We start from the raw sequence: 113576 nt of genomic DNA, 5'->3' as shown, positions 1-113576 counted from the left end.
CGCGACGGCGACCAGCAGCCAACCGCCCATCAGCGCGAAACCGCCGGACGGCGCGGCCATCTGGAACAGGGCGGCGCCGGTCAGCGACCGCATGGCGAGATCGCCGCTGAACAGCGCGAGGCCGATCAGCACCGCGGCCGCCGCCGCGCGGGTGATGCGCGGGCCGGTCAGCCCGGAAGCGCCGAGCGTCACGAGCCCAACGACGAGCGGCGCGTGAAACAGCAGGAACTGCGCGGCGGTCTTCAGCGTCTCGCAGCCGCTGGTATGGGCGGCAGCCGCACTCGCTGCGACGCCGAGCAGGCCCGAGAGGCCGGCGAGCGCGAGGAGAACGCGGTCGAGTGGGGTCACGCGCCGCGCTCGGACAACAGCCGCGCCACGCAAGCGCGCAACTCCGCCACGCCGCGGTCATCACGGCTCGAAGTCAGCAGGATTTCGGGAAACGCCGCAGGCCGGCGCGCGATGGCTGCCTGGATGCCCGCGATGCGCGCGTCGATCTCATGCTTCTTGAGCGCGTCACCCTTGGTCAGCACGATCTGGTAGGACACCGCCGCCTTGTCGAGGCCGTCGAGCACGTCCGTGTCGATCTCCTTCAGGCCGTGGCGCGAGTCGATCAGCATGAAGACGCGGGCGAGGTTGGCCCGGCCCTTGAGGTAGGCGTGGATCAGTTCGGTCCAGGCCGCGACCTTGGCTTTCTCCACCGCGGCGTAGCCGTAGCCCGGCATGTCGACCAGCGTCAGACGCTCGCCGATCTTGAAGAAGTTGAGCTGCTGGGTGCGTCCCGGCGTGTGCGAGGTGCGCGCCAGGGTATTCCGGCCCGTCAGCGCGTTGACGAGGCTCGACTTTCCGACGTTGGAGCGGCCGGCGAAGGCGATCTCGACGCCGTCCATCGGCGGCAGCACGCCGATCGACGGCGCGGCGGCGATGAAGTCGGCGGCTCCGGCGAAAAGCAGGCGGCCGGCCTCGGTGAGGCCGGCCTGTTCGGTGTCGGATGAAGTCACGTCAGCCCTTGATCTTCAGCTTTTGGCGGCGGCGCCCTTGCCGGGCGGCGTCTTCTTGCTGAACGTGCCCCTCAGGTTGTCCCACAACTCCACCTTCACGCCGTTGCGGCGCATGATGACGTATTGCTGGATCACCGAGAGGGTGTTGTTCCAGGCCCAGTAGATCACGAGGCCAGCCGGGAACGAGCCGAGCATGAAGGTGAAGATGATCGGCATGAAGGTGAAGACCTGCGCCTGGACAGGGTCCGGCGGCGTGGGGTTCATCTTCATCTGCACGAACATCGTCACGCCCATCACCAGCGGCCAGACGCCGAGATGGACGAAGTCGGGCGCCGCGAACGGCAGCAGGCCGAACAGGTTGAGCAGGCTCGTCGGATCCGGCGCGGCAAGATCCTGGATCCAGCCGAAGAACGGCGCGTGCCGCATCTCGATGGTGATGAACAGCACCTTGTAGAGCGCGAAGAAGACCGGGATCTGGATCAGCACCGGCCAACAGCCGGCGACCGGATTGATCTTTTCCTTCTTGTACAGCTCCATCATGGCCTGCTGCTGTTTCATCTTGTCGTCTTTGTACCGCTCCCGGATGGAGGCCATCTCGGGCTGCACGGCCTTCATCTTGGCCATGGAGACGTAGGAGCGGTTGGCGATCGGCAGGAAGAACAGCTTCAGAATCGCGGTCACGAGCAGGATCGAGACGCCGAAGTTTCCGAGCAAGTGGAAGAAGAAATCCAGCGCCTTGAACATCGGCTTGGTCAGGAACCAGAACCAGCCCCAGTCGATCATCAGATCGAACTGCTTGATGCCGAGTTCCTTCTGGTAGGCGTTGATCTGGTTGACCTCCTTGGCGCCGGCGAACAGGCGCTGCGTGGCGACCGAGGACGCGCCGGGCGCGACGGAGACGGCATCGCCGCGCACGCTGGTCTGGTAGACCTTGGTGGCGCCATCGGTCCGCTCGGTGAAGGCGCCGGTGAAGGGCTTGTCCTGATCGGGGATCGAGGCCGCAGCCCAATACTTGTCGGTGATGCCGACGAAGCCGCCGGTCACGTTCGTCCAGGCCTTGCCCTTGGTGTTCGCACCGCCGTAGGCGGGCTCCTTGGCGACGTGGTCGTAGGTGTATTCCTGCAGGCCATCGGTGCCGAGCACGCCGATCAGGCCTTCGTGCAGCACGTAGTAGCCCTGGGTCTGCGGCTTACCCCAGCGCGAGACGAGGCTGTAGGGATAGAGGGTGACGGCCTTGGAACCGGTGTTGTCGATCTCGTCGCGTACCGTGAACATGAACTTGTCGTCGACGGCGACGATGCGCTTGAAGGTGAGGCCGGCACCGTTGTCCCAGGTCAGGGTCACGGGCTTGCCCGGCGTCAGAACCTCGGCATCGGCCTTCCAGACCGTCTCGGAATTCGGCAACGGGCCGGCATCGGCACCGACCCAGCCGAACTCGGCATAGTAGGGGTTGGCGCTGCCGGTGGGCGAGAGCAGGACGATGCGCGGGCTCTCGTCGCTGACGGTCTCGTGGTAATTCTTCAGGAGGATGTCGTCGATGCGGCCGCCCTTGAGGGCGATCGAGCCGAACAAGGCCGGGGTGTCGACGCGCAGACGCGCCGAACGGGCGATGGCCTCGTCGCGCGAGACGGGCGCTTGACCGGCGCTCGGCACGGTGCCGGGCACGGGAGCGGAGGGGCCACCCTCCTTCGAGCTCGGCGTAGGGACGGCATCGCTGCCCAGCGGCTGACCGGCGGCCTTGTTCTGGGCCTGGGTCTGACGCTGGCGCTCGCTCATCGGCGCAGCGACGAAGTAGTTCCAGCCGAGCAGCACCGCCAGAGACAAGGCGATCGCGACGAACATGTTCGTCTTGTCGTTACCCATCGGTCGATCCGTGCGCCGTCTGTGTTTTGATCTTGCCGGGATTCGGCTGGCGGGGGACATGTGCCCCCGTTCGGGGCCGAGCGCCAGGGGCCGCGGCGCCGGAGCCGCCACTCCTGCCAGCAGGCGTGTCCTTGGGGCCGCGCGGCTTGGTCACCGCCTTGAGCGACCGGCGCAGGTCATCGACGAGCGTTTCGAAGGCGGCATCGAGGGCAGGGCGGCGCGCCACCAAGACGACATCGGCCGGGCAGCCGGGCGCGTCGTCGCCGAGCACCGCGATGGCACCGCGCAGGCGGCGCCTGATGCGGTTCCGCTCGGTGGCGTGGCCGACCCGCTTGGTGATGGTGAAGCCGAGATAGACCCCCTCGGCGGGGCCGCCGTCGCGCATCTCGCCAGGCTCGCGGAGGCGACCCTGCGCAGTCATGCGCTCGGTATGGTAGCGCCGGCCGGATGCCGCGGCGAGGAAGTCCGGTCGCCGCCTCAGGCGTCGAATGCTCGGCACAGCCACTGACCTCCGGCGCCCGGCCCCGACGGGCCGGTACGCGCAATCCGCTGACTTAGGCGGAAAGCTTCTTGCGGCCGTGGGCGCGGCGGGCGGCGATGACCTTGCGGCCGCCGGCCGTCGCCATACGCGCGCGGAAACCGTGGCGGCGCTTCCGAACGAGCTTGCTCGGCTGGTAGGTTCTCTTCATGGCATGGACTCCGGCGGACGGGATGAGGATCCAAGCGGCGCCAGGGCGCGCTGAGGACCGAACCGTCCCTCAAGAAATGTGTCGGCAAGCGCGAAGAGCGCCCGAAAGGGGGCGCCGCTTCACATGACGCGGGCTTATGTCGGATGGTCCTGCCCAAGTCAATTCGAACAGGTCATTTCGACGCCATGCTTCGGCTCACGATCGGACGCGCCGGATTGCCGGCGACCGTCGTGCCGGGGGCGACGTCCCGCGTCACCACGGCGCCCGCGCCGATCACGGCGTCGTCGCCGACGGTGACGCCCGGCATGATCAGCGCACCGCCACCGATCCAGACGTTGCAGCCGATCACCACCGGCCGGCCGAATTCGAGCCCGGCCCTGCGCGGCTCGGGATCGCGCGGATGATCCGCCGCGTAGATCTGAACGGCCGGACCGATCTGCGTGCCGTGGCCGATGGTGACGCTGCAGACGTCGAGAATCACGCAGTTGAAGTTCATGAACGCACCGTCGCCGATGCTGATGTTGAAGCCGTAGTCGCAGAAGAACGGCGGCCGGATCACCGCGTCGGCTCCGACATGGGAGAAGCGCTCGGCGAGCAAGGCACGCCGCTCGGCCGGGGACGCGGCGAAGGCCGCGTTGTAGCAGACCATCCAGTCCTTGGTGGCCGCGATGTCCGCCTGGATCTCGGGATCGCCCGGCCGGTAGAGTTCACCGGCCAGCATCTTCTGTTTTTCGGTTTTGCTCACGCCTCGTCCTCTGGCCTGGCCTCGGCCGGACGGCCCGGCATGCCTCAGATCGTAGAAGGGGCCTGCCCTGACAAGGCCAGCGGGCCGGCGGGGAAGGCGGACCGTAACGGTCCATTAACCTTTCGAAGTCATGACGAGAGCATGTCCAGTGCGCTGGATATCGAGTGGTTCCGTCCACTCTGTTTGATGCCTCCCTGTTCGACTTCGTCAAAGCCGTCCTCCGGGGCGGCTTTTTTTTGCGCCGTCGCGCCCTCCGGCCGCGCGTGAACGTGAACGGGCGCCGAGGCACCAAGCCGGCCGATTAACGTTAAGCCCTGGTAAACGGTGCGGCCGGCGCGGAATGCGCTAGGTTCACTCCGTCGGCCCCACGGATTCGCTTTCTCAAGCCGTATCCAAACGGATGGGCCACAGGAGACACGATGACCGGCTTAGACGTCATGTTCCGGGACGACAGCGACTGGGTCAGCTTCGGCGAAACCTACGTCGCCTCCGAAAGCTTCAAGGGCCTGTTCCGCGACGGCATGACCCTGGTCGAGGAGACGGCGGCCTATCTCGACGGCAACGGGCGCGACGAGTCGCGGGGCGCCTCGCGTGATGCGACGCTGGCCTATGCCGGCGAGAGCATGCGGCTCACCACGCGCCTGATGCAGATCGCATCGTGGCTGCTGGTCCAGCGCGCCGTCGCCGAGGGCGAGATCACCCATGGCCAAGCACAGGAAGAGAAGCGGAGGGTCAAGCTGACCGCGTCGGAAACCCGGATGATCGACGAAGGCGACGGCTTCGCCTTGCTGCCGGAGCGGCTTCAGGATCTCGTCGAGCGTTCGCGCCGGCTGCATGCCCGTATCCTGCACCTCGACGGCCTGATCACCGAAGATCGCCCGACACCGCGCCCGGTCGAGAGCCCGGTCGCGGCCCAGCAGGGCTTGCTGCGCTCGGCCTTCGGCGGACTCTGATCGTCCCGATCGGCACCGGACACGAAAAAGGCGGCGCCCTCGGGCGCCGCCTTTTTTCTGTCCGAGACCTGGCCGAACGCCAGAGCCCCAAAAATTACTTCTTGCCGAAGGCCATGCTGCCGAAGCGCGAGTTGAAGCGCGAGACGCGGCCGCCGCGATCGAGCATCTTCTGCTCGCCGCCGGTCCAGGCCGGGTGCGTCGAGGGGTCGATGTCGAGGTTGAGGACGTCGCCCTCCTTGCCGTAGGTCGACCGGGTCATGTAGTCGGACCCGTCGGTCATCACGACCTTGATGAAGTGGTAGTCGGGATGCTCGGTCCCCTTGGCCTTGGCGGCCGCATCTTTTGCCATGACGAAGTCCTGATTGGGTCACGCCGACCGGACGGCGCAGCGGTCCGCGGCCGAATATCACGCGCGTTTCGGTGAAGCCGGGCCTATACCCCAGCCGCACCCGGCGAACAAGGCCGGCGCCAGAACCATAAGCAAGACACGACAGGGACGAAACGATGACGAGGACCGATGGCCGCCGCGCGTGACACCGCCCGTGGGGCGAGGGGAAAGCGAAGGGGCGGGGCAGGCACGGCCGACGCGAGCGGCGATGCCGCCAAGCGCGCGCCGCTCGGTGCGCTGAAGCCGCTGATTCCCTTCGCTGCCGTCTATCGCGGACGCATCTTCGCGGCCTTCCTCTCGCTGGTCTTCGCGAGCGGCGCCACGCTGGTGGTGCCCGTGGCGATCCGCCGGGTGATCGACCACGGCTTCTCGCCCGAGGGCCACACCTTCATCGACAGCTACTTCCTGGCGCTGCTCGGCGTCGTGGCGGTGCTCGCGCTCTCCAGCGCCGGCCGCTACTATACCGTGGTGAGCCTCGGCGAGCGCGTGGTCGCGGACCTGCGCAGCGCGGTCTTCGCTCGGCTGACCACACTCGATCCGGCCTTCTTCGACCGCACGCAATCCGGCGAGATCGTCTCACGCCTCACCGCCGACGCGACGCAGGTGAAGGCCGTGTTCGGCGTCTCGATCTCGATCCTGCTGCGCAACGCCTTCCTCTTCGTCGGCGCCGTCGCGATGATGGTCTGGACGAGCCCGAAGCTCTCGATCCTGGTGCTCGGCGCCATCCCGCTGATCGTGTTTCCGCTGATCCTGTCGGGGCGCGGCGTCCGCCGCCGCTCGCGGGCGGCGCAGGATCGCCTCGCCGACGCATCCGCCTATGCCTCGGAGGCGATCGGTGCGGTGCGCACCATGCAGGCCTTCGGCATGGGGCCGGCCACCACCACGCGCTTCCGGGGCGCTGCCGAGAACGCCTATTCCGCAGCCCTCGCCTCGATCACGGCCCGCGCGATCCTGACGGGCGTGGCGATCTTCCTGATCTCCGGCTCCGTCGTCGGGGTGATGTGGTACGGCGCGCAGAGCGTCCTCTCGAACACCATGACCGCCGGCGTGCTGTCGCAGTTCGTGCTCTACGCCGTGTTCGGCGCGAGTGCGCTGGGACAGCTCTCCGAGGTCTACGGCGAACTGGCGCAGGCGGCAGGCGCTGCCGAGCGCCTCGGCGAGATCCTGGCCACCGAACCGACGATCCGGACACCTCTCAATCCGGTCAGCTTCCCGCAACCGCCGCGGGGTGAGGTCGCGTTCGAGGACGTGCGCTTCGTCTATCCGACCCGGCCCGGCCACAACGCGCTCGACGGCATCAGCTTCAACGTCGCCTCGGGCGAGCGCGTGGCGCTGGTCGGCCCCTCGGGCGCCGGCAAGACCACGGTGCTGCAGTTGCTGCTGCGCTTCTACGATCCGCAGGGCGGGCACGTGCGCGTCGACGGCGTCGACATCACCGCCGCCGATCCGGATGCGCTGCGCGAACGCCTCTCGCTGGTGCCGCAGGATCCGACGGTGTTTTCGGGCAGCATCGTCGACAACATCCGCTACGGGCGACCTGACGCGAGCGAGGCCGACGTGGTGCGGGCGGCGCAGCTCGCCAATGCCGACGGCTTCATCCGGGCCCTGCCGCAGGGCTACGACACCGTGGTCGGCGAGCGCGGCATGACGCTGTCCGGCGGCCAGCGCCAGCGCGTCGCCATCGCCCGCGCCATCCTCAAGGACGCCCCGATCCTGCTCCTCGACGAGGCGACCTCGGCCCTCGACGCCGAGAGCGAGCGCGCCGTGCAGAACGCCCTCGACCATCTGATGGAGGGCCGCACCACCCTGGTCATCGCCCACCGCCTCGCCACGATCCGCGCCGCCGACCGCATCCTGGTGCTCGACGGCGGCCGCATCGTCGAGGAGGGGACCCACGAGAGCCTGCTCGCCCGCGGAAAGCTCTACGCGCAGCTCGCGAGCCTGCAATTCACCGACGCCCTCGACGACAGCGCCCGGCCGCGCGACCCGCACCTCAAGCGCGAAGCCTTGTCCGCGGAAATCTTGCCGGCGGAGTAGCCGATGCTCGACCTCTCCCGCTTCCCACGAGTCGCGTTGACCGACGCGCCGACGCCGATCCAGCCCCTCGACGGGCTGAGCCGGCATCTCGGCGCTGCGCTCGCCGGCGTACGCCTGTTCGTGAAGCGGGACGACATCGGCCCGGTGGGCGGTGGCGGCAACAAGCTGCGCAAGCTCGAATTCCTGCTCGGGCAGGCGCGGGCGGACGGCGCCGACACCGTCATCACGGTCGGCGCCCTGCAATCGAACCACGCCCGGCTGACCGCTGCGGCGGCCGCACGCTGCGGATTTGCCTGCGAGCTATTCCTCACGCATTCGGTGGCCCGCGACGATCCCGACTATACCGGCAACGGCAACCGGCTCCTGCACGAACTGTTCGGCGCCCGCGTGCACCTGCTGCCGGGCGACGCAGATTCGCTTGCCGCCGCCCACGCGCGGGCCGCCGAACTGGAGCGGGAGGGCCGGCGCGTCGCGGTCTTCCCCTCCGGCGGATCGAGCGCGCTCGGCTGCCTCGGCTACGCCGCCTGTGCCGCCGAGGTCCTGGATCAGTCGGCGGCGATGGGTCTCGACCTCGCGCAGGTCGTCACCGCCAACGGCAGCAGCGGCACCCATGCCGGGCTCGTCGCCGGCTTGACGGCGCTCGGACGTAATCCCCGTCTGGCGAAATCCTACACGGTGCTCGCGCCGCTCGAGGAGGCCCGACGGATCACATTGGAGAAGGCCGAGGCCACCGCCGACCTGATCGGCGTCTCGCTTCCCGGCGACGCCATCGTCATCGACGGCGACCACCGAGGCGACGGCTACGGCATTCCGACGGACGGGATGCTGGAAGCGGTGCGGCTGATGGCGACGACCGAAGGGCTGCTGCTCGATCCGGTCTATAGCGGCAAGGCTTTTTCGGGTTTGCTCGCCGACGTGCGGGCCGGGGCCTATCGGCCGGGCGATGCGGTGCTGTTCCTGATGACCGGCGGTGCGCCGGGGTTGTTCGCGTATCGCGGCATCTTCGCCTCCGCGTGACGCGTCACCGCTCCGTCAGCTTCATCTCGATCCGCCGGTTCTTCGCATAGGCCTCCTCGGTGCTCCCTGCATCGAGCGGCTGGAATTCGCCGAAGGCACCCGCCAGCAATCGCTGCGGCGGGATGCCCTTCCCGCGAAGATACTGCACCACGGCGATGGCGCGCGCCGCCGAGAGCGACCAGTTCGAAGGGAACTGCGCCGACTGGATCGGCCGCGTATCGGTGTGGCCGTCGACGCGCAGCACCCAGGGAATGTCGGCCGGAATTTCCTTGGCGATGTCGAGGATCGCGTTCGCGATGCGGTCGATCTCTGGGCCAGCCTCTGGCTTCAGGGTCGCGGACCCGACCGGGAACAGCACCTCCGACTGCAGCACGAAGCGGTCGCCGACGATACGGACGTCGGAGCGGTTGCCGATGATCTGGCGCAGGCGCCCGAAGAAGTCGGAGCGGTAGCGGGCGAGTTCCTGCACGCGCTGGGCGAGCGCGACGTTGAGGCGGCTGCCGAGTTCGGCGATGCGGGTCTGGCTTTCCTTGTCGCGCTTCTCCGAGGCCGAGAGCGCGTCCTCCAGCGCCGCGAGTTGGCGGCGCATGGCGCGGATCTGGTCGTTGAGCACGTCGATCTGGTTCTGCGCCCGCGTGGTGGCTCCGCGCTCGGCCACGAGTTGCTTGTCGACGTCGGCCGACTGGCCCTTGTCCGCCTGCGCCGCGTCGGCCAGAGCCTGGAAGCGGTCGCGGTCGCTCTCGGCGCGCTCCAGGCTGCTCTTGAGCGAGGCGGCGCTCTCCTCCTGCGTGCGGCGGCTCGAGCGCTCCAGGGCGAGCAGGTCGGTGAGGTCGGCGATCTGGCGGTTGAGGCGGTTTAATACCTCGTCGCGCCCCGTCAGCTCCTGCGAGAGGAAGAACTGCCCCACGACGAAGATCGTGAGCAGGAACACCACCGAGAGCAGCAGCGTGGCCAGCGCGTCGACATAGCCCGGCCAGACGTTGATGCCGCGTGCGCTGCGGACGCGGGAAGAAGCCATCCTACGAGTCCACGCGCTCGCGGCCGAGCCGGTCGAGCACCTGCTTCAACTCCTTTTCGCGGCTGGCCTGGGCCTCGACCCAGTCGCGGATCATCTGCTGCTCGGCGCGCATGTGCTGCACCAGGCCCTGGATACCCTCGGCCAGATTGGTCATGGCCTGCGTGGCCGAACGGCTGCCAGAACCCTCGGCGACGACCTTGGTGAGCCGATCGAGGGTCTCCTGCAATTCGCGGGAGAAAGCCGGGTCCTGCTGCGGCGCTGGGACGGCACCCTTCACGGTCACCGCCTGCTCCTCGCCCGAGACCAGCCAATCCTCCAGCTCGTTGTGGAAGCGGGCATGGGCCTGACCGGCCTGGAGGTCGAGGAAGCCGATCACCAGGGAGCTGGCGAGGCCGAACAGCGAGGCCGAGAAGGCGAGGCCGATTCCGGAGAGCGGCACGGCGAGGCCGTTCTTGAGTTCGTCGAACATCACGGCGGCGTCGCCGCCGCCGCGCATGCCGCTGATCACGTTGCCGACCGCCGAGAGCGTGTCGATCAAGCCCCAGAAGGTGCCGAGCAGGCCGAGCAGGATCAGGATGCCGGCGACGTAGCGCAGGATCTCGCGGCCCTCGTCGAGGCGCACGGCGGTGGTGTCGAGATGGGCGCGGGTCCCCGAGAGCGTCGCGCCGTCCCGGCGCGCATCGATCGCCGGCACGAGGGGGCCGAGCAGGCGCGCCCCGCCCTTGGCCGGCGTTTCGCCGGCCGCGACCGCGTTGACGTAGGAGACCTCGCGGAAGAGCCGAAACACCTGCCCGAAGGCGAGCAGCACCGCGATCAGCAGGACGCCGAGGATGAGGCCGTTCAGGCCCGGATTGGCGAGGAAGGCCGGGGTGATCTGCCGGAAGAGAACGAAGGCGAGGAAGCCGACGAGAATCAGGAAGACCAGCATCCGGACGAGGTAGATGCCGGGCTTGCTGAGGGGAGGGGACGCGGGTCGGGCCGCCATCGGATCCGGGCTCTCGTTGGGTCGAGCCCACCTGTTGCGAGGCGGGGCCGATCGGCGCGCACTCTGGCGTCTGGTCCCGGACCGATCAAGCCGCGCGCGTACTCCGCAGCGCGCTCACACGCCTCAATCCCACGCGCGCGGCCAGGTTTCCTCCAGGTGCGGCCCCAGACGCACAGCATGGACGGCCTTGGCGAGCCCGGTGGCATCGTCGGTCTCGACGGCGATGCCGCAGAGCGTGCCCTCGCCGGTAGCTGGCTCCAGCCGCGATCCCGGCGTCTTCTGCAGGAAGCGGCGCAGCGGCTCCTCCTTCTGCATGCCGAGCATGGAATCGTAGTCGCCGCACATGCCGGCATCGGTGAGGTAGGCGGTGCCGCCGGGCAGGATGCGGTGGTCTGCGGTGGGCACGTGCGTGTGCGTGCCGACGACGAGGCTCGCCCGGCCGTCGAGAAACCAGCCGAAGGCCTCCTTCTCGCTGGTCGCCTCGGCATGGACGTCGACGATCACCGCGTCGGCCGCGTCGCGCAGGGGGCAGGAGGACAGTTCGCGGTCGACCGCGGTGAAGGGGTCGTCCATCGGATCGATGAACAGCCGGCCCATCACGTTGACCACGAGGACGCGCGCGCCGGTGCGGGTCTCGACCACGGCCGCGCCGCGCCCCGGCGTGCCTGGCGGGTAATTGGCCGGGCGGATCAGGCGGGGCTGGCGCTCGATGAAGACGAGCGCTTCGCGCTGATCGAAGGAGTGGTTGCCGAGGGTGACGACGTCGGCGCCGGCCTGGAGGATCTCGTCGCAGATCGACTCGGTGATCCCGAATCCGCCGGCCGCGTTCTCGCCGTTGACTACGACGCAATCGAGCCGCCAGCGCTCGCGCAGGCGCGGGAGCCTGTCGGCGACCACGTGGCGACCGGGACGGCCGACGACGTCGCCGAGGAAGAGCAGTCGCAAAACTAAGACCTCGACAGCGGCACGAGGCCGGTTTCGGTGACGAGATGGTCGAGGGGCCGGTCGTGCGGCTCGGCCGGCACGTGCGCGACCTCCTGCACCGAGAAAGCGATGCCGATGGTCAGAACCTGGCCGCGTCTGGAGAGGCGCTCGATCGCCATATCGTAATAGCCTTTGCCGTAGCCGATGCGGTTACCGGTGCGGTCGAAGGCCGCCAGCGGCACGATCAGCGCTGTGGGAAACACTTCGGGCAAGTCGTCGCGCGGTTCGCTCAACCCGAAACCGCCGCGCACCAGGGCTTCGCCCGCTCGCCACTCGCGAAACACGAGGCCGCTGGGCGTCACCTTCGGCAACGCCACGCGCTGGCCGCGTGCAAACAGCCTTTCGATGAGGGGACGCGGGTCGATCTCGCTGCGGATCGGCCAGAACCCGCCGACGAGTTCCGCGTCTCCCAGCGCCGGAATGCCAATCACGGTCTCGGCGACGGCGACCGAGCCGGCCTTACGCGCCTCCGGTTCCAGCGCGTCGCGTCGGGCAAGAACCTCGGCCCGCAGGCGGGCCTTGTCGGGGAGAGCAGGCGTGTCGGGCATGTCTGAAAAATGAAGGTGCGGAGCCACGTGGGCCGTCGGAGGATCGATCCCGGGAAACCTACAGTGTAGGTGGGCGCCGTGTTGGCCAAGTCCAGGGACAAGGCCAGGGACAGCTCCCTGGGGAGTCGATAAGGCCCCGGGGATAGTGCTCCAGTCGAACCCTGCAGCCCCGCCTCACCGATGTAATCGCGACGGGGCTCGGACGCCAGTGGCACCAGCCGTTCGGGGCCGGGGAATTTGCCGACAATCAATCGATCCGGCGCCCGGCCGCCTGCGCAGGGCACGGGACCCTTCTGTTACCGATCCCCGTCCGATCCAGTGGCGTCCACCCGCGGTGCCGGCGTATTCAGCGACTGCGTCAACCGCTCGATCCGCTCGGCGGTCTTCTCGATCCCCTCTGCCAACCGAGCCTCGCCGGACGATGCGGCTTCGCGCAGGCCCGCGGCTTCTGCTTCCAATGCGGCGAAACGGCTCTTCAGCTCGGCGAGTTCGTCCGAGACGGTGAGGGCGGCCATGACGTGGAGGCGCATGTCGCCGATCTCGCCGAAGGCCTTTCGCATCTCGGCGACCTTGGCGTCGAAGCCGGTGGCGAGGGCGGTGAGGTGATCCTCCTCGCCCGCGCCGCAGGCCATGCGGTAGGTCTTGCCGGCGATGGTGACGGTGACATGGGCCATGCGGGTCTCCCTCAGGCCCCGGGACGCGACGGCGGGCGGCGGTCGAGCACGGTCTCGACGGTCTCGATGGCGCGGCCAAGGCGGCGCTCCACGTCGCCGGTGACGCTCGCCATGCGGGCGAGTTGCGCGCTCGCCGCATCGAGCTCGGCGGCGAGGCGCGCGCGGTCCTCGTCCATCAGCGCCAGCTCGACGTCACGGTCGGCCCGGGCCGTCTCGGCCTCGACGCGCCGGGTGACCGCCGCTTCGAGGCGCACCATGGCCAAGTCCAGCCGCCGCAACGCGTCCGCGATCACCGCCATTCGCACCATTCTCCCACGTCCGTGGTTTCGCCCGGCGGACAAGAATTTTCCAGCCTTCGCCGCGCCATAATCCCCTTTCGAAGCGCTTCCGCGTGCTTTGACAGCCCCCATCGCCATGTTAGAGACCCGGCGCGCGCCGCGATCGTCTCATGGCGCGCACAGTTTTCCGGAATTCCAGCCCGTGACACCTTCCGGCCCCTCGCGCAGATCGTCCGCCGCCCGGATGATCCCGAGCGCCCGCCGGGCCGCGGCGCCGCCGATCCACCCCGGTTCATCCGAGGTTCAAGCGGAGCCGTCATGGAGCGGCGGGTGCCGCCTCGTGGCGGCGCAACATTGTCCGATCGAACGGCGCCGGAGCGCCGCAGCTTGCGAAGGAGTCACGCCGTGACGGTGAAGGTTGCCATCAACGGGTTCGGGCGCATCGGCCGCAACGTGCTGCGCGCCATCCACGAAGCCGGCCGCACCGACATCGAGGTGGTGGCCATCAACGATCTCGGCCCGGTCGAGACCAACGCCCACCTGCTGCGCTTCGATTCGATCCACGGCCGCTTCAACAGCAAGGTCGAGGTCGACGGCGAGTTCATCATCGTCGACGGCAAGCGCATCAAGGTCACGGCCGTGCGCAACCCGGCCGAGCTGCCGCACCGCGAACTCGGCGTCGACATCGCGCTCGAATGCACCGGCATCTTCACCTCGAAGGACAAGGCCAAGGCCCATCTCGAGGCGGGCGCCAAGCGCGTCATCGTCTCGGCCCCGGCCGACGGCGCAGACCTGACGGTCGTCTACGGCGTCAACCACGACAAGCTGACCGCCGACCACCTCGTGATCTCGAACGCCTCCTGCACCACCAACTGCCTCGTGCCGGTGGCCAAGGTGCTGCACGATCTCGTCGGGATCGAGCGCGGCTTCATGACGACGATCCACTCCTACACCAACGACCAGCCCTCGCTCGACCAGATGCACAAGGACCTCTACCGGGCCCGTGCCGCCGCGCTCTCCATGATCCCGACCTCGACGGGCGCCGCCAAGGCCGTCGGGCTCGTGCTGCCGGAGCTGAAGGGCAAGCTCGACGGCACCTCGATCCGCGTGCCGACCCCGAACGTCTCGGCGGTGGACCTCGTCTTCACGGCCAAGCGCGAGACCTCGGTTCAGGAGATCAACGACGCGATCAAGGCGGCGGCCGACGGCCCGCTCAAGGGCGTGCTCGCCTATACCGACCAGCCCAACGTCTCGATCGACTTCAACCACGACCCGCATTCCTCGACCTTCCACCTCGATCAGACCAAGGTCATGGACGGCACCTTCGTGCGGATCCTGGCCTGGTACGACAACGAGTGGGGCTTCTCGAACCGCATGGTCGATACGGCGGTTGCACTGGGCAAGCTGATCTGATCGGCGCCGGGGGGCGGTGCCCTCCGGATGCATCGCCTCCTCGAACGACAGCCGGAGTCTTTTCAACGATGGCCGACGACGCTCAGACCAAGATCGGTGGACCGAATTTCATGTCGGCTTCGCCAGCCCCCGCTCCCGCTCCGACACCGGCGGCCGTCGAGAAGCCGGCCGCCGCCGTGGCGCCGAGCACGCCGGCGCCGGCCGGCTCCGCGGTCGGAGACCAGCTCGCCCGGATCGAGGACAAGACTGCGCGGATCGAGGACAAGTACGCCCGCTCCGAGCAGCTCCTCTCCCGCATGGAGGAGAAGATCGAGGGCGCCACCACCCGCATGAACGAGGTGGCCCGCCAGTCCGATCTCGCGGCGCTCCGCGGCGAAGTCCGCAGCATCAACGAGCGCGTGAAGCGCAGCCCCGGCACCGGTGCCCTGGTGCTCACCGCGATCATCACCGCGGTGCTCACCGTGGTACTCACCGTGGCGGTACAGCGGCTCAACATCGACAGCATGCTGCCCCAGCGCGCCGCCCCCGCCGCGACGCAGCCCTGAGCGAGACCCGATGAGCGCCTTCCGTACCCTCGACGACGCCGGTTCGCTCGCAGGCCAGCGCGTGCTCGTGCGCGTCGACCTCAACGTGCCGATGGACGGGGGCCGCGTCACCGACGCAACCCGGATCGAGCGCATCGTGCCGACGATCCGCGCCATCGCCGACAAGGGCGGCCGCGTCGTCCTGCTCGCGCATTTCGGCAGGCCGAAGGGCAAGCGCGATCCGAAGGACTCCCTCATGCCCGTCGTCGGACCGCTGTCCAAGGCGCTCGGGCGCGAGGTCGCCTTCGCGGAGGATTGCATCGGCGCTCCGGCCAGGGCCGCAACCGCCGCATTGAAGGACGGCGACGTCCTGCTCCTGGAAAACACCCGCTACCATCCGGGCGAGGAAAAGAACGACCCCGATTTCGCCAGGGCGCTCGCCGAGAACGGCGATCTCTACGTCAACGACGCCTTCTCCGCCGCCCACCGCGCCCATGCCTCGACCGAGGGCATCGCGCGGCTGCTGCCGGCCTATGCCGGGCGCGGCATGCAGGCGGAACTCGAGGCGCTGACCAAGGGCCTGGAAGCGCCGAAACATCCGGTGATTGCGCTGGTCGGCGGCGCCAAGGTCTCCACCAAGATCGACCTACTGCAGAACCTCGTCGCCAAGGTCGACATGCTGGTGATCGGCGGCGGCATGGCCAACACCTTTCTGCATGCCCAGGGCAAGGATGTCGGCAAGTCGCTCTGTGAAAAGGATCTCGCGGATACGGCGTTGCGCATCATCGAGGCCGCCAAGGCCGCGAACTGCCGCATCATCCTCCCGACCGACGCCGTGACGGCGAAGGAATTCAAGGCAAATCCCACCACCGAGACGCTTTCGGTCGACGCGGTGCCCGCGGACGCGATGATCCTCGATGCCGGTCCAGATTCCGTAAAACTCGTCAATGCTGCGATCGACGAGGCCGCGACGCTGGTCTGGAACGGCCCGCTCGGCGCCTTCGAGCTGACGCCGTTCGACGCCGCCACCGTTGCGGCGGCGCGTCATGCCGCCGAGCGGACGAAAGCCGGCAAGCTGGTCTCCGTCGCGGGCGGCGGCGACACCGTCGCCGCACTCAACCATGCGGGCGTGGCCGACGACTTCACCTACGTCTCGACGGCGGGCGGCGCCTTCCTCGAATGGCTCGAAGGCAAGGAGCTGCCGGGCGTCGAAGCGCTGCGGGCGAAGGGCTGAGAACGCACGGCGCGATCCCACCATCGCCCTGAGGTGCCTGCGTCAGCAGGCCTCGAAGGAGGGCTCCAGGGATCGCAGTGGTAACAGGAGCCCTCCTTCGAGGCCTCCGCTCTGCTACGGCACCTCACGATGAGGTGGTTTGTTTGGGATCGGCCGTTCGATGCCGATCGACTGGCATGGGGAACGGAACATGGCACGCATCACCCTTCGGCAGCTCCTGGATCACGCCGCCGAGCATGGCTACGGCGTGCCCGCGTTCAACCTGAACAACATGGAGCAGGGGCTGGCGATCATGGCCGCGGCCGACGCCACCGATTCGCCCGTGATCCTGCAGGCCAGCAAGGGCGCGCGCGCCTATGCCAACGACGTGGTGCTGGCCAAGCTCATCGACGGGCTCGTCGAGATCTATCCGCACATCCCCGTCTGTATGCATCTCGACCACGGCAACAACGAAGCCACCTGCGCCACCGCGATCCAGTACGGCTTCACCTCGGTGATGATGGACGGCTCGCTGAAGGCCGACGGCAAGACCCCGGCCGACTACGCCTACAACGTCGAGATTACCCGCAACGTCACCAAGATGGCCCATTGGGCCGGTGTCTCGGTCGAGGGCGAGCTCGGCGTGCTCGGCTCGCTCGAGAGCGGCACGGGCGAGGCCGAGGACGGCCACGGCGCCGAGGGTGAGCTCTCCCACGACCAGCTCCTCACCGACCCGGACGAAGCCGTGAAGTTCGTGCGCGAGACCAAGGTCGATGCGCTGGCGGTGGCCATGGGCACCAGCCATGGCGCCTACAAGTTCACGAAGCAGCCTGACGGCGACGTGCTCGCCATGAACGTGATCGAGGAGATTCACCGCCGCCTGCCGACGACCCACCTCGTCATGCACGGTTCCTCCTCGGTGCCGCAGGACCTGCAGGACATCATCAACCAGTATGGCGGGCAGATGAAGCCGACCTGGGGCGTGCCGGTGGAGGAGATCCAGCGCGGCATCAAGCACGGCGTGCGCAAGATCAACATCGACACCGACAACCGCATGGCGATGACCGGCCAGATCCGGAAGATCCTCACGGAGAATCCGGCCGAGTTCGATCCGCGGAAGTACCTGAAGCCCGCCATGGAGGCGATGACGAAGCTCTGCAAGCAGCGCTTCGAGGAGTTCGGCACCGCCGGCCAGGGCTCCAAGATCCGCCCGATTTCCGTCGCCCAGATGGCCAAGCGCTACGCGGACGGTTCGCTCGACCCGCGCATCGACGGCTGATCGCCAGTCTCGTTCGCGGGAGGATCGAAGTCCCCCGCGAGATCCATCCCCACGTCGATCCTCCCCGATCCGGGGAGGGCGTCAGCCACCCGCGGAGCCGATGTCCGAAGACGCCCCCCGCCTCGCCTTGCTGACGCCCTACGGCATCGACGACGCGCAGGCCGAGAAGACGATCGACGCGCTGAGAGCGGCCTGCGCGGCCGGTGACGTCGCTGCGGTGATCCTGCGCCTCGCCCCGTCCGACGAGCGCTACCTCGTGAGCCTCGTGAAGCGCCTGGCGCCGCCGGTGCAGGAGCATGGCGCGGCCGTCGTCGTCTGCATCCCCGGCTTCCAGGGCGATCCCGTCGGCGTCGCCGCCCGCGGCGGGGCGGACGGCGTCCACGTCGACAAGGCGGACGAGACGGAGTTGCGCGACCTCCGCGGGCGGCTGCGCGACGGCCGCATCCTCGGCTGCGGCGGCTTTCTCGAATCGAAGCACGCCGCGATGGCGGCGGGCGAGACCCAGGCCGACTACCTGATGTTCGGCGGCCTCTATCCGGACGGCGTCGCGCCGGACCGCGAGCTCGTCCGCGAGCGGGCGGCGTGGTGGGCGGAAATCTTCGAGACGCCGTGCATCGCGGTGGCGGTAGAGGCGGTGGAGGTCGAGGCGCTCGCGAAGACCGGCGCCGAGTTCGTTGGGCTGGAGGGATCTCTCTGGTTCGATGCGCCCGACGCCGTCGCGGCGGCGATGGAGGCGCTCACGGCAGCGGGCGCGGCACGATGACGCGGGTCGGAGCCGGCCTCTTCGCCCTGGCGCTGCTGGCGAGCCCGCTCGATGCCCTGGCGGCTCCGAACCCGCCTTCCATCGTCCCCCCGACGATGGACCAGACGCTGAAGTCGGTCGATCCCAAAGTGGCGCCCAAGGGGTTCTCCCGCGATCTCCCAACGCCCTACACGCCGAATGCCGAAGGCTTGCGGCCGGCCTCCACCGCAAACGCCGACATGGCGTACGGCGCCTACCAGCGCGGGCGCTACAAGACCGCCTTCCGGGAAGCCTCGAAACGCATCGAGACCAACCCGAAGGATGCGGCAGCGCTGACGTTGCTCGGCGAGCTCTACAATCAGGGCCTGGGCGTGAAGCAGGACCCGAAGCGGGCGCTGGAATGGTACCGCCTCGCCGCAGGCCTCGGCGACGCGCACGCCATGGCGTCCCTCGGGTTGATGGCGATGGACGGGCGCGGTCAGGCCAAGGACCAGAAGGCTGGCAAACACTGGCTGGAACAGGCCTCCGAGAAGGGCGAGGCATCCGCTTCCTACAATCTTGCGCTACTCCAGCTGAGTTCCGGCAAGCCCGAGGACGTCGTGACGGCTGCGGCCCTGTTCGAGAAGGCGGCCAAGACCGAACTCGCTCCGGCGCAGCACGATCTCGGCGTGCTCTATCTTCAGGGCCGCGGCGTTGCGAAGGATCCGGCCAAGGCCGCAGATTACTTTCGACGGGCCGCCGACAACGGCGATCTCGCCGGCGAGGTCGAATTCGCGATCCTGCTGTTCAACGGCACCGGCGTAGCCAAGGACGAGGCGCGTGCCGCACGCTATTTCCTGCATGCGGCAGCACGCGGCAACGCCATCGCGCAGAACCGGGTCGCCCGTCTCTATGTCGTCGGCCGCGGCGTCAACAAGAACCTCGTCGAGGCCGGAGCCTGGAACCTTGCGGCGGCGGCCCAGGGATTGTCGGATGCGTGGCTCGATCAATCGCTGACCGGGCTGACGAAGGAAGATCGGACGAGGGCGGAGGCGCTCGGCGCCGAGCGGGCAAAAGTTCAACCGTAGCGGCCTGTATGCCGCCCGGGCACATCTGTCCCGCCACGGGCGAAGATTGCTGTTGCGGCGGAATAACGGCATCCAAGAACCATGACAACTTGGCGACGGAACGGCCGGCCGATACAGTGTTGACCGTTGCCGTTGTTTCCCGGTGCCGCAGCCGATGATGCGGATCGCTCCATTCCCGGCCTGGAAGGTCTATCTTGCCCCATCTGCAGCGCCTTCCGCCCTGGCCGGATCTCGCCCCATTGGAGCCGATCCTCGACGCGGCGAACATCGTCGGCCTTTTCGAGTGGAACATCGCGGAGAACCGGATTTTCCCGTGCGTCGGCATGGCGCGGATCTTCCGCCTCAATCCCGCGATCATTCGCGAGGGTGCGCCGGTCTCGGCCTTCGTGCCGGCGCTTCATCCGAAGGACCGCGCCGCCTTTTCGGGACGGGTGAGCCATGGTCGGAAAGGCCTCGAGCAGACGATCTATCGGGTGTCCGACACCGGCGATGCCGCGCCGCGCACGATCCTCGATCTCATGCGGCTGTCGTTCGATGAGCACGATACGGCGGACTGGGCCTGCGGCGCCCTTTTCGACTACCCCGGCACCGAGGCCGCGACGGTGCCGTTGAAGGCCCAAAAGGTGCTCGCCGCACTGGATCGCGCTGCGGGTCTGGCGATCGACCTGCGGGGCGCGGTTCAGGACATCCAGAGTCCGACCCTGCACGCGCTCGTCGACATGGTGCTCATCGAGATCGCGTCGTCCCTCGCCCGCCAGCTGGAGCGGCCCGAGGTGTCGCTGCTAAACTGAGGTGACGGGGCGAGCGAAGGGACCGCCGGCCCCAAGCGTCACAACGTCACTGCGCCGTCTCGGCGGCAGATGCCGCATCGGCAGGCAGCCCGGCGCCCGACTTGTCGGCCGGCGGCTCGGCACTCGCGAGCGTCTTCGTTTCGAGCATCGGCTGCAGGCGGGCCTCGAGCTGCTTGTCGAGGTGACGTGCATAGGCGCCCTTGAAGTAGCGGTCGCCCGTTCCGGCACCGTAAAGCCGGTCATGGGCCTGCACCATGCGCCCGACTTCCGGCCGGCACAGGAAGCCGATCACCCCGGCCGCATCATACCAGCGCCCCGCTCTGGCGAGACCGGTCGCCTTTGGGTTCGCCATCACCGTTTCGGCGAAGCAATCCGTGGCCGCCTGCTCGAGCGGAGCCATGACCGGATGCGGCTTGCCGGGAACGCGCTGCTCGGGCCGGGCCTGCGCACCCGCCGTGAACAGAACGACGGCGAGACCGGAAGCGAGGAGCGCTTTCATGACAGGTGCCTCGAAGCAGGGCTGATGCGATCGAGTATCACCGGAGAAATGAGCCCGGAACAGGGCGATGTGCGGCGCAAAATGAACTGCCGCACGCCGCCGCCGCACCTGTCACCGCCGCGCCACAGAAAACGACCGCTGAGGCGGCCGACACTCAGCCGCGCTTGACGGCAGTCCAGCGGCCGCTGCAGCCGATCGGTCCGTTGCCGGTGCTGCCCCAGCTGCCGCCGCCGGATCCGCCGACGGTGAGCCGTCCGGTGACCTGAGCGGAATCGGAGCCCCGGGCGATCACGCCGGACACCAGGCCGGCCTTCGAAACGCGACCCCGGATGGACACGTCCCCACCCGGATAGATCGCCTCGCCCTTGTAGACCTGGATGCCGTAGCGATAGGCGCGATCGCAGGGTCCGTCCTGCGTGACCACCTCGATGCTCCAGTTGCCGTCGAACTTGTTCGGAACTGCAACCTTGCGCTTGGCGGCGTCCGCCGGACCAGTGAGGCCGCCGACGGACACGGCGACGATGGTGGCGGCGAGGATCGGGATTCTCATGGACGGCCCCTGCGGCGTAGCGCTTGCGGTTTCTAACCCAGCAGAAACGTCCGAGGCGACCTGAGGTTTCAGGCTCAAGCTTTCGCGGTCGCCCGCTCCTGGGCCTGCGTGAGCAGGGCGAGCAGATCGCAGCCCGCGAACAGGAAGCCGTCGACGCCCGCCGATGTCAGGGCGTCGGCATCGGCCGGCTTGCCCGCGAGATAGACCGTGTCGGCACCCGCCTCCTTCAGCGCCTTCGCGGCGGGCGCTGCATCGGTCTCGTAGAGCTTGTCCGAGGAGCAGATGCAGGCAATGGCCGCACCGGATTCCTTGAACGCCTGAGCGAGGTCTGCCGGATCCGAAAAGCCTTCGTTGCCGAGCGCCGCGATACCGCCGGCCGCGAAGGCGTTGGCGGCGAAAGTCGAGCGGGCGTTGTGAACCGCCACGGGGCCGAGATTGGCCAGGAACACAGCCGGACGTGCCGCGTGCGCCGTGAGGTAGGCGTCGGAGGAATCGCGGAGTGCCTCGAACGGCTCGGTCAGGCGCAGGGAGGGCAGGGCGCCTTCGCCGACGGCGGCGGGCGCCTTCGGTGCAATCTCGAGAACCTCCACCGGCTTCTCGGCGAGGAACGGGAACTCGCTGGCGCCCGTGAGCGGCTCGCGCCGGGTCGCGATGCGCCTGGCACGGGCCTCGCGAACTGCGGCGATGCGGGCCTGGACCTTGCCGGCCTTCAGACTGGCGAGGATGCCGCCCTCGGCCTCGATCTCCTGGAACGCCGCCCAGGCGCCCTCGGTGAGCGAGGCGGTCAACGACTCGAAGCCGCCGGCACCGGCGGCTGGATCCGAAACCTTGGCCAGGCTCGATTCCTCGATGAGGATGGTCTGGCTGTTGCGGCCGACGCGGCGCGCGAACGCGTCCGGCAGGCCGAGCGCCAGGGTGTAGGGCAGGACGGCGACGGAATCCGCGCCGCCGAGGCCAGCCGAGGCCGCGGCCATGCCGGTGCGCAAGATGTTCACGAAGGGATCGCGGCGGCTCATCATCCGCCAGGCGGATTCGGCGTGGAGGCGCAGGGGCTTTGGATCGAGGCCGCAGGCCTGCTCGACGCGCGCCCAGAGCCGGCGGATCGCGCGGAACTTGGCGATGGTCAGGAACTCGTCGGCATCGGCGACGAGCAGGATGGAGAGCGCATCGCGGGCACGATCGAGCGAGACGCCCTCGGCCTCGAGCGCGCGCAGATAGGCGACGGCCGTGGACAGCACCGCGGCGAGTTCCTGCACCTCGCTGGCGCCGGCCTCGTGATAGGCGCGCCCGTCGGCGAGCGCGACGCGGCCGCGATAGGCCTCGAAATCGACGACGGCCTTGGCGAGTCCCGTCTGCCAGCCCTCGGACGCATGGCCGGTGGCAGCGAAGAGGCCGATGGGATCGAGGCCGAGATCGATGTCGAGCTCGGCCGGATCGTCGCCGCGCTTCTCGACGAGCGCCTTGAGATGCGCGGCGAGTTCGAATCCCTTGGGGCCGGCATCCAGCCGCAGGGCGATGATCGTGAGCATCACCCCGTCAAGCGCCGCGTCGAGGTCTTCGACGCCTCCGATGTCGAGGCCGAAGCCGCGGGCGGTAGGCGAGGCGGCATGGACGATCGTCAGGGAGTCGGCGCCCCCTTCGAGGTCGGCGAGCGCCTGCGCCGCGGCCTTCTCGAAATCGGGATGGTCGACGCGCTGCGATAGCCGCCACGGGCCGGGCGCGCGCACCGGCTGTGCGATCGGCGCGGCGGCCGGGTAGAGCGGCTCGATGCGCAGGCCGTCGGCGGTCTTCGCGACGAGGCGCTTCTCGAAGTCGCCGCCCTTCAGGGCCGCCTGGACGGCCTCACGCCAGCGCGCCTCGGTCGCGGGCTCGAACAGCTCGGCTAGCGGACGGTCTTCCATCGGTCTCAAGGCCCCGGCATTGGCATGTCCCACGGGTTTTGAGATGCCCGTGACGTCGCCGCAAGCCCATGCACTGCCTCAAGGGGCCGTGCAATCGGCTGACGTCGGGTTTGCGCCTCGTGGGCACGAAAGCCCGAGCCCGCGGATGTAAGGGATGGTCTACGGTTGGACGGTGAAGCGCTGGCTGAATTCGATGGGGCCGCCGTTATGGCTCACGTCGACCCGGTACTGACCCGGAGGCCAGCCGGCATCGGGCTTACCCAAGCTGGACGAGACGGTGGGACTTGCCCCCAGCGGGATCGCGATGGACGCAATCGTGAAATTCGCTGGCGTGCCGTCCGTCTTCTCCGCGATCCAGGCCGCCGTGAGGCTGTCGCCGGGCTTGGCGGCGGGAACCGCCAGAGCCAGCAGGATCTTGGGTGCCGTGCGGGCGAAGACCGTCTGGGGCGGAACGTCGCCGTCCCCCGGGAAGGTCATGGCCTTCTCGATATGGGTCGATTCCGACGATGACGCGGCCGCGACGGCAACCGCCGGCGGAGCCGCAGCGACGGGGGCCTTGGCCGGCGCACTTTCGCAGCGACGCAGCGAGGCGTAGGCCTCGGCGAACCCGGCGAGCTTGAAGTCCGCGTCGGCGCCGTCGAGCTTGAGCACCTTCGTCTTGGCGGCCAGAAGGTTCGGCACGATGCTGTCCGGGAGCAGGGCCGTCAGGGTCTGGCCGTCGCCCGTCCAGGCCGATTTGGCGATGGCGACCTTCTTGTCGAGGACAAGGGGAACCTGGAGCTTCTCGTTCTTATCCCATGTCCAGTGCTCGTAGACGAAGCTCACGATGGCCTGATCCCCCGCCAGCGCGAAGACCAGGGCGTTCTCGGCGTTGTCGTCGTCTGCGTCCTTGTAGGACTTGCTCATCAGGCAGGACGGGCCCTTCGAGCCGGGCGCCGCGTGCTCGACCTCCCAGCCCTTGACCGTCTCGAACGGGGTCTCCCCCGCCGCCAGCGCCGGGGCGCCGAGCAGGAGGGTGAGGGCCGTGAGGGTGGAGACGCGTCCCATGCTGTCCTCCGGGCGACAGGGCGTCGCCATGGTCATCGACCTGCGCGGTCGAACCGGACGCGGAGGCAGTGCGGGCGAACCTTAGCGGTAAGCCGCGTGAGATGGCCACGAAGATCGGGAAAATCTTCGCTTCTCGGTGAATGAGCTCCCGATGCGGCGCGTTCGACGGAGCCTCCGGAAACCGGATGGGGTCCGAACCGAAAAAGCGCGTCAGCCGAACAGGATCAGCCCCGCGAATCCGAGCGATCCGACGATGATCCGCCACCAGGCAAACAGCCAAAAGCCATGCTTGGACACGTAGTCGAGTACGCTGCGTACGACGACGAGCGCCGCGATGAACGCCGCGACGAAGCCGATGACGATCACCAGGGCGTCGTCGCTCGACAGGTTCTTGTAATTGTCGAGCAGGTCCTTGGCGAAGGCGCCGGCCATGGTCGGCATGGCGAGGTAGAACGAGAACTCGGTCGCTGCGCGCTTGCTCGCGCCCATCAGCATGGCGCCGACGATGGTGGCGCCGGAACGCGACACGCCGGGGATCATGGCAAGGCACTGGAAGACACCGATCTTCAGCGCCATCGGCAGGCTGAATTCGAAGACGTCGTCCTTGCGCTCGATCCGCTCCGTGCGGACCTTGCGGTCGTCCTCGCCCTCCGCGTCGGTCTGCTGGTAGGGGTCGGCCTCGTCGATCACCAGCAACACGAGCCCGCCGGCCACCAGAGTGGCGCAGACGATCCACGGGTTGAACAGATAGAACTTGATATACTTCGAGAAGAGGCCGCCGATGATCGCCGCCGGGATGAAGGCGAGCAGGATCGAGGCGACGAATCGGCGCGCCCGCGGGTCGGTCGGCAACGCGGTCGCGATTTTCGTGAGGCGCCCGAAATAGGCATAGAGGATCGCGAGCACCGCGCCGAGCTGGATCAGCACCTCGTAGGTGTTGTTCGGCGACTTGAAGCCGATGAAATGCCCGATCAGGAGCTGGTGGCCGGTGGAGGAAACCGGGATGAACTCGGTGGCCCCCTCGACCACGGCGAGCACCAGCGCCTTCAGAATATTTGCGAAATCCATCGGCGTGCCTGACTCGCTGTGACGGGGTGGCGGCAACACGTGCGACGCGCGCCGATCATCCGGGAGATGTCGCCCGTGACGGTTGATGGGCGGTTACCGCCGTGGTTCGAGCGTGTTAATGAGGCGGCAACGATCGGGCAATAAACGTTATTCCGCCGCCCGTCCCGCCGGCCTTCCCAGCCAGAATACGGCCTGAATGGCGACGCTGCACCACTCCCCCTTCTGCCCGCATTCCCGCTTCATCCGTCTCGCGCTTGCCGAGATGGGCATGGAGCCGGAACTCGTGGAAGAGCGCCCCTGGGAGCGCCGCGACGCCTTCCTGCTGCTCAACCCGGCAGGATCGACGCCGGTGCTCGTGGAGCAGACCGGCCTCGCGATCCCCGGCGCCGGCATCATCGCGGAATATCTCGACGAGACCCGAGGCCTAGGTCTCAGCGGTCGCCGGCTCCTGCCCGACACCACCACCGCGCGGGTCGAGGTGCGGCGCCTGCTGCACTGGTTCCTCGTCAAGTTCGACACTGAGGTGACCGAGTACCTCGTCACCGAAAAGATCTACAAACGCTTCATGAAGAGCGCCGACGGCGGCGGTCCGCCGGACATGGGTGCGATCCGCGCGGCGCGCGCCAACGTGCGCTATCATCTGAAGTATATCGGCTACCTGATCGGCCAGAGGCGCTGGATCGCGGGCGACCATCTGACCTATGCCGATCTCGCGGCTGCGGCCCACCTGTCCTGCGTGGATTATCTCGGCGACGTGCCATGGGAAGAGGACGAGATGGCGAGGGACTGGTACGCGCGGCTAAAGTCGCGCCCGTCCTTCCGCGCGATCCTCGCCGACCGGGCGCCGGGCATGGCCCCGGCCGCGCATTACGCGGACCTGGACTTCTGAAGGCACCGAGCCGGTTTCTGACGGGCGGCGACCTGCGCGCGGTCATCGAGGACCGCGCGAAAAAGCTCGGCTTCGACAGCTTCGCCGTCACCCGTCCCGACGCCGTGCCGGGACTGGCCGGCCGCCTCGCCCATTGGCTCGCGGAGGGCCACCACGGCGAGATGGCCTGGATGACCGAGCGCAGCGACCAGCGCGCCGACCCGGCCGCGCTCTGGGGCGGCGTGCGCAGCATCGTCATGCTCGGTCTCAATGCCGGGCCCGAGCATGATCCCCTCGACAACCTCGCGCGAAAGGACCGCGGCAGCATCGCCGCCTACGCGCAGCGCCGCGACTACCACGAGGTCATCAAGGGCAAGCTGAAAGAGGTCGGCGGACTCCTCTCGGCCCGCAGCGGGCATTCCGCCAAGGTGTTCGTCGATACCGCGCCGGTGATGGAAAAACCCCTGGCGGAGGCCGCCGGCCTCGGCTGGCAGGGCAAGCACACGGTGCTGGTCTCGCGCGAACACGGCAACTGGCTGCTTCTCGGCGCGATCTACACTGCCGCCGAGCTCGAACCCGACGCGCCGGGCCGCGATTCCTGCGGCTCCTGCCGGCGCTGCCTCGACATCTGCCCGACGAACGCGTTCCCCGCGCCCTACCGGCTCGATGCGCGGCGCTGCATCTCCTACCTCACCATCGAACACGAGGGACCGATCCCGCACGAATTCCGCGAGTCCATCGGCAACCGGATCTTTGGGTGTGACGACTGCCTCGCGGTGTGCCCGTGGAACAAGTTCGCCGTGCAGGCCGGGGAGGCGAAGATGGCGGCTCGGGCCGACCTCGCCTCGCCGGCGCTGGCGGATCTGGTACGCCTGGACGACACCGGCTTTCGCGCGCATTTCGCGGGGACGCCGATCAAGCGCACCGGGCGTGATCGCTTCCTGCGCAACGTGCTGATCGCGGTCGGCAATTCTGGGGATGCGGCGTTGGCCGAGGAGGCCGTGCGGTGTCTCGACGACCCGGCCCCGGTGGTACGCGGGGCCGCCGTCTGGGCGTGCGGGCGGTTGCTCGACGGGATACGGGTGAGGGCGCTTTACGCCGAGCATGCGCCGGGCGAGAGCGACGCCGACGTGAAACAAGAATGGCGCGCCTTGAACCCTCCCCCCTCTGCGGGGGAGGGTGGCCCCTGCGTCAGCAGGGGTCGGGAGAGGGGTGCGCCCTCTCCGGCACCGTCGCCCCCCTCTCCCGACCCGCTTCGCGGGCCACCCTCTCCCGCAGGGGAGAGAGGGAAGGCCCGGCGGACCACTCCAGCCCCAACCGGAACTCCAACCGCATGAACCTCTTCGTCTTCGGCCTCGGCTACACGGCCCGGCATTTCGCCGAGCGCGAGCGGGCGCGCTTCGCGACCGTGCGGGCCACCGTCACGGAAGAGGCGCGGGCGGAGGCGATCGCCGCGGAGACAGGGTTCGCCATGCGCGCCTTCGGCCCCGACACCGACGACGACCGCATCGCCGGAGACCTCGCCGACACCGACCTGCTGCTGGTCTCGGCCCCGCCGGGCCGAGAGGGCGACACCGTCCTCGCCCGCCACCGGGAGGCCATCGCCGAGAGCCGGATCGGCTGGATCGGCTACCTCTCGACCATCGGCGTCTACGGCGACCAGAACGGCGGCTGGATCGACGAGAGCGTCGCGGCCTTGCCGAAGAGCGGCCGGTCCAAGGGACGGCTCGAAGCGGAAGAGGGCTGGCTGGCGCTCGGCGCCGAGACCGGCAAGGCGGTGCAGGTGTTTCGGCTCTCGGGCATCTACGGCCCCGGCCGAAGCCCGATCACCAAGTTGCGCGAGGGCAAGTCGCAGCGGATCGTGAAGGAGGGCCAGGTCTTCAACCGCATCCACGTCGCCGACATCGCCACCACGCTCGCCGCCTCGATCGCGCGGCCACGGGCGGGCGCGATCTACAACGTCACCGACGACGAGCCGACGCCGCCGCAGACCGTGATCGAGCACGCCGCGGCGCTCACCGGCCTGCCGCTGCCGCCAGTGGTCGATTTCGAGACAGCCGAACTCAGCCCGATGGCGCGCAGTTTCTATGGCGAGAACAAGCGCGTGCGGAATCGCCTGATCCGCGACGAACTCGGGGTGCAACTCGCATTCCCAACCTATCGCGAGGGTCTGGCCGGCCTGCTCGACGACGCGAAGGGCTGAGGACGCCTGCTCTACTCGGCCGCCGGAAAGTTCAGCGACAGCAGCCGGGCCGTACGCACTCGAGCCGTACCGGGGCTCTCGGCCAGGGGCGCTACGACGCCGAGGCTGCGGCGGGCGTCGTCCAGCGCGGCATGGACGGCATCGATGGCGAGGATCAGCGCGCTGAGCACGCGGGTGTCGATCGAGCGCTCGCGGGCCTGACGCACCACGTCGGCGACGAGCCCGTCCATCTCGCGGCCGATGGCGGTGAGCGCTTCGATGCTTTCCGCGTTCCGGACCTCGGCCAGGATGTCGAGCAGGCGGTCGAGCACGCCGTCGACGCGCTCGCGGCGCTTGCGGGCGAGACGCTGGCCGAGCCAGGCGAAGGCGGAGCCGATCGTGCCGCCGAAGAACGCGAGCAGGTAGATCCAGTCCTCGTAGCGTTCGAGGAACGTCTGCTGCTCGCGTTCGAAATAGTCGACGGCGCCGGGGTGGTTCGGCAGACGTGCGCTCGTCGCGGTGACGGTGGTCTCGTATTCCGGCGCCTTGACCTGGTTGGCCAGCGGCGTGACCGCGGCGAGCCGCGGCCGCCACTCGAACAGGTGCTGAACCACCGAGGCCACCGCGACCCGACTCACCGAGCCGCGCGCCATCAGGCGGTAGGAGACGCCCAAGGTCTCCACATCCTCTTCCGGCAGCTTCGGGCGGCCGCCGAAGGTGCCGGCCGGCACCGAGATCGGCTGCAGCTCTGGAAAGCGCTGGATGATCGCCTTGCCGTCCGGCACGCCGACGAGCGTCACCTTGCGGTCGGTGGAGGCCGCGGCGACGGCGCGCACGACGGACACCGCCGGCTTGGAGGCGGGCGAGGCGATCACCGCGACGGCGTCGACCCGCTTCTCGTCGAGCGCCGCCTTCACCTCGGAGGCCTTGAGTGGGACGATGCCGACGCGGCCCGCGCCGAGGGCGTTGCCGATGGCGGCCTCGCTGCCCGTGGCGGGCACGAAATCGTAGAAGTCGAGCAGGTGGTTGATGAAGCCGAGGTCGGCCTCGTGGCGGACGAGGACGCCGAGGCGGCGCTTCGAGAGATCCGGGAAGGTCTCGATGCCGGAGGATTCGGGCGCGGCGACGATCAGGGCCTCGTCGTGCAGCACGGCGAGCGTCAACCCGTTATCCGGCAGCTTCACGTCCGGGCGCACCACGGCGAGGTCGGCGCGATTCTCCTGAAGCGCCCTGGCGCTGTCCTCAACGCCGTCGAGCGGCAGCAGGTTCAGGCGGATGTCTTCGCGGTTACGCGAGAGCGCCTTCGCATAGGCGTCCATCAGCGCCGCCTCGGCGCCGTCGCGCGGGCCGACCGCAACGGTGAGGGTTGTCGGACGGGACAGATAGACCACGGCCCCGGCGACGGCCGCGAGGCCGAGAGCGAGCAGGACGAGGAGCCATTCCCGCCTCATGAGGAAGGCAGACAGGAAGGCGGCGACGGAGCGCCGAAGCGATCGTTGCGGCGTGCTATCCATACCGAAATCATGGATCGGAAACCTGTCCAGATCGTGAAGAACCGATGAAGCCCCGGAATGTTGCGCCTGGAGCGAAAGCAAGACCCACGCCTCCCGTCACGGCCGCGTGGCTGGAGCGCGTCGCCCTGCACTACCTCGACCGCTACAGCGCCACGCAGGAGATGCTGCGCCGCGTACTAGCCCGTCGCGTGGCCAAACGCTCCCGCGAGCGCGACGAGGATCCGGGCCAGCATTCCGGCATCATCGACGAGACCGTCGCCCGCGCCGTGCGCGCCGGCCTCGTCGACGACGAGCGTTTCACCACGGCCCGCCTCGCGACATTGCGCCGGCGCGGCGCCTCGACCCGCGGGGCCGGAGCGGCGCTCGCCGCCAAGGGTGTCGACCGCGCCGTCGTCGAAGCCGCCTTCGCTGCCGAACAGGAGGAGGCGGAGGATAGCGGGACCATCGAATCGACGGCCGCGCAGGCCTATGCCCGCCGCCGCCGCCTCGGCCCGCATCGCAGGGCGGAGGCGCGAACGGCCTACCGCGAACGCGATCTCGCGGCGATGGCGCGGGCCGGGTTCTCTTATCCGGTGGCGAAAGCGGTCATCGACGCGACCGACGACGGGCCGGACCCGTAGAGACAGGCCTCGACTTCGCGGCGTTGCGCACCACCTCGATCTCCATTGCGCAACCATCCCGATGCAAGGAGTACCGAATGACCGACCGCCACGCGAGCGCCCACTGGGAAGGCGACGGCAAGTCCGGCAAGGGCACGATCACGACGCAGTCGGGCGTGCTCGACAAGAACCCCTACGGTTTCAACACCCGCTTCGAGAACGAGCCCGGCACCAATCCGGAGGAGCTGATCGCGGCGGCCCATGCGAGCTGCTTCACCATGGCGCTCGCCTTCCAGCTGCAGGAGGCCGGCCTCAAGGCCGACGCCCTCGACACCAAGTCGGTGGTGACGCTGGTCAAGGACGGTGACGGCTTCAAGGTCACCAAGTCGGCCCTGACGCTGACCGCGAAGATCCCCGGCATCGACCAGGCGAAGTTCGACGAGTTGACCGGCAACGCCAAGACCGGTTGCCCGATCTCGAAGCTGCTCACCGCCGAGGTCACGCTTCAGGCCACGCTCGACCAGGGCTGATCGGTCACACCCCTTCGCGCGGCCGGAGGCGTGGTTCCAGCGCCTCCGGCCTTGTTCGCACCGGACGGGACGTTCATCTTCCGTTCGATGGATGAAGCTCTCGCCAAGAAACTCCGCGTCCTTGCGGATGCCGCCAAGTACGACGCGTCCTGCGCCTCGTCGGGTGCACCGAAGCGCAAGGCCGGCAAGGATGGACTCGGCTCGACCACGGGCGCCGGCATCTGCCACGCCTACACGCCGGACGGCCGCTGCGTCTCGCTCCTCAAGATCCTGCTGACAAACTATTGCCTGTTCGACTGCGTCTATTGCGTGAACCGGCGCTCTTCGAACGTGCAGCGCGCCCGCTTCTCGGTCGATGAGGTCGTCACACTCACTATCGAGTTCTACAAGCGCAACTACATCGAGGGCCTGTTCCTCTCCTCCGGCATCATCCGCTCGCCCGACTACACGATGGAGCAGATGACGCTGGTGGCGAAGAAGCTCCGGCGCGAGCACGGCTTCCGCGGCTACATCCACCTCAAGTCGATCCCCGAGGCGAGCCCCTGGCTGATCGAGGAGGCCGGCCTCTACGCCGACCGGCTCTCGATCAACATCGAGCTGCCGACCGACGAAAGCCTGAATCAGCTGGCGCCGGAGAAGAGTGGCGCCACGATCCAGCACGCCATGGGCCAGATCGGCGAGCGCATCGTCGAGGCGAAGGCGGAGAAACGGCGCTTCTCGCCGGCCGGGCAATCCACCCAGGTCATCGTCGGCGCCGACGCCACCGACGATTCCGCGATGATCGCCAAGAGTTCGTTCCTCTACAGCACCTTCGGCCTGAAGCGCGTCTACTACTCCGCCTTCAGCCCAATCCCCGACGCCTCCTCGGCCCTGCCGCCGCAGGCGCCCCCGCTGAAGCGCGAGCACCGGCTCTACCAGGCCGATTGGATGATCCGGTATTACAAGTTCTCGGCCCAGGAAGTCGCGGACGCCACCGACGGCGGCATGCTGGCGCTCGATGTCGACCCCAAGCTCGCCTGGGCCCTCAAGAACCGCCATCTCTTCCCGGTCGACGTGAATCGCGCCGACCGCGAGATGCTTCTTCGGGTTCCGGGTTTGGGGACCCGCGCGGTCGACACGATTCTCAAGGCGCGCCGCCATACGTCGCTTCGTCTCGACGACGTCGCCCGGCTGACTTCGGGGCTGAAGCGGGCACGGGCGTTCCTGATCGCGGAAGACTTCAAGCCGAGCGCGGGGAGCCAACGGCTCGACTTAAGGGCACAGTTGGCGGAGCCGGCGCAGCAGTTGAGCTTGTTTTGATGCCGAGCGTGCTGCCGTCGAACCCTTCCCTCTCCGCAGGAGAGGAGAGAGGGGTTTCCGTCGCCTCACTCGCCCCCGGCGCCGATCTCACGGGCTTCCGCGCCGCCGCCCGCCGCCTGATCGCCGCCGGCTTCCCCCCCGAACACGTGCTCTGGCAGATCGGCGAGGCGCCGGGCCTGTTCGACAGCGCCGTCGTGCAGACCGGAGGCCCGCCGCTCAGCCTGCCCCGCGCCGTCGCCGCCCTGATCCCGATGGTGGTGCCCCACCGCGACCCGGAGCGCTACGCCCTGCTCTACGCCCTGATCTGGCGCGTCACCCGCGGCGAACGCGCGCTGCTCGAGGTCGCGAGCGATCCGCTCGTCCACCGCCTGCACCTGATGCGGAAGGCGATCGGGCGCGACCTGCACAAGATGCACGCCTTCCTGCGCTTCCGCCGCGTGGCCGGCGGTGTCCGCGAGACCTTCGCGGCCTGGTTCGAGCCGGACCATCACATCCTGGAAGCGGCCGCACCGTTCTTCGTCGACCGCTTCCGCGCCTTCGACTGGTCGATCCTCACGCCGGAGGGCTCCGCGCATTGGGACGGCGAGACCGTCCGCTTCGGCCCGCCGGGCCGGCGCGAGGACGTGCCGGACGGCGACGGCTTCGAGGCGGGCTGGCAGGGCTATTACGAGAGCACCTTCAACCCGGCCCGGCTCAACCTCGACGCCATGCGGGCCGAGATGCCGAAGAAGTATTGGAAGAACATGCCGGAAACGGCCGCGATCCCGGCCCTAGTCCGGCAGGCCGCCGCCCGCACCACGGAGATGATCGAGAGGCCGCCGCAAATGCCGATCAAGCGCGATCCCGCAAAGGCCGTCGCCGCGATGGCCGACCAGAACCCGACCTCGCTCGACGAGCTCAACGCCATCATCAAGCGCTCGGAGCCTCTGGTGCCCGGCGCGACGCAGGCCGTGCTCGGAGAGGGACCTTTGGGCGCCACGATCGCCTTCGTCGGCGAGCAGCCGGGCGACCAGGAAGACCTGCAGGGGCGCCCCTTCGTCGGGCCGGCCGGACAGCTGTTTTCACGGGCGATGCAGGAGGCGGGGCTGACGCGCGGCGACGCCTACGTCACGAATGCGGTGAAGCACTTCAAGTTCACCCAGCGCGGCAAGCGCCGGATCCACGAGAAGCCGACGGCCGGCGAGGTCAGCCATTACCGCTGGTGGCTCGATCGCGAACTGGAGTTCGTCGGGCCGAAGATCGTGGTGGCGCTCGGGGCGACGGCGGTGCTGGCCCTGGCCGGCAAGGCCGTGCCGATCACGCGTAATCGCGGACCCTTCGCTTTCGGCGGCAAGCCCTTCCAGGGGTTCATTACCGTCCACCCGTCCTACCTGCTGCGCCTGCCGGACGAGGCTGCGAAGGCCGCGGCTTATGCGGCCTTCGTGAACGATCTCAAGCGCGTCGGCGACTTGGCGACCTGAGCCCCACCGATCACGTCAGGGCGTGGTCTTCCACGGCATGATCATGCGCGGGCCGGCGGTGGCCTCCTTGAGAGCGCTACCGGCCTCGGCAGCCTCGATCTCGTCCTGCGTGGCGAGCTTGAGCTTCACCGCCATGACCTTGCGGGCCTGATCGGCCGGCATCGCGCCGAGCGGCACCATCATCGCCAGAAGCTGTCCACGCGTCTTCCTGTCGACCATGCGCGAATGCTTGACGTCCTCGAAGTCGCTCATGCGATGGCGTTTTTCGGAGCCGCCGGTGAACACCTTCGGGCCACCGGGCATCACGACGATGTCGCCGGGCCGCAGCGTCTTGTCTTCGAGGAGCGCCTTGGTCGGGTTGTCGAGAATCGCCTTCTGATCGACCGGCTGCTTGCCGAGGATCTTGTCGGGATCGCCCTTGACCGCTTCCGCGCGGGGCAGGGCGGCGTAGCGCGTCTTGAGCTTCCAAGCATGCCGCCGATCGGAACGGGCACGACGACGATAGCCGTCGCCATAGGCGCCTTGGCCGCCATAGGCTGGCGCGACAGGGGCCGCCTGTCGCGGCTGGGCACCGAACAACATGTCGAAGAAGCTGCCGCCGTCCTGGGCATGGACGCCGACGGTCATGACGATCAAACCGGCCGCGGCAAGACCGACGGCGAGAGGCTTTCGAGCGCGGGCATTCCAGTGCAAGCGCATGCCTTCTCCCTTACGGCTCCGCCAAGCTGGGCCGACCCGATTTCAACGGAAGGATGCGCTGGAGGGTTCCGCGCACGCAGCGATTAAATCTTAAATTATCATGAACGCGTTTCTGGACTGGCGAATATTTATTCGAAGCTTCGACGGCGATCGCGGCAGCGATCGACAGCTTGTCCCTTCGCGCCTCGCTCCACACGAAAACGGCGGTGCTCCTGCTCCGCCGCACGATGCCGCCGCGGCGATGCCCCGTGGGCTATCGGCTCTCGCTCGGGTCGTCGGCGGGGTCGATGTAGTCGACACCGAAGGGGCCGGAGCCGTTCACCTGCAGCTCCACCGGCTGGTCCGTGGTCCAGAGCGAATGCGGCATCAGTTCCGGCAGGTAGACGAAGCCGCCGACCCGCAGCTCTTTGCCCTTGGTCTTGTCGACCGTCTTGCCGTGCTCGTGGAAGATCGCGCCGCCGAGGATCGTCAGCGTCTCGGGCTTCGAATGGGTGTGCGGCGCGATCAGCGTGTTGGCGGGAAACTTGATCCGCAGCGCGAACGGGCCGGGCTTCGAAGGGTCGCCTGAGAGCACCGCGAGCTGCGTGCCCTTCGGCAGGTTCGCCGGGCCGGGACCGTATGTCACCGACGCCGCGTCGGGCGTCTCCACCAGTCCGTGATCGTCGGCCGCGAAGGCCGCGCCGGAGACCGCGAGCGAAGCGAAAGCAGCGAGCAGGCCCGATCTGACGTGTTTCCTCATCCTGTTCTCCCGTAACGTCTTCGTTGAAAGCGGGCGATCCCGTCGGCATCGAGAACGCCCGGCCCGCGGCTCCGTTGCCCATGGCGACGGTGGCGCGCCCGCGCGCGTCCCTCTAGACAGGGCCACGACCCGCACAAGAGTCCGACCGCATGACCGCCGAGCCAGACGCCCAACCGAAGAAGCCCGTCGGCGACGGCGATCAGGTGATCCTGGTGGACGGCTCGTCCTTCATCTTCCGCGCGTATTTCCAGTCGATCAACCAGGACCAGAAGTACAACACCCGGCCCTCGGACGGCCTGCCGACGGGGGCGGTGCGGCTGTTCTGTACCAAGATCGCCCAGTTCCTCCAGGACGGCGCGGCCGGGATCAAGCCGAGCCATCTCGGCATCGTCTTCGACAAATCCGAGAACTCGTTCCGCAAGGCGCTCTACCCCGAATACAAGGCGCACCGCCCCGACGCACCGGACGACCTCAAGCGGCAGATGCCGCTGATGCGCGACGCGGTGCGCGCCTTCGGCCTGCACGCCATCGAGATGGACACGTACGAAGCCGACGACCTGATAGCGACCTATGCGCGGCAGGCCGAGGCGCGCGGGGCCGGCGTCATCATCGTGTCCTCCGACAAGGACCTGATGCAGCTCGTCTCCGAAAAGATCCGGTTCTACGATTTCGAATCCGGCGCCAAGGGCAAACCGGGCTATCGGCCCGAGCGCAACCTCGATTGCGAGGCCATCGTCGCGAAGTGGGAGGGGCTGAACCCGGACCAAATCGGCGATGCGCTCGCGCTGATCGGCGACACCTCGGACAACGTGCCGGGCGTCCCCGGCATCGGCCTCAAGACGGCCGCCGCGCTGATCAAGGAATATGGCGGCCTCGAGCCGCTGCTGGAGCGCGCGGGCGAGATCAAGCAGCCGAAGCGCCGCGAGACCCTGCTCGCCAACATCGAGCAGGCCCGGCTCTCGCGAAAGCTGGTGGCGCTGGTCGAGGACGTCGCCGTGCCCGTCGGTCTCGACGACCTCGGCGTGCCGCAGCCCGACCCGCAAAAACTCGTCGGCTTCCTGAAGGCGATGGAGTTCAACACGCTCACCCGCCGCATCGCCGACATGCTGCATGTCGACCCGGAGAAGGTGAAGCCGGACCCCGCGCTCGCGCCCGGGGCAGGGGACCCGCACAGCGACGTGCCCTTCGACGATCCCGAGACCGAGGCCGGCGGCGCCGAGCGGGGCCCCGGCGAAGCCCCCCCAGACGTCGACCCCTTCGCCGGTCTCGATCTACCCGATGCGCCGACTGCCAAAAAACGCGGCCCGGCCGAGCCGACACCGTCCACCGTCGTCAGCGCGCGCGCGGCTGAATCCGTCAAGCCGTTCGACACCGCCGCCTACGAGACCATCCGCTCGCGCGAACAGCTCGATGCCTGGATCGCCGAAGCGTTCGAGGCGGGCGTGGTCGCCGTCGACACCGAGACCGATGCGCTGGACGCGCAGCGCGCCGGCCTCGTCGGCGTCTCGCTCTGCGTCGGCGCGGGCCGCGCCGCCTACATCCCGCTGGCCCACATGGAGGCCAAGGGCGGCGGCGACCTGTTCGGGGACAAGGGCGCGTCTGAGATCACCGAGCCGGTCGCGGGCCAGATCCCGCTGAAGGAGGCGATGGCGGCACTCAAGCCGCTGCTGGAAGACCCCGGCACGCTCAAGATCGGCCAGAACATCAAGTACGACCTGTCGGTGCTGGCGCGCTACGATATCGCCATCACGCCCTTCGACGACACCATGCTGATCTCCTACGTCCTCGATGCCGGCAAGGGCGGGCACGGCATGGACGAGCTCTCCAAGCGCCATCTCGGCCACACGCCGATCAGCTTCTCCGAGGTCTGCGGCACCGGCCGCAACAAGATCACCTTCGAGCGCGTACCCCTGGACAAGGCCACCGCCTACGCCGCCGAGGATGCCGACGTGACCTTCCGCCTGTGGCGGATGATGAAGCCGCGGCTCGCGGCCGAGCGGCGCGTCACCGTCTACGAGACCCTGGAGCGGCCGCTGATTCCCGTGCTCGCCCGCATGGAAGCGGAGGGCATCCGCATCGACCGCAACATGCTGAGCCGCCTCTCGGGCGATTTTTCGCAGATCCTGGCGCGGCTCGAAGAGGAGATCCAAGAGGACGCCGGGGAGAAATTCCAGGTCGGCTCGCCGAAGCAGATCGGCGACATCCTGTTCGGCAAGATGGGCCTGCCCGGCGCCAAGAAGACCCCGTCCGGCCAGTGGGCCACCCCCGCGACTCTTCTCGAAGAGCTGGCCCAGGCCGGCCACGACCTCCCGAAGAAAATCCTGAACTGGCGCCAGCTCTCGAAGCTGAAATCGACCTACACCGACTCGCTGCAGGAGCACGCCGACCGCTCGGACGACCGCATCCACACCTCGTTCGCGCTCGCCGCGACGACGACCGGCCGGCTCTCTTCCTCCGAACCAAACTTACAGAATATCCCGATCCGCACGGAGGAGGGCCGCCGCATCCGCAAGGCCTTCGTCGCGCCCGAGGGCACGCGGCTGATCTCGGCCGACTATAGCCAAATCGAGCTGCGGCTCCTCGCCCACATCGCCGACATTCCGCAGCTGCGCGAAGCCTTCGAGCAGGGCCTCGACATCCACGCGGCCACGGCCTCCGCCATGTTCAGCGTGCCCCTCGACCAGATGACGAGCGACCTCCGCCGCAAGGCGAAAACGATCAACTTCGGCATCATCTACGGCATCTCGGCCTTCGGCCTCGCCGACCGCCTCGGCATCGGCCGCGAAGAGGCCTCGGCCTTCATCAAGCAGTATTTCGAGCGGTTTCCCGGCATCCGCGACTACATCGACACCACGAAGAAATCCTGCCGCGAGCACGGCTACGTCAAGACGCTGTTCGGCCGCGTCTGCCACTACCCGCAGATCCGCTCCAACAACCCGAACGAGCGCGCCTCGGTCGAGCGCCAGGCCATCAACGCCCCGATCCAGGGCACCGCCGCCGACATTATCCGCCGGGCGATGATCCGCATGGAGGGAGCCTTGAAGGCCGAGCGCCTGAACGTACGCATGTTGCTGCAGGTGCACGACGAACTGGTGTTCGAGGCGCCGGAGGAGGAGATCGCAGCGGCGATCCCGGTGATTTCACGGGTGATGGTGGAGGCGCCGGCGCCAGCTGTGGTGTTGCGCGTGCCGCTGGTGGTGGAGGCGCGGGCGGCTGGGAATTGGGAGGAGGCGCATTGATCAAATGGCGTCCCGGCAAGACCTCGTAAGGCTATCGACCTTCGAAGGCTTTATCCGACCCGATAAGGAAATCCCGTCCATTTTTCGGAACCGGAAATCCATACCCATCATCGGGATCGATCCAGATGAGCGCCCCGGATTCATGATGCTTGCTCATGTAGATATCGATACCGATTTTTTGCAGTGCCAAGTGCAGCGCCTGAATCGTGTCCAATCCGGCGGCAAAACTTTTCCTCGTGACTTCCGGCCAATCGATCTCATATCGACACATCCAGCTGTCGCCGTCTTGTTCAGGTGCAAATAGACGAACTTGAACCGGATGTCGTACGCCATTTTCTTGAACACTGAGATTGCGGGTCGCGATGATCATTTTCCCTCGTCAATAATTCAGCGGCGGAATATCGTGACCACGCTCACATGCCACGAGACGAACCATTGCCTGGGAGTAGCAACTCCGCAAGCCGACCATTTTACATTGAAAGACATCACGTTTGTACTGATCGTCACAGAAATCCTGAGAATTCTGAGCGAGACGTATTCGTGGGTTTTGCCGAGCTTGGCGGCTTTTCGATGCCTCTGATCCGTCGTCTCCTGTCCACCGACCTCCATTGGGTTGGCCTGCAGGATTGCGAGGCTGGCTTGGATTATATCCTTTCTGACCGAGTGCGTGCCGCACAAGTGCTGTCTTCAGTTTGAGACGCGCTAGATCTATACGCGCAATTTGCAAAGCTCGATCAAAGTCTAAGTGACGTGACATCGCGCAAGCCTCCGAAGATTGGCCCTTCTATCCAATCGCCATCGGAATGTCAAGATTTAAGTCCTACGATAGGTGAAATGGCTTCGCGCTCCCGTCAGGGGCTCGACCGTCCTCGGAGTTACAGAACCATTCCGTTGGTGGTCTTGATACATCGCGGCACATCGAAAGTTTCCCCGCATGCGCGGTACTGTTAGATGCGCATCCCAATGCCCCACACCGTCGCCGCCCTCTACCAGTTCACCCCGCTCCCCGACGCCGCCGCGTTGCAGGCGCCGCTGCAGGCCCTGTGCGGGTCGCTCGGCATCACCGGCACGCTGCTGCTGGCTGGGGAGGGGATCAACGGGACGGTGGTGGGGTCGGCGGAGGCGATCGACGCGTTCCTGAGCGAACTGAACGCCCCGAACCTCTTCGGCGGGCGGCTCGACAACCTCGAATATAAGCTCTCGACGGCGGAAGGCCCGCCGTTTCGCCGGCTCAAGGTCAAGCTCAAGCCCGAGATCGTCACCTTCGACGACGGCGCCACCGATCCGGCGCGCGGCACGGGCACCAATGTCGCGCCGGAGGATTGGAACGCCCTGCTGGAGCGGCCGGACCTGCTGCTGGTCGACACCCGTAACGCCTTCGAGGTAGCGCTCGGCACGTTCGAAGGCGCCGTCGATCCCGGCCTGAAGACCTTCGGGGAGTTTCGTGCGTTCGCGGACGAACTCGACCCGGCGGCGACACCGGAGATCGCGCTGTTCTGCACCGGCGGCATCCGCTGCGAGAAGGCCGGGGCCTATCTCAAGGGGCGCGGCTTCGCGACCGTGCATCTCCTCAAGGGCGGCATCCTGAAATACCTGGAGACCGTGCCGGAGGCGGAGAGCCGCTGGACCGGCGACTGCTTCGTTTTCGACGACCGCATCGCGCTCGGGCCGGGCCTCGTCGAGCGGCCGGACCACCCGCCGGAGGCCCTGCGCTGATGACCGACGCCCGCCTCGACCGCCTCGAGATCCGCCTCACCGAGCAGGAGGCCGTGATCGAGGACCTGAACGCCACGATCACCGCGCAATGGCGCATGATCGACAAGCTCACCCGCAGCGTCGAGCGCCTCGCCGCCCAACTCGAAGAAGCCTCCGCCCGCGGCGCCGGCAGCGGCCCCGAGGCCCCGCCACCGCATTATTGAACCGCCCGCGACGCTTGCGAAACCCGGGCGCTTTCCGTAACGCTCCCGGCCGTTGCCCGGGCGGTTAGCTCAGTTGGTAGAGCGTCTCCTTTACACGGAGAGGGTCGGCGGTTCGAGCCCGTCACCGCCCACCATGCCGGCTCACAACGGGCTGGAACGAAATCTAGACGGTTACGCGGTAGGGTTGCGGAGGATCGGACGGAGCCCTGCACCATGCTTTTGCGACCTCGGCGGTCACCGGCCGCCGGCTATCGGGCCGCCGACCAGGATTTCGACGCCCTGATCGGGCGCATTCGCCGTCTTGCTGCGCATCGCGGCTACGATCGCGATGCGCTGATGAGCCCGATGCTGAGGCGCCTGATGCCGGCGAAGCGGCCCTCCAAGGATCCGGCGGCGGAGACGGCCGAGTTGCGCAAGCGCCTCAAGGAGGCCGGGCTCGACGCCAACGCCCTGGATTATCTCCTGAGGTCGGTCGAGACCGAACTCGACTTCGCCCGGCTCCGGCTGACCTGAACCGTTAGTCCGGGTCAGTTCCGGCTCGGTGCGCTCATGTCCGAGGCCGGCGGTGCGCCGGGCTTGGCGCTGGCCTGCTTCTCGGGGTGGCGCACTTGGCTGTAGGCGACGCTGCCGAAGGAGCCGAGGATCGCGGTCCAGCCCGGCTTGTCCTGCTGGCCGGCGGCCGTCCCGGCCCGGCAGAAGGCGGCCTGCAGGCCGTTGACGATGTCGTCGTCGCTGGCGCCGGTCGCGGCGGCCTTTACCTTCGGCACGATCTGGGAGAGACGCGGCACGAAGTCGGTCTGCGAGATACCCTTCAGGGCGTCGGCGACGCCGGCCTCGTCGAAGGCTGTCTTGAGCTTGTCCGGGGCGATCTCGGCGCAGGGCGCGGTGCCGGCCAGCATCGTCTTCGTCGCCTCCTTCGCCGTCGAGACGGCAGATCCCGCATTCATGACCGGAGCGCTGTTGCCCCAGGAGTTGCGGACGTAGTCGGTGACCTCCTTGACCTGCTGCTCGGTCATCTCCTGGCCGATCGCCGGCATCGGCGCGTAGCCATTTTGGGCGGCAAGCCCACCGTAGATCACGCGCAAAACCGATTCCGGCCCCTTGGTCTGGACCGAGCTGTTGCCTGCGAGCGCCGGGATCGCCCCCTCGACACCCTTGCCGTCCGGCCGGTGGCAGGAGGAGCAGTAGGTCAGGTAGGTCTCGCCGCCGGGCGCGCCGGGCTGGTTGTATGCCTGCAACTCCTGCTGCTTGAAGGTCTTCTTGGCGGGCACCGAGCGCAGATAGGCGACGATCGCCTTCAGGTCGGCATCGGTCATCTTGGAGAGGGACTCGTCGATGGTCTGGCGCATCGGCCCGGCGGCGACGCCGGGGTGGTTGCCGGGAGCGGTGCCGGTCTTGAGGTAGGACACGACCTCTTCGTCGGTCCAGGCGCCGATGCCCTGCTGGTCATCGGGGGTGATGTTCGGCGCGTACCAGCCGTCGATGACGCCGCCGCCGAGCTTGCCCGCGAGGCTCGAATTGCCGACGAGCTTGTTCTCGTTGTGGCACATGCCGCAATGGCCGAGACCTTCGACCAAGTATCCCCCGCGGTTCACCTCGGCGCTGGCGTTCGGGTCGGGCCTGAACTCACCTTCCTTGAAAAAGGCCGTCCGCCATGTGATCAGCGCGGAGCGAATGTTGAACGGGAAGTCGATCCCGTTGTCCTTCTTCTTCTCGTTCACCGCCGGCAACGACTTCAGATATGCGAAGATCGCCTTGGTGTCGTCGCTCGTGACCTTGGTGTACCAGCCGAAGGGAAAGGCCGGGTACAGGTACTTGCCGTCCTTGCCGATGCCGTGCCGGAACGACTTCTCGAAGTCCTCCTCGGTCCAGTTGCCGAGGCCGGTTTCCTTGTCCGGGGTGAGGTTCGGGGTCATGATCACGCCGATCGGCGTGTTGAGCGGGTAATTGCCGGCGAACGGCTTGCCGCCGGGGGCGGTGTGGCAGGCGACGCAGTCACCGGCGGTGGCGAGATACGCGCCGCGCTTCACCGGATCCGTTTCAGCGCCCTGGGCGGAGGCGGGGGGAGGAGCGAAGAGGCCGGCACCGATCAGCAATCCGAATGCGAGCGCGGTGCGATGGGCCATGAAGCGCGTCTCCGTGTGCCGGGCAGATTTAAGGTGAAATCATTCCAGGCTGGGTCCGGGCGGTGAACGCTGCTGTCTCGGGCGATGTTCCCGGCTCGCTCGACTGTGATCTGCGACGAAGCGCCTCCGGCTGTTCATCCCGTAACCTGAGACACAGGTCCGTGAGGTGCGCGACGAGCGATGCCAGCAGAAACCCGGCGATCACCGTCCAGTCGGCACCGGTGAGCGCCGCGCGTACCGCCAGCATCAGCGACGCGCCGGAGGCGAGGTTGCCGATCAAGGCGAGCGGCGAGGGGCCGCGTCCGCGCCGCCAGCGCCAGACCAGCAGCGCGACGGCCTCGAGGGCGACGAGCACGAGGATGCCGTCGACGATGCGGCCGCTGGCAAAGAGCTCGGGCATCGGTTCAGGCCTCCCGCAGGCGCGGATTGAGCTGCACGATCCGCAGGTTGAGGAAGGTCGCGACGCTGACCCAGCCGAGATAGGGCAGGTTCAGGAGCGCCGCCACGAGCGTGACGCGGCCGGTCACGAGCACCAGGGCGAGGATCGAGAGCCAGAGCAGAACGACCTCGACCAGCGCGAGGTCCGGCCGCCGCATCCGGAAGAAGATCACGCTCCAGGCGATGTTCAGCACGATGTTGACGCCGTAGGCCGCGATCAGGGCGCCGCGGGCGACAGGGCTCGGATCGCCGTTCCAGGCGAGCACGCCGGCCGTGGCCGTGAGCGCGAAGATCACGGTCCAGACCGGGCCGAAGGCCCAGTCCGGCGGCTTCCATGCGGGCTTGCGCAGCCCGCCGTACCACGCGTCCGTCGTCGTCGCGACGGCGCCCGCGACTGCGACGAGCACCGCCACGATCGCTGCGACCAGGGGAGGGACCCAGCCGTCCCCGAGGAGTGCCGTCACGGAGAGACCCAGCGGAACAGGTGCGCGAGGTCCTTGAAGAAGATTTTCATGTGCGCGACCGGCTTCTTCCGGACCAGCTCCTTGTTCATGTAACTGTCCCAGGTGAGCTGCTGGACGTCCTTGTCGCGGCAGATCGAGACGAAGCGCTCGCGCAAGCCGTCGTTGCGGTACCAGAACCACTGCATCATGCCGAGGATCATGAAGACGCGGCCGTGCAGCTTCATGAAGCGGCGGCGCGCCAGGGCGAGCGAGCGGGGATCGCCGGTCCGCAGGAAGACGTCGGCGGCTTCCGCCGAGAGGCGCCCGCCGAGCATGGCGTAGTAGATGCCTTCGCCCGAGGCCGGGGCGACGACGCCGGCGGCGTCCCCCGCGAGCAAGACGTCGCGGCCGTTGTCCCAGCGCTTGAGGGGCTTCAGCGGAATCGGCGCGCCCTCGCGTCGCACGGTCTCGCCGGCATCGAGGCCGCTGGCCTCGCGCAAGGCCCGGATCGAGGAGCGCAGGGAAAAGCCCTTGTGGGCCGAGCCGGTGCCGACGCTGATGGTCTCGCCGTGCGGAAACACCCAGGAATAGAAGTCCGGCGAGTGCTTGCCCTGGTAGTAGACGTCGCAGCGCGTCGCCTCGTAGTCGCCGCTGCCGTCGGCGGGGCGCCTGACGATCTCGTGATAGGCGAAGACCGACTTCATCCGGTCGTGGCCGGGGATCTCGGCGCGGCCGACCGGGGAGGTCGCCCCGTCGGCGCCGATGACGAGGCGGGTGCGGACGGAGTGACGGGCGAGGTCGCTCCCCTTGCCGGTCGTGTAGTGGACGATGGTCGCTCCCTGCCCATCGCGAAGGATGCGGTCGTAGGAGGCCTCGCGCAATTCGGCGCCGGCCAGCGCGGCGCGGTTGCGCAGCCAGGGGTCGAAATGCTCGCGGTCGACCATGCCGACGAAGCCTTCGCCGATCGGCATGTCGACGCGCTTGTCCTTGGGCGAGATCATCCGGGCTGAGCGGACGCGGGCGACGATGAGGTCGTCGGGGATCGCGAAATCGCGGATCAGGCGCGGCGGGATCGCGCCGCCGCAGGGCTTGATCCGGCCCGGTTTGTCGAGAAGCAGCACGCGGCGCCCCGCCCGCGCGAGGTCGGTGGCCGCGGTGGCGCCGGAGGGACCACCTCCGACCACGACGACGTCGAAGACTTCAAGATCGACAGGAGACTCGGACATAGGAGCTACCTCGCCTCAAAACCGGGATCGAGCTGAAAGGTCGCCGCCTGCGTCAGCGGGTTGGCGCGTCGCGCCGTGGCCGGGGCGTGCTCGATCCGCATCGCGATGATCGCGGCGCCGACGAAGAGCACGGCCTCGCCGGCGAAGACCGAGGCGTAGGCGTAGGTCGGATCGGTGGTGACGAGCCGGGCGAAGTCCACGGCCGCCGTGCCGAGGAAGCCGCCGGCCCCGAAGGCGATGCCCTGGGCCGCGCCCCAGACGCCCATGCGGGTGCCGCGCTCGGCCTCGCCGCCCTGGCCCGCGAGCCCCATCATCGATCCGATCGCGGCGACCGCGTAGACGCCGTTCGAAAGCCCAAGGGCGAACACCGCCTGCCGCAGGGGAAAGGCCGCGCCGACGGGTCCGCCGGCCGCGATGGCGCCGAGCGCCACGGCCGAACCGAGGCAGCCGATTGCCGTCCAGAGCTTCAGCGAGCCGAAGACCGGGCCGCCGATGCCCATGGTGATGCCGGCTACCAGCAGCATCCCGGCGAGCACGCCGCCATGCTGGAGCCCTGAGAGCTTGGTGGTCGCGCCCGGCGTCATCTCGAAGATCAGGCCGGCATAGGGTTCGAGGATCAGTTCCTGCGCGCTGTAGGCCAGCATCGACACGAAGATGAACACCGTGAAACGCCGCGAGATCGGCTCGGCCCAGACCCGCGCCAGCACCTCCATGAAGTTCTTGCCGGTCTTCGCGTTCGCGGATGCCGCGACTGAACGCGGGGGCTCGATCCCGGTGACGGCCAGCACGGCGACGAGGAAGGCGATGACGGAGACGGTACCGGACACCGCCATCAGCCGCGCGCCCGAGAACGGATCGAGGAAATGGCCGGCGAGCGGTGCGGTCACCGCGAAGCCGACGATCATCATCACCCAGACGACGGTGGCGGCGGCGCCCCGGCGGCGGTCGTCGACGCCGGTGGCGAGAAGCACGAGCAGCGAGGTGCCGGCGGCGCCCGCGCCCATGCCGACCGCCAGGAAGGAGAGCACCGCGAGCGCGAGCCCGGCCGCGACGTCGGTTTCGCAGAGCGCCGTGGCAGCGGCCGCGCCGAAGCCGCCCAGCGCCAAAGCCGCCATGCCGCCGACGATCCAGGGCGTGCGGCGGCCGCCTCTGTCGGAGCCGTAGCCCCAGCGCGGGCGCAGGATCTGCACCGCGTAATGCAGGGCGACAAGGGCGCCGGGCACCATGGCCGGCAGCGCCAGCTCCACCACCATCACGCGGTTGATGGTCGAGGTCATCAGCACGACCACCGCGCCGAGCGCCGTCTGGACGAGGCCGAGCCGGACGATCTGAAACCAGGAGAACGACAGAGGGGTCATCGCAGAGCGCCTGTGATGGCCGTGGGGCAGCGGCAGGCCCGGACCTGAGCACGCCCGCTCGGCAACCTGAGACACGCGGCGACGGCGCTCGGAGGGGGCGTTTGCATGATCCGAGGCTAGATTTCCGGCGGCCCAGGTGTCAAGTTTTGTTTACACAAACAACCTGTGCGCCGCGATCGGCGCCAGCCCATCCGCAGATTTTCCGCAGGATAATGCCGATCAGTTGAGTTCACTATCGTGTGAGTCGAGGTCGCCGATGCCGTAGCGGCGCATCTTGGCGTAGAGCCCCTGCCGGCTCAGGCCGAGCATCTCGGCCGCCGAGGCGCGGTTGTCGCGGGTGATGCGCAGAGCCGCCTCGATGCAGAGCTTCTCGATCAGGTCGGTGGTCTCGCGCACGAGCGTCTTCATCGAGACGCGCCCGACCAGTTCGGTCATCTGCTCGACCGAGCGAGGCAGGCCGCCGCCCGTGGACGCCGCCGCATTCGGACGGCGCGGCATCGAGCGGATTGTGAAGCCGAAGCAGGGCTGCTCGCCCCCGCTCACCGAGACGGCCGCGACCTCCACCTCCTCCGAGGAGCCGTAGCTGCCGCGCAGGGCCGTCGCGAAATGGCGCACCGCGCCGTGCTCCTGCAGCGTCGCGAACAAGGCCTGGGCCTCGGTCTCCTCGCGGCCGAGCCAGCGTTCCAGCGGCTCTCCGCGCACCTGCTCCTCGGTGGCGAGCTGGGCGAGGTCGAGGAAGGCGGGGTTGGCCGTCAGGATGCGGCGAGCGGTATCAGTGACGACGAAGCCCTCGGGCAGCTTCGCGATCACGCCGAGGGCGTTGGCCGTGCCGTGATGGGCAACCTCGAGCTGCGCCGGCTCCGGGGAGAGCCGCAGGAGCACGCTCGTCGCAGTCTCTCCGCGGAACAACGAGGCGGAGATGCGGGTCTCGCCACGTCCGCCAGCCAGGCGGCCCTGTAGGTCGGCGGCCTGTCCCGTCACGCGCAGACCCGCGAACAGGACCTGCAGGTCGCGCGCGCTCGACGGGTCGAACAGCTCGACGACATCCTGGCCCATCACCCGCTTCTGCGGCCGGCCGAGCCGCCGGGCCGCGGCGGGATTGACCTCGGTCACCCGCCGCGTGCCCGCGTCGACCACGAGCACCGGCTCGCCCGAAAGCTGGAACAGCAGCTTGTAGCGGGTCTCGGCGGCGCGAAGGCGGACGTAGTCGCGCTCCAGCGCCTGCTGCGTCTCGGTCAGCCGGCGCTGGAGCGCGGCGACGGAACGCAGGTCGCGTCCGAGCACGATGACGGGACCGCCGATCTTCGGGCGCATCGTCGAGTAGCGGACCGGCAGGTCGATACCGCGCGGCGAGGGATGATTGACCTGCCGCCAGCGGGTGATCGCGCCCGGCGCGGCATCGCGCAGGAGCGCATCGATCTTCGGCCGGCTCTCGATCGTCACCGTGTCGATCCAGGGGCGCCCGAGCCACGTCTCCACGCCCTCGGAGCCGAGATCGTCGCCGCTGAAGGCTGCGTCGCGGATGATCCCGTCCTCGTCCACCACGAGCGACAGGTCCGTGGTGGCAGCAATCAGGATCCCGGTCGCCTCGCCATCGAGGAGACCGGCCGCCTGCTGCAACGCCGCGGAGGGGCGATGCGGGATAGGTCTCGCCAGCGAGGTCAAGTTCACCACTTCGTTACAGAGTAAAGCGGGTCCTTTCAGCAGGCTTGCGCCCGCTTTTCAAGCAAGCTTTCGGCGATACCAGGGGCGATTTTCCCGTCGCTCGCCATCGCGTCGGCGCCGGCGAGACGAACCTGCTCGGGGTGGCGAACGAAAAGGGGTCCGCCGACCATCACGCGGACCTGGCGATTGCAGGAGGCCTTGCGCAGGTCGCGCACGGCCTGCGTCAGGGCCGGAAGCAGAACGTCGTAGGAGAGCGTTAGGCCGATGACGTCGAACCACTCGGCCCGCACGAGTTCGACGAGATCGAAGCCGGGATCCGCCCCCGTCGTCGTGACCTCCCAGCCCGCCTCCCGGAAGAAGCTCGCGACGATAGACAGGCAAAAGATGTGCGTTTCGCCGGGACACGGCAGCAGCAGGATGCTGCGCCCGTTGCCGCGTCCCGATTCGCCTTCCATCTGCGAGCACAGTTCGCGCGTCACGGCATGGAGCCGCCCGATCGCGACGGTGACGTCGAGGAAGTCGCATTCGTCCTCCTCCCACAACTCGCCGAGGTGGCGCGCCGCGGGGGCGAGCAGGTCCAAGAGGAGGCTGTCGAGGGAAAGCCCCTCGTCGAGCAGCGCAAGGACATGCTCGGTGATGTCGTCGGCAGCGGGATCAAGCAGCAACGCGCTGAATTGCGCGATCTGATCCTGGGACGGACGCCGCTCGACCATCAGCCGCGTGGGCTCGGCGGCCTCGCGATGCGCGAGCATCAACCGGGGAAGGATCTCGCCTTCGATGATTCGCGCCAGATCGCCCTGAAGGGAGAAGCCGTCATGCTTGGCGGTGTCGGGGGCGCGACTCGGGCTGTGCGACGGCACGGAGCCGCACTCGGGTGGCGCGGCGGCGGGCTCGAAGCCTCGTCCGTAATGCCTCCAGGCGCCCATCTGCGTCTCCCATTCCGTGCGGCTCGGCTGGACGTCTGGGTCGGCAAGCGACTTCAGGTTGTTCCCACTTTAATTCATCCTACGATAGCCGAGACCGGCTTCTTGGCAATGGTAGAATTCCAACAAAGACGAAAACGCATGTAAACGTGAATGGACGTAAAGCTGGATTGACACTTGCCGGATCTCCGCCTTAGGCTCGGGTCATCCGGGAGGCCCCGCAACGACGGGACCTGAGGCAACCAGAGGGCGGAAGCATGGGTCCGAGACGGGACCAGCCGGCACCACCGCTCTACACGAGCGCCGAACGCCAGCGGCGGGACGCCTCGCCCTGGACGATCGTTCAGGGCGTGCTCGCTCCCCTGCAGTTCCTGGTCTTCCTCGTCAGCCTCACGCTGGTGCTGCGCACCCTCGCCACCGGCGAAGGGCTTTTCGCCGCCAACCTCTCCGTGGTCGTCAAGACGCTCACGCTCTACGCGATCATGGTGACCGGCTCGATCTGGGAGAAGGCGGTCTTCGGGCGCTACCTGTTCGCCCCGGCCTTCTACTGGGAAGACGTGTTCAGCATGGCCGTCCTGGCGCTGCACACGGCCTATCTCATCGCCCTCACCACCGGCTGGCTCGAACCCCACGCCCTGCTCATCCTGGCGCTCGCCGCCTACGCGACCTACGTGGTCAATGCCGGCCAGTTCATTCTGAAGCTGCGCGCCGCGCGCCTCCAGGCCTCGCCCGACGCCGGCTCCCTCCCGATGATGGCGGAGGGCGCGCGATGAACGCTCACGCTCCTCTACCCGATGCCGCCGGCTGCGGCGTCGAGATTCGCCAGGAATACGGCCAGCGCGCCGTGTTCTGCGGCCTCACCGGCATCGTCTGGCTGCACCGCAAGATCCAGGACGCGTTCTTCCTCGTGGTCGGGTCGCGCACCTGCGCCCACCTGATCCAGTCGGCCGCCGGCGTGATGATCTTCGCCGAGCCGCGCTTTGCGACCGCGATCATCGACGAGCGCGATCTCGCCGGCATCGCCGACATGAACGACGAGCTCGACCGCGTCGTCGGTCGCCTCATCGAGCGCCGGCCGGACATCAAGCTGCTCTTCCTCGTAGGCTCCTGCCCGTCGGAAGTGATCAAACTCGATCTCAGCCGCGCCGCCCTGCGCCTGTCCAAGAGCCTCGCGCCCGACGTGCGTGTGCTGAACTATTCGGGCTCCGGCATCGAGACGACGTTTACGCAGGGCGAGGATGCTTGCCTGGCGTCCTTGGTGCCCGACCTGCCGGCCGAACCGGCGGAAGCCGCCGCCTCGCTCCTCGTGGTCGGCGCTCTGGCCGACGTGGTCGAGGACCAGTTCGCGCGCATCTTCGCCGAGATGGGCCTGGACGACGTGCGCTTCCTGCCTGCGCGCCGGGCGAACGAGATGCCGGCGGTGGGGCGCAACACCCGCTACCTGCTGGCCCAGCCCTTCCTCACCGACACCGCCCGCGCCCTCGAAGAGCGTGGCGCCCGGCGGATTGCCGCACCGTTCCCCCTCGGGGCCGAGGGTACGACCCGCTGGCTGCAGGCCGCCGCCGACGCGTTCGGTGTCGATCCGCAGCATTTCGAGGCGGCGACGGCACCGGGCAGGAAGCGCGCCGGCCAGGCTCTCGCCCATTACCGGGAGCGGCTCGCGGGCAAGCGCATCTTCTTCTTCCCCGATTCGCAGCTCGAAGTGCCGCTGGCCCGCTTCCTATCCCGTGAGATGGGAACCGAGCTGGTCGAGGTCGGCACGCCGTACCTGCACCGTGCCCATCTCGCCGACGAGCTCGAACTGCTGCCGCGCGGCACCGTCGTCAACGAGGGCCAGAGCCTCGACGACCAGATGGACCGCTGCCGGGCGGCCAAGCCCGACCTCACGATCTGCGGCCTCGGCCTCGCAAACCCGCTCGAAGCGGAGGGGCTGTCCACCAAGTGGTCGATCGAGCTCCTGTTCACGCCGATCCAGGGCTACGACCAGGCCGGCGACCTCGCCGAACTCTTCTGCCGCCCGCTGGTGCGGCGGACGCGGCTGGAGGTTTGAGATCATGCCTAATCGCTGCGCAATCATGCATGATCTCAGCTTCCAGGGCGGTCGCGCTCCCTTGCGCCGAACCGGCGTCCACTTCGGTGGGGAGCGCTCCTGATGCAGCTCACCGTCTGGACCTACGAGGGGCCTCCCCATATCGGCGCGATGCGCATCGCCACGGCGATGAAGGGCCTGCACTACGTGCTGCACGCGCCTCAGGGCGACACCTACGCCGACCTGCTCTTCACGATGATCGAGCGGCGCGATGCCCGCCCGCCCGTCACCTACACCACCTTCCAGGCTCAGGACCTCGGCCGCGACACCGCCGAGATCTTTAAGAACGCCGTCGCGAAAGCCTACGAGCGCTTCCAGCCGCAGGCGATGATCGTCGGCGCGTCCTGCACGGCGGAGCTGATCCAGGACGATCCGGGCGGCCTCGCCAAGGCGCTGGCCCTGCCGATCCCGGTGATCCCGCTGGAGCTACCGGCCTACCAGAAGAAGGAAAACTGGGGCGCCTCCGAGACTTTCTATCGGTTGGTCCGGGCTCTCGCCAATCAGCCGGTCGAGCGCGCGCCCCGTGAAAACCGCCGGCCGATCTGCAACATCCTCGGCCCCACCGCCCTCGGCTTCCGCCACCGCGACGACATCGTCGAGATCCGCAAACTCCTCGGTGCACTCGGCATCGACGTGAACGTGGTCGCCCCGATGGGCGCCACCCCGGCCGATCTCGGCACGCTGAGCGCGGCGGATTTCAACGTCGTGATGTATCCCGAGATCGCCAAAGCCGCTGCGCAATACCTCGAGAAGACCCACAAGCAGCCCTTCGTCGATATCGTCCCGATCGGCGTGAAAGCCACCGAGCGCTTCGTCGAGGCGGTCGCGAAACTGGCCGGCGTCGATCCGGCACCGGTGCTCGCCGGCGCGCCCTCGCGGCTGCCCTGGTACTCGCGCTCGGTCGACTCGACCTACCTCACGGGCAAGCGCGTCTTCATCTTCGGCGACGCCACCCATGCCCTCTCCGCCGCCCGGATCGCCGCGACCGAACTCGGCTTCAAGGTCGTCGGCCTCGGCACCTACTCTCGTGAGTTCGCCCGGGAGATCCGGGCCGAGGCGGCGGAGCACGGAATCGAGGCGCTGATCTCCGACGACTACCTCGACGTCGAGGCCGCGATCCAGGCGGCGCAGCCGGAATTGGTGCTCGGCACGCAGATGGAGCGCCACATCGCCAAGCGCCTCGGCGTGCCCTGCGCGGTGATCTCGGCGCCGATCCACGTCCAGGATTTCCCGGCCCGCCACTCGCCGCAGATGGGCTTCGAGGGCGCCAACGTCCTGTTCGACACCTGGGTCCACCCGCTGATGATGGGCCTCGAAGAGCATCTCCTCGGCATGTTCCGGGAGGACCCCGAATTCCACGATGGCGTCGCGCCCTCGCATCTCGGCGGCAAGCCGAGGGAGAGCGCCGACGCCGTGGAGCAGGCGACGGCTGCTCCGCCGCTCGCGCCGTCGCCTGCGCCCCCGATCCCTGCATCGATCACCATCGACGGCCCCGCCCCCTGGGCCGCCGACGCCGAAAAGGAACTGCGAAAGATCCCCTTCTTCGTGCGCGGCAAGGCCCGCGCGAACACCGAACGTTTCGCCCGCGAGCGCGAACTCGCGATCATCACAGTCGAGACCCTGTACGATGCCAAAGCGCATTTCGGCCGCTGAGCGCCCGACGCTCCGCATCGTCCTCGTGACGATGGACAACCACATGGCGAGCGCGCTCGAGCGCGGCCGCCTGCGGCTCCGCGACGAGATGCCGGGCCTCGTGGTCGACTTCCACGCGGCGTCCGAATGGGACACCAACCCGCGCGCGCTCGAAGCGTGCAAGGCCGACATCGCCCGCGCCGACATCGTCTTCTCCGCGATGCTGTTCATCGACGAGCACGTGAAGGCGATCCTGCCGTCGCTGCTGGCGCGGCGCGGGCAGTGCGACGCGATGATCGGCGCGCTCTCGGCCTCCGAGATCGTCAAGACCACGCGGATGAACCGTCTCAACATGGACGGGACGACGCCGGGCGCCCTCGACTTCCTGAAGAAGCTGCGCGGCAAGCCGGGGGCCCAGGGCAACGGCGCCAAGCAGATGGCGATGATCCGCAAGCTGCCAAAAATCCTGCGCTTCATCCCCGGCAAGGCGCAGGACCTGCGCTCCTACTTCCTCGTGTTGCAATACTGGCTCTCGGGCTCGGACGAGAACATCGCCAACCTCGTGCGCTTCCTCGTCGGCCGCTACGCCGCCGGCCCGCGCGAAGCCTGGCGCGAGATCGCCGCAGCGGCGTCGCCGCTGAGCTACCCCGAGACCGGCCTCTACCACCCGCGCATGAGCGGCCGCATCGGCGAAGACGTCTCGCGGCTTCCCGTGACTGCTGCCGGCAAGGGCCGCGTCGGCCTGCTGGTGATGCGCTCCTACGTGCTCGCCGGAAACACCGCGCATTACGACGGCGTGATCGCGGCGCTGGAAGGCCGCGGGCTCTCCGTCGTGCCGGCCTTCGCCAGCGGCCTCGACAACCGCCCGGCGGTCGAGGCCTTCTTCACGCGCGACGGCCGCCCGGCGGTGGATGCCGTGGTCTCGCTCACCGGCTTCTCCCTCGTCGGCGGCCCGGCCTACAACGATGCGGCCGCGGCCGAGGCGACCCTGGCCGGCCTCGACGTGCCCTACCTCGCCGCCCACGCGCTCGAATTCCAGACCATCGAGCAGTGGGAAGGCTCCGATCGCGGCCTCTCGCCGGTCGAGGCCACGATGATGGTGGCGATCCCCGAACTCGACGGCGCCACCGCGCCGATGGTGTTCGGCGGACGTTCGAGCAATTCGATGGGCGCGAACGCCCGCGACATGCGCGCCCATCCCGAGCGGGCCGACATGCTGGCCGCCCGCGTCGAGCGGCTGGTGTCGCTGCGTCGCAAGGCCGTGGCGGAGCGCAAGATCGCGATCGTGCTGTTCGGCTTCCCGCCGAATGCCGGCTCGATCGGCACGGCCGCCTTCCTCTCGGTCTACCAGTCGCTCCACAACACCCTGAAGGGCCTCAAGGCCGAGGGCTACGACGTCGAGATCCCGGAGAGCGTCGACGATCTGCGCAACGCGGTGCTCGCCGGTAACGCCGCCCGCTACGGCACGCCCGCCAACGTCCATCACCGCATTCCCGCCGACGACCACGTCCGTCGCGAGCGGCATCTCGCCGAGATCGAGGCGCAATGGGGGCCGGCTCCGGGCCGCCAGAACAGCAACGGCTCGGTCCTGTTCGTCCTCGGCGTGCAGCTCGGAAACGTCTTCGTCGGCGTGCAGCCGGGCTTCGGCTACGAGGGCGACCCGATGCGGCTGCTGTTCGAGCGCGGCTTCGCGCCGACGCACGCCTTCTCGGCCTTCTACCGCTACCTGCGCGAGGATTTCCGCGCCGACGCCGTGCTGCATTTCGGCACGCACGGCGCGCTGGAATTCATGCCCGGCAAGCAGACCGGGATGTCCGAATCCTGCTGGCCGGAGCGGCTGATCGGATCGCTGCCGAATATCTACCTCTACGCCGCCAACAACCCCTCCGAGGGCATGATCGCCAAGCGCCGCTCCGCGGCCACCATGGTCAGCTACATGACGCCGAGTCTCGCCCAGGCCGGACTCTATCGCGGCCTGATCGACCTCAAGAGTTCGATCGAGCGCTGGCGTGCCCTGGAGCCCGAGGCCGAAGGCGAGCGCCACGACCTCGCCGAGCTGATCCAGATCCAGGCCGCCGCCCTCGACCTCGTGCCGGCCGAGCCGATCTGGGCCGACGACCTCGGCGGCAAGGTGCTGAAGCTCGGCCTCGCGATCTCCGAACTCGAACACACCCTGATCCCGCACGGCCTGCACGTCGTCGGCCAGGGCACGCCGCCCGAAGAGCGGGTCGACCTGCTGCTCGCGCTGGCGGAGGCCTCGAACGGCCTGATCCCCGAGCGCGCCGGCATCGAAGCCCTGGTCGCCGGCGAGAGCATCGACGCGGCCCTCTCAGCCGGCGGCCTGCCGCTCGACGACACCCACCGCGCAGCCTTCACGGCCTTGCGCGAGACCGACGCACTGCTGTCACGCGACCACGAGATCCCCGCCCTGCTGCGGGCGCTCGACGGCCGCTTCATTCCCCCCGTCGCCGGCGGCGACCTGCTGCGCAACCCGTCCGTTCTGCCCACGGGCCGCAACATCCACGGCTTCGACCCCTACCGGCTCCCCTCCGCCTTCGCCGTGGCCGACGGCCGGCGGCAGGCCGACCGCATCCTCGCCCGCTATCGCGACGAGGGTGCGCCGCTGCCCGAGAGCGTCGCCATCGTGCTCTGGGGCACCGACAACCTGAAGAGCGAGGGCGGCCCGATCGCCCAGGCCCTGGCCCTCGTCGGCGCAACGCCCCGCTTCGACGGCTACGGCCGGCTCTGCGGCGCGACGCTGATCCCGCTCGAAACCCTCGGCCGCCCGCGCATCGACGTCGTGGTCACCCTCTCCGGCATCTTTCGCGACCTGCTGCCGCTGCAGACGAAGCTTCTCGCCGAGGCCTCGTTCCTCGCCGCCACCGCCGACGAGCCGGTCGAGCAGAACTTCGTCCGCAAGCACACCCTGGCCCATCAGGCCGAGCATGGCTGCGACATCGAGACGGCGGCGCTCCGGGTCTTCTCGAACGCCGAGGGCACCTACGGCGCCAACGTCAACCAGCTCGTCGAATCCGGCCGCTGGGAGGACGAGGACGAGATCTCCGAGACCTTCTCGCGCCGCAAGGGCTTCGCCTACGGCCGCGACGGCAAGGCCGCCGCGCAGCGCGGGCTGATGGCGAGCGTGCTCGCCAAGGTCGACCTCGCCTACCAGAACCTCGACTCGGTCGAAGTCGGCGTCACCTCCGTCGACCATTACTTCGACGGTCTCGGCGGCATGGGCCGGGCGGTGGCCCGCGCCAAGGGCGACGCGGTGCCGATCTTCATCAGTGACCAGACCCGGGGCGAGGGCGTCGTGCGCTCGCTCTCCGAGCAGGTCTCGCTCGAGACCCGTACGCGCATGCTCAACCCTAAATGGACCGAGGGCATGCTCGGCCACGGCTACGAGGGCGTGCGCCAGATCGAGGCGCATCTCACCAACACCATGGGCTGGTCGGCCACCTCCGGCGCGGTGGCGCCCTGGGTCTACCAGCGCATCACCGAGACCTACGTGCTCGACCCCGCCATGCGCGAACGCATGGCCGCGCTCAACCCGACCGCCTCGGCCAAGGTCGCCCAGCGACTGATCGAGGCGCACCGCCGCGGCTTCTGGACCCCCGACTCGGAGACGCGCGACGCGCTCGACCGTGCCGAGGAAGAGCTCGAAGACCGCCTCGAAGGCATCACGGCAAGTATCCCGGCAGGAGTCGCCGCATGAACATCGCCATTCGCAACCCGGTCATCGGACGCAAGGAAGAGGGCAGCCTCCAGGTCGAACTCGATCCGGACCTGAAGATCGACACCGCCAAGGTGTTCGCGGTCTACGGCAAGGGCGGCATCGGCAAGTCGACGACGTCGTCGAACCTCTCGGTCGCCTTTTCGAAGCTGGGCAAGCGCGTCCTACAGATCGGCTGCGACCCGAAGCACGATTCGACCTTCACGCTCACCAAGCGCCTCGCCCCCACAGTGATCGATGCCCTCGAAGCCGTCGGCTTCCACTCGGAAGAGCTGCGCGTCGAGGACTTCGTGGTCGAGGGCTATAACGGCGTGAAGTGCGTCGAGGCCGGCGGACCGCCCGCCGGCACCGGTTGCGGCGGCTACGTCGTCGGCCAGACCGTGAAGCTGCTCAAGGAGCATCACCTCCTCGAAGACACCGACGTGGTGATCTTCGACGTGCTCGGCGACGTGGTCTGCGGCGGCTTCGCCTCGCCGCTCCAGCATGCCGACCGGGCGGTGATCGTCACCGCGAACGATTTCGACTCGATCTTCGCGATGAACCGCATCGTCGCGGCGATCCACACCAAGTCGAAGAACTACAATGTCCGCCTCGGCGGCGTCATCGCCAACCGTTCGGCTAAGACCGACGAGATCGACCGCTTCAACGACGCCGTCGGCCTCAAGCGTCTCGCCCATTTCCCCGATCTCGACATCGTCCGGCGCTCGCGCCTCAAGAAGTCGACGTTGTTCGAGATGGAAGCCTCGCCGGAGCGCGACCTCGTCGTCGCCGAATACATGAAACTCGCCGAGACGCTCTGGGCCGGCGGCGATCCATGCCTCGCCACGCCGATGAAGGACCGCGACCTGTTCGAGTTCCTCGGGTTCGATTGAGGTTTTTCGCGCGATGACCAGCTCGACCTACAGCCTCCGCCGCGGCCAGCTCACCACCTATTTCGACCGCACCGCGGTCGAGGCCTGGTCGCGCCTGACCTCCGATGCGCCGGTCTCCAAGATCCGCGCGACGGTGCGGGCCGGGCGCGACGCCATGCGGGCGAACCTGCTCTCGTGGCTGCCGGAGGACATGACCGGCAAGCGCCTGCTCGATGCCGGCTGCGGCACCGGAGCGCTTGCCGTCGAAGCGGCCCGGCGCGGGGCCGAGGTCGTCGCCATCGACGTCTCGCCGACGCTCGTCGGCCTCGCCCGCGAACGCCTGCCGGAGATCGCCGGCCCCGGCTCGATCGACTTTCGCGTGGGCGACATGCTCGATCCCTGGCTCGGCCGCTTCGATCACGTCGTCGCGATGGATTCGCTGATCCACTATCGCAGCACCGACATCGTCCGCGCCCTGGCCGAACTGGCCCTGCGCACCGACGGCTCGATCGTCTTCACCGTGGCGCCGCGCACCGCGCTCCTCACCGTGATGCACGCGGCAGGCTCGTTCTTCCCGAAGAGCGACCGGGCACCCGCGATCGTGCCGGTCACCGAGGGCGGGCTGAAGCGGCTGATCGCCAAGGAATCGGCGCTGGGCCGTTTCTCGGTGGAGCGCACCAAGCGGATCAACAGCTTCTTCTACCTGTCGAACGCGCTGGAGCTTCGTCGCTCATGAAGCCGACCCGCGCCCTCACCGATGCGCTCCTGCGCATCGGCCCGTCGATCCTCCCCTTCGCCGACGCGGCGACGGTGGAACTGCCCCTTGGCCGCCTGCTCAGACTCGCGCTGTTCCAAGCCACCGTTGGCATGGCTGCGGTGCTGCTGATCGGCACGCTGAACCGGGTGATGATCGTCGAGCTCGAGGTGCCGGCCTGGATCGTCGCGGTGATGCTGTCGCTGCCGCTGGTCTTCGCGCCTTTGCGGGCGCTCGTCGGCTTCCGCTCGGACACGCACCGCTCGGTGCTGGGCTGGCGGCGGGTTCCCTACATCTGGTTCGGCACGCTGCTGCAGTTCGGCGGCCTCGCCATCATGCCCTTCGCCCTGCTGATCCTGTCCGGCGACACCACCGGGCCGCACTGGGTCGGCCACGTGGCGGCCGCACTCGCCTTCCTCCTCGTCGGGGCTGGGCTCCACACCACGCAGACGGTGGGCCTCGCGCTCGCCACCGACCTCGCCCCCGCCCATGCCCGCCCGAAGGTGGTCGCGCTACTCTGCGCGGCGCTGCTCGCCGGCATGGTGGTGAGCGCCCTGGTCTTCGGTCTGCTGCTGGCCGATTTCTCGCCGCTCCGGCTGATCAAGGTGATCCAGGGCGCGGCGGTCGTCACCATCGTGCTCAACGGCATCGCCCTGTGGAAGCAGGAAGCCCGCGACCCGAACCGGACGGACAAGTCCGCGCCGCGCGCGAGCTTCGCGGAGTCCTGGCGCGGTTATGCCGGTGACGGCACAGCACGCCGCCGCCTCGTGGCGATCGGCCTCGGCACGGCCGGCTTCTCGATGCAGGACATCCTGCTCGAACCCTATGGCGGCCAGATCCTCCGCCTGTCGGTCGGCCAGACCACGGCGCTGACCGCGATGCTGGCGGCCGGCGGCGGCATCGGCCTGATGATCGCGGCGCGCTGGCTCAACCGCGGCGGCGACGCCTTTCGCGTGGCGGCGGCCGGCAGCGTCATCGGCATCGCGGCCTTCTCCGCGGTGATCTTCGCAGCGCCCCTCGATTCGGCGCAGCTGTTCGCCGCCGGCGTCACCCTGATCGGCCTCGGCGGCGGCCTCTTTGCTCACGGGACGCTCACCGCCTCGATGGCCAAGGCCGGCCCGGAGGATACCGGCCTCGCCCTCGGCGCCTGGGGCGCGGTGCAGGCGACGGCCGCCGGCCTCGCCATCGCGGCGAGCGGCATCCTGCGCGACCTCGGCGCGGCGGTAGCCCAGTCCGGCGTGCTCGGCGAGGGCATGAACGAGCCGGCGATCGGCTACCTCATCGTCTACCACATCGAGATCGCCTTCCTGTTCGCGACGCTGATCGCGATCGGGCCGCTGGTTCGCGCAGAAACCGGCGCGAGTACCCGGACGGCACGCCCCGACGAGGGACGCGCGCGCCTGCTCACACCCAAGACCCTCGTCAACCACCCCAGCTGAACCTTCGGGAGAACGACCATGCTGCCGAGAGGCGAAATCACCGGATACATCGACGTCGCGCAGGTCACCCTGTACGCGTTCTGGATCTTCTTCGCGGGGCTGGTGTTCTGGCTGCGCCGCGAGGACCGCCGCGAGGGCTATCCCCTCGAGGCCGAAGCCTTCGGCCGCCTCAAGAGTCCGGATCCGGTGCTGATCCCGCGGCCAAAAGCCTTCCTCCTCTCGAACGGCATCACGAAATACGCGCCGGCGCCCGACCCGACCTACGATACCGACGTGGCGAGCCGGAAGCGCGAGCCCTGGCCGGGCGCCCCCTACGATCCCACCGGCAACCCGCTCACCGACCGCGTCGGCCCCGGCTCCTGGGCGAACCGCGACGACGAGCACGACCACACCTTCGACGGCCAGAAGCGGATCGTGCCCCTGCGCGTCGCCGACCATTTCGTGGTCCACGAGGACGGCCCGAACCCCATCGGCATGACCGTGTTCGGCGCAGACCGGCAGGTCGCCGGCACCGTCAGCGATCTCTGGATCGACCGCGGCGAATCCATGGTGCGCTACTACGAGGTCGAGCTCGGCGTCGGCGGCAAGCGCGTGCTGATGCCGGCGACCTTCTGCACCACCGGCAGCATCACCCGGACGGTGAAGTCCGAGGCGCTGCTCGCCGCGCAGTTCGCCGGCATCCCGACGACTGCCGACCCCGACTCGGTGACCCTGCAGGAAGAGGAGCGTATCGTCTCCTACTTCGGCGCCGGCACCCTCTACGCCACCCCGTACCGCGCGGAGCCGCTGCTGTGATGAAGAAGCCGGAGCCTTTCTCCCCCCGCGGCCTGCCCGAGCCGCTTCCCCCCGGCGAGCGCATCCTCTGGCAGGGTGCCCCCACCGTCACCGGCGCGTTTTCGCGGATCTTCCACGCCCGCCTCGTGACGGCGTGGTTCGCGCTGGCCGCCCTCGTCTTCGGCGGGCTGGCCGCCTCGGACGGCTCCTACGCCTCGGCGCTGGCCATGGCGGTGCCGACGCTGGCGATCGGCGCGGGCGCGCTGGCGCTGCTCCTGCTCTTCTCGTGGCTCGTCCACCGCACGACCGTCTACACCATCACCGACCGCCGCGTGGTGATGCGGGTCGGCATCGCTCTGCCGATCACGCTGAACCTGCCCTACGCCATGACGGAGGGCGCGGGCCTGCGCGGCTTCTCCGACGGCAGCGGCGACCTGCCCGTTCAGATGAAGGCCGGCGAGCGCGTCGCCTACCTCCACCTCTGGCCCCACGCCCGGCCCTGGCACGTCACCCAGCCCGAGCCGATGCTGCGCTCGATTCCGGAGGCGGAAAAGGTCGCAGCCCTGCTGGCGCGGGCACTCTCGGCCTATGCCGGGCAGGCCGATGCGGCTATGCCTGTGATCAAGACGCGGCAACGCGCAACCGATCGTCAGGGTGCGCTCGTCGCGGCCGGCGCTCGCTAGGCGATGTTAGGGGAGGCGGTCATGTCGGAGACTGCGCGAAAGGGCTCGCTGCCGCTGGCAGCGATGATCGGCGCCGGAGCCCTGATGGGGTTCACGATGCTCGCCGTCGGGATCGGCCGCAGCGAGAGCGTCGGCCTCACCCAGCTGCCCGCCGCCGAAGTCGTCTCCAGCGTCGCCTTCCGCGTGGCGGACGTGGCCGACGGCTCAATCGCCATGCGCGACGCCACCGACGACCGGCTGCTGCTGACGATCCATCCCGGCGAGGACAACTTCATGCGCGCGACGATGCGCGGGCTCGCCCAGGCGCGCCAGCGCGCCGGGCTTGGCCGCGAGGCGCCGTTCACGCTGACCCGCTACGACAACGGCACGCTGTCGCTGGACGACGACGCCACCGGCCGCAAGGTTCCGCTGGAGGCGTTCGGCCAGCCGAATGCGCTCGCCTTCGCCCGCCTGCTGCCCGGCGACACCGGGACGCCCCGATGAGCTGGATCGGCAAGACCGTCGTCGAGGTGCCTTGCACCGTGGAGATCGAGCACACGCCCGAGAGCCTCCACGCGCACGTCACCCTGGATGCCGGCTTCGAGATCGAGCCCGGCGACGAGGTTCAGGTGCACGACGCGCCGAGCCTGCCGCCCTTCGGCGAGCGCATCGTCGTGAAGCGCCAGGCCACCGTCACCCGGGCCGGCGCACTGGAGCGGGCCTGGACCAAGCTGATCGCGCATCTGGAGCTCACCGAGCTCTACGAAGTAAGTTTTTCCGAGCGGAGGACGCTATGAACGCCAACGTTCAGCCCCCGAATACCGGCCCCGTGCCGAGATACCCGGTCAACGAGTCGACCAAGTCGGCCCAGGAGACCACCTTCCTCTCCCCGCGCTTCTACACCACCGACTTCGTCGAGCTCGACAAGACGAACGTCGAGCCGGTGCGGCGCGAGTGGGACATCCTCATCGAGGAGCTGCGCGCCGACCCGAACAAGCGCCACTTCACCCGCGACGGCGCCTTCGACTGCGACCTGAACGCGATGGAGCCGGCGCTCCGCAAGGAGTTCCTGGATTTCCTCGTCTCGTCGATCACGGCCGAGTTCTCGGGCTGCGTGCTCTACGCCGAGATGCGCAAGCGCGCGAAGAACAAGGATATCAAAGAGCTGTTCGGCTTCATGAGTCGGGACGAGGCGCGGCATGCCGGCTTCATCAACGACACGCTGAAGGATTTCGGCATCGGCGTGGACCTGGGTTTTCTCACCAAGTCCAAGAAATACACCTTCTTCCGCCCGAAGTTCATCTTCTACGCGACCTACCTCTCCGAGAAGATCGGCTACGCCCGCTACATCACCATCTTCCGTGAGCTCGAACGGCATCCCGAGCGGCGCATCCACCCGATCTTCAAGTGGTTCGAACTCTGGTGCAACGACGAGTTCCGCCACGGCGAGGCTTTCGCCCTGCTGATGCGCGCGAACCCGAAGCTCACTCAGGGCGTGAACCGCTACTGGATCCGCTTCTTCCTGCTCGCGGTCTACGCGACGATGTATGTGCGGGACCATTGCCGCCCGGCCTTCCACAAGGCGCTCGGCGTCACGCCGACGGATTACGACTTCACCGTGTTTAGGATCACCTCCGAAATCTCGAAGCAGACCTTCCCGATCACGCTCGACATCGACAATCCGAAGTTCAAGCAGGGCCTCGACAAGCTCCTTGCCTGCTCGACCAAGATCGCCGAGGCGAAGGCCGAGGGTGGGGTCGCGGGCAAGCTCAAGCATGCTGGCCAGACCGTCATCGCCGCCGCCACCTTCGTGCGCCTGTATTTCCTTCCGGTGAAGGATCACCAGATGCCGGCCGACATCCGTCTCCAGCCGGTGTGGTAGGGCGCTTATGTCGGCCTACGCCACGCCTGCACTCTACGCGGTGCTGCTCTGGTGGTTCTCCACCGGGGTGATCCTGCTCTTGGATCACCTCCCGCGAAAGACCCACAAGTGGAGTATGGCCGGCGGGACGCTGGTGCTGTTCGCGGCCCTGTGGGCGATCGGCTCCACCGCATCGGACGCCACCGAGACCGGCGTCTACACCGCCTTCACGGCGGCGGTGCTGGTCTGGGGCTGGCAGGAGATGAGCTACTACATGGGCTTCGTCTCCGGCCCGCGGCCGGTGGCCTGCCCGCCGCACCTGCGCGGCGTCGACAAGTTCTTCGCGGCGCTGGCCACCAGCCTCTGGCACGAATTCGCGATCGTGCTCGGCGGCCTCGCCATCCTGGTGCTGACCTGGGGCCAACCCAACCACTTCGCGCTCTGCACCTACGCCACGCTGGTGCTGATGAACGCCTCGGCCCGGCTCAACATGTTTTTGGGCGTGCGCAACCTCAACGCCGAGTTCCTGCCGGCGCATCTGGGCTATCTCGCCGGCTTCCTCACCAAGAAGCCGATGAACCTGCTGTTTCCGTTCTCGGTGAGCCTCGGCACCATCGCGGTTGCGCTCATGGGTCGCGCGCTGTTGGCCGAGGGGATCGCCACCTATGAGGTGGTCGGCTTCACCCTGCTGGCGAGCCTGACGGCGCTGGCGGTGCTGGAACACTGGTTCCTGATGCTGCCGCTGCCCTCGGCCGCGCTCTGGCAATGGAGCCTGCCGGGCAACCGGGTCGCGCCCGCCGCGATCGAGACCAAGGACAGTGCGGCAGCCCCGCGCGACTGATCGAAACGAACACCGTGCGGGGAAAAACACCCGCGGTTTGGGAGGACGGCCATGGACTACGAAGCGTTCTTCGGTGCCGAGATCGCCGGACTCCATCGGGAGGGCCGCTATCGCGTCTTCACCGACCTCGAGCGTCATCGCGGCGGCTTTCCGCGCGCGACGCACCACACGGGGCAGGGGGAGCGCGAGGTCACCGTCTGGTGCTCGAACGACTATCTCGGCATGGGCCAGCACCCCAAGGTGATCGACGCCATGCACGCGGCGCTCGACCGCTGCGGCGCGGGCGCGGGCGGCACCCGCAACATCTCCGGCACCAACCATTATCACGTGCTCCTGGAGCGCGAGCTCGCCGACCTCCACGACAAGGAGGCCGCGCTGATCTTCACCTCCGGCTACGTCTCGAACTGGGCGGCGCTGGGCACGCTGGGCGCCAAGCTCCCCAACTGCGTGATCTTCTCGGATTCCGAGAACCACGCCTCGATGATCGAGGGCATCCGCTCCTCCCGCGCCGAGCGCCAGATTTTTCGCCATAACGATCCGGAAGACCTCGACCGCAAGCTCGCGCTGATCGAGCCGGGCCGCGCCAAGCTGGTAGCCTTCGAGTCGGTCTACTCGATGGATGGCGACATCGCGCCGATCGACGAGATCTGCGACGTCGCCGAAAAACACGGCGCGCTGACCTATCTCGACGAGGTCCACGCGGTCGGCCTCTACGGCGCGCGCGGCGGCGGCATCTCCGAGCGCATGGGCCTCGCCCACCGCCTCGACGTGATCGAGGGCACCCTCGGCAAGGCCTTCGCGGTTCACGGCGGCTACATCACCGCGAGCGAAAAGCTCTGCGACTTCGTGCGCAGCTTCGCCTCCGGCTTCATCTTCACGACCTCGCTGCCCCCGGCCGTCGCCGCCGGCGCCGCCGCCAGCATCCGCCACCTGAAAGGGTCCAGCGCCGAGCGCGCCCGCCACCAGGAGCGCGTCGCCCGCGTCCGCAAGGCGCTGGATGCGGCCAACATCCCCTACCTGCCCAACGCCTCGCACATCGTGCCGGTGATGGTCTGCGACCCCGTGCTCTGCAAGGCGATCTCCGACACCCTGCTCGACGAGTTCGGCATCTACGTGCAGCCGATCAACTACCCGACCGTGCCGCGCGGGACGGAGCGTTTGCGGATCACGCCGGGGCCGCTGCACACGGATGCGGATATCGACCATCTCGTGGGGGCGCTGAGCACGATCTGGCAGCGGATCGGGTTGCGGCAGGAAGCGGCGGAGTGAGGCTCCAAACCCTCCCCCCTCTGCGGGGGAGGGTGCCCGCGGAGCGGGCGGGAGAGGGGCCGGCTCCGAACTCTCCGGGACCGGCGCTCCCCTCTCCCGACCCCTGCTGACGCAGGGGCCACCCTCTCCCGCAGAGGGGAGAGGATTTCGCGCGCATCATCCGATAGCCGCGCGTCATTGCGAGCGAAGCGAAGCAATCCAGGGCCATTGCTCCGCCGGCATGGATATGGCCCTGGATTGCTTCGGCTCCGCCTCGCAATGACGGAGAAGCGTCTGAACCGAGTTAGGTCCGCGTGCCCACCTTCCCCTTCACCGCCATCGTCGCCCAGGACGAGATGAAGCTAGCCCTGCTGATCGCGGCGGTGGATCCGTCCGTCGGCGGGGTTCTGGTCTTCGGGGATCGCGGCACCGGCAAGTCGACGGCGATCCGGGCGCTCGCGGCTTTGCTGCCGAGCATGAAGGCCGTGCCCGGCTGTCCCTATGCCTGCGATCCGGCGAGCCCTCCGCAAGCCTGCCCGCATTGCGCAAAAAATCCGCGCCCGAAGAAGAACGTGCAGGTGCCGGTGCCGGTGGTCGACCTGCCGCTCGGGGCGACCGAGGATCGCGTCGTCGGCGCGCTCGATCTGGAGCGGGCGCTGAGCCTCGGCGAGAAGGCGTTCGAGCCGGGCCTGCTGGCCAAGGCCAACCGCGGCTTTCTCTACATCGACGAGGTCAACCTGCTGGAGGACCACCTCGTGGACCTGCTCCTCGACGTGGCGGCCTCCGGCGTCAACACCGTCGAGCGCGAGGGCCTGAGCCTGCGCCATCCGGCCAAATTCGTCCTCGTCGGCTCCGGCAACCCGGAGGAGGGCGAGCTGCGCCCGCAACTCCTGGACCGCTTCGGTCTCGCCTGCGAAGTCGTGACGCCCACCGAGATCAAGACCCGCATCGACGTCGTGCGCCGCCGCGACGCCTACGAGCGCGACCCGGACGCCTTCTGCGCCGCCCACGCCAAATCCGAGAAGGCGCTGCAGAAGAAGCTCACGAGCGCGCGCGAGCTCCTGCCGAGCGTGGACGTGCCCGACGCCGCCCTGGAAAGCGCGGCGCGCCTCTGCCTGGCGCTCGGCACCGACGGCCTGCGCGGCGAACTCACCTTGATGCGCACCGCCCGCGCGCTCGCCGCCTTCGAGGGCGCCAGCACGGTCACCGACGAGCACCTCAAGCGCATCGCGCCCTCTGCGCTCCGCCACCGCCTGCGCCGCAACCCGCTGGACGAATCCGGCTCGACCGCGCGGGTGACGCGGGCGGTGGCCGAGGTTTTTCCAGGATGATGCGCGGGCATCGCCTCCCTCCCCCTTGTGGGGAGGGATACAGGGTGGGGGTGGTGCAGCCTGGTCCGGTCGAGGCAAGCGGAACCACCCCCACCTCCAACTCCTCCCCACAGGGGGGAGGAGAGCCGCGGGCGCTTGCGCTGAAATCTGCGGCAAGGCGGCAGCCGAAGGTGAGGGGGACCCGCCGGACGAGCCTCCTATGGCAACGCCCCCTCATCCTCGCTTCGGCTGCGGCTCGGCCCTCTCCTAAACCGAAGTCGGGCCTGCGCGACTTCGGCAGAAAGTGCAGATATCGGGCAAGCCCGAGATCTTTGCGGAGAGAGGGAGCCTGCCGGCGTGCCTCCGGTGTCTGACCCCTCTCCCCTCTGGACCGACGCCCTCCGCGTCGCCGCGCTCCTCGCGGCAGAACCGTACAGCTGCGGCGGCATCGTGGTGCGCGCCGGGGCAGGGCCGGTCCGCGATCGGTGGCTGGCGACACTGCAGGCCGGCCTCCCGCAAAACGCCCCGATCCGCCGCATGCCCACCGGCATCGCCGACGACCGCCTGCTCGGCGGGCTCGACCTCGCCGCGACGCTCCGCGCCGGCCGCCCGGTGGCGCAGAGCGGCCTGCTGGCCGAGGCCGACGGCGGCCTCGTCGTCGTGCCGATGGCCGAGCGGCTCTCGGCCGGCACCGTGGCGCGGCTCTGCGCGGCGCTCGACACCGGCAGCATCAGCCTGGAACGCGACGGCCTGCGGGGCGTGCAGCCGGCGCGCTTCGGGCTGATCCTCCTCGACGAGGGCGGCGCGGACGAAGCGGCCGCCGAAGCGCTCGCCGACCGGCTGGCGTTCCGGGTGGATTTTTCGGGAGTCGGGCTGCGGGACATCGGCAGCGATCCGCTCGCCCAGTTCCGATTGTCCCACACCCACCCTCATCCTGAGATGCCCGCCCCAGCGGGCCTCGAAGGCGGGCTCGAGAGGGCACCGGGATCCCCGCAGCGCTCCTTCGCCGTTCGAGATCATGGCGTGGCCGGCGGAGATGGCGGCTCTCCTCCCCCCTGTGGGGAGGAGTTGGAGGTGGGGGTGGTTTCGCCTGACACCGCGCCGGCCGGTGGGACCACCCCCACCCTCGATCCCTCCCCACAAGGGGGAGGGACGATCGCCGACCCTATCGCCACGCTTTGCGCCGCCGCCGCCGATCTCGGCATCGCGTCGCTCCGCGGCCCGCTCCTCGCCGCGCGCATCGCCCGGCTCGCGGCACGGCTCGACGGCCGGACGGACTTGACGGAGGCCGACGTGATCGAGGCCGCCCGGCTCGTCCTCGCCCCCCGCGCCACGCGCCTGCCCGCCTCCGAACCGCCCGCGGACGCACCCGACGCGGAGGCCGAGCCGGAGGACGCGCCGCCGCCGGAGGCCGGCGAGCCGTCCCCGCCGCCCGACGATTCGGAGACCGAGGGCGAGACCACCCGGCAGGACCTCGACGCGATCGTGCTGGAGGCCGCCCGCGCCGCGATCCCCCCGAACCTCCTGGCCCAGCTCCTGGCCAGCGGCCCGCGCCTGCGCGACGGCAAGGCCGGGCGCATGGGCGCATCCTCGGCCGCGCCGCGCTCGGGCCGCCCGGCTGGAAGCCGGCCCGGCGATCCGCGACGTGGCCGGCTCGACCTGATCGCAACGCTGCGGGCCGCCGCGCCGTGGCAGCGGATCCGGCGGGGAGCCATCGGGACCGGCGGCGGACCGGCCCGCCGCGTCGTCGTCCTCCCCGACGACCTTCGTATCAAGCGCCTGCGCCAGCGCACCGAGACCACGACGATCTTCTGCGTCGACGCCTCGGGCTCGGCCGCGCTGGAGCGGCTGGCCGAGACCAAGGGGGCGGTGGAACTGCTGCTCGCCGAATCCTACGTCCGGCGCGACCGGGTCGCGCTGGTGGCGTTCCGGGGGGCAGGGGCCGAGATCGTTCTGCCGCCGACGCGTTCGCTGGTGCGGGCCAAGCGCGCGCTGGGCGGCTTGCCCGGCGGGGGCGGCACGCCGCTCGCCGCCGGAATCGACGCCGCCGCGACCCTCGCGCTCAACGTGCGCCGGGGCGGCGGAAGCCCGGTGATCGTGCTGCTCACCGACGGCCGCGCCAACGTCGCGCGCTCGGGGGAGGGCGGCCGGGCGCGGGCCGGCGAGGAGGCGCTGGCCGCCGGCCGTCTGCTCAAGGCCCTCGGCCTGCGCATGCTCCTCATCGACACCGGTACCCGCCCCGAGGGCGCCCGCCGTCTCGCGGACGTCGCCGATGCGCGCTACATTCCGCTGCCCTATGCCGATGCGAGCGGCGTGAGCGCCGCGGTGCGGGCCGCGATCGCCTGAGACTGGCGTGCCGGCGCGGCGAACGGTCGGGCCACGGAGTAAGAGACCACCATGGCGTTCTTCGAGACGGACCGCCCCGATTGGGAGCGCGACGGCGCCGACTGGCCGAACCGCGCCGCGAGCCGGTTCGTCGAGTCGGCGGGCCTGCGCTGGCACGTGCAGGAATTCGGCCCGGCGGACGCGCCCGTGCTGCTGCTGCTGCACGGCACCGGCGCGGCCACGCATTCCTGGCGGGACCTCGCGCCGCGTCTCGCACAGGATTTCCGGGTCGTCGCGCCGGACCTGCCCGGCCACGGCTTCACCGATCCGCTGCCGGCGGCGCGATTGTCCCTGCCGGGCATGGCATATGCCGTGGCCAGCTTGTTATGCACGCTCGGTGTTGTACCGGCATTGGCCGCGGGCCATTCCGCCGGCGCCGCCGTGCTCGCCCGGATGTGCATCGATGGCAGCATCGACCCGCGCCGGCTCATCGCCTTCAACGGCGCGCTCAAGCCCTTCCCGGGGCCGGCGGCGTTCCTGTTTCCGACCATGGCGCGGGTGTTGTTCCTCAACCCGGTGACGCCGAAATTCTTCGCCTGGACCGCCGACCGGCGGGCGGTGCAGCGGCTCATCGACGGCACCGGATCGCGGCTCGATGCGGCCGGGCTCGACCTCTACAAGCGCCTCTTCGCCAAGTCCGGCCACGTGGCCGGGGCCTTGGGAATGATGGCGAATTGGGATCTCGAAGCCCTCGACCGCGACCTGCCGCGCTTGAGGCAGCACACCGTCCTGGTCGTCGGCGGCGAGGACAAGGCGATCCTGCCGGAGACCGGTTTCGCGGTCCGCGACCGCCTGCCCGACGCCCGCGTCGAGCTGATGCGCGGGCTCGGCCACCTCGCCCACGAGGAGGCGCCGGAGCGCGTCGCCGAGCTCGTCTTGCGTGAGGCGCGTCTGGCAGGGGTTCTGGCCACGGAATCCGCCGAACCGTGATCCTCCTCGACCGGGCCTTGCACGTCGCATGGCGCGAACGTGATTGCGAACGACCGCCGTTTCCCTCTTGCCTGCCGGAAAATCCCCGCCATAGTGTCAGCCAATGTTGACACTCGACGCCAAGCCGAGCGCTGTTCTTGACACCGACCGCCGTCCGCACGCGGTGGTGATCGGCTCGGGATTCGGTGGTCTGGCGGCCGCCGTCCGGCTTGGCGCGCGCGGCTACCGCGTCACCGTGCTGGAGCGGCTGGAACAGCCGGGCGGCCGCGCCCGCGTCCACCGGCAGGACGGCTTCACTTTTGACGCCGGCCCCACCATCGTCACCGCGCCGTTCCTGTTCGAAGAGCTCTGGCAACTCGCCGGCCGGCGCATGGAGGACGACGTCGCGCTGGTGCCGATGTCGCCGTTCTACCGCATCCGTTTCGAGGACGGCGCGACCTTCGAATACAGCGGCGACGTCGACGCCATGCGCGAGGAGGTCAGGCGATTTTCGCCTGCGGACGTCGATGGTTACGAACGCTTCATGCAGCGCAGCGCCGAGATCTGCCGGGTCGGTTTCGAGGAGCTCGGCCACGTTCCCTTCGAGTCCGTCGGCGACATGCTGCGGATCGCGCCGGACCTGCTGCGGCTCGGCGGTCATCGCTCGGTCTATGCCACCGTGGCGAAGTTCATCCGCGACGAGCGGCTCCGGACCATCTTCAGCTTCCACCCGCTGCTGATCGGCGGAAACCCCTTCCGCGCCAGCGCGATCTACTGCCTGATCGCCCATCTCGAGCGGCGCTGGGGCGTGCATTTCGCGCTGGGCGGCACCGGCCGGCTGGTGGACGGGCTCTGCGATCTGATCCGCGGCCAGGGCGGCAGCATCCGCTGCGGTGCCGACGTGGCGACGATCCGCGTTACGGACGGCGCGGCCACCGGCGTGGTGATGCGGGACGGCAGCTGGCTCGACGCCGACATCGTCGTCTCGAACGCCGATTCCGCCTTCACCTACACGCACTTGCTCAAGGGCCACCGCCGCAGGCGCTGGAGCGACCGCAAGGTCGGCGCGGCGCGCTCCTCGATGGGTCTGTTCGTCTGGTATTTCGGCACGAACCGGAAATATCCGGACGTCGCCCACCACACCATCATGATGGGGCCGCGCTACCGAGAACTCCTGAAAGACATCTTCGAGACGAAAAAACTCGCTGAGGATTTCAGCCTCTACCTGCACCGGCCGACCGCGACCGATCCGCTGCTCGCCCCGCCCGGCCACGACGCCTTCTACGTGCTGGCGCCGGTGCCGAATCTCGCCGGCGGGCAGGACTGGGCAGCGATCGGCGAATCCTATCGCCGAAAGATCGAGGGCTTCCTCGAAGGCTCCGTCTTGCCGGGACTGAAGGACGCGATCGTGACCTCGAAGATCACGACGCCGCAGGATTTTTCCGACGACTTCCTGAGCTTCCGCGGCTCCGGTTTCGGGCTGGAGCCCGTGCTCACGCAATCGGCCTGGTTCCGGCCGCACAACAGGTCCGAAGACGTGAAGAACCTCTACCTCGTCGGCGCGGGGACGCATCCCGGCGCCGGGCTCCCCGGCGTGCTGTCCTCGGCCCGCGTCCTCGACAGCCTGGTGCCGGATGCGCACGTCTTTGCCTGACGCCCCCCTCGCCAGCGCCGCCGATCACGCCGCCTGCCGGGCCGCGATCCGCACGGGCTCGAAGAGCTTCTTCGCGGCCTCGACGCTGCTGCCGCCCGCGGTGCGGGTGCCGTCCTTCGGCCTCTACGCCTTCTGCCGCCTCTCGGACGACGCCGTCGACGAGGCCGGCAGCCGCGCCCGCCAGCGGATGGCGTCGGACCGCCTGGCGCAGCGCCTGAGTCTCGCCTATGCCGGCCGCCCCGCCAACGCGCCGGCCGACCGGGCGCTGGCCGACCTCGTCGCGCGCTACGCCATGCCGGAGGCGCTGCCCCGCGCCCTGCTCGAAGGGCTCGCCTGGGACGCCGGGGGCCGCCGCTACGCGACCCTCTCGGAGCTGACGGACTACGCCGCCCGCGTTGCTGGCGCCGTCGGCGCGATGATGACGCTGATCATGGGCGTGCGCGATCCGGCGGTGCTGGCCCGCGCCTGCGATCTCGGGGTGGCGATGCAGTTCACCAACATCGCCCGCGACGTCGGCGAGGACGCGCGAGCCGGCCGGCTCTACCTGCCGCTCGACTGGCTGGCGCAGGCCGGCATCGATCCCGACGCCTTCCTGGCCGACCCCGTGGCGAGCCCGGCGATCCGCTCCGTCGTGGCCCGCCTGCTCGATGCGGCCGAAATCCTCTATCGCCGCTCCGAACCGGGGATCGGCGGGCTACCGCTCGGCTGCCGTCCGGCGATCCGGGGGGCGCGGCTGATCTATGCCGAGATCGGGCGCGCCATCGAGGCGAACGGTCTCGATTCGGTCACGTGCCGCGCCCGCGTGCCCGGTTCGCGCAAGGCCGTGCTGCTCGCCCGCGCCGCGCTGCCGGCGCCTGTGCTCCCAGACGCCGCAGCGCCGCCGCTGCCGGAGACCGCCTATCTCGTCGACGCCGTCCGGGATCATCCGATGCCGGCACTCCCCGTGCCGCGCCGGCTGCCGGCATGGTGGGACGTGTCCGGCCAGGTCGCCCACGTGCTCGATCTCATCGAGCAATTGCAGGAGCGTGAGGCCTTCGCCGAGAACCAGCCGGGACAGCAGCGTCTGGAAACGGCGTAGGACAAACGGCCGTCAGATTCGCCTCTTCGGGTCGGCGGCAAACCCGAACGTGCGTCGCCGCAGATCGGGCACGGGACGCCGCCGCCGCGCATTGCCTACGGCGTTCGGCCATTGGCCGGCCCCGGCTCGCGGGACCGGCCAATGGCGTCGCCGGTTATCAGGCCGCGCGAACCGTCGCCAGGAAGCGCGAGACTTCGCTGCCGAGATGCTCGGACTGACGGGAGAGTTCTCCCGCCGAGCTGAGCACCTTAGAGGCGGCTGCGCCCGTCTCCTCGGCGGCGCTGGCGACACCGGCGATGTTGCTCGTCACTTCGCTGGTGCCGCTGGAGGCCTGGGCGACGTTGCGGACGATCTCCTGCGTCGCGGCGCCCTGCTCCTCGACGGCGGCGGCGATCGCGCTCGCCACCACGTTGATGTCGCGGATGCGGCCGGCGATGGTGCCGATCGCCGAGACGGCCTGACCGGTCACCGCCTGGATGTGGCCGATCTGGCCGGAGATCTCGTCCGTCGCCCGGGTGGTCTGGGCGGCGAGTTCCTTGACCTCCGCCGCGACCACCGCGAAGCCGCGGCCGGCTTCGCCCGCACGGGCCGCCTCGATCGTGGCGTTGAGCGCGAGCAGGTTGGTCTGGCCGGCAATGCTGGAGATCATGCCGACCACGTCGCCGATCCGGGCGGCGGCTTGGGTCAGCTCCTGAACGAGCCCGGCCGTCTGGTCGGCCTCGCCGACGGCGGCGCGGGCGAGATCCGCGGAGCCGCTGACCTGACGCCCGATCTCCGCGACCGAGCTGCCGAGTTCTTCCGCCGCCGCAGCCACGGTCCCGACATTCGAGGCGGCCTCCTCGGCGGCGGCAGCGACGGTGGTGGATTGCGATGCTGTCTGCGTAGCGGTCGCAGTCATGGTCTGCGCGGTGGCCTGCAGCTCGGTTGCGGAGGACGAGACCATCGCCACGATGCCGCCGACGGCATTCTCGAACCCGTCCGCGAGCTCGATCATCGTCCGGCGGCGCTCGACGGCGGCGGCCTCGTCGGCGATCTGCTTGCGCTCGGCCTCTTCGGCGGCCTTCTTCGCGACCATCGTCTTGATGGCTTCGACGGCACGTCCCACCGCACCGATCTCGTCGCCGCGTGCCGCCTCGGCGATGTCGGCGTTGATGTCGCCCTTCGCCATGCGCTGCAGGATGCCGACGAGGCTTCCGATCGGGCGGGTGACGCCGAACACCACGACGGCGATGCCGGCGACGATCCCGGCGAGCATGCCCAGCGCGCTCACCACCATCATGGTGTTGCGCGTCGCATCGGTCTGCTCCGACAGGGAGGCGGCACCCTTCTGCATGAAGGTCTGGATGTCGCCCGAGAGTGCACTGATCGAGGCGATGAACGGCAGGAATTCCGGATCGATCGTACGGCGCATCAGATCGGTCGCGGCCTGTCCCTGGCCTTGGTTCAGGAGCACGCGTGCCTCGGTCCAGAAGCCGATCAGGCGATCGATCTTGACCCGAGCCTCGTCGATCCGATCCGCGAAACTCGGAGCCTGGCTGCGCACGTCACCGATGATGGTACGGAGCTGATCCATGGCCGCACCGAACTGCGTGTCCATGCGGCGGAGCTGCTCCGCATTCGGCTCGGTGGCCATACGGGACGCATAGAACTGCGTCTCGAAGAGAAACCGGTTGATCCTGCGTCCGTTCGCGACGGCTGCCGCCTCCTTCCTGATGAAGAGGCCGTAGGCCGTGTCGACCGCGGCCATTTGCGATTGCGCGTACCAGATACACCCGCCAATGATTGCGCCGATCAAGACCAATACCGAAAGTAGCTTCGTCAAGATTTTGAATCGAGCAAGAAATTGCACGGCTGCCCCCATCGAACATAACGGATAACAGTCTTTCCCAGTCCTTGCTTAATGGACCCTTAAAATACTCAACACTCGAATGAAATCGACGTTTTTTGAGAGAACCATGATTGTCGGTTGCAATTATGTATTTAAACAACCATCCATCGCAGCAATAAAATTGCTGGTCTATAAGATATACTTCATTGCAATCTTGGATGACACGCGCACTGCGTGTTTTTGATACAGATATACACCTAAAAATTGATCGAAGTGGAATACCGGCGCGCATTACGAGGGACGGATCCGTCGGCGATCCGTCACCCCGGCGCGCGCGGCATCCGGAACGGCAGCATCAGCCGCACGACCGGGTTCATGAAGCGATCGAGCACGAGGCTCTCGTGGACCGGCCTCACCGCCTCTCCGGCAAGCGTCGAAGAGAGCAGGGAGCGGGCATAGAACGGCGTGTCCTCGAAGGTCCGCACCACCTGTGCCGCGCCGTCGTCGCTGCGCGTCGGCCGGGGAATGCGCCAGAGCCGGGTCGCCGGCACATCGGCCGCGAGCGGCGGGCGGATGTCGCGGCGGCTGCCGTCGCGTCCGAAGTTCAGCGAGAGGTTCTGCCCGGAGCCGTCGCGGCGCTCGACGTCGTAGAGGATGGCGGCGCCGTCCTTCAGGTCGGCCCGGCACCAGCTCCAGCGTGAGAACGACTCGGCCAGCGGCCGGTCGCCGTCGTTGGTGTCGAAATACCCGGTTCCCGTCCAGGACATCGCGGGCTCGTCGAGGGCGACGTCGATCCGGGAGGAGGGGGCCATCGGCCACCAGCGGTGCTCGCCGTGGGTGTCGAGGGTGAAGGGATTCTGGGTGATCCCGTTCGGCCGCACACGCACGGTGCCGCGGATGGCGCGCGGGATCGGCGAGGAGCGCTCGTCGATACGGATGGTCAATTCGGTGCCGTCCCAGGCCAAGGAACTCGGGCCGATGGCGATGTGCTGCGCGTCCCGCGAGAGCTGTGAGCGGCGTCGCTCCGTCATGGCGAAACGGTTGGCGCGCTCGCCGTAGAGCACGACGTTCACGGCGCAATGATCGAACGGGTCCTGCTTCCGGTCCCAGGTGTAGTAGGGCGAAAACACGCTGCCGATGAAGGCGATGATGGTGAGGCCCTGGCGGCCGTCCTCGCTCAGGGCGTCGACGTACCACCAGACATAGCCGCCCTTGGCGACCGGGCCGTCAAAACGCGGTCCGCGAGCAGAGCCTCCGCTGCCAGTCGTCCGGACTGCGCCGCCATCGGCACGCCCGGTCCCGGATGCACGCTGCCCCCCGCCAGGTAGAGCCCCGGTACCTTCGTGCGCGACCCCGGCCGCTTGAACGAGGCCATCCAGCCGTGCGCCGCCCGGCCGTAGAGCGCCCCGCCCGTCGCCGGAAACAGCGCCTCGAACCCCTCCGGCGTCGTCACCGTGGCCGGTTCCGACTCCGCCAGCGTGAGCCCGCACGCCGCCAGGCGCCGGCGCCAATTCGTCTCGCATGTCTCGATCTCCGAGGGCGGAAAGGGCTTCTCACGCCCGTCGGCGGGCGCGTTGACGAGGAGGAGCAGGCGCTCCGGGCGGCCGGGATCGGCGCAGGAATCGCCGCGATCCTGGGCGCAGATATAAACGGTCGGGTCCGCCGGCAGCCGGCGCCGATCGAGGATCTCCGAGAACTCTTCGCGGTAGTCGCGCGAGAAGAACACTGTGTGGTGCGCCAGCGGAAAGCCCTCGGTCCGGGCGTTCAGGCAGAAGGTGACGGCCGAAAGCGAGCGGTCCGAGGGCGCTATGCGGTCGCCGGCCGAGGCCGCATCCGGCCCGAAAAGGCCATGCCCGACGGCGGCGACATCGGCATTGGCGATCACCGCATCCGCCGCGATGCGCTCGCCATCCGCCAGGATGACCCCAGTGGTGCGGCCGCCCCGAGTCTCGATGCGGGCGACCTCGGCGCCGTAGCGGATCGTCGCCCCGTTCTCGATGGCGAGATCGGCGATGGCGCGGGCGAGGCGGCTCAACCCGCCCTCAACCAGCCAGACACCCGCCTGCTCCACATGGGCGACGAGCATCAGTGTGGCCGGTGCCGCGAAGGGTGAGGAGCCACAGTAGGTCGCGTAGCGCCCGAAGAGCTGGCGCAGGCGCGGATCCCGAAAGTAGTCGCCGAGCGCCGACCACAGCGTCGTGAAGGGCTGGATGCGCCAGAGGTCGCCGATGCCCGAGAGGCCGACACGGCGGCCGAGATCGATCGGGCTCGGCCGCGCCCCGCGGATGAACGGGCCTTCGAGGGTGCGATAGACCTCGGCAGCGCGGGCGCAGAAGCGCCGGTAGCCGTCGGCCTCGCGCGGGCCTGCGAAGGCCGCGATGGCCTCGGCCGAGGCGTCGACATCCGCGAAAAGGTCGAGGCGCTCGTCGGCACTCCAGGCGTGGCGGGCGAGCAGGCTCGCGGGCTTGAGCGCAAGGCGGTCGGCGAGCGACGCTCCGCACTCCGAGAAAATTTCCTCGAAGACCCAGCGCATGGTGAAGACGGTGGGGCCGGCTTCGATCGCGGCCCCGCCGACGGGGAGCGACCGCATCTTGCCGCCCGGCGCGGCGCCGCGTTCGAGCAGCGTCACGTCGAGTCCGGCATGGGCCAGCTTCAGGCCCGCGACGAGCCCCGCCACGCCGGCGCCGATCACGATGACGCGGTTTCCAGCCACGAACGCAGGCTCCTCCCCAAAGGCGACGTTGACCGGCCGCTCCAAAGTGTCAATAAAGACTGACACGTTGCTTTGACAACGGACAATGACACAGGGAGAGGCGCGATGGATGCCGGCAGGCGGATCGAAACGGCCCTCGATGCAGCCGTGGCCCACGCGGAAGCGCCCGGCGCGCCGCCGCGTCTCGCGGAAGCCATTCGATACGCCGTGTTTCCCGGCGGCCACCGTATCCGGCCGCGCCTCTGCCTCTCAGTGGCCCGGGCCTGCGGCGACGACGACCCGGCCGCCGCCGACGCCGCAGCCGCCGCGATCGAGTTGCTGCATTGTGCGTCACTCGTCCACGACGATCTGCCCTGCTTCGACGATGCACCGATGCGCCGGCAGAAGGCGTCGGTGCATGTCGCCTTCGGCGAGCCACTCGCCGTGCTCACCGGCGACGCGCTGATCGTCGCCGCGTTCGAGACCCTGGCGCGGGGCGCAGCGCGCCACCCGCAGCGCCTCGCCGCTCTCGTCGGGCTCGTCGCCCGCGCCGCCGGCTCGCCGGCCGGCATTGTGGCGGGACAGGCCTGGGAATCCGAGCCCTACGTCGCGCTCAGCGACTATCAGCAGGCCAAGACCGGCGCCCTGTTCGCAGCCTCGACCGTGGCCGGCGCGGCGGCGGCGGGTGCGCAGCCCCTGCCGTGGCGGCTCCTCGGCGAATGTCTTGGGGAAGCCTACCAAGTCGCCGACGACCTGCGCGACGTCGCCTGTCGCCAGGAAGAGATCGGCAAGCCCGCGGGCCGCGACGCCACCCTCGGCCGGCCGAATGCTGCGGCGCTCCTCGGCACCGACGGCGCCCTCGAGCGGCTGAAGCGGCTGACGCAGGAGGCCATCGAGGTTATCCCGGCCTGCCCGGGAGCCGATGCGCTCCGGGCCGAGATCGAGGCCCAGACTCGGCTGTTCCTGCCGACAAGCCTCGCACATCTGGTTGCGGCCTGAGCCGCGAGATGCCGGCGCTCGCCGCCACGCCTCCCGCTCCGATGCGGCGATCGTGGCGGGAGCGTTGGCTCGCCTTCCGCAACGGCCGCATCGCGAGCCCGGCCTTCCAGCGCTGGGCCACCGGATTTCCGCTCACCCGCGGCATTGCCCGGCGCAATACCCGGGCGCTGTTCGATCTCTGTGCCGGCTTCGTCTACTCGCAGGTACTGTTCGCCTGCGTCCGGCTCGATCTGTTTCGGATGCTGGAGCCGGGCCCGCAGGGCCTCGAGGATCTGGCGCGCAGGCTCGGCCTCCCCAGAGAGCGCGCCGAACGGCTGCTGAAGGCAGCGGCTTCGCTCAAGCTCGTCTCCGCCTTGCCGGACGGCCGTTACGCGCTGGCCGATCTCGGTGCCGCGCTGATCGGCAACCCCTCGGTCGCGGCGATGATCGAGCATCACGCCATGCTCTACGCGGACCTCGCCGATCCGGTGGCGCTGCTGCGCGGCGAAGCCGGATCGACGCGGCTCGCAGAATACTGGCTCTATGCGGACCACGCGCGCCTCGGCGCGGCCGGCGACGAATCGGTCGCAGCCTATAGCGGGCTGATGTCTGCCTCGCAGGCCCTCGTCGCCGAGGACGTGCTCGACGCCTACCCGCTCGACGATCACGCCTGCCTGATGGATGTCGGCGGCGGCGAGGGCGCCTTTTCGGCTGCAGCAGCTCGTCGACACGTTTCGATGAAACTCAAATTGTTCGATCTGCCACCGGTGGCGGCGAGAGCGGCACGCCGGCTCGCGGAACTGGGGCTCAGCGGCCGGGTGGACTGCCTCGGCGGCAGCTTTCACGGCGGCGCGCTGCCGACAGGCGCCGACGTGATCTCTCTCGTGCGCATCGTCCACGACCATGACGATTCCGCTGCCGCGGCGCTGCTGCGCGCCGCCCATTCCGCACTCCCCCCTGGCGGCACGCTCCTCATCGCCGAGCCGATGGCGGGGACGCCCGGGGCCGAGCCGATCGGCGACGCGTATTTCGGCTTCTACCTCCTCGCCATGGGTAGCGGCCGCGCCCGCACCGCCACCGAACTGCAAGACATGCTCACGGCTGCAGGCTTTGCGGAGATCCACGAAATCCGGACCCGTCGCCCGCTGCTCACGCGACTGATCACGGCAAAGAAAGTCGCAAAAGTGTAAAGAGCGCTTGACGCTCTGATATGTCCACGTAGGATGACAACAAGCGATACCGCATACGGACGGAGTCGCAAGCAGGGGTGGAAGATCCAGGACATGGACGCGCTCGCCGTCATCCTCGAACGACCGGAGCAGCTGGCGCTCAACCGCCTGGCCCTGACTCCCGCCGTCGAAGGCGACGCCGTGGTCGCGGTCTCCTGGAGCGGCATCAGCACCGGGACGGAGCGCCTGCTCTGGTCGGGCCGGATGCCGAGCTTCCCCGGCATGGGCTACCCGCTGGTCCCCGGCTATGAATCCGTCGGCACGATCGTCGAAGTCGGCGCCGAGGCTGACCTCAAGGTCGGCGACACCGTCTTCGTCCCCGGCGCACGCTGCTTTGGCGAAGTCCGCGGCCTGTTCGGCGGCGCGGCCTCCCATCTCATCGCCCCGGCCTCCCGCCTCATCGCGGTCGATCCGGCGCTCGGCGACCGCGCCTGCCTGATGGCTCTGGCCGCAACCGCCTATCGAGCGCTCGGCGGGATCGCGCCCGGCACCAAGCCCCTCATCGTCGGGCACGGCGTGCTCGGCCGGCTGCTGGCGCGGCTCACCGTGGCGGCCGGCGCGGAGCCGACGGTCTGGGAAACCAACCCGGTCCGGGCCGCGGGGGATTTCGGTTACGAGGTGATCGACCCGTCGGCCGATCCGCGCCGCGACTACGCGATCATCACCGACGTTAGCGGCAGTGCGAGCCTGCTCGACACGCTGATCGGCCGGCTGGCGCCCGGCGGCGAGATCGTGCTCGCCGGCTTCTACGAGGCGCCGCTTTCCTTCGCCTTCCCGCCCGCCTTCATGCGGGAGGCGCGCATCCGGATTTCCGCAGAGTTCAAGTCCGAAGATCTCGCCGCGACCACGGCACTGATCCAGGGCGGACGCCTCTCGCTCGACGGCCTCATCACGCACCGCGTGCCAGCGCTCCAGGCGCAAGAGGCCTACCGCACGGCGTTCGGCGACCCCGAATGCCTCAAGATGGTCCTCGATTGGAGAGCCTGTTCATGAATGTCCAGCTGAACAAGGCGGCCCTGAACAACGCCCAAGCGCTTCGCGACGAAGCGGCGATCGAGCCGGATCCGGTCTCGACCGCGCCGGTGAAGAAAGAAACCCAGATCATCGCGATCTACGGCAAGGGCGGCATCGGCAAGTCTTTCACGCTGGCCAACCTCAGCTACATGATGGCCCAGCAGGGCAAGAAGGTCCTGCTGATCGGCTGCGACCCGAAGAGCGACACCACCTCGCTGCTCTTCGGCGGCAAAGCCTGCCCGACCATCATCGAGACCTCGACGAAGAAGAAGCTCGCCGGCGAGCAGGTCGCCATCGGCGACGTCTGCTTCAAGCGCGACGGCGTCTACGCGATGGAGCTCGGCGGGCCTGAGGTCGGCCGCGGCTGCGGCGGCCGCGGCATCATCCACGGCTTCGAGCTGCTGGAAAAACTCGGCTTCCACGAGTGGGGCTTCGACTTCGTCCTGCTCGACTTCCTCGGCGACGTCGTCTGCGGCGGCTTCGGCCTGCCGATCGCCCGCGACATGTGCCAGAAGGTCATCGTCGTCGGCTCGAACGACCTGCAGTCGCTCTACGTCGCCAACAACGTCTGCTCGGCGGTCGAATACTTCCGCAAGCTCGGCGGCAATGTCGGCGTCGGCGGCCTCGTCATCAACAAGGACGACGGCACCGGCGAGGCCCAGGCCTTCGCGGACGCGGTCGGCATCCCGGTCCTCGCCTCGATCCCGGCCGACGACGACATCCGGAAGAAGAGCGCGAATTACGAGATCATCGGCAAGCCGGACAGCCGCTGGGCCTCGCTGTTCGAAACCCTCGCGCAGAACGTCGCCGAGGCGAAGCCGAACCATCCGACCCCGCTCTCGCAGGATGGCCTGCTCGGCCTGTTTTCCAGCGAGACCACCGGCCGCAACGTCGTGCTGGTGCCGGCCACGTTCGAAGACATGTGCGGCTCGACCCCGCTCGTGAAGCCGTCCCTCGAAGTCGTCTACGACGAGGTCTGAGCGGATGGCGGTCTCCCTCGACATCGCAAGCCTTCGCGCCCGCCGGGAAACCCCTGCCTCGCGCGTCGCCGCCTCCCAGGGTGCGGAGGCGATCAACCTCGCCGCCACGCAGGGCGACGGGATCGGCTGTCACGCCGGCAAGGACGCGATGCGGGCCTCGGCCGAAGCCGCCGGGATGTCCGAGACCCTGGAGCAGCTGCGGAAAGACTATCCGGCCGGGCCGCACGACCAGCCGCAGAGCATGTGCCCGGCCTTCGGTTCGCTCCGCGTCGGCCTGCGCATGCGCCGCACGGCGACGATCCTCTCCGGCTCGGCCTGCTGCGTCTACGGCCTGACCTTCACCTCGCATTTCTACGGCGCGCGCCGGACCGTGGGCTACGTGCCCTTCAATTCCGAGACGCTGGTGACCGGCAAGCTGTTCGAGGACATCCGCGAGGCGGTGTTCGAGACGGCCAAGCCAGAGGATTACGACGCCGTCGTCGTGATCAATCTCTGCGTGCCCACCGCGTCGGGCGTGCCGCTGCGCCTCCTGCCGAAGCAGATCGACGGAGTCCGCATCATCGGCATCGACGTGCCGGGCTTCGGCGTGCCGACCCATGCGGAAGCCAAGGACGTGCTCGCCGGCGCGATGCTGAAATTCGCCCGCACAGAGGCCGAGCAGGGCCCAGTCCAGGCCCCGCGCGGCGGCCGCTCGGGCAAGCCGACGGTGACGTTGCTCGGCGAGATGTTCCCGGCCGATCCGGTCGTGATCGCTTCGCTGCTGGAGCCACTCGGCCTCGCCGCCGGTCCGGTGGTGCCGACGCGCGAATGGCGCGAACTCTACGCAGCGCTGGACGGCGCAGCGGTGGCGGCGATCCATCCGTTCTACACCGCGAGCATCCGCGAGTTCCAGGCGGCCGGCCGGCCGATCGTCGGCTCTGCCCCGGTCGGCCACGACGGCACGGCCGACTGGCTCGACCGGATCGGGGAGGCCTGCGGCGTCGCCCGCGACGTGGTCGAGACCGCGAAGAACCGGCTCCTGCCCGGCATCCGCGGCGCGCTCTCGGCCATGCCGATCACCGGCCGGATCACGCTCTCGGGCTACGAGGGTTCGGAACTGCTGGTCGGGCGCCTGCTCGTCGAGAGTGGCGCGGATCTGCGCTACGTCGGCACGGCCTGCCCGCGCACGCCCTGGTCGGATGCCGACCGCGAATGGCTCGAAGCCAAGGGCGTCCGGGTCCAGTTCCGCGCCTCGCTCGAAGACGATCTCGCGGCGATGCATGAATACCGGCCGGACCTCGCCATCGGCACGACGCCGGTGGTGCAGAAGGCCAAGGAACTGGCGATCCCGGCTCTCTACTTCACCAACCTGATTTCGGCACGGCCGCTGATGGGTGCCGCCGGCGCCGGCTCGCTCGCCAAGGTCATCAACGCCGCGCTCGCCAACAAGCCCCGCTTCGACGCGATGCGCGACTTCTTCGAGGGCGTCGGCACCGGCTTCGCAGCCGGCGTCTGGCAGGAGACGCCCCAGGCCAAGCAAGGCCCCAAGGTTCAGGTCGCCAAAAAGCACGATCCGATCGGGGAGATGGCCTGATGCTCGTCCTCGATCACGACAGGGCCGGCGGCTACTGGGGCGCGGTCTACGTCTTCACCGCGATCAAGGGTTTGCAGGTCGTCATCGACGGTCCGGTGGGCTGCGAGAACCTGCCGGTCACCTCGGTGCTGCACTACACCGACGCGCTGCCGCCGCACGAACTGCCGATCGTCGTCACGGGCTTGGCCGAGGAAGAGCTCGGCCGTCACGGCACCGAGGGCGCGATGAAGCGGGCGCATGCCACGCTCGATCCGGGCCTGCCGAGCGTCGTCGTCACTGGCTCGATTGCCGAGATGATCGGCGGCGGCGTGACCCCCGAGGGCACCGGCCTGCAGCGCTTCCTGCCGCGCACCATCGACGAGGATCAGTGGCAGGCCGCCGATCGGGCGATCTCCTGGCTCTGGCAGGAATACGGCGCCAAGAAATTCGCGAAGAAGGGCATTCCGGCCCGTCCCGAGCGCAAGCCCGGCGAGAAGCCGCGGGTCAACATCATCGGCCCGGCCTACGGCACCTTCAACATGCCGTCCGATCTCGCCGAGATCAAACGGCTGGTCGAGGGGTTGGGCGCCGAGATCAACCTGACCTTTCCGCTCGGCAGCCACCTCGCCGACGTGCCGAAGCTCGTCAACGCCGATGCCAACATCTGCCTCTACCGCGAGTTCGGCCGGCTGCTCTGCGAGAGCCTGGAACGCCCCTACCTGCAGGCGCCGATCGGCCTCCTCTCGACCACCAAGTTCCTGCGTTCGCTCGGTGAGATCCTCGGCGTCGATCCCGAGCCGTTCATCGAGCGGGAGAAGCACACCACGATCAAGCCGGTCTGGGATCTCTGGCGCTCGGTGACGCAGGATTTCTTCGGCACCGCAAGCTTCGGGATCGTGGCGACGGAGACTTATTCCCGCGGCGTGCGGCACTTCCTCGAAGACGAGATGGGGCTGCCCTGCACCTTCGCCGTCGCGCGCAACGCCGGGGAGAAGACTGACAACGCCGCCGTGCGCGCCGCCATCAAGGCAAATCCGCCACTGGTGCTGTTCGGCTCCTTCAATGAGCGCATGTACCTCGCCGAGTGCGGCGGCCGCGCGGTCTTCGTGCCGGCCTCGTTCCCGGGGGCGATCATTCGGCGGCACACCGGCACCCCCTTCATGGGCTACGCCGGGGCGACCTACCTGGTTCAGGAGGTCTGCAACGCCCTCTTCGACATGCTCTTCCACATCCTGCCGCTCGCCCGTGACATGGATGCGGTGGAGGCGACGCCCTCGCGGATGCACCGCGAGCTGCCCTGGGACGCGGATGCCCGCGAGCAGCTGGGCACGATCGTCGATTCCCATCCCGTCCTGGTGCGCATCTCGGCGGCCAAGCGCCTGCGCGATGCGGCCGAGCGGAGCGCGCGGCGCGAGAACGCCGATGCCGTCGCCCTCGACCATGTCGCGCGCGCCCAGGCCGACCTGTCCATGGGAGCCGCCGCATGAGCGCCGCGACCACCCCCTTTCCCGACCGGCACCTTCGGGTGCGCAGCACGGAGTCCCAGGCCATGCAACGTACGATGTCCTCGCCGTCGCGGCAGCACCAGGAAGCTTTGCAGTTCCGGCTGATCCTGGCGGCGACCTACCCCTTCTTCCTGATCGCGGCCCTGGTGCAGCGCGTGCTGCCCGGCAGCGCCGCGCAGCGTCCCGGCATGCCGGTCGCGCGCCGATCCATTTTTGGCGAAGCCAAGGCCATGGCCGTCTCGGCCATCCCCTTCGCCTTCATGGGCTGACCGGGCGCTTACGCCCGAGGCTCACACCGAATTCTTCCGTCCGGTGGCACGGGGGAAGACAGCCGTGATTGCATCGAGTCACGGCCACGACCCGTCGCTCCTTCTGAAAGGTGCGGCCAACACAAACGGAGGTTCGATCGATGGCTAACGGAGTAACCGAAAGACCGAGCAGCCTATCGGGGCTGACGGAACCTGAAGCCAAGGAGTTCCACGCGATCTTCCTGACGAGCTTCATCATCTTCACGGCGATCGCCGTGGTCGCTCACATCCTCGTCTGGCTGTGGCGTCCGTGGCTGCCTGGACCGCAGGGCTACACCTCCCTCGAGGGTGTGACCCAGACGGCCCAGTCGCTTCTGTCGATGATCGTCTGAGGGGGAGCGCACCATGCACAAGGTTTGGCTTCTGTTCGATCCGCGGCGGACTCTCGTCGCGCTGTTCACCTTCCTGTTCATCCTGGCTCTGCTGATCCACTTCATCCTGCTCAGCACGGACCGGTTCAACTGGCTGGAAGGCGGAAAGAAGTCCGCAGCCAACGAGCATTCGCTCGTCCTGCAGACGATGCCCTCCTGAGGGCGGTGAGCTGCGGCGACGCCCCGCGTCGCCGCGAACCCGCGGACGGGTCGCCGGCCTGACGGTGCCCGCCCGCGGTCGCGAGTCTCCACCGACGAGCCCGATCGGTGATCGTCTCCGGAGACTGCTTTCCGACCGACAAGTTGGCTCCGTGCGACGACCCGATGCGGTCGTTTCACGGCGCCAGCACTCCCCGACGGTCCAGCCCGAAGGTGCCGCGATGGCGATGCTGAGCTTCGAAAGAAAATACAGGGTTCGCGGCGGCACGCTCGTCGGCGGCGACCTTTTCGACTTCTGGGTAGGGCCGTTCTACGTCGGGTTCTTCGGCGTCACGACCCTGTTCTTCGCGATCCTCGGGACCGCATTGATCATCTACGGGGCGGCCCTCGGGCCAACCTGGAACATCTGGCAGATCAACATCGCGCCGCCCGACCTCAAATACGGCCTCGCCCTTGCGCCGCTGAAGGAAGGCGGCCTCTGGCAGATCATCACATTCTGCGCGATCGGGTCGTTCGTGTCCTGGATGCTGCGCGAGGTCGAGATCTGCCGAAAACTCGGCATCGGCTACCACGTGCCCTTCGCCTTCGGCGTGGCGATCTTCGCCTACGTGTCGCTGGTGGTGATTCGGCCGTTCCTGATGGGCGCCTGGGGCTACGGCTTCCCCTACGGCATCTTGAGCCACCTCGATTGGGTGTCGAACACCGGCTACCAGTATCTGCACTTCCACTACAATCCGGCGCACATGCTGGCGGTGTCGTTCTTCTTCACGACGACCTTCGCCCTGTCGCTGCACGGCTCCTTGATCCTGGCCTCGACCAATCCGCCCAAGGGCGAGACCGTGAAGACCCCGGAGCACGAGGACACCTACTTCCGCGACACCATCGGCTACTCGATCGGCACGCTCGGCATCCACCGGCTAGGCCTGTTCCTGGCGCTCTCGGCGGGCTTCTGGAGCGCGGTCTGCATCATCATCAGCGGGCCGTTCTGGACCCGGGGCTGGCCTGAATGGTGGGGCTGGTGGCTCAATCTTCCGGTCTGGCGTTAAGGGGGCTCGCAGACGATGGCCTACTACCAGAACATCTTCACCCAAGTGCAGGTCCGGCCCCTCGTGCCGGAGCAGGGAGTTCCCGTCTCGACCGACAATCGCATCGGGAAGCCCTTCAACAGCTACCTGGCCGGCCTCTTCGGCAACAGCCAGATCGGCCCGATCTACGGCGGCTATATCGGCATCCTCTCGGGCGTCTGCTTCCTGATCGCCTTCGAGATCATCGGCCTCAACATGCTGGCCTCGGTGAACTGGGATCCGGTGCAGTTCGTGCGCCAGCTGCCCTGGCTCGCCCTCGAGCCGCCGCGGCCGGAATACGGGCTCAAGATCCTGCCGCCGCTCAACAAGGGTGGCTGGTGGCTGATCGCCGGCTTCTTCCTGACGACGTCGATCCTGCTTTGGTGGGTTCGCATGTACCGCCGGGCCCGGGCGCTCAAGATCGGGACCCACGTGCCCTGGGCCTTCGCCTCGGCGATCTGGCTCTACCTGGTCCTCGGGTTCATCCGGCCGGTTCTGATGGGCTCGTGGAGCGAGGCGGTGCCCTTCGGCATCTTCCCGCACCTCGATTGGACCGCCGCGTTCTCGCTGCGCTACGGCAACCTCTTCTACAATCCGTTCCACATGCTCTCGATCGCCTTCCTCTATGGGTCGACGCTGCTGTTCGCCATGCACGGCGCGACCATCCTGGCGACGAGCCGCTACGGAGCGGAGCGTGAGATCGACCAGATCGTCAGCCGCGGCACGGCTACCGAGCGGGCCGCCCTGTTCTGGCGCTGGACCATGGGCTTCAATGCCACCATGGAATCGATCCACCGCTGGGCCTGGTGGTTCGCGGTCCTGACGACGCTTACCGGCGGCATCGGCATCATCCTCACCGGCACCGTCGTCGACAACTGGTACCTCTGGGCGGTGAAGCACGGCGTGGCGCCGTCCTACCCCCAGGTCTTCGGTCCGGTGACGGATCCCCTCGGAGCCTCGGGAGCCACGCCATGAAGAGCCTGCTCATCGTCGCGGGCGTCGTCGTCGCGGCCTTCCTCACCATCGCTCAGTTCGGCACGGCGGGCTGGAGCTTCCCGCCCATCGCCGCCCAGCAGCACGGCTTCCGCGGCACCGGGATGGATCAGATCCAGACCAAGCGGGAGGCCGTGGCGCTCAAGGACGCCAACAAGGCCCCGGAGCCCGCGGAGCCAGCGGATGCCGGCGGCGACAAGGCCGGGACGACCTACCAGAACGTCCAGGTCCTGAAGGATCTCTCGACCGAGCAGTTCAACCGGGTGATGACCTCGATGACGGAGTGGGTCGCCCCCGAACAGGGCTGCACCTACTGCCACAACACCGAGAACATGGCCTCGGACGACCTTTACCAGAAGAAGGTCGCCCGGCGGATGCTGCAGATGACCCAGTACATCAACAGCGATTGGAAGGAGAAGCACGTCAACGGCTCCGGCGTGACCTGCTACACCTGCCACCGCGGCCAGCCCGTGCCGAAGAACATCTGGTTCGAGAACCCCGGCCTGACCGCCAAGGGCCTGACCCAGCCGCGCAACAACGGGCAGAACATGGCCTCGGCCGAAGTCGGCCTTGCCTCGCTGCCCTACGACACCCTGACCGAGTATCTCGGCAAGAAGGACGTGAACGAGAACGCGATCCGGGTGAACGCCACGACGGCTTTGCCCGAAGGCAAGGGCAAACCTATCCAGGAGGCCGAGAAGACCTACGGCCTCATGATGCACATGTCGCAATCGCTCGGGGTGAACTGCACCTACTGCCACAACACCCGGGCGATCTCGCAATGGTCCCAGAGCACACCGCAGCGGACGACGGCCTGGTACGGTATCCGCATGGTGCGCGCACTCAACGGCGACTATCTCGAGCCGTTGAAGGGCACGTTCCCTCCGAACCGCCTTGGGCCGACGGGTGACGTTCCGAAGGTCGGCTGCGGCACCTGTCATAACGGCCAGCCGAAGCCCCTGAACGGTGCCCACGTGATCGACGCCTATCCGGAACTCGCCAAGGCCACGGCATCGGCGGCCGACGCGACGCCGCCCGCGGCATCGCCCCCGGCAGACATGCCGAAATGAGCGCTGCCGGGTGGGAGAGTTTCTCACCCGCCCGGCAAGCATCGATCGAGCGGCCGTCGGGCATCGCCCCGGCGGCCGTTTCGTTTGGCATGGATGATGGCCACGTCTGCGAAGCCGGACGCCGGACTCGGTCCCACGGGCGTTTTGGTGAGACGCGCGGCCTTGCCTGTGCGCCACCGTCTCTGGTAAGGCGACCGTCTTTCCGCGATGCGTGGTCTGCCATCGCCGGGGTGCCCCCGCGGCATCCCGCCCATCCCGATACCCGAACGACAGGCGGCCGGGCAGCCCGCGCCGAGTGGACACCAATGAAGATCCGCAATTCGCTCAAGTCGCTGCGCGGCCGTCACCGCGACAACCAGCTCGTGCGCCGCAAGGGCCGCGTCTACGTCATCAACAAGACCCAGAAGCGCTTCAAGGCGCGCCAGGGTTGATCCGCAGCGCCCGCGCGTCACGCGGGCGCGTTGACGGCGGGACCCGCGGCGTGACAGCTTCGGGTCGATGATGTTCGATAGAGCCGGCTATTTGCTTGTTTCCCGTCTCGGGCTCGCCGTCTGCCTCGCCTTCGTGCTCGGTGGATCGGCGACGATTGCGTTGGCGAAACCGGCGCCCGAGCGTGAGCGCAAAGCGCATCCTCCGGTCTCCCTCGATGATCTGTACGTGCGTCTGAAGGAAGCTGACGATCCGGCAGAAGCCAAGGGCATTGCCGGGCTGATCGAGCGCAGGCTCGCACGCTCCGGCAGTGCCACCGTGGACCTCCTGACCGACCGGGCTCGGGAGGCGATGGCGGGCAACGACGTGCCGCTGGCCGTCGAGTTGATGGACCGGGCCGTGGCGCTGGAGCCGACCTGGTCCGAGGGCTGGAACCGCCGGGCTACGCTGTTCTTCCGGCTATCCGATTCTCCGAGTGCCATCGCCGATCTCGAACGGGCTCTCGTCCTCGAGCCGCGCCACTTCGAGGCCTGGGCGGCGCTGGGCAAGCTCTACCTCGCCGATGACGACAAGCGCCGTGCCCTCGAGGCCTTCCGGCGGGCGGAGAACATCTACCCGCAATGGGACGTGTTGAAGAAGGCGATCGAGCGGCTCGCACCCGACGTCGACGGCCGCGATCTCTAAGCAAACTCCATCGTCGCGGGCTCCATGGGCACCCTGAAAGGCGTCGCAGCGTTTACCGGCGGCGCTGTGGCGTTGTTCGTCGGATTGCTGGTCGCGGCGCTCGCGGCGGGTGCCGGCGCTACCGTGTTGATCGCATCCCACATCGAAACGCTCTATCCGCCGGCCGGCCGGTTCGTTCCGGTGCGGGGAGGGCGGCTCGCGGTTCTGGAGGCCGGCCCGACCGAAACTGCCCGCGGGACCGTCGTTCTGTTGCACGGCGCGTCGGCCAGCGCAGCCGATCCGATGGAAGGCGTCGGACGCACTCTGACGAAGCGGGGCTATCGCGTCATCGCCTTCGACAGGCCGGGCTTCGGCTGGAGCGACAGGCTCGGGGGCGCCGAGGCGGCCTCGCCGGCCTTCCAGGCTGCGGCGATCGGGGAGGCGCTCGATGCGATGCAGGTCGGCCCGGCGATCGTGCTCGGGCATTCCTGGTCCGGCGCGCTGGCATTGCGCCTCGCCCTCGATCGCGCCGACCAGGTCTCGGGCCTGGTACTCGCCGCGCCGGTGGCTCTGCCGTTTCCGGGCAAGCAACTGCCATGGTGGGGCAGGCTGGCGCTGCAGCCCGCCGTCACGGCGTTTCTCGTGCGGACCGTCGTGGTTCCGATCGCCTGGTGGTATCTGCCTAAGGCGGCGAAGGGCGCGTTCGCGCCGCAGGCGATGAGCGAGCGCTATGTCGAGCGTAGCCGCGCGCCGCTGATCCTGCGGCCGGGCGCGGCGCTCGCCAACCTCCAGGACCTCGCCGGGCTGCCGGACGCCCTGCGCGAGCAGGCGCCACGCTACGGCGACATCCCGATCCCGACCGTCGTGGTCGCGGGCGATGCCGACCCGGTCGTCCGGTTCCAAACCCAGGCTGCGCCGCTGGCGGAGCAGATCCCGGGAGCGCGGCTGGTGCGCCTGCGCGGTGTCGGCCACATGCTGCACTACACGGCGACGGACGCCCTCGCCGACGCCGTGGACGATGTGCAGGCGAAGCTCGCAAGCCCGCCTGCACCGTGATTCAGATCAGGGCGGCGTGCTCGCGGGTGACGTAGGCGATCCGCACCATGTTCGTGGCGCCGGGCGTCCCGAACGGTACGCCCGCCACCACGATGACCCGGTCGCCGATCACCGCGAAGTCTTCGCGCAGCGCGAACTTCGCGGCGCGGAACGCCATGTCGTCGACGTCGCTGGCATCCTTGGTGACGATCGGATGCGTCCCCCAGACGATGGCGAGGCGACGGGCCGTCTCGCGCTTCGGGGTCAGGGCGATGATGCTGGCATTCGGCCGCGAGCGGGCGAGGCGCTGCACGGTCGAGCCCGAATGAGTCCAGGCCATGACGGCGCGCAGGTTCAGCGCCTCGACGATCTGGTGGGTCGCAGCGGCGATGGCGTCCGAGACGGTGGCGTCGGGCTCGGAGCGCTGGGCCGTCAGGATCGACCAGTACAGCGCATCGCGCTCCACCTGCTCGGCGATGCGGCTCATCGTCGAGATCGCCTCGACCGGAAAATCACCGGCCGCGCTCTCGGCCGAGAGCATCACCGCGTCGGCACCCTCGTAGACGGCGGTTGCGACGTCGGAGACCTCGGCGCGGGTCGGGACCGGAGCCGTGATCATCGATTCGAGCATCTGCGTCGCCACGACGACCGGCTTGCCGAGCCGGCGCGCGCCGCGGGTGATGCGCTTCTGCACGCCCGGCACCTGCTCCAGCGGCATCTCCACGCCGAGATCGCCGCGGGCGATCATGATGCCGTCGGAGATCTCGATGATCTCGTCGAGGCGGGTCAGCGCCTGCGGCTTCTCGATCTTGGCCATCACCAGGGCGCGGCCGGCGCAGACCTTCTTGACCTCCGCCACGTCCTCGGGCCGCTGTACGAAGGAGACCGCGATCCAGTCGGCGCCGGCGTTCAGCCCGGCTTCGAGGTCGGCGCGGTCCTTCTCCGTCATGGCCGGCACCGGCAGAACGGTGTGGGGCAACGACACGCCCTTACGGTTCGAGATCCGGCCGCCGACGTCGACGCGGGTGACGGCACGGCCTTCGCTGACCTCCGTCACGTGCAGCCTGAGCTTGCCGTCGTCGATGATGACCGCGTGGTTCGGCTCGAGGGCCGCCAGGATCTCGGGGTGGGGCAGGAAAACGCGGTGGACGTCGCCGGGCGTCGGATCGCTGTCGAGAACGAACGTGGCGCCGTTCACGAGCTCGGCCGAGCCCTCCGCAAAGGCGCCGACGCGCAGCTTCGGGCCCTGCAGGTCGACCAGAATCGCGATCGGGCGACGCGCCTCGCGCTCGATGGTGCGAATGATCTCGACCTTCTCGGGCAGCTTTTCCCGGGGAAGGTGGCTCATGTTGAGCCGGAACACGTCGGCTCCCGCGTGAAACAGCTTGGCGATCATCTCCGGCGTGTCGGAGGCCGGCCCCAGGGTTGCGACGATCTTGGTACGGCGTGCGCGCTTCACTCGTTTTCCTCCATGCCCGTTAGGACCCGGCGGAGATCGGACTGCGACCGCGGGAACGGCCCGGCGATGGGGCGCCGCAAGGCGCCGGCGGCCGGACGAAGACTTGGCGGCCACAAGCCCCTTCGAGGTCCGCGCGTCAAGGTCCGGAACGCGGGAGAGAGTCTGTCGGCACGTCACGCACGGCTCGGCCTCCCCGCGAGCGTTACGCTCCGGCGGCATGGCCCAAACTGTCACGAGGGTGGACGCGGGACGCCGCGGAACCACTCTGTGGTTTGTAGAACTCGGTCCCACGGCGTCCCGCGGCCCGCTGGTGCGGGCCGACGACGTCACGGTGTCTTCTCACAGGCCCATGACTCGACGCGAGGACGCTCTTGTCATCCTCACGGATCGGCATTTCAGCCTCACCGTGCGGCCTCTCGGCCGGCGGGGCGTCCCGCACCCGCCTCGTAGTGGGCGGGTGGATCGAAGGCTCTCGGTGTGCCGCGAGGGTCCCGGGTCCGGCGATCAAAGTCGCGTACCCGTCCCACAGCACCTTGCGTCACAGGCTCTGCCCGAGGCGGTGGGGCATCCGGACCACCGACGCAGGCACCGTCTCGCATCCCCGCAGCGCTTCGACCCGGTCCGCCGAAGCGCCTCCCTCCATGGGGGCGAGCCAGGGGAAGGAACCATAGAATAGGAATTTTGTCAAGAACAAAAGGCGAATACCGAAATGTTAGGGCTCTCGCCAATGGTTCGGCGCGTGGTGTCGATCGACGGTCTCGAGCGGGCGCAGACCGACATGTCGGTCAGCGCCAAGGATCGCACACGCGGCGCGTCCGGCACAATGAACCGGCGGAGGCACGTCCCGAGCACTGGAATCGCGCGCTCCTCAGCCCTCGACGAAAGGCCCTCGTTCCGGTCGAGTCCCCGGAGCGGCCGCCCATCCGTCCCTAAAACCAGAAAGCGAAAGCCGGCCGGACGCCCGACAGACCCCGGCGCCCCTCGAAAGCGCCCCGAAACGGCTCCGTTTGAACGCTTGAGGCAACAGTGTGGCTTGCAAGCCATAGTTGATGGGCCGAGCTTTGCCGTATTGTCGGATCACGTTGATACCTGGGGATGGACACACCGTGATGAAGAAGCTTCTCTTGGCCGGCGCCGCGATGGCGCTCCTGACCACCGCCGCTTCCGCCGCCGACCTGCCGCGCCGCGCCGAGCCGCCGGTGTTCGTGCCGATCCCCGTCTTCTCCTGGACCGGCTTCTATGCCGGCCTGCACAGCGCCTACGCCTTCACCGACAACCAGAACATCCGCACGACCGGCAACGCGCTGGCGACGCAGGCGAACGTCAACGCCGGCTTCCGGCCCGCCTCGCTCAAGAGCGAAGTCGACGGCTTCTCGAAGATCGGCGGCGGCATGGGCGTCAACTACCAGCTGACCCCCGGCACAGGCTTCGTCGTCGGCGCGGCCTTCGACATCAGCTGGACCGACCTTCAGAAGAACGTCGGCTTCGTCGGCGGCTTCAATCCGGTCGCCACCGGGCCCGGCAACAACGCCAGCGTCTACACGCAGAACCTCGACTACCTCGGCACCCTGAACGGCAAGCTCGGCTACGCCTTCGACCGGTTCCTGGTGTACGGGACCGGCGGTCTCGCCTTCGGCAACGTCTCCTACGGCGCGACCTTCTTCGGCACGCAGGGCAACGTTCCCGCCTTCCCGACGCAGTTCACCGGCGGCTACGACGTCAACTTCGAGACCGGCTACAACTATGGTGGCGGCGTCGAGTACGCGATCCCCGCCGACAGCTTCCTGAGCAGCTTCTCCGTCGGCCGGCTCCTGGGCCTCAAGTCCGACGTGACGATCAAGGCCGAGTATATCCGCTACGATCTCGGCGGTCGCTCCATCAGCGTCCTGAACGCTGCGGGCGGTGGCTACACCTCGCGCTTCAGCACCGAGGGCAGCATCGTTCGCGCTGGCTTCAACTACAAGTTCGGCGGCTGATCCGGCTTCACGCCGACATCGACTTCCAAACGAAAATCGGGCGGGCGCTCTTCGGAGCCCCGCCTTTTTTCGTTTGGATCTGCAGTGCGTTGGACGGAAGCGGACCGTCACGGCGGGAGTGGCGAACCGGCCCAGGGCGAGATCGACGGCCGGTGGTATGGGAGAACGCGCCCTACCGCCGGGAAAGCGCGCTACGGAGCGCCGCCGAGCGGCTGGCCGGGATCGGTCAGCTGGATCGTCCAGCTCTTCTGCTCGCCGGTATCGACCTCGATGAAGCCGTTGCGGTCGTAGCCGCGTGCCAGACAATCCTCGACGCCGCGGATGGTGAAGGCGGTGTCGCGGGTGCACATCATCGAGCGGCCGCTCCAATCCCCGCCTCGGGTGAAGTCGACGGCGTAGATGTAGTAGAACCGAGCCGCGAGGGCGCCCTTGAGCAGGGTCTCGCAATCCTTCGGCTTGAGGTCCCACCAGCCCTCGGTGACCCAGCCCTGCGGATCGCGATAGCCGACCGTCACGCCGACCTTGCTGCCGGTGAGATTGCACATGCGCAGGTCGGCCATGGCCGGCCCGACGTTGCCCGCCAGGACGCACACCACGATGCTCGCCCGCGTCAGCATCGTATGCATCCCACGTTCGGCCCGGCCACGCAGGGCCGGACGATGAGCGATGACGACCCGGGGATCTGACAAAAAATCAGCCGACGAGGATGATGCGGCAGTCGTTGACATTGGTTCGGGTCGGGCCGGGCTGGACGAGGTCGCCGATCGTCGCGAAGAATCGCGTCGAATCGTTGTCCGCGAGCATCGCGGCCGGATCGAGACCCTTTTCGCGGGCACGGGCGAGAGTCGTCGGGTCGACGAGGCCGCCGGCCGGATCGGTGGCCTTGCCGCGGCCGCCATCGGTGCCGTCGGTGTCGGCGGCGATGCCGGCGATGCCCTCTTCGCCGTCGAGGGCGAGCGCGAGGGCAAGCGCGTATTCCTGGTTCGGACCGCCGTCGCCCTCGCCGCGGATCGTCACCGTGAGTTCGCCGCCGGAGATCAGCGCGACCTTGCGGCCGGCCGCCTTCATTTCGCGGGCGAGCTTGGCATGCTCGGCCGCGACCTCGCGCGCCTCGCCCTCGCAATCGGCGCCGAGCATCACCGGCTCGTAGCCGGCGGCCTTGGCGGCGGCGGCGGCGGCCTCCAGCGCGTCGATCGGCCGGGCGACGATGCGGTACTCGGCCCGTGCGAAGGCCGGATCGCCGGCCTTCGGGGTCTCGTTGGCGGGGTCGGTGAGGAGCGCGCGCGCCGACTCGGGCAGGGTGATGCCGCGGCGCTCGCAGATCGCCAGCGCGTCGGCCAGTGTCGAGGGGTCGGGCACGGTCGGCCCGGAGGCGATCACCGAGGGATCGTCCCGCGGCACGTCGGAGATCGCGAGCGTCAGGATCCGCCGGGCGTTCTTCGCGGCGACCGCGAGGCGGCCGCCCTTGATCCGCGAAAGATGCTTGCGGACGCAGTTGATCTCGTCGATCGGCGCGCCCGAGCGGAGCAGGGCCTTGGTGATCCCCTGCTTCTCTTCGAGCGTGAGGTTGCCGGCCGGCGCGATCCAGTTGGCCGAGCCGCCGCCCGACAGCAGTACCAGCACCTCGTCGTCGGGGCCGGCCTGGGCGGCGATGGCCAGCGCATCCTTGGTCGCCGCGATGCCGGCGGCGTCGGGAACCGGATGCCCGGCCTCGACCATGCGGATGCCCGGCGCATCCTCGCCGTAGCCGTGACGCGCCACCGCGAGGCCCAAAATGCGCTCCTCCGGCACCCCGTGTTCCTGGCGGTAGAACCGGCTCGCCATCGCTGCCATGCTGCCGCCGGCCTTGCCCGCGCCGAGAATGATCAGCCGGCCCGGAACCGGCGGCGGCAGCTGGCCGACCAGGCACTTGCTCGGATGCGCCGCCGCGATCCCGGCATCGAGAAAGTCGGTCAGCAGCTGGCGCAGGTCGCGGATGGCGGGCACATCGGGGGAGGGGGCGGTCATGCGGGCGTCCTCGCAGCGGTCTTTTTGCACTGGTCTCGGCAGACGGTTTCTGCCGGGCGCCCTGTCCGAGCGCGGCTTGGCTCCCGCCATGCCCGAGCCTGCCCGCGACGGCAAGATTTGCAGCCGAGATTCGAACGGCATCGATCCCGCATGGCTTTCAAGACTGTCGTTTGTAAGCGATCGGCCCAGATAAGACCCATGCCCTCATCCGCTGCCCGCCGCGCCCCCGCTCCCGACCCGACCGAGCATCCCGAGCACCCGGTCGAGACCATCGCCGGCGATCCGGGTCGCGGGCTGTTGATCCTGTGCGACCACGCCTCGAACCATGTGCCGGACGATCTCGATCGCCTCGGCGTGCCGGAACACGAGTTCGGCCGCCACATCGCCTACGACCTCGGCGCGGCGGCGGTGACGCGGCAGCTCGCCGGCCTGCTCGGGGTGCCGGCGGTGCTGACGCGGTTCTCGCGACTGGTGATCGACCCGAACCGGGGCCGCAAGGATCCGACGCTGGTGATGCGGCTGTCGGACGGGGCCATCGTCCCCGGCAACGCCCGCATCGACGCCGACGGCGTGGCCGAGCGCATCCGCCGGTTCTACGCGCCCTACGACCGGGCGATCGATGCCGCCGTGGCCGAGGCTCAGGCCGCCGGGGCGCCCCCGATGATCCTGACCATGCACAGCTTCACCCGGTATTGGCGCGGCGTGGCGCGCCCCTGGCATGTCGGCATCCTCTATGACGGCGACGAGCGCCTGAGCCGTCCGCTGATCGCGGGCCTGCAGGCCGACCCGGCCGGACTCGTCGTCGGCGACAACGATCCCTATGGCGGCGGCCTGCCCGGCGACACCGTCGACCGCCATGCCACCGCCCGCGGGCTGCCCAACGCGCTCGTCGAGATCCGGCAGGATCTGCTGCTCAGCGAGGCCGGCATCGCGGAATGGGCAGAGCGCTTCGCGAAACTGATGCAGCCTTTGATCGGACACCGCGTTGATGCGGCTGCCGCCCCCTGAAGCGGCGGATCGAATCCGTGCACACGCGGGAATTGTCAGCCCGGCATGCTTGAGTCTATGAGCCCCGTCCCCGCATCCCCGAAAGGCCGTGACGTGCCGTCTTCCCGGCAATCCGTACAGTCCACGGCCGAGGCATCGGCCCCCCTGGCCTCGTTGCGCCGCAGCGGGCAGTTGTTCGAGACCGAGCGCCGGCTCAACGCGGTTCTCAACAACGCCTCCGTCTCCATCTTCCTGATGGATGACCGCCAGCACTGCGTCTACATGAACCGCGCCGCCGAAAAGCTCACGGGCTTCACCTTGGACGAAGTGCTCGCCCGCGATTGCCCGCTGCACGACGTCGTGCATCACACCTATCCCGACGGCCGGCCCTTTCCGCTGCAGGACTGCGCGATCGACCGGGCGTTTCCCGAGAACAACCAGGAGCGCGGCGAGGAAGTGTTCGTCCACAAGAGCGGTCACTTCTACCCCGTCGGCTTCACCGCGAGCCCGATCCGGGACGACACCGCCAAGATCATCGGCACCATCATCGAGGTGCGCGACATCAGCGAGGAGAAGGCGGCCGCCGAGCGCCAGCGCCTGCTCATCAACGAGCTGAACCACCGCGTGAAGAACACCCTCGCGACCGTGCAGTCGATCGCCGCGCAGACCTTTCGGGGCAAGACCGACGCCGCGGTGCGGCGCGTGTTCGACGAGCGCATGCTGGCCCTGTCGGATGCCCACAACGTGCTCGTCGCCGACAACTGGGAAAGCGCGAGCCTGTGGAGCGTCGTCGAACGCGCGCTCGCCCCGCACGCCTCGGCCGAGGTCGATTCCGACCGCTTCAAACTGTCCGGCCCGGATGCGCGCCTGCATCCGAAGATCGCCGTGACGCTGTCGATGGCGCTGCACGAACTGATGACCAACGCGTCGAAATACGGCGCGCTGTCGGTGCCCGAAGGACGGGTGGCCGTCGCGTGGTCGGTACGCCACGAAGACGCTGGCAGCGGCCAGCTCGAGCTGCATTGGCAGGAGAGGGGCGGCCCCGTCGTCGTTGCGCCGGTCCGCACGGGCTTCGGCTCGCGGCTGATCGAACGCCAGCTGCCGATGGAGTTCGACGGCTCGGCGGAGATCGTCTACGAGCCGGCCGGCGTGGCCTGCCGGCTGCAGATCCCGCTGACCGAGCTCGGATGGCACGGACAGGAAACCGCCACGCTGCAGGGGGCGCCATGAGCGCGCTCGAAGGCCGGCGTGTGCTGCTGGTCGAGGACGAGAGTCTGGTGGCGATGCTAGCCGAGGACATGCTCGTCGATCTCGGCTGCGACGTGACCGTGGCGATGCGCCTGGACAAGGCGCTGGCCCATGCCCGGAACGGCAGTTTCGATCTCGCCGTGCTCGACGTGAATCTCGGAGCGCAGCGCAGCTATCCGATCGCCGACGTCCTGTTCGAGCGCGGCGTGCGCTTCCTGTTCGCGACGGGCTACGGCTTCGCAGGGCTGGAGCAGGCCTATCGGACCATTCCGGTGGTGCAGAAGCCCTATCGCCTCGAACAGATGCAGGACATCCTGATCCACGTGATGACCTGCACGATGCGGCCCCGGAAGGATGCGCCCGCCGACGCCGGCTGCGGCTGCCGCCCGGCCATGTCCGGAGCTCTCCGGTTCCAGGCGGAAGGGTTCGCCTGATCGCGGCCGGCGGCCGACCCAGGCCCAGTCCGTTCGCATCGATCGTGCACGGCCGCTTCGGACGCCGTGCGACGGTCCATTAACCGCCTCGGAACCCAGCCGTCCTATACCTGATATGCGCCGATCCCGACCGATGGACGCGATCGGATGGGAGAACGGCGATCGACGGGCTCATCGCCTTTGGGTGTGATCCTGCCGTTCATCGGGGCTGGCCGAGACGTCTGCATGCGCGCGCCATCGACGATCCACGACCTCCTGCGGTCGGCCGGTGACGATCTCGCCGGCCTGATCGCCAGCGACGAGCGCCTGCTGCGCTTCGCCCGGCTCGCGGCCCTCGTCATCGTGCCGCTGACCCTGGCGATCGCCTTCGTCGTCCTCGGCACGGGTCCGGAGCCGGGCCGCAACTGGCTCGGCGACATCCTCGGCTTCGATTTCACGCAGGTCTGGCTCGCAGGCCGCAGGGCACTCGATGGCCGCGGCGGCGAGCCCTACGATCTGGCGGTTCACCTGGAGAACTTGAAGGCCGTCTTCGGCCCCGACTGCCGGTACTCCTGGCATTATCCGCCATTCGTCCTGCTTCCCGCCGCCGCGATGGCGCTGCTGCCGTACCAGGCCGCGTTCCTGCTCTGGACGCTCTTCTCCGTCGGCCTTTTCACGCTCGCCCTGTCGCTCGCGGCGCGGCGCACCGACGCCGTCCTGATCGGGCTCGCCCACCCCCTGGTGTTCTGCAATCTGTCCTATGGCCAGAACGGGCTCGTCACCGCGAGCCTGCTGACGCTCGGCGCGCTTCTGGTCGACAGGAGGCCCTGGCTCTCCGGCCTCTGCTTCGGGCTGATCGCCTACAAACCGCAGCTCGCGGCCCTCGCACCGCTGCTGCTGCTGGTCACGGGTCGCCGGCAGGCGCTGCTGGCATCCGTCCTCACGGTCGCCGCACTCTGCCTCGCCTCGATCGCCGCGTTCGGCTGGGCTCCCTGGCACGGCTTCCTCGAAACGCTGACCCAGACCAACCGCATCCTTCTGCAGCAAGGCGGCGGCGGCCTCGAGATCAATGCGAGCGCGTTCGGTGCCGTCCGGCTCGCGGGTGGCCCGATGGCGGCGGCCTGGACGATCCAGATCGCCGTGAGCCTCGCCGCGATCGGGATCGCCGTACGGACCTGGCGGACCTGCGCCGACCCGAACCTGCGCGCCGCGGCCCTGCTGGCCGCATCGCCGATGATCTCGCCCTACGTGCCCCTGTACGACCTGGCTCCGATCGTGCCGGCGACCCTGCTGCTGGTCATGGCGGCGCGACGGACGGGTGCGCTGAAGCCGCATGAGCGCTGGCTGCTGATCGCCGCACCGGCGACCGCGCTGCTGCGGCCGGCCATGGCGGCGACGGGCATCTCCTTCGGCCTCATGATCGGCCTCGCGACGCTCGCCTGCGTCGCCGCCCGCGCATTGCCCAGGTCGGCCGGACATGCCCCCTTGCGCTGGACACGTGCCGGATCGGCGTGATCTCCACCGTCATCGTCCCCACATCCCTCCCGATGGGCGGTCCCGGCATGTCGGCCGGCGGCGCATGGCGATCACGAGAGAGGCAGGCACCGATGGACGGCATCGATCCCCAGACCCAGACCGAACTCGAGGCGGCAGTCTTCCGCCGGCTCGTCGCACATCTGCGCGACCGGCCGGACGCACAGAACATCGACCTGATGAACCTCGCCGGCTTCTGCCGGAACTGCCTGTCGAACTGGCTCAAGGATGCGGCCGACGCGCGCGGCCTCGCGCTCGGCAAGGAAGCCAGCCGCGAACATGTCTACGGGATGCCCTTCGCAGACTGGAAGCGACTGCATCAGAAGGAAGCGACCCCGGAGCAGCAGGCCGCCTTCGCGAAGGGGCAGGCCGAGAGTCCGGGCGGCCACTGAGCTGCGCGTCCACAGCCGATCCGGACCACGTCGCGATTCGTTTTTCCTTGCCGCCAGGGCGCCGGGTGCAGCACCATCGCCTTCGGCAGGGAACGCACCCCGGTGATTCGGGAGCCCGAGAGCCGACTGGGGCCTTCGCATCGCGGGACCGCCGCCGGGCGCATGGCCGGGTTGCGACCGTTTTGCCGTGTTCAGGGACTTGGCAGGGCGCTTGCTAGGCTCTATAGACCCCCTTCCACGAATTCACCTTTTTGAAGGAGTTCGGCCTATCGGCCGATTTCCGTTCGAGATGTCGTCCGGGAAACCGGGCGGCGATGGCCGGAAGGACTTCGGGGCAGATGCCTCGGAAGCCTCGTCCGGCCATGTCCTGTCCGAGACTGCAGGGGCCGGCTTGCCGGCTTAATCCTCAAAGCGCCTGCACAGACGGGGAAGACCGAGTTTTTCGACACGCCTCGACCCTGCGGCTTCCGTGGGGGAGGGGCATCGGTTTGAACCATCTCGCCCATGTCGATCCGCCCTCGGGCGTAGCGGCAGGGGACAGGGCCGTGAAGCGTCGTTCGGACGTTTTCGGCTGACGAGGCCGAGACCGTTTCCGGGCGGCATGTTGCAACCGGCGGGTCCTCATCGAGGTTCCGCCAGAACCGGAGAGAGCCAAGGTGGACAGAACAGCAAAAGCTGATCTCGTCTCGACGCTCAACGGCGTGTTCTCAGAGAACGCCGTCGTCGTCGTGGCCCACTACAAAGGCCTCACGGTCGCCGACATGCAGAAGCTGCGCTCGCAGATGAAGCAGGCCGGCGCCACCGTGAAGGTCGCCAAGAACCGCCTCGCCAGCATTGCTCTCGATGGCACGGACGTCGCCTCCATCAAGCCCCTCCTGAAGGGCCCGACCCTGCTCGCCTATTCGAGCGATCCGGTCGCGGCCGCCAAGGTTGCGGTGGATTTCGCCAAGGTCAACGAGAAGCTCGTGATCCTCGGCGGCGCCATGGGGACGACAGCCTTGAACCCGGACGGTGTGAAGGCGCTCGCCTCGCTCCCGTCCCTCGACGAACTGCGCGCCAAGATCGTGGGCCTCATCCAGGCTCCCGCGACCAAGATCGCCCAGGTCGTCAGCGCACCGGCGGCCAAGCTCGCCCGCGTGTTCGGGGCCTATGCCACCAAGGACGAGAACCGGGACGAGGCGGCCTGAGGGCCGTTCGTCCTTTTCATTCAAACCGATCGAACCGATCTCTCAAGGAAACCGAAAATGGCTGATCTCGCCAAGCTCGTCGACGACCTGTCGTCTTTGACCGTCCTCGAGGCCGCTGACCTCGCCAAGCTGCTCGAAGAGAAGTGGGGCGTCTCCGCTGCCGCCGCCGTCGCCGTTGCCGGACCCGCTGCCGGCCCGGCCGCCGCCGTCGAAGAGCAGACCGAGTTCACGGTCATGCTCACCGCCGCCGGCGACAAGAAGATCGAGGCCATCAAGGAGGTCCGCGCGATCACCGGCCTCGGCCTCAAGGAAGCCAAGGACCTCGTCGAGGGCGCTCCCAAGGCCGTCAAGGAAGGCGTGTCCAAGGACGAAGCCGAGAAGATCAAGGCCCAGCTCGAGAAGGCCGGCGCCAAGGTCGAACTCAAGTAAGACCCGGATGGGCCGGATCCGGCCCATCTCTTCCGGTCTCCTTCGCGGGAGACCGGCACGAAACGCCCGCGAGCCCCACCGGCTCGCGGGCTGACGCCGCTTCCGGCGGCCGGCGGATCGGGGGCGATCCAAACCGGCGACAGAAGACCGAATTTGCAGTTTGGGTGAGGCGGTCCGGCGGGGCGCGTCTCACGGCCCGGAGCGGGAAGGGCACTTTCCCCGGGCACCGGTACGCGGGTAGGTGGAGCGAGATCACATGGCCAACACGCTGGTCGGTCGGAAGCGCATTCGCAAGTTCTTCGGCAAGATCAAGGAAGTGGCAGAGATGCCGAACCTCATCGAGGTTCAGAAGGCATCCTACGACCAGTTCCTGATGGTGGACGAGCCCGAGGGCGGCCGCGGCGACGAGGGCCTGCAGAGCGTCTTCAAGTCGGTCTTCCCGATTTCCGACTTCTCGGCCACGGCACTCCTCGAATTCGTGAAGTACACGTTCGAGCAGCCGAAATACGACGTCGACGAGTGCCGTCAGCGCGGCATCACCTACGCGGCCCCGCTCAAGGTGACCCTGCGGCTGATCGTGTTCGACGTCGATCCGGACACCGGCGCCAAGTCGGTCAAGGACATCAAGGAGCAGGACGTCTACATGGGCGACATGCCCCTGATGACGGAGAACGGCACCTTCATCGTCAACGGCACCGAGCGCGTCATCGTCTCCCAGATGCACCGCTCGCCGGGCGTGTTCTTCGACCACGACAAGGGCAAGACCCACTCCTCGGGCAAGCTCCTGTTCGCCGCCCGCATCATCCCGTATCGCGGCTCCTGGCTCGACGTCGAGTTCGACGCCAAGGACATCGTGCACGTCCGCATCGACCGGAAGCGCAAGATCCCGGCGACCTCGCTGCTGTTCGCGCTCGGCCTCGACGGCGAGGAAATTCTCGCGACCTTCTACGACCGCGTCGTCTACGACCGCGACAAGGAAGATTGGCGCGTCCCGTTCGACCCCGAGCGGCTGAAGGGCTTCAAGGCCTCAGTCGACCTGATCGACGCCGAGTCGGGCGAGGTCGTGCTCGAAGCCGGCAAGAAGATGAACGTGCGCAACGCGCGCCTCATCTCCGAGAAGGGCACCCAGTTCCTCAAGCAGACCAACGAGGACCTCGTCGGCCAGTACATCGCCGAGGACCTGGTCAACCTGAAGACCGGCGAGATCTACGCCGAGGCCGGCGACGAGATCTCCGAGAAGACCTTGGCGGGCCTCGACGAGGCCGGGATCTCCGAGATTCCGGTGCTCGACATCGACCACGTCAACGTCGGCCCTTACATCCGCAACACCCTGGCCGTGGACAAGAACTCGGCTCGCGAGGGTGCGCTGTTCGACATCTACCGCGTCATGCGTCCCGGCGAGCCGCCGACGCTCGACACCGCCGAGGCCATGTTCCACTCGCTGTTCTTCGACAGCGAGCGCTACGACCTGTCCGCCGTCGGCCGCGTGAAGATGAACATGCGCCTCGACCTCGACGCCGAGGACACCGTGCGCACGCTCCGCAAGGAGGACATGCTCGCGGTCGTCAAGGCGCTGGTGGACCTGCGCGACGGCAAGGGTGAGATCGACGACATCGACCATCTCGGCAACCGGCGCGTGCGCTCGGTCGGCGAGCTCATGGAGAACCAGTACCGGCTCGGCCTGCTCCGCATGGAGCGCGCCATCAAGGAGCGGATGTCGTCCGTCGACATCGACACCGTGATGCCGCAGGACCTGATCAACGCGAAGCCGGCTGCCGCCGCGGTGCGCGAGTTCTTCGGCTCGTCGCAGCTCTCGCAGTTCATGGACCAGACCAACCCGCTCTCGGAGGTCACCCACAAGCGCCGCCTCTCGGCGCTTGGCCCGGGCGGTCTGACCCGCGAGCGCGCCGGCTTCGAAGTCCGCGACGTGCATCCGACGCACTACGGCCGCATCTGCCCGATCGAGACGCCGGAAGGCCCGAACATCGGCCTGATCAACTCGCTCGCGACCTTCGCGCGCGTGAACAAGTACGGCTTCATCGAGACGCCCTTCCGCAAGGTGAAGGACGGCGTGGTGACGAACGACGTCTCGTATCTCTCCGCGATGGAGGAGGCGAAGTATCACGTCGCCCAGGCCAACGCGCAGATGGACGAGAACAAGAAGCTCACCGAGGACCTCGTGGTCTGCCGGCGCGCCGGTGACGTCATCGTGGTCACCCCCGACCGCGTCGACCTCATGGACGTGTCGCCGAAGCAGCTCGTCTCGGTCGCGGCCGCGCTGATCCCGTTCCTCGAGAACGACGACGCGAACCGCGCGCTGATGGGCTCGAACATGCAGCGCCAGGCGGTGCCGCTTGTCCGCTCGGACGCGCCGTTCGTCGGCACCGGCATGGAAGCCGTGGTCGCCCGCGACTCCGGCGCCGCCATCGCGGCCCGCCGCTCGGGCATCATCGACCAGGTGGATGCCACCCGTATCGTCATCCGCGCCACGGAAGAAGCCGACGCCACCAAGCCCGGCGTCGACATCTACCGCCTGCAGAAGTTCCAGCGCTCCAACCAGTCGACCTGCATCACGCAGAAGCCGCTGGTGCGCGTCGGCGAGCAGGTCAAGAAGGGCGAGATCATCGCCGACGGTCCCTCGACCGAGTTCGGCGAGCTGGCGCTCGGCCGGAACGTGCTCGTCGCGTTCATGCCGTGGAACGGCTACAACTTCGAGGACTCGATCCTGCTCTCCGAGCGGATCGTGAAAGATGACGTGTTCACCTCGATCCACATCGAGGAATTCGAGGTGATGGCCCGAGACACCAAGCTCGGTCCGGAGGAAATCACCCGCGACATCCCGAACGTCTCGGAAGAGGCGCTCAAGAACCTCGACGAAGCCGGCATCGTCTATATCGGCGCGGAAGTGCACGCCGGCGACATCCTCTGCGGCAAGATCACGCCGAAGGGCGAGAGCCCGATGACGCCGGAGGAGAAGCTTCTCCGCGCCATCTTCGGCGAGAAGGCGTCCGACGTGCGCGACACCTCGCTCCGGGTTCCCCCGGGCGTGACCGGCACGATCGTCGAGGTCCGGGTGTTCAACCGCCACGGCGTCGACAAGGACGAGCGCGCCCAGGCGATCGAGCGCGAGGAGATCGAGCGTCTCGCCAAGGACCGCGACGACGAGCAGACCATCCTCGACCGCAACACCTATGCCCGCCTATCCGGCGTGCTGATCGGCCAGTCACCGGTCGCCGGCCCGAAGGGCTTCAAGAAGGACACCAAGCTGACCCGCGAGGAGATCAGCGAGTATCCCCGTTCGCAATGGTGGCAGTTCGCCGTCGTCGAAGACCGTATGATGACGGAAATCGAGGCGATGCAGAAGCAGTACGACGAGTCGAAGAAGCGCCTCGAGCAGCGCTTCCTCGACAAGGTCGAGAAGCTGCAGCGCGGGGACGAGTTGCCCCCCGGCGTGATGAAGATGGTCAAGGTCTTCGTCGCGGTGAAGCGCAAGATCCAGCCGGGCGACAAGATGGCCGGCCGTCACGGCAACAAGGGCGTGGTCTCCCGCATCGTGCCGATCGAGGACATGCCGTTCCTCGAAGACGGCACGCATGCCGACATCGTGCTGAACCCGCTCGGCGTGCCCTCGCGGATGAACGTCGGCCAGATCCTGGAGACCCATCTCGGATGGGCCGCCGCCGGCCTCGGCCGCAAGGTCGGCAAGGCCGTCGACGCCTACCTGAAGAGCCAGGACATCGCGCCGCTGCGCGCCGAGATGCAGGCGATCTACTCCCCCTCGGAGCTGGAAGGCCTCTCCGACGACGACATGGCGGAGGCGGCCAACAACGTCCGCCGCGGCGTGCCGATGGCGACCCCGGTGTTCAACGGCGCCAAGGAAGCCGACATCGAGCAGATGCTGGAAATGGCCGGTCTCGACCGGTCGGCCCAGTCGACGCTCTATGACGGGCGGACCGGCGAGGCCTTCGATCGCAAGGTGACGATGGGCTACATCTACATGCTCAAGCTTCACCACCTCGTGGACGACAAGATCCACGCGCGGTCGATCGGCCCGTACTCGCTCGTCACCCAGCAGCCGCTGGGCGGCAAGGCGCAGTTCGGCGGACAGCGCTTCGGCGAGATGGAGGTCTGGGCGCTGGAGGCCTACGGCGCGGCCTACACGCTGCAGGAGATGCTCACCGTGAAGTCGGACGACGTGGCCGGCCGCACCAAGGTCTACGAGGCCATCGTGCGCGGCGACGACACCTTCGAGGCGGGCATCCCCGAGTCGTTCAACGTTCTCGTCAAGGAGATGCGATCGCTCGGCCTCAACGTCGAGCTGACCTCCACCAAGAAGAACGCGAACGACCAGCTCGAGCCGCCGGCCGAGGCCGCCGAGTAACACCAAGCGACAGCTCCCGTGCCGGCCCTTCGGAGCCGGCACGGTTCGAGCGGGGAGGGGAAGCACCTTCCGGGACAAGGGCCAGCGGCGTCCGGGCGGACGCGGCGCCACACGATTTCAGTCGTGACACCCAGGCGCGGGGTCTCACGCGAACAAGGAGCGGATCATGAACCAAGAGGTCATGAACCTTTTCAACCAGCAGTCCCAGCCGCAGAGCTTCGACCAGATCAAGATCTCGATCTCGTCGCCCGAGAAGATCCTCTCGTGGTCGTTCGGCGAGATCAAGAAGCCCGAGACCATCAACTATCGGACCTTCAAGCCCGAGCGCGACGGCCTGTTCTGCGCGCGCATCTTCGGGCCGATCAAGGACTACGAGTGCTTGTGCGGCAAGTACAAGCGCATGAAGTACAAGGGCGTCATCTGCGAGAAGTGCGGCGTCGAAGTCACCCTGGCGCGCGTCCGTCGTGACCGCATGGGCCATATCGAGCTGGCCGCGCCGGTCGCGCACATCTGGTTCCTGAAGTCGCTGCCGAGCCGCATCGGCCTGCTACTCGACATGCCGCTCAAGGACCTCGAGCGGATCCTCTACTTCGAGTCCTACTGCGTCATCGAGCCGGGCCTCACCCCCCTCAAGGAGCGTCAGCTCCTGACGGAGGAGGAGTACCTGCGCGCGCAGGAGGAGTACGGCGAGGACTCGTTCACGGCGATGATCGGCGCCGAGGCGATCCGCCGAATCCTGATGGAGCTCGACCTCGAAGGCATCGCCGCGTCGCTCAAGGAGGAAATCTCCACGACGACGTCGGAGCTGAAGCCCAAGAAGCTGATGAAGCGTCTCAAGATCATTGAGGCGTTCCAGCTCTCGGGCAACAAGCCCGAGTGGATGATCCTGACCGTCGTCCCCGTGATCCCGCCGGACCTGCGCCCGCTGGTTCCCCTCGACGGCGGCCGCTTCGCCACGTCCGACCTGAACGACCTCTATCGCCGCGTCATCAACCGCAACAACCGCCTCAAGCGGCTGATCGAGCTGCGCGCGCCCGACATCATCATCCGCAACGAGAAGCGGATGCTGCAGGAGGCCGTCGACGCGCTGTTCGACAACGGCCGCCGCGGCCGCGTCATCACCGGCGCCAACAAGCGCCCGCTGAAGTCGCTCGCCGACATGCTCAAGGGCAAGCAGGGCCGCTTCCGTCAGAACCTGCTCGGCAAGCGCGTCGACTATTCGGGCCGTTCGGTCATCGTGGTCGGCCCGGAGCTGAAGCTGCATCAGTGCGGGCTACCGAAGAAGATGGCGCTGGAGCTGTTCAAGCCCTTCATCTACGCGCGCCTCGACGCCAAGGGTTTCTCGGCCACCGTCAAGCAGGCGAAGAAGCTCGTCGAGAAGGAGAAGCCCGAGGTCTGGGACATCCTGGACGAGGTCATCCGCGAGCATCCCGTGATGCTGAACCGGGCGCCGACGCTCCACCGCCTCGGCATCCAGGCCTTCGAGCCGAAGCTGATCGAGGGCAAGGCGATCCAGCTGCATCCGCTGGTCTGCGCCGCCTTCAACGCCGACTTCGACGGCGACCAGATGGCCGTGCACGTCCCGCTGTCGCTTGAGGCGCAGTTGGAAGCGCGCGTCCTCATGATGTCGACGAACAACATCCTGCACCCGGCCAACGGCCAGCCGATCATCGTGCCCTCGCAGGACATCGTTCTCGGCCTCTACTACCTCTCCATCGTCGGTGAGGGCCTCGTCGGCGCCTTCCAACCCGACCACAAGACCAACCCGATGCAGGGCGTCTTCGGCGACGTGGGCGAGCTCGAGCATGCGCTCGCGGCCAAGACCGTGAAGCTGCATACCAAGATCAAGTGGCGCTGGAAGGGCATCGGCCCGGACGGCGAGCCGCTGACCAAGACCTACGACACCACGCCTGGCCGGGTGATCCTGTCGGGCGCGCTGCCGCTGCACGCCAAGGTGCCCTTCGACGTCGTCAACAAGCTGATGACGAAGAAGGAAATCTCGGGGATGATCGACACCGTCTACCGCCACTGCGGTCAGAAGGAATCGGTGATCTTCTGTGATCGCATCATGGCGCTGGGCTTCAGCCACGCGTTCAAGGCCGGCATCTCGTTCGGCAAGGACGACATGGTGGTGCCAGAGAACAAGTGGACCATCGTCGACACCACCCGCTCGCTCGTGAAGGACTACGAGCAGCAGTACAACGACGGCCTGATCACCCAGGGCGAGAAGTACAACAAGGTCGTCGACGCCTGGGCGAAGTGCTCCGACAAGCTCGCCGCGGAGATGATGCTCCGCATCTCCACCGTGCAGAAGGACGAGGACGGCGCCGACAAGCAGGTCAACTCGATCTACATGATGAGCCACTCCGGTGCGCGTGGTTCGCCGGCGCAGATGAAGCAGCTTGCCGCGATGCGCGGACTCATGGCCAAGCCCTCGGGCGAGATCATCGAGACCCCGATCATCTCGAACTTCAAGGAAGGCCTCAACGTTCTCGAGTACTTCAACTCCACCCACGGCGCCCGTAAGGGCCTCGCGGACACGGCGTTGAAGACCGCCAACTCCGGCTACCTGACCCGTCGTCTCGTCGACGTGGCGCAGGACGCGGTGATCCGCGAGGTCGATTGCGGCACGACCAACGGCATCAAGATGCGCGCCATCATCGATGCCGGCCAGGTCGTCGCGCCGCTGTCGAGCCGCATCCTCGGCCGCGCCTCGGCCGATCCGCTGACGGCTGCCGACGGCAGCGTCATCGTGGCGGCGGGCGAGACCATCGAGGAACGTCACCTGCCGGCCATCACGGCCGCCGGCATCCAGGAGGTGAAGATCCGCTCGGTGCTCGTCTGCGCCACCAAGAGCGGCGTCTGCGCCACCTGTTACGGGCGCGACCTCGCCCGCGGCACGCCCGTCAACATGGGCGAGGCCGTCGGCGTCATCGCGGCGCAGTCGATCGGCGAGCCGGGTACCCAGCTCACGATGCGTACGTTCCACATCGGTGGCGCAGCGCAGATCGCGGACTCGTCCTTCGTCGAATCGAGCTTCGAGGGTACGATCGCGATCCGCAACCGCTCGCTCGCCAAGAACTCGGACGGCGACCTCATCGCCACCGGCCGTAACGTGGCCGTCGTGATCGTCGGCAGCGACGGTGGCGAGCGCGCGGTGCACCGCCTGCAATACGGCGCCAAGCTGCGTGTCGACGAGGGCGACAAGATCAAGCGTGGGCAGCGGATCGCCGAATGGGATCCCTATACCCGTCCGATCGTGTCCGAGATCGACGGCATCGTGGCCTACGAGGACCTCTACGACGGTCAGTCGATCACCGAGACCACCGACGAGTCGACCGGCATCTCGAAGCGCGTCGTCATCGACTGGCGCGGTTCGTCGCGGACCTCCGACCTGAAGCCGGCCATGGTCGTCGTCGATTCCGAGGGCAAGCCCCTGAAGCTGCCGCGCGGCTCGGAGGCTCGCTACCTCCTGCCGGTCGAAGCCATCATCGGCGTCGATCCGGGTGCGAAGATCAAGGCGGGCGACATCCTCGCGCGTGTCTCGAGCGAGTCGGCCAAGACCCGCGACATCACCGGCGGTCTGCCGCGGGTGGCGGAGCTGTTCGAGGCGCGTCGTCCGAAGGATGCGGCGATCATCGCCGAGAAGTCCGGCACGATCGCCTTCGGGCGCGACTACAAGAACAAGCGCCGCCTCTCGTTGACGCCGCATGACGGCAGCGAGAACGTCGAGTACCTGATCCCGAAGGGCAAGCACATCCACTTGCAGGACGGCGACGTGGTCGAACTCGGCGACTACATCGTCGACGGCAACCCCGCGCCACACGACATCCTGGCGATCAAGGGCGTGGAGGAGCTTGCCGCTTACCTCGTCAACGAGATCCAGGAGGTCTACCGGCTCCAGGGCGTGCTCATCAACGACAAGCACATCGAGGTGATCGTCCGTCAGATGCTGCAGAAGGTGGAGATCACCGATAGCGGCGACTCGGATATCATCCCGGGCGACCAGATCGACCGGACCGAACTCGCCGACTTCAACGAGAAGCTGCTTGCCGAGGGCAAGAAGCCGATCCAGGGCGTGCCGGTGCTGCTCGGCATCACCAAGGCCTCGCTGCAGACGAAGTCGTTCATCTCGGCGGCCTCGTTCCAGGAGACCACCCGCGTCCTCACCGAGGCGGCGGTCAACGGCAAGGTCGACACGCTCGAAGGCCTGAAGGAGAACGTGATCGTGGGCTCGCTCATCCCGGCGGGTACCGGTTCGCTCGTCGCGGATATCCGCACGATCGCGCGTCGCCGCGACAGCCTGATCCTGAAGCAGCGCGCCGAAGAGCACGCGGCGCGCGCGCCGGCCCCGGTGACCGAGTTGCCGCCGGCCGCCGCCGAATAGGATTCGGTCGAACGGACAAAAACGAGGGCGGCCTTCGGGCCGCCCTTTTTCGTTGGCGGAACGCCGGCCGCATGCGCCCGCCGCACGCCAGCGGCCGAGTCCCGGCGGCGGTACGAAGAATGTGTTGCCGAGCCGTTGACGTTCCGGAAATCCCCGAGTAGAAGCGCCCCACTTCGGTTGGCCAAGTGTCTCCGACGACGTGAAGCTCTGAGCTTCCCAGGTCGTCGCCGGGCCGGTGCCGAGGGTCATATAGCCTGACAATCGTCAGATCCGTGGGTAAGAACGCGCCCTCTACGGCGTGATCCTCTGCCTCAACTGCGCCAAAGGCCTCATGGGGCCTATGGCGTTATTCGTTTTGCCGTCGGCTCCGCCGGAGCCGAGAGTTCGAAGATCAGGGGCGCCCAGCGCGACCCGAGGGAAGAGGGCAGAGAATGCCGACGATCAACCAGCTGATCGCCCAGCCGCGGAAGGCGCAGAAGGCCCGTAACAAGGTGCCTGCGCTCGATTCGTGCCCGCAGAAGCGTGGCGTATGCACCCGCGTCTATACGACGACCCCGAAGAAGCCGAACTCGGCGCTTCGTAAGGTTGCCAAGGTTCGCCTCACCAACGGTTTTGAGGTGATCGGCTATATCCCCGGCGAAGGTCACAACCTTCAGGAGCACTCCGTGGTGATGATCCGCGGCGGCCGCGTGAAGGATCTTCCGGGCGTCCGCTATCACATCCTGCGCGGCGTGCTGGATACCCAGGGCGTCAAGGGCCGCAAGCAGCGCCGCTCGAAGTACGGCGCCAAGCGCCCGAAGTAAGAACCGCGTCCGAAGTAATTTCTTCGGGCCTGTTATTTCCACGGCTCCGTAAGGATGCCGCCGGCTTCACAGCTCAGGCGGCCTGCGCGGGGTGCTTAAGACGATTTTTCGAACGCAAGGCTGGACCCCATGTCTCGTCGTCACTCTGCCGAGAAGCGCGAAATCATCCCCGACGCCAAGTACGGCGACATCGTCCTGACCAAGTTCATGAATTCGATCATGTACGAGGGCAAGAAGTCCGTTGCCGAAGGTATCGTCTATGGTGCCTTCGAGATCGTCGAGAGCCGCAGCCGCACCAACCCGATCGAGGTTTTCCGCGCCGCTCTCGAGAACGTCGCCCCGGCGATCGAAGTGCGCTCGCGCCGCGTCGGCGGTGCGACTTATCAGGTCCCCGTCGAGGTGCGCACCGAGCGCCGCCAGGCCCTCGCGATCCGTTGGCTGATCCAGGCCGCCCGCGGCCGCAACGACCGCACCATGGTCGAGCGCCTCTCCGGAGAGCTGCTCGACGCCGCGAACAACCGCGGCAACGCCGTCAAGAAGCGGGAAGACACGCACCGGATGGCTGAAGCCAACCGCGCCTTCTCGCACTACCGCTGGTAAGCGGTTCCAGGCCCTTTCAGGAGCACCCCGATGCCCCGCACGCATGCGATCGAGGACTACCGCAACTTCGGCATCATGGCTCACATTGATGCCGGCAAGACGACGACCACTGAGCGGATCCTCTACTACACCGGCAAGTCCCACAAGATCGGCGAGGTCCATGAGGGCGCCGCCACGATGGACTGGATGGAGCAGGAGCAGGAGCGCGGCATCACGATCACGTCTGCCGCGACGACGTGCTTCTGGCGCGAGAAGCGCCTGAACATCATCGACACCCCCGGCCACGTCGACTTCACCATCGAAGTCGAGCGCTCGCTGCGCGTGCTCGACGGCGCCGTCTGCGTGCTCGACGGCAACCAGGGCGTCGAGCCCCAGACCGAGACCGTCTGGCGCCAGGCCGACAAGTACGACGTTCCCCGTGTCGTGTTCGTCAACAAGATGGACAAGATCGGTGCGGACTTCTTCAAGTGCGTCGCCGACATCATCACCCGCGTCGCCGGCAAGCCCGTCTGCCTGCAGCTGCCGATCGGTGCCGAGAGCACCTTCCGGGGCGTGGTCGACCTGATCAAGATGAAGGCGATCGTCTGGTCGGGCGAGGCGCTCGGCGCGAACTACGAAGAGGAGGCCATTCCGGCCGATCTTCAGGATCAGGCGGTCGAGTACCGCACCAAGATGATCGAGGCCTGCGTCGAGCTCGACGACGAAGCCATGACCGCCTACCTCGACGGCGTGGAGCCGTCCGAGGAGACCCTGCGGATGCTCGTGCGCCGTGCCGTGCAGCTGCGCGCCTTCCATCCCGTGCTCTGCGGTTCGGCCTTCAAGAACAAGGGCGTTCAGCCGCTCCTGGACGCCGTCGTCGATTACCTGCCGTCCCCGGCGGATCGCGGCGAGATCAAGGGCATCGACTTCAAGACCGAGGAAGACACTTTCCGTCATCCGACGGATAGCGATCCCTTTTCCATGCTCGCCTTCAAGATCATGGACGATCCCCACGTCGGCACGATCACGTTCTGCCGCGTGTATTCGGGCAAGGTCGAGTCGGGCGCCAACGTACTCAACTCGTCCCGCGACAAGAAGGAGCGTGTCGGCCGCATGCTCCTGATGCACGCCAACAACCGTGAGGACGTCAAGGAAGCCTTCGCCGGCGACATCGTCGCCCTCGCAGGCCTCAAGGACACCCGCACCGGCGACACCCTGTCGGATCCGATCAAGGCCGTGATCCTCGAGAAGATGGAGTTCCCCGAGCCCGTCATCGAGATCGCCGTCGAGCCGAAGTCGAAGGCCGACCAGGAGAAGCTCGGCATCGCCCTCGCCAAGCTCGCGGCCGAGGATCCGTCCTTCCGCGTCTCGACCGATCAGGAATCCGGCCAGACCATCCTTCGGGGGATGGGCGAGCTCCACCTCGACATCAAGGTCGACATCCTGCGGCGGACCTACAAGGTCGACGCCAATATCGGCCAGCCGCAGGTCGCCTACCGCGAGAAGCTGACCAAGCGTCAGGAGATCGACTACACCCACAAGAAGCAGACCGGTGGTACCGGCCAGTTCGCACGGGTGAAGTTCATCGTCGAGCCGAACGAGCCGGGCGCAGGCTTCTCGTTCGAGTCGAAGGTGGTCGGTGGTTCGGTGCCGAAGGAGTACATCCCAGGCGTCGAGAAAGGTCTGAACTCGGTCCTCGGCGCTGGCGTCCTCGCCGGCTTCCCGGTGGTCGACATCAAGGTCGAGCTGATCGACGGCGCCTATCACGACGTCGACTCGTCTGCTCTCGCCTTCGAAATCGCGTCCCGCGCCGCTTTGCGTGAAGCCCTTCAGAAGGGCGGCTCGGTTCTGCTCGAGCCGGTCATGAAGGTCGAGGTCGTCTCGCCTGAGGAATACACCGGCTCGGTCATCGGCGATCTCAACTCTCGCCGGGGTCAGATCCAGGGCCAGGACATGCGCGGCAACGCCAACGTCATCAACGCGATGGTGCCGCTCGCCAACATGTTCGGCTACGTGAACCAGCTGCGCTCCTTCTCACAGGGCCGCGCCAACTTCACGATGCAGTTCGATCACTACGAAGAGGTGCCGCGCGGCGAGGCCGACAAGGTCATCGCCAAGTACGCCTAAGGCTCACGCCTAAAACACTTCTTCTTCCGCAAAAACGCATTCGACTTTTAGGAGGCTCTGATGGGCAAGGAAAAGTTCAA

The 113576-nt window shown here is 68.3% G+C and carries 103 protein-coding genes, 1 tRNA gene and 1 other RNA gene (1 of these 105 running past the window's edge); 69 read left to right on the top strand and 36 right to left on the bottom strand.

The annotated features are described in order from the left end of the window. The 6 genes from MFF07_RS06040 to MFF07_RS06015 form a co-directional block, all read right to left on the bottom strand. Positions 1–348: the 5' portion of a DUF423 domain-containing protein gene (locus MFF07_RS06040; RefSeq protein WP_147813260.1), read on the bottom strand. 24 nt of this gene lie to the left of the window's left edge; only the first 348 of its 372 coding nucleotides appear in the window; the start codon lies at positions 346–348; its stop codon lies beyond the left edge, outside the window. Beyond that, positions 345–998: a ribosome biogenesis GTP-binding protein YihA/YsxC gene (gene yihA, locus MFF07_RS06035; RefSeq protein ID WP_147813262.1), complete on the bottom strand. Its 654-nt coding sequence runs from the start codon at positions 996–998 to the stop codon at positions 345–347. Before yihA ends, MFF07_RS06040 begins: the two co-directional genes overlap by 4 nt. A gap of 15 nt (positions 999–1013) precedes the next feature. Further along, positions 1014–2861, bottom strand: coding sequence for a membrane protein insertase YidC (gene yidC, locus MFF07_RS06030; RefSeq protein ID WP_147813264.1), 1848 nt, complete (start codon positions 2859–2861; stop codon positions 1014–1016). Further along, positions 2854–3360: a ribonuclease P protein component gene (locus MFF07_RS06025; RefSeq protein WP_147813266.1), complete on the bottom strand. Its 507-nt coding sequence runs from the start codon at positions 3358–3360 to the stop codon at positions 2854–2856. The genes yidC and MFF07_RS06025 overlap by 8 nt, the downstream gene beginning before the upstream one ends. A gap of 55 nt (positions 3361–3415) precedes the next feature. After that, positions 3416–3550, bottom strand: a complete 135-nt coding sequence (gene rpmH / locus MFF07_RS06020; RefSeq protein ID WP_055947927.1) for a 50S ribosomal protein L34 — start codon at positions 3548–3550, stop codon at positions 3416–3418. Between the two features lie 172 nt (positions 3551–3722). Continuing rightward, positions 3723–4295: a sugar O-acetyltransferase gene (locus MFF07_RS06015; protein WP_147813269.1), complete on the bottom strand. Its 573-nt coding sequence runs from the start codon at positions 4293–4295 to the stop codon at positions 3723–3725. A gap of 419 nt (positions 4296–4714) precedes the next feature. Here MFF07_RS06015 and rcdA point away from each other — a divergent pair, with 419 nt between their 5' ends. Continuing rightward, positions 4715–5248 (top strand): protease adaptor protein RcdA, encoded by a 534-nt coding sequence (gene rcdA, locus MFF07_RS06010; RefSeq protein WP_147813271.1) that lies wholly within the window; start codon positions 4715–4717, stop codon positions 5246–5248. A 94-nt stretch (positions 5249–5342) separates the two neighbouring features. On the opposite strand, the gene rpmE is transcribed toward rcdA, so the two are convergent. After that, positions 5343–5597: a 50S ribosomal protein L31 gene (rpmE, locus tag MFF07_RS06005; RefSeq protein WP_147813273.1), complete on the bottom strand. Its 255-nt coding sequence runs from the start codon at positions 5595–5597 to the stop codon at positions 5343–5345. Positions 5598–5765: 168 nt separating this feature from the next. Between rpmE and MFF07_RS06000 the strand changes: the two genes are divergently transcribed. Both MFF07_RS06000 and MFF07_RS05995 read left to right on the top strand, forming a co-directional pair. Next, positions 5766–7673, top strand: coding sequence for an ABC transporter transmembrane domain-containing protein (locus tag MFF07_RS06000; protein WP_147813275.1), 1908 nt, complete (start codon positions 5766–5768; stop codon positions 7671–7673). Positions 7674–7676: 3 nt separating this feature from the next. Continuing rightward, on the top strand, positions 7677–8690 hold the full coding sequence (locus MFF07_RS05995) for a D-cysteine desulfhydrase family protein (protein ID WP_147813277.1): 1014 nt from the start codon (positions 7677–7679) through the stop codon (positions 8688–8690). Between the two features lie 4 nt (positions 8691–8694). On the opposite strand, the gene MFF07_RS05990 is transcribed toward MFF07_RS05995, so the two are convergent. The 7 genes from MFF07_RS05990 to MFF07_RS05960 all read right to left on the bottom strand — a co-directional run bounded on the left by MFF07_RS05990 (position 8695) and on the right by MFF07_RS05960 (position 13198). Continuing rightward, the gene (locus MFF07_RS05990; RefSeq protein WP_147813279.1) at positions 8695–9708 is read right to left on the bottom strand and encodes a peptidoglycan -binding protein; all 1014 of its coding nucleotides are present in this window, start codon (positions 9706–9708) and stop codon (positions 8695–8697) included. 1 nt (position 9709) lies between these two features. Further along, positions 9710–10693 (bottom strand): MotA/TolQ/ExbB proton channel family protein, encoded by a 984-nt coding sequence (locus MFF07_RS05985; protein ID WP_147813281.1) that lies wholly within the window; start codon positions 10691–10693, stop codon positions 9710–9712. A gap of 123 nt (positions 10694–10816) precedes the next feature. Beyond that, on the bottom strand, positions 10817–11638 hold the full coding sequence (locus tag MFF07_RS05980) for a TIGR00282 family metallophosphoesterase (protein WP_147813283.1): 822 nt from the start codon (positions 11636–11638) through the stop codon (positions 10817–10819). Positions 11639–11640: 2 nt separating this feature from the next. Next, entirely contained in the window at positions 11641–12225 is a 585-nt protein-coding gene (locus MFF07_RS05975; RefSeq protein WP_147813427.1) for a 5-formyltetrahydrofolate cyclo-ligase, read from the bottom strand. A 16-nt stretch (positions 12226–12241) separates the two neighbouring features. Further along, positions 12242–12398: non-coding RNA, 6S RNA (gene ssrS, locus MFF07_RS05970), on the bottom strand. 123 nt (positions 12399–12521) lie between these two features. Further along, on the bottom strand, positions 12522–12899 hold the full coding sequence (locus MFF07_RS05965) for a cell division protein ZapA (protein ID WP_147813285.1): 378 nt from the start codon (positions 12897–12899) through the stop codon (positions 12522–12524). Positions 12900–12910: 11 nt separating this feature from the next. Further along, a complete protein-coding gene (locus MFF07_RS05960) occupies positions 12911–13198 on the bottom strand; it encodes a DUF4164 family protein (RefSeq protein ID WP_238231091.1) in 288 nt (95 codons plus the stop codon). A 384-nt stretch (positions 13199–13582) separates the two neighbouring features. Between MFF07_RS05960 and gap the strand changes: the two genes are divergently transcribed. The 7 genes from gap to MFF07_RS05925 all read left to right on the top strand — a co-directional run bounded on the left by gap (position 13583) and on the right by MFF07_RS05925 (position 20206). Beyond that, positions 13583–14590 (top strand): type I glyceraldehyde-3-phosphate dehydrogenase, encoded by a 1008-nt coding sequence (gap, locus tag MFF07_RS05955; RefSeq protein ID WP_147813289.1) that lies wholly within the window; start codon positions 13583–13585, stop codon positions 14588–14590. 68 nt (positions 14591–14658) lie between these two features. After that, entirely contained in the window at positions 14659–15135 is a 477-nt protein-coding gene (locus tag MFF07_RS05950) for a hypothetical protein (protein ID WP_238231089.1), read from the top strand. Positions 15136–15145: 10 nt separating this feature from the next. Next, positions 15146–16348 carry a phosphoglycerate kinase gene (locus MFF07_RS05945; protein WP_238231087.1) on the top strand — a complete coding sequence of 401 codons (1203 nt, stop codon included), beginning with the start codon at positions 15146–15148 and terminating at the stop codon, positions 16346–16348. Positions 16349–16538: 190 nt separating this feature from the next. Further along, positions 16539–17606 carry a class II fructose-bisphosphate aldolase gene (fba, locus tag MFF07_RS05940; protein WP_147813294.1) on the top strand — a complete coding sequence of 356 codons (1068 nt, stop codon included), beginning with the start codon at positions 16539–16541 and terminating at the stop codon, positions 17604–17606. A 100-nt stretch (positions 17607–17706) separates the two neighbouring features. Beyond that, positions 17707–18369 carry a thiamine phosphate synthase gene (locus tag MFF07_RS05935; protein ID WP_238231085.1) on the top strand — a complete coding sequence of 221 codons (663 nt, stop codon included), beginning with the start codon at positions 17707–17709 and terminating at the stop codon, positions 18367–18369. After that, complete coding sequence (locus MFF07_RS05930) at positions 18366–19415, top strand: tetratricopeptide repeat protein (protein WP_147813298.1); 1050 nt, start codon at positions 18366–18368, stop codon at positions 19413–19415. The genes MFF07_RS05935 and MFF07_RS05930 overlap by 4 nt, the downstream gene beginning before the upstream one ends. Before the next feature lie 194 nt (positions 19416–19609). Further along, positions 19610–20206, top strand: coding sequence for a hypothetical protein (locus MFF07_RS05925; RefSeq protein WP_238231082.1), 597 nt, complete (start codon positions 19610–19612; stop codon positions 20204–20206). A gap of 46 nt (positions 20207–20252) precedes the next feature. Here the strand turns inward: MFF07_RS05925 and MFF07_RS05920 are convergent, their stop codons facing one another. From MFF07_RS05920 to MFF07_RS05900, 5 genes are all read right to left on the bottom strand, one after another. Continuing rightward, complete coding sequence (locus MFF07_RS05920; RefSeq protein ID WP_147813302.1) at positions 20253–20705, bottom strand: hypothetical protein; 453 nt, start codon at positions 20703–20705, stop codon at positions 20253–20255. Between the two features lie 154 nt (positions 20706–20859). Next, a complete protein-coding gene (locus MFF07_RS05915) occupies positions 20860–21255 on the bottom strand; it encodes a hypothetical protein (protein WP_147813304.1) in 396 nt (131 codons plus the stop codon). Between the two features lie 74 nt (positions 21256–21329). After that, entirely contained in the window at positions 21330–23156 is a 1827-nt protein-coding gene (locus MFF07_RS05910) for a methylmalonyl-CoA mutase subunit beta (protein ID WP_147813306.1), read from the bottom strand. A gap of 159 nt (positions 23157–23315) precedes the next feature. After that, entirely contained in the window at positions 23316–24203 is an 888-nt protein-coding gene (locus tag MFF07_RS05905; RefSeq protein WP_238231080.1) for a hypothetical protein, read from the bottom strand. Positions 24204–24413: 210 nt separating this feature from the next. Next, the gene (locus MFF07_RS05900) at positions 24414–25271 is read right to left on the bottom strand and encodes an undecaprenyl-diphosphate phosphatase (RefSeq protein ID WP_147813310.1); all 858 of its coding nucleotides are present in this window, start codon (positions 25269–25271) and stop codon (positions 24414–24416) included. Positions 25272–25467: 196 nt separating this feature from the next. Here MFF07_RS05900 and MFF07_RS05895 point away from each other — a divergent pair, with 196 nt between their 5' ends. The 3 genes from MFF07_RS05895 to MFF07_RS05885 are packed head-to-tail and all read left to right on the top strand — an operon-like array spanning position 25468 to position 28342. Continuing rightward, a complete protein-coding gene (locus MFF07_RS05895; protein WP_147813312.1) occupies positions 25468–26160 on the top strand; it encodes a glutathione S-transferase family protein in 693 nt (230 codons plus the stop codon). 32 nt (positions 26161–26192) lie between these two features. Continuing rightward, positions 26193–27476, top strand: a complete 1284-nt coding sequence (gene queG, locus MFF07_RS05890; RefSeq protein WP_147813431.1) for a tRNA epoxyqueuosine(34) reductase QueG — start codon at positions 26193–26195, stop codon at positions 27474–27476. Next, positions 27473–28342, top strand: a complete 870-nt coding sequence (locus MFF07_RS05885; protein ID WP_147813314.1) for an SDR family oxidoreductase — start codon at positions 27473–27475, stop codon at positions 28340–28342. The genes queG and MFF07_RS05885 overlap by 4 nt, the downstream gene beginning before the upstream one ends. A gap of 11 nt (positions 28343–28353) precedes the next feature. Here MFF07_RS05885 and MFF07_RS05880 read toward each other — a convergent pair whose 3' ends face one another. Continuing rightward, a complete protein-coding gene (locus tag MFF07_RS05880) occupies positions 28354–29772 on the bottom strand; it encodes a TAXI family TRAP transporter solute-binding subunit (RefSeq protein WP_147813433.1) in 1419 nt (472 codons plus the stop codon). A gap of 107 nt (positions 29773–29879) precedes the next feature. Here MFF07_RS05880 and MFF07_RS05875 point away from each other — a divergent pair, with 107 nt between their 5' ends. From MFF07_RS05875 to MFF07_RS05860, 4 genes are all read left to right on the top strand, one after another. After that, positions 29880–30455 carry a RecX family transcriptional regulator gene (locus tag MFF07_RS05875; RefSeq protein WP_147813316.1) on the top strand — a complete coding sequence of 192 codons (576 nt, stop codon included), beginning with the start codon at positions 29880–29882 and terminating at the stop codon, positions 30453–30455. Positions 30456–30532: 77 nt separating this feature from the next. Beyond that, complete coding sequence (locus MFF07_RS05870) at positions 30533–30964, top strand: OsmC family protein (RefSeq protein ID WP_147813318.1); 432 nt, start codon at positions 30533–30535, stop codon at positions 30962–30964. Between the two features lie 87 nt (positions 30965–31051). Continuing rightward, a complete protein-coding gene (locus MFF07_RS05865; protein ID WP_238231077.1) occupies positions 31052–32263 on the top strand; it encodes a putative DNA modification/repair radical SAM protein in 1212 nt (403 codons plus the stop codon). Next, positions 32263–33723, top strand: coding sequence for a UdgX family uracil-DNA binding protein (locus tag MFF07_RS05860; RefSeq protein WP_147813322.1), 1461 nt, complete (start codon positions 32263–32265; stop codon positions 33721–33723). The genes MFF07_RS05865 and MFF07_RS05860 overlap by 1 nt, the downstream gene beginning before the upstream one ends. 15 nt (positions 33724–33738) lie before the next feature. Here MFF07_RS05860 and MFF07_RS05855 read toward each other — a convergent pair whose 3' ends face one another. Further along, complete coding sequence (locus tag MFF07_RS05855; RefSeq protein WP_147813324.1) at positions 33739–34422, bottom strand: hypothetical protein; 684 nt, start codon at positions 34420–34422, stop codon at positions 33739–33741. A gap of 253 nt (positions 34423–34675) precedes the next feature. Beyond that, positions 34676–35161 (bottom strand): cupin domain-containing protein, encoded by a 486-nt coding sequence (locus MFF07_RS05850; RefSeq protein WP_147813326.1) that lies wholly within the window; start codon positions 35159–35161, stop codon positions 34676–34678. A 149-nt stretch (positions 35162–35310) separates the two neighbouring features. Here MFF07_RS05850 and polA point away from each other — a divergent pair, with 149 nt between their 5' ends. Then, a complete protein-coding gene (gene polA / locus MFF07_RS05845) occupies positions 35311–38400 on the top strand; it encodes a DNA polymerase I (RefSeq protein ID WP_147813328.1) in 3090 nt (1029 codons plus the stop codon). A 31-nt stretch (positions 38401–38431) separates the two neighbouring features. On the opposite strand, the gene MFF07_RS05840 is transcribed toward polA, so the two are convergent. After that, positions 38432–38770 (bottom strand): DUF6968 family protein, encoded by a 339-nt coding sequence (locus tag MFF07_RS05840; protein WP_147813330.1) that lies wholly within the window; start codon positions 38768–38770, stop codon positions 38432–38434. Between the two features lie 593 nt (positions 38771–39363). Here MFF07_RS05840 and trhO point away from each other — a divergent pair. From trhO to MFF07_RS05820, 4 genes are all read left to right on the top strand, one after another. Continuing rightward, a complete protein-coding gene (gene trhO / locus MFF07_RS05835; RefSeq protein ID WP_147813332.1) occupies positions 39364–40116 on the top strand; it encodes an oxygen-dependent tRNA uridine(34) hydroxylase TrhO in 753 nt (250 codons plus the stop codon). After that, entirely contained in the window at positions 40116–40319 is a 204-nt protein-coding gene (locus MFF07_RS05830) for a SlyX family protein (protein ID WP_147813334.1), read from the top strand. Before trhO ends, MFF07_RS05830 begins: the two co-directional genes overlap by 1 nt. A 58-nt stretch (positions 40320–40377) precedes the next feature. Next, positions 40378–40453, top strand: a tRNA-Val gene (locus MFF07_RS05825). Positions 40454–40532: 79 nt separating this feature from the next. Continuing rightward, positions 40533–40832, top strand: a complete 300-nt coding sequence (locus MFF07_RS05820; RefSeq protein WP_147813360.1) for a hypothetical protein — start codon at positions 40533–40535, stop codon at positions 40830–40832. A gap of 14 nt (positions 40833–40846) precedes the next feature. Here MFF07_RS05820 and MFF07_RS05815 read toward each other — a convergent pair whose 3' ends face one another. The 7 genes from MFF07_RS05815 to MFF07_RS05785 all read right to left on the bottom strand — a co-directional run bounded on the left by MFF07_RS05815 (position 40847) and on the right by MFF07_RS05785 (position 48501). Next, the gene (locus MFF07_RS05815; RefSeq protein ID WP_238231075.1) at positions 40847–42445 is read right to left on the bottom strand and encodes a c-type cytochrome; all 1599 of its coding nucleotides are present in this window, start codon (positions 42443–42445) and stop codon (positions 40847–40849) included. Positions 42446–42473: 28 nt separating this feature from the next. Further along, entirely contained in the window at positions 42474–42845 is a 372-nt protein-coding gene (locus tag MFF07_RS05810) for a hypothetical protein (RefSeq protein ID WP_147813364.1), read from the bottom strand. A gap of 4 nt (positions 42846–42849) precedes the next feature. Next, a complete protein-coding gene (locus MFF07_RS05805) occupies positions 42850–43347 on the bottom strand; it encodes a TspO/MBR family protein (protein WP_147813366.1) in 498 nt (165 codons plus the stop codon). Then, positions 43344–44552 (bottom strand): geranylgeranyl diphosphate reductase, encoded by a 1209-nt coding sequence (locus MFF07_RS05800; protein WP_147813368.1) that lies wholly within the window; start codon positions 44550–44552, stop codon positions 43344–43346. Before MFF07_RS05800 ends, MFF07_RS05805 begins: the two co-directional genes overlap by 4 nt. A 5-nt stretch (positions 44553–44557) precedes the next feature. Then, entirely contained in the window at positions 44558–45910 is a 1353-nt protein-coding gene (locus MFF07_RS05795; RefSeq protein WP_147813370.1) for a BCD family MFS transporter, read from the bottom strand. Between the two features lie 219 nt (positions 45911–46129). Then, positions 46130–47584, bottom strand: a complete 1455-nt coding sequence (ppsR, locus tag MFF07_RS05790; protein ID WP_147813373.1) for a transcriptional regulator PpsR — start codon at positions 47582–47584, stop codon at positions 46130–46132. 26 nt (positions 47585–47610) lie between these two features. Next, the gene (locus tag MFF07_RS05785; protein WP_147813374.1) at positions 47611–48501 is read right to left on the bottom strand and encodes a cobalamin B12-binding domain-containing protein; all 891 of its coding nucleotides are present in this window, start codon (positions 48499–48501) and stop codon (positions 47611–47613) included. A 254-nt stretch (positions 48502–48755) separates the two neighbouring features. Here MFF07_RS05785 and bchF point away from each other — a divergent pair, with 254 nt between their 5' ends. The 19 genes from bchF (at position 48756) to MFF07_RS05690 (ending at position 71718) form a co-directional block, all read left to right on the top strand. Continuing rightward, positions 48756–49271, top strand: coding sequence for a 2-vinyl bacteriochlorophyllide hydratase (bchF, locus tag MFF07_RS05780; RefSeq protein ID WP_147813376.1), 516 nt, complete (start codon positions 48756–48758; stop codon positions 49269–49271). Further along, positions 49268–50548 (top strand): ferredoxin:protochlorophyllide reductase (ATP-dependent) subunit N, encoded by a 1281-nt coding sequence (locus MFF07_RS05775; RefSeq protein ID WP_147813378.1) that lies wholly within the window; start codon positions 49268–49270, stop codon positions 50546–50548. Before bchF ends, MFF07_RS05775 begins: the two co-directional genes overlap by 4 nt. A 102-nt stretch (positions 50549–50650) precedes the next feature. Then, the gene (gene bchB / locus MFF07_RS05770) at positions 50651–52240 is read left to right on the top strand and encodes a ferredoxin:protochlorophyllide reductase (ATP-dependent) subunit B (protein ID WP_147813380.1); all 1590 of its coding nucleotides are present in this window, start codon (positions 50651–50653) and stop codon (positions 52238–52240) included. Next, positions 52215–55934, top strand: a complete 3720-nt coding sequence (locus MFF07_RS05765) for a magnesium chelatase subunit H (RefSeq protein WP_147813382.1) — start codon at positions 52215–52217, stop codon at positions 55932–55934. Before bchB ends, MFF07_RS05765 begins: the two co-directional genes overlap by 26 nt. Next, positions 55931–56824 (top strand): ferredoxin:protochlorophyllide reductase (ATP-dependent) iron-sulfur ATP-binding protein, encoded by an 894-nt coding sequence (gene bchL, locus MFF07_RS05760; protein WP_147813384.1) that lies wholly within the window; start codon positions 55931–55933, stop codon positions 56822–56824. Before MFF07_RS05765 ends, bchL begins: the two co-directional genes overlap by 4 nt. 13 nt (positions 56825–56837) lie before the next feature. Beyond that, a complete protein-coding gene (bchM, locus tag MFF07_RS05755) occupies positions 56838–57539 on the top strand; it encodes a magnesium protoporphyrin IX methyltransferase (RefSeq protein WP_147813386.1) in 702 nt (233 codons plus the stop codon). Further along, positions 57536–58996 carry a BCD family MFS transporter gene (locus MFF07_RS05750; RefSeq protein ID WP_238231073.1) on the top strand — a complete coding sequence of 487 codons (1461 nt, stop codon included), beginning with the start codon at positions 57536–57538 and terminating at the stop codon, positions 58994–58996. Before bchM ends, MFF07_RS05750 begins: the two co-directional genes overlap by 4 nt. Before the next feature lie 21 nt (positions 58997–59017). Then, on the top strand, positions 59018–59791 hold the full coding sequence (gene puhA / locus MFF07_RS05745; RefSeq protein ID WP_147820473.1) for a photosynthetic reaction center subunit H: 774 nt from the start codon (positions 59018–59020) through the stop codon (positions 59789–59791). Then, the gene (puhB, locus tag MFF07_RS05740; RefSeq protein ID WP_147820470.1) at positions 59791–60453 is read left to right on the top strand and encodes a photosynthetic complex putative assembly protein PuhB; all 663 of its coding nucleotides are present in this window, start codon (positions 59791–59793) and stop codon (positions 60451–60453) included. Before puhA ends, puhB begins: the two co-directional genes overlap by 1 nt. A gap of 21 nt (positions 60454–60474) precedes the next feature. Then, entirely contained in the window at positions 60475–60936 is a 462-nt protein-coding gene (gene puhC / locus MFF07_RS05735) for a photosynthetic complex assembly protein PuhC (protein WP_187272661.1), read from the top strand. Continuing rightward, entirely contained in the window at positions 60933–61229 is a 297-nt protein-coding gene (locus tag MFF07_RS05730; protein WP_147820466.1) for an O2-dependent cyclase accessory protein, read from the top strand. Before puhC ends, MFF07_RS05730 begins: the two co-directional genes overlap by 4 nt. Beyond that, positions 61226–62314, top strand: coding sequence for a magnesium-protoporphyrin IX monomethyl ester (oxidative) cyclase (gene acsF, locus MFF07_RS05725; protein WP_147820464.1), 1089 nt, complete (start codon positions 61226–61228; stop codon positions 62312–62314). Before MFF07_RS05730 ends, acsF begins: the two co-directional genes overlap by 4 nt. Positions 62315–62321: 7 nt before the next feature. Next, a complete protein-coding gene (gene puhE, locus MFF07_RS05720) occupies positions 62322–63134 on the top strand; it encodes a putative photosynthetic complex assembly protein PuhE (protein ID WP_147820462.1) in 813 nt (270 codons plus the stop codon). Between the two features lie 51 nt (positions 63135–63185). Further along, positions 63186–64403, top strand: a complete 1218-nt coding sequence (gene hemA, locus MFF07_RS05715; protein WP_147820460.1) for a 5-aminolevulinate synthase — start codon at positions 63186–63188, stop codon at positions 64401–64403. A 293-nt stretch (positions 64404–64696) separates the two neighbouring features. Next, positions 64697–65713 (top strand): magnesium chelatase ATPase subunit I, encoded by a 1017-nt coding sequence (gene bchI, locus MFF07_RS05710; RefSeq protein ID WP_238231071.1) that lies wholly within the window; start codon positions 64697–64699, stop codon positions 65711–65713. A 336-nt stretch (positions 65714–66049) separates the two neighbouring features. Next, complete coding sequence (locus tag MFF07_RS05705; protein ID WP_373322251.1) at positions 66050–68038, top strand: VWA domain-containing protein; 1989 nt, start codon at positions 66050–66052, stop codon at positions 68036–68038. Between the two features lie 51 nt (positions 68039–68089). Then, positions 68090–69007, top strand: coding sequence for an alpha/beta fold hydrolase BchO (gene bchO / locus MFF07_RS05700; protein ID WP_147820371.1), 918 nt, complete (start codon positions 68090–68092; stop codon positions 69005–69007). 103 nt (positions 69008–69110) lie between these two features. Further along, positions 69111–70640, top strand: coding sequence for a phytoene desaturase (locus tag MFF07_RS05695; protein ID WP_147820369.1), 1530 nt, complete (start codon positions 69111–69113; stop codon positions 70638–70640). Beyond that, positions 70621–71718 (top strand): phytoene/squalene synthase family protein, encoded by a 1098-nt coding sequence (locus MFF07_RS05690; protein WP_147820367.1) that lies wholly within the window; start codon positions 70621–70623, stop codon positions 71716–71718. Before MFF07_RS05695 ends, MFF07_RS05690 begins: the two co-directional genes overlap by 20 nt. 157 nt (positions 71719–71875) lie before the next feature. Here the strand turns inward: MFF07_RS05690 and MFF07_RS05685 are convergent, their stop codons facing one another. The 3 genes from MFF07_RS05685 to crtD form a co-directional block, all read right to left on the bottom strand. Beyond that, on the bottom strand, positions 71876–73465 hold the full coding sequence (locus MFF07_RS05685; RefSeq protein ID WP_373322249.1) for a methyl-accepting chemotaxis protein: 1590 nt from the start codon (positions 73463–73465) through the stop codon (positions 71876–71878). A 401-nt stretch (positions 73466–73866) separates the two neighbouring features. Continuing rightward, a complete protein-coding gene (locus MFF07_RS05680) occupies positions 73867–74727 on the bottom strand; it encodes a carotenoid 1,2-hydratase family protein (RefSeq protein ID WP_147820375.1) in 861 nt (286 codons plus the stop codon). Further along, entirely contained in the window at positions 74724–76259 is a 1536-nt protein-coding gene (gene crtD, locus MFF07_RS05675; RefSeq protein ID WP_147820363.1) for a 1-hydroxycarotenoid 3,4-desaturase CrtD, read from the bottom strand. Before crtD ends, MFF07_RS05680 begins: the two co-directional genes overlap by 4 nt. A 105-nt stretch (positions 76260–76364) precedes the next feature. On the opposite strand from crtD, the gene MFF07_RS05670 reads away from it, so the two are divergent. The 15 genes from MFF07_RS05670 to MFF07_RS05600 all read left to right on the top strand — a co-directional run bounded on the left by MFF07_RS05670 (position 76365) and on the right by MFF07_RS05600 (position 89609). Continuing rightward, positions 76365–77237: a polyprenyl synthetase family protein gene (locus MFF07_RS05670; RefSeq protein ID WP_238231066.1), complete on the top strand. Its 873-nt coding sequence runs from the start codon at positions 76365–76367 to the stop codon at positions 77235–77237. Between the two features lie 8 nt (positions 77238–77245). Beyond that, a complete protein-coding gene (locus MFF07_RS05665) occupies positions 77246–78406 on the top strand; it encodes a methyltransferase (RefSeq protein WP_238231064.1) in 1161 nt (386 codons plus the stop codon). 93 nt (positions 78407–78499) lie between these two features. After that, positions 78500–79438 (top strand): chlorophyll synthesis pathway protein BchC, encoded by a 939-nt coding sequence (bchC, locus tag MFF07_RS05660; protein ID WP_147817289.1) that lies wholly within the window; start codon positions 78500–78502, stop codon positions 79436–79438. After that, the gene (locus tag MFF07_RS05655) at positions 79435–80439 is read left to right on the top strand and encodes a chlorophyllide a reductase iron protein subunit X (RefSeq protein ID WP_147817290.1); all 1005 of its coding nucleotides are present in this window, start codon (positions 79435–79437) and stop codon (positions 80437–80439) included. The genes bchC and MFF07_RS05655 overlap by 4 nt, the downstream gene beginning before the upstream one ends. 4 nt (positions 80440–80443) lie before the next feature. Further along, entirely contained in the window at positions 80444–82012 is a 1569-nt protein-coding gene (bchY, locus tag MFF07_RS05650; protein WP_147817291.1) for a chlorophyllide a reductase subunit Y, read from the top strand. Continuing rightward, positions 82012–83478, top strand: coding sequence for a chlorophyllide a reductase subunit Z (bchZ, locus tag MFF07_RS05645; RefSeq protein ID WP_147817292.1), 1467 nt, complete (start codon positions 82012–82014; stop codon positions 83476–83478). Before bchY ends, bchZ begins: the two co-directional genes overlap by 1 nt. Positions 83479–83552: 74 nt before the next feature. Next, positions 83553–83765 carry a hypothetical protein gene (locus tag MFF07_RS05640; RefSeq protein ID WP_373322259.1) on the top strand — a complete coding sequence of 71 codons (213 nt, stop codon included), beginning with the start codon at positions 83553–83555 and terminating at the stop codon, positions 83763–83765. 140 nt (positions 83766–83905) lie between these two features. Next, complete coding sequence (pufB, locus tag MFF07_RS05635; RefSeq protein WP_147079002.1) at positions 83906–84136, top strand: light-harvesting antenna LH1, beta subunit; 231 nt, start codon at positions 83906–83908, stop codon at positions 84134–84136. Positions 84137–84149: 13 nt separating this feature from the next. Continuing rightward, positions 84150–84335 (top strand): light-harvesting antenna LH1, alpha subunit, encoded by a 186-nt coding sequence (gene pufA / locus MFF07_RS05630; RefSeq protein ID WP_147079000.1) that lies wholly within the window; start codon positions 84150–84152, stop codon positions 84333–84335. A 220-nt stretch (positions 84336–84555) separates the two neighbouring features. Further along, positions 84556–85380 (top strand): photosynthetic reaction center subunit L, encoded by an 825-nt coding sequence (gene pufL / locus MFF07_RS05625; RefSeq protein WP_147817293.1) that lies wholly within the window; start codon positions 84556–84558, stop codon positions 85378–85380. A 15-nt stretch (positions 85381–85395) separates the two neighbouring features. Next, entirely contained in the window at positions 85396–86373 is a 978-nt protein-coding gene (gene pufM, locus MFF07_RS05620; RefSeq protein WP_147817294.1) for a photosynthetic reaction center subunit M, read from the top strand. After that, the gene (gene pufC / locus MFF07_RS05615; protein WP_147817295.1) at positions 86370–87461 is read left to right on the top strand and encodes a photosynthetic reaction center cytochrome PufC; all 1092 of its coding nucleotides are present in this window, start codon (positions 86370–86372) and stop codon (positions 87459–87461) included. The genes pufM and pufC overlap by 4 nt, the downstream gene beginning before the upstream one ends. 305 nt (positions 87462–87766) lie before the next feature. Further along, positions 87767–87892, top strand: coding sequence for a type B 50S ribosomal protein L36 (ykgO, locus tag MFF07_RS05610; RefSeq protein WP_003601867.1), 126 nt, complete (start codon positions 87767–87769; stop codon positions 87890–87892). Positions 87893–87959: 67 nt separating this feature from the next. After that, on the top strand, positions 87960–88574 hold the full coding sequence (locus MFF07_RS05605; protein WP_238231062.1) for a tetratricopeptide repeat protein: 615 nt from the start codon (positions 87960–87962) through the stop codon (positions 88572–88574). Between the two features lie 24 nt (positions 88575–88598). Further along, positions 88599–89609 carry an alpha/beta hydrolase gene (locus MFF07_RS05600; protein WP_147817296.1) on the top strand — a complete coding sequence of 337 codons (1011 nt, stop codon included), beginning with the start codon at positions 88599–88601 and terminating at the stop codon, positions 89607–89609. A gap of 1 nt (position 89610) precedes the next feature. Here MFF07_RS05600 and pyk read toward each other — a convergent pair whose 3' ends face one another. Beyond that, complete coding sequence (gene pyk, locus MFF07_RS05595) at positions 89611–91047, bottom strand: pyruvate kinase (protein WP_147817297.1); 1437 nt, start codon at positions 91045–91047, stop codon at positions 89611–89613. Between the two features lie 1109 nt (positions 91048–92156). Between pyk and MFF07_RS05590 the strand changes: the two genes are divergently transcribed. Next, positions 92157–93023, top strand: a complete 867-nt coding sequence (locus MFF07_RS05590) for an outer membrane protein (protein ID WP_147817298.1) — start codon at positions 92157–92159, stop codon at positions 93021–93023. A 191-nt stretch (positions 93024–93214) separates the two neighbouring features. On the opposite strand, the gene MFF07_RS05585 is transcribed toward MFF07_RS05590, so the two are convergent. After that, positions 93215–93640 carry a DUF1036 domain-containing protein gene (locus MFF07_RS05585; RefSeq protein ID WP_306424625.1) on the bottom strand — a complete coding sequence of 142 codons (426 nt, stop codon included), beginning with the start codon at positions 93638–93640 and terminating at the stop codon, positions 93215–93217. A gap of 76 nt (positions 93641–93716) precedes the next feature. Beyond that, the gene (locus MFF07_RS05580) at positions 93717–95030 is read right to left on the bottom strand and encodes a glycerate kinase type-2 family protein (RefSeq protein ID WP_147817300.1); all 1314 of its coding nucleotides are present in this window, start codon (positions 95028–95030) and stop codon (positions 93717–93719) included. Positions 95031–95228: 198 nt separating this feature from the next. On the opposite strand from MFF07_RS05580, the gene MFF07_RS05575 reads away from it, so the two are divergent. From MFF07_RS05575 to fusA, 12 genes are all read left to right on the top strand, one after another. Continuing rightward, positions 95229–96038 (top strand): N-formylglutamate amidohydrolase, encoded by an 810-nt coding sequence (locus MFF07_RS05575; RefSeq protein ID WP_147817301.1) that lies wholly within the window; start codon positions 95229–95231, stop codon positions 96036–96038. A gap of 93 nt (positions 96039–96131) precedes the next feature. Continuing rightward, entirely contained in the window at positions 96132–97247 is a 1116-nt protein-coding gene (locus tag MFF07_RS05570) for a sensor histidine kinase (protein ID WP_238231060.1), read from the top strand. Next, complete coding sequence (locus MFF07_RS05565) at positions 97244–97699, top strand: response regulator (protein ID WP_238231057.1); 456 nt, start codon at positions 97244–97246, stop codon at positions 97697–97699. Before MFF07_RS05570 ends, MFF07_RS05565 begins: the two co-directional genes overlap by 4 nt. A 225-nt stretch (positions 97700–97924) precedes the next feature. Continuing rightward, positions 97925–99193, top strand: a complete 1269-nt coding sequence (locus MFF07_RS05560) for a glycosyltransferase family 87 protein (RefSeq protein ID WP_238231055.1) — start codon at positions 97925–97927, stop codon at positions 99191–99193. 92 nt (positions 99194–99285) lie between these two features. Then, the gene (locus MFF07_RS05555; protein WP_147817321.1) at positions 99286–99603 is read left to right on the top strand and encodes a DUF1244 domain-containing protein; all 318 of its coding nucleotides are present in this window, start codon (positions 99286–99288) and stop codon (positions 99601–99603) included. A gap of 656 nt (positions 99604–100259) precedes the next feature. Beyond that, positions 100260–100790 (top strand): 50S ribosomal protein L10, encoded by a 531-nt coding sequence (gene rplJ, locus MFF07_RS05550; protein WP_147817305.1) that lies wholly within the window; start codon positions 100260–100262, stop codon positions 100788–100790. Positions 100791–100847: 57 nt separating this feature from the next. Further along, positions 100848–101219, top strand: a complete 372-nt coding sequence (rplL, locus tag MFF07_RS05545) for a 50S ribosomal protein L7/L12 (protein ID WP_147817306.1) — start codon at positions 100848–100850, stop codon at positions 101217–101219. Positions 101220–101475: 256 nt separating this feature from the next. After that, a complete protein-coding gene (gene rpoB, locus MFF07_RS05540) occupies positions 101476–105600 on the top strand; it encodes a DNA-directed RNA polymerase subunit beta (protein WP_147817307.1) in 4125 nt (1374 codons plus the stop codon). Between the two features lie 166 nt (positions 105601–105766). Next, on the top strand, positions 105767–109987 hold the full coding sequence (rpoC, locus tag MFF07_RS05535; protein ID WP_147817308.1) for a DNA-directed RNA polymerase subunit beta': 4221 nt from the start codon (positions 105767–105769) through the stop codon (positions 109985–109987). Between the two features lie 431 nt (positions 109988–110418). Next, positions 110419–110790 carry a 30S ribosomal protein S12 gene (rpsL, locus tag MFF07_RS05530; RefSeq protein ID WP_147817309.1) on the top strand — a complete coding sequence of 124 codons (372 nt, stop codon included), beginning with the start codon at positions 110419–110421 and terminating at the stop codon, positions 110788–110790. A gap of 129 nt (positions 110791–110919) precedes the next feature. After that, positions 110920–111390, top strand: a complete 471-nt coding sequence (gene rpsG, locus MFF07_RS05525; protein ID WP_147817310.1) for a 30S ribosomal protein S7 — start codon at positions 110920–110922, stop codon at positions 111388–111390. Positions 111391–111420: 30 nt separating this feature from the next. Then, complete coding sequence (gene fusA, locus MFF07_RS05520; RefSeq protein WP_147817311.1) at positions 111421–113496, top strand: elongation factor G; 2076 nt, start codon at positions 111421–111423, stop codon at positions 113494–113496. Positions 113497–113576 lie beyond the last annotated feature (80 nt).

The organism is Methylobacterium thuringiense, assembly GCF_022179645.1.
Taxonomy (GTDB): domain Bacteria; phylum Pseudomonadota; class Alphaproteobacteria; order Rhizobiales; family Beijerinckiaceae; genus Methylobacterium; species Methylobacterium thuringiense.
This window is presented reverse-complemented; position numbering and strand designations above follow the sequence as displayed.

What these genes read in the sequence shown, in the direction of transcription:
- yidC (WP_147813264.1), bottom strand. Translation starts at nt 2,861, where the DNA reads ATGGGTAACGACAAGACGAACATGTTCGTCGCGATCGCCTTGTCTCTG.
- rpmH (WP_055947927.1), bottom strand. Translation starts at nt 3,550, where the DNA reads ATGAAGAGAACCTACCAGCCGAGCAAGCTCGTTCGGAAGCGCCGCCAC.
- rcdA (WP_147813271.1), top strand. Translation starts at nt 4,715, where the DNA reads ATGACCGGCTTAGACGTCATGTTCCGGGACGACAGCGACTGGGTCAGC.
- rpmE (WP_147813273.1), bottom strand. Translation starts at nt 5,597, where the DNA reads ATGGCAAAAGATGCGGCCGCCAAGGCCAAGGGGACCGAGCATCCCGAC.
- MFF07_RS06000 (WP_147813275.1), top strand. Translation starts at nt 5,766, where the DNA reads ATGGCCGCCGCGCGTGACACCGCCCGTGGGGCGAGGGGAAAGCGAAGG.
- MFF07_RS05995 (WP_147813277.1), top strand. Translation starts at nt 7,677, where the DNA reads ATGCTCGACCTCTCCCGCTTCCCACGAGTCGCGTTGACCGACGCGCCG.
- MFF07_RS05990 (WP_147813279.1), bottom strand. Translation starts at nt 9,708, where the DNA reads ATGGCTTCTTCCCGCGTCCGCAGCGCACGCGGCATCAACGTCTGGCCG.
- MFF07_RS05985 (WP_147813281.1), bottom strand. Translation starts at nt 10,693, where the DNA reads ATGGCGGCCCGACCCGCGTCCCCTCCCCTCAGCAAGCCCGGCATCTAC.
- MFF07_RS05975 (WP_147813427.1), bottom strand. Translation starts at nt 12,225, where the DNA reads ATGCCCGACACGCCTGCTCTCCCCGACAAGGCCCGCCTGCGGGCCGAG.
- MFF07_RS05965 (WP_147813285.1), bottom strand. Translation starts at nt 12,899, where the DNA reads ATGGCCCATGTCACCGTCACCATCGCCGGCAAGACCTACCGCATGGCC.
- MFF07_RS05960 (WP_238231091.1), bottom strand. Translation starts at nt 13,198, where the DNA reads ATGGCGGTGATCGCGGACGCGTTGCGGCGGCTGGACTTGGCCATGGTG.
- MFF07_RS05950 (WP_238231089.1), top strand. Translation starts at nt 14,659, where the DNA reads ATGGCCGACGACGCTCAGACCAAGATCGGTGGACCGAATTTCATGTCG.
- MFF07_RS05945 (WP_238231087.1), top strand. Translation starts at nt 15,146, where the DNA reads ATGAGCGCCTTCCGTACCCTCGACGACGCCGGTTCGCTCGCAGGCCAG.
- fba (WP_147813294.1), top strand. Translation starts at nt 16,539, where the DNA reads ATGGCACGCATCACCCTTCGGCAGCTCCTGGATCACGCCGCCGAGCAT.
- MFF07_RS05935 (WP_238231085.1), top strand. Translation starts at nt 17,707, where the DNA reads ATGTCCGAAGACGCCCCCCGCCTCGCCTTGCTGACGCCCTACGGCATC.
- MFF07_RS05930 (WP_147813298.1), top strand. Translation starts at nt 18,366, where the DNA reads ATGACGCGGGTCGGAGCCGGCCTCTTCGCCCTGGCGCTGCTGGCGAGC.
- MFF07_RS05920 (WP_147813302.1), bottom strand. Translation starts at nt 20,705, where the DNA reads ATGAAAGCGCTCCTCGCTTCCGGTCTCGCCGTCGTTCTGTTCACGGCG.
- MFF07_RS05915 (WP_147813304.1), bottom strand. Translation starts at nt 21,255, where the DNA reads ATGAGAATCCCGATCCTCGCCGCCACCATCGTCGCCGTGTCCGTCGGC.
- MFF07_RS05910 (WP_147813306.1), bottom strand. Translation starts at nt 23,156, where the DNA reads ATGGAAGACCGTCCGCTAGCCGAGCTGTTCGAGCCCGCGACCGAGGCG.
- MFF07_RS05905 (WP_238231080.1), bottom strand. Translation starts at nt 24,203, where the DNA reads ATGGGACGCGTCTCCACCCTCACGGCCCTCACCCTCCTGCTCGGCGCC.
- MFF07_RS05900 (WP_147813310.1), bottom strand. Translation starts at nt 25,271, where the DNA reads ATGGATTTCGCAAATATTCTGAAGGCGCTGGTGCTCGCCGTGGTCGAG.
- MFF07_RS05895 (WP_147813312.1), top strand. Translation starts at nt 25,468, where the DNA reads ATGGCGACGCTGCACCACTCCCCCTTCTGCCCGCATTCCCGCTTCATC.
- MFF07_RS05885 (WP_147813314.1), top strand. Translation starts at nt 27,473, where the DNA reads ATGAACCTCTTCGTCTTCGGCCTCGGCTACACGGCCCGGCATTTCGCC.
- MFF07_RS05880 (WP_147813433.1), bottom strand. Translation starts at nt 29,772, where the DNA reads ATGAGGCGGGAATGGCTCCTCGTCCTGCTCGCTCTCGGCCTCGCGGCC.
- MFF07_RS05875 (WP_147813316.1), top strand. Translation starts at nt 29,880, where the DNA reads ATGAAGCCCCGGAATGTTGCGCCTGGAGCGAAAGCAAGACCCACGCCT.
- MFF07_RS05870 (WP_147813318.1), top strand. Translation starts at nt 30,533, where the DNA reads ATGACCGACCGCCACGCGAGCGCCCACTGGGAAGGCGACGGCAAGTCC.
- MFF07_RS05865 (WP_238231077.1), top strand. Translation starts at nt 31,052, where the DNA reads ATGGATGAAGCTCTCGCCAAGAAACTCCGCGTCCTTGCGGATGCCGCC.
- MFF07_RS05860 (WP_147813322.1), top strand. Translation starts at nt 32,263, where the DNA reads ATGCCGAGCGTGCTGCCGTCGAACCCTTCCCTCTCCGCAGGAGAGGAG.
- MFF07_RS05855 (WP_147813324.1), bottom strand. Translation starts at nt 34,422, where the DNA reads ATGCGCTTGCACTGGAATGCCCGCGCTCGAAAGCCTCTCGCCGTCGGT.
- MFF07_RS05850 (WP_147813326.1), bottom strand. Translation starts at nt 35,161, where the DNA reads ATGAGGAAACACGTCAGATCGGGCCTGCTCGCTGCTTTCGCTTCGCTC.
- polA (WP_147813328.1), top strand. Translation starts at nt 35,311, where the DNA reads ATGACCGCCGAGCCAGACGCCCAACCGAAGAAGCCCGTCGGCGACGGC.
- MFF07_RS05840 (WP_147813330.1), bottom strand. Translation starts at nt 38,770, where the DNA reads ATGATCATCGCGACCCGCAATCTCAGTGTTCAAGAAAATGGCGTACGA.
- trhO (WP_147813332.1), top strand. Translation starts at nt 39,364, where the DNA reads ATGCCCCACACCGTCGCCGCCCTCTACCAGTTCACCCCGCTCCCCGAC.
- MFF07_RS05830 (WP_147813334.1), top strand. Translation starts at nt 40,116, where the DNA reads ATGACCGACGCCCGCCTCGACCGCCTCGAGATCCGCCTCACCGAGCAG.
- MFF07_RS05820 (WP_147813360.1), top strand. Translation starts at nt 40,533, where the DNA reads ATGCTTTTGCGACCTCGGCGGTCACCGGCCGCCGGCTATCGGGCCGCC.
- MFF07_RS05815 (WP_238231075.1), bottom strand. Translation starts at nt 42,445, where the DNA reads ATGGCCCATCGCACCGCGCTCGCATTCGGATTGCTGATCGGTGCCGGC.
- MFF07_RS05810 (WP_147813364.1), bottom strand. Translation starts at nt 42,845, where the DNA reads ATGCCCGAGCTCTTTGCCAGCGGCCGCATCGTCGACGGCATCCTCGTG.
- MFF07_RS05800 (WP_147813368.1), bottom strand. Translation starts at nt 44,552, where the DNA reads ATGTCCGAGTCTCCTGTCGATCTTGAAGTCTTCGACGTCGTCGTGGTC.
- MFF07_RS05795 (WP_147813370.1), bottom strand. Translation starts at nt 45,910, where the DNA reads ATGACCCCTCTGTCGTTCTCCTGGTTTCAGATCGTCCGGCTCGGCCTC.
- MFF07_RS05785 (WP_147813374.1), bottom strand. Translation starts at nt 48,501, where the DNA reads ATGGGCGCCTGGAGGCATTACGGACGAGGCTTCGAGCCCGCCGCCGCG.
- bchF (WP_147813376.1), top strand. Translation starts at nt 48,756, where the DNA reads ATGGGTCCGAGACGGGACCAGCCGGCACCACCGCTCTACACGAGCGCC.
- MFF07_RS05775 (WP_147813378.1), top strand. Translation starts at nt 49,268, where the DNA reads ATGAACGCTCACGCTCCTCTACCCGATGCCGCCGGCTGCGGCGTCGAG.
- bchB (WP_147813380.1), top strand. Translation starts at nt 50,651, where the DNA reads ATGCAGCTCACCGTCTGGACCTACGAGGGGCCTCCCCATATCGGCGCG.
- MFF07_RS05765 (WP_147813382.1), top strand. Translation starts at nt 52,215, where the DNA reads ATGCCAAAGCGCATTTCGGCCGCTGAGCGCCCGACGCTCCGCATCGTC.
- bchL (WP_147813384.1), top strand. Translation starts at nt 55,931, where the DNA reads ATGAACATCGCCATTCGCAACCCGGTCATCGGACGCAAGGAAGAGGGC.
- bchM (WP_147813386.1), top strand. Translation starts at nt 56,838, where the DNA reads ATGACCAGCTCGACCTACAGCCTCCGCCGCGGCCAGCTCACCACCTAT.
- MFF07_RS05750 (WP_238231073.1), top strand. Translation starts at nt 57,536, where the DNA reads ATGAAGCCGACCCGCGCCCTCACCGATGCGCTCCTGCGCATCGGCCCG.
- puhB (WP_147820470.1), top strand. Translation starts at nt 59,791, where the DNA reads ATGAAGAAGCCGGAGCCTTTCTCCCCCCGCGGCCTGCCCGAGCCGCTT.
- puhC (WP_187272661.1), top strand. Translation starts at nt 60,475, where the DNA reads ATGTCGGAGACTGCGCGAAAGGGCTCGCTGCCGCTGGCAGCGATGATC.
- MFF07_RS05730 (WP_147820466.1), top strand. Translation starts at nt 60,933, where the DNA reads ATGAGCTGGATCGGCAAGACCGTCGTCGAGGTGCCTTGCACCGTGGAG.
- acsF (WP_147820464.1), top strand. Translation starts at nt 61,226, where the DNA reads ATGAACGCCAACGTTCAGCCCCCGAATACCGGCCCCGTGCCGAGATAC.
- puhE (WP_147820462.1), top strand. Translation starts at nt 62,322, where the DNA reads ATGTCGGCCTACGCCACGCCTGCACTCTACGCGGTGCTGCTCTGGTGG.
- hemA (WP_147820460.1), top strand. Translation starts at nt 63,186, where the DNA reads ATGGACTACGAAGCGTTCTTCGGTGCCGAGATCGCCGGACTCCATCGG.
- bchO (WP_147820371.1), top strand. Translation starts at nt 68,090, where the DNA reads ATGGCGTTCTTCGAGACGGACCGCCCCGATTGGGAGCGCGACGGCGCC.
- MFF07_RS05695 (WP_147820369.1), top strand. Translation starts at nt 69,111, where the DNA reads ATGTTGACACTCGACGCCAAGCCGAGCGCTGTTCTTGACACCGACCGC.
- MFF07_RS05690 (WP_147820367.1), top strand. Translation starts at nt 70,621, where the DNA reads ATGCGCACGTCTTTGCCTGACGCCCCCCTCGCCAGCGCCGCCGATCAC.
- MFF07_RS05685 (WP_373322249.1), bottom strand. Translation starts at nt 73,465, where the DNA reads ATGGCCGCGGTCGACACGGCCTACGGCCTCTTCATCAGGAAGGAGGCG.
- MFF07_RS05670 (WP_238231066.1), top strand. Translation starts at nt 76,365, where the DNA reads ATGGATGCCGGCAGGCGGATCGAAACGGCCCTCGATGCAGCCGTGGCC.
- MFF07_RS05665 (WP_238231064.1), top strand. Translation starts at nt 77,246, where the DNA reads ATGCCGGCGCTCGCCGCCACGCCTCCCGCTCCGATGCGGCGATCGTGG.
- bchC (WP_147817289.1), top strand. Translation starts at nt 78,500, where the DNA reads ATGGACGCGCTCGCCGTCATCCTCGAACGACCGGAGCAGCTGGCGCTC.
- MFF07_RS05655 (WP_147817290.1), top strand. Translation starts at nt 79,435, where the DNA reads ATGAATGTCCAGCTGAACAAGGCGGCCCTGAACAACGCCCAAGCGCTT.
- bchY (WP_147817291.1), top strand. Translation starts at nt 80,444, where the DNA reads ATGGCGGTCTCCCTCGACATCGCAAGCCTTCGCGCCCGCCGGGAAACC.
- bchZ (WP_147817292.1), top strand. Translation starts at nt 82,012, where the DNA reads ATGCTCGTCCTCGATCACGACAGGGCCGGCGGCTACTGGGGCGCGGTC.
- MFF07_RS05640 (WP_373322259.1), top strand. Translation starts at nt 83,553, where the DNA reads ATGTCCTCGCCGTCGCGGCAGCACCAGGAAGCTTTGCAGTTCCGGCTG.
- pufB (WP_147079002.1), top strand. Translation starts at nt 83,906, where the DNA reads ATGGCTAACGGAGTAACCGAAAGACCGAGCAGCCTATCGGGGCTGACG.
- pufA (WP_147079000.1), top strand. Translation starts at nt 84,150, where the DNA reads ATGCACAAGGTTTGGCTTCTGTTCGATCCGCGGCGGACTCTCGTCGCG.
- pufL (WP_147817293.1), top strand. Translation starts at nt 84,556, where the DNA reads ATGGCGATGCTGAGCTTCGAAAGAAAATACAGGGTTCGCGGCGGCACG.
- pufM (WP_147817294.1), top strand. Translation starts at nt 85,396, where the DNA reads ATGGCCTACTACCAGAACATCTTCACCCAAGTGCAGGTCCGGCCCCTC.
- pufC (WP_147817295.1), top strand. Translation starts at nt 86,370, where the DNA reads ATGAAGAGCCTGCTCATCGTCGCGGGCGTCGTCGTCGCGGCCTTCCTC.
- ykgO (WP_003601867.1), top strand. Translation starts at nt 87,767, where the DNA reads ATGAAGATCCGCAATTCGCTCAAGTCGCTGCGCGGCCGTCACCGCGAC.
- MFF07_RS05605 (WP_238231062.1), top strand. Translation starts at nt 87,960, where the DNA reads ATGATGTTCGATAGAGCCGGCTATTTGCTTGTTTCCCGTCTCGGGCTC.
- MFF07_RS05600 (WP_147817296.1), top strand. Translation starts at nt 88,599, where the DNA reads ATGGGCACCCTGAAAGGCGTCGCAGCGTTTACCGGCGGCGCTGTGGCG.
- MFF07_RS05590 (WP_147817298.1), top strand. Translation starts at nt 92,157, where the DNA reads ATGAAGAAGCTTCTCTTGGCCGGCGCCGCGATGGCGCTCCTGACCACC.
- MFF07_RS05585 (WP_306424625.1), bottom strand. Translation starts at nt 93,640, where the DNA reads ATGCTGACGCGGGCGAGCATCGTGGTGTGCGTCCTGGCGGGCAACGTC.
- MFF07_RS05580 (WP_147817300.1), bottom strand. Translation starts at nt 95,030, where the DNA reads ATGACCGCCCCCTCCCCCGATGTGCCCGCCATCCGCGACCTGCGCCAG.
- MFF07_RS05575 (WP_147817301.1), top strand. Translation starts at nt 95,229, where the DNA reads ATGCCCTCATCCGCTGCCCGCCGCGCCCCCGCTCCCGACCCGACCGAG.
- MFF07_RS05565 (WP_238231057.1), top strand. Translation starts at nt 97,244, where the DNA reads ATGAGCGCGCTCGAAGGCCGGCGTGTGCTGCTGGTCGAGGACGAGAGT.
- MFF07_RS05560 (WP_238231055.1), top strand. Translation starts at nt 97,925, where the DNA reads ATGCGCGCGCCATCGACGATCCACGACCTCCTGCGGTCGGCCGGTGAC.
- MFF07_RS05555 (WP_147817321.1), top strand. Translation starts at nt 99,286, where the DNA reads ATGGACGGCATCGATCCCCAGACCCAGACCGAACTCGAGGCGGCAGTC.
- rplL (WP_147817306.1), top strand. Translation starts at nt 100,848, where the DNA reads ATGGCTGATCTCGCCAAGCTCGTCGACGACCTGTCGTCTTTGACCGTC.
- rpoB (WP_147817307.1), top strand. Translation starts at nt 101,476, where the DNA reads ATGGCCAACACGCTGGTCGGTCGGAAGCGCATTCGCAAGTTCTTCGGC.
- rpoC (WP_147817308.1), top strand. Translation starts at nt 105,767, where the DNA reads ATGAACCAAGAGGTCATGAACCTTTTCAACCAGCAGTCCCAGCCGCAG.
- rpsL (WP_147817309.1), top strand. Translation starts at nt 110,419, where the DNA reads ATGCCGACGATCAACCAGCTGATCGCCCAGCCGCGGAAGGCGCAGAAG.
- rpsG (WP_147817310.1), top strand. Translation starts at nt 110,920, where the DNA reads ATGTCTCGTCGTCACTCTGCCGAGAAGCGCGAAATCATCCCCGACGCC.
- fusA (WP_147817311.1), top strand. Translation starts at nt 111,421, where the DNA reads ATGCCCCGCACGCATGCGATCGAGGACTACCGCAACTTCGGCATCATG.